The organism is Teichococcus aerophilus (assembly GCF_014490485.1).
GTDB lineage: Bacteria > Pseudomonadota > Alphaproteobacteria > Acetobacterales > Acetobacteraceae > Pseudoroseomonas > Pseudoroseomonas aerophila.
Genome location: NZ_JACTVA010000001.1, coordinates 114375 through 227256 on the forward strand (window position 1 = coordinate 114375; position 112882 = coordinate 227256).

At 69.2% G+C, this 112882-nt stretch carries 100 protein-coding genes, 1 pseudogene and 1 riboswitch (2 of these 102 only partly in view); of the genes and pseudogenes, 55 read left to right on the top strand and 46 right to left on the bottom strand.

All coding sequences use genetic code 11. The annotated features are described in order from the left end of the window. Both IBL26_RS00470 and IBL26_RS00475 read right to left on the bottom strand, forming a co-directional pair. Positions 1-596, bottom strand: the 5' portion of a protein-coding gene (locus IBL26_RS00470) for a Bug family tripartite tricarboxylate transporter substrate binding protein (RefSeq protein ID WP_187782470.1). 379 nt of this gene lie to the left of the window's left edge; the window shows 596 of its 975 coding nt (coding positions 1-596); the start codon lies at positions 594-596; the stop codon falls past the left edge of the window. Between the two features lie 111 nt (positions 597-707). Further along, positions 708-1319, bottom strand: coding sequence for a helix-turn-helix domain-containing protein (locus IBL26_RS00475; RefSeq protein WP_367615335.1), 612 nt, complete (start codon positions 1317-1319; stop codon positions 708-710). A 278-nt stretch (positions 1320-1597) separates the two neighbouring features. Between IBL26_RS00475 and IBL26_RS00480 the strand changes: the two genes are divergently transcribed. From IBL26_RS00480 to IBL26_RS00500, 5 genes are read left to right on the top strand one after another with little or no spacing between them, the layout of a single operon-like run. Continuing rightward, complete coding sequence (locus tag IBL26_RS00480; protein ID WP_187782471.1) at positions 1598-2542, top strand: Bug family tripartite tricarboxylate transporter substrate binding protein; 945 nt, start codon at positions 1598-1600, stop codon at positions 2540-2542. A 23-nt stretch (positions 2543-2565) separates the two neighbouring features. After that, a complete protein-coding gene (locus IBL26_RS00485; RefSeq protein WP_187782472.1) occupies positions 2566-2961 on the top strand; it encodes a RidA family protein in 396 nt (131 codons plus the stop codon). A gap of 11 nt (positions 2962-2972) precedes the next feature. Then, positions 2973-4595, top strand: coding sequence for an ABC transporter substrate-binding protein (locus IBL26_RS00490; RefSeq protein ID WP_187782473.1), 1623 nt, complete (start codon positions 2973-2975; stop codon positions 4593-4595). Continuing rightward, positions 4592-6298, top strand: coding sequence for a gamma-glutamyltransferase family protein (locus IBL26_RS00495; protein WP_187782474.1), 1707 nt, complete (start codon positions 4592-4594; stop codon positions 6296-6298). The genes IBL26_RS00490 and IBL26_RS00495 overlap by 4 nt, the downstream gene beginning before the upstream one ends. A gap of 25 nt (positions 6299-6323) precedes the next feature. Further along, positions 6324-7664 (top strand): NAD(P)/FAD-dependent oxidoreductase, encoded by a 1341-nt coding sequence (locus IBL26_RS00500; protein ID WP_187782475.1) that lies wholly within the window; start codon positions 6324-6326, stop codon positions 7662-7664. 80 nt (positions 7665-7744) lie between these two features. Here the strand turns inward: IBL26_RS00500 and IBL26_RS00505 are convergent, their stop codons facing one another. From IBL26_RS00505 to IBL26_RS26040, 3 genes are all read right to left on the bottom strand, one after another. After that, positions 7745-8359 (bottom strand): bifunctional 4-hydroxy-2-oxoglutarate aldolase/2-dehydro-3-deoxy-phosphogluconate aldolase, encoded by a 615-nt coding sequence (locus IBL26_RS00505; RefSeq protein ID WP_187782476.1) that lies wholly within the window; start codon positions 8357-8359, stop codon positions 7745-7747. A 145-nt stretch (positions 8360-8504) separates the two neighbouring features. After that, on the bottom strand, positions 8505-10091 hold the full coding sequence (locus IBL26_RS00510; protein ID WP_187782477.1) for an ABC transporter substrate-binding protein: 1587 nt from the start codon (positions 10089-10091) through the stop codon (positions 8505-8507). Positions 10092-10628: 537 nt separating this feature from the next. Further along, on the bottom strand, positions 10629-11519 hold the full coding sequence (locus IBL26_RS26040; RefSeq protein WP_187782478.1) for a GNAT family N-acetyltransferase: 891 nt from the start codon (positions 11517-11519) through the stop codon (positions 10629-10631). A gap of 218 nt (positions 11520-11737) precedes the next feature. Between IBL26_RS26040 and IBL26_RS00520 the strand changes: the two genes are divergently transcribed. Further along, the gene (locus tag IBL26_RS00520) at positions 11738-12091 is read left to right on the top strand and encodes a cupin domain-containing protein (protein ID WP_187782479.1); all 354 of its coding nucleotides are present in this window, start codon (positions 11738-11740) and stop codon (positions 12089-12091) included. Positions 12092-12129: 38 nt separating this feature from the next. Here IBL26_RS00520 and IBL26_RS00525 read toward each other — a convergent pair whose 3' ends face one another. Beyond that, the gene (locus tag IBL26_RS00525; protein ID WP_187782480.1) at positions 12130-13407 is read right to left on the bottom strand and encodes an NAD(P)/FAD-dependent oxidoreductase; all 1278 of its coding nucleotides are present in this window, start codon (positions 13405-13407) and stop codon (positions 12130-12132) included. A gap of 332 nt (positions 13408-13739) precedes the next feature. On the opposite strand from IBL26_RS00525, the gene IBL26_RS00530 reads away from it, so the two are divergent. The 7 genes from IBL26_RS00530 (at position 13740) to IBL26_RS00560 (ending at position 22405) form a co-directional block, all read left to right on the top strand. Next, entirely contained in the window at positions 13740-14585 is an 846-nt protein-coding gene (locus tag IBL26_RS00530; protein ID WP_187782481.1) for a GNAT family N-acetyltransferase, read from the top strand. 252 nt (positions 14586-14837) lie between these two features. Beyond that, entirely contained in the window at positions 14838-16214 is a 1377-nt protein-coding gene (locus IBL26_RS00535; protein ID WP_187782482.1) for an aspartate aminotransferase family protein, read from the top strand. A 272-nt stretch (positions 16215-16486) separates the two neighbouring features. Further along, the gene (locus IBL26_RS00540; protein WP_367615336.1) at positions 16487-17200 is read left to right on the top strand and encodes an HAD-IA family hydrolase; all 714 of its coding nucleotides are present in this window, start codon (positions 16487-16489) and stop codon (positions 17198-17200) included. Between the two features lie 59 nt (positions 17201-17259). Next, the gene (locus tag IBL26_RS00545; RefSeq protein ID WP_367615337.1) at positions 17260-18873 is read left to right on the top strand and encodes an ABC transporter substrate-binding protein; all 1614 of its coding nucleotides are present in this window, start codon (positions 17260-17262) and stop codon (positions 18871-18873) included. A 72-nt stretch (positions 18874-18945) separates the two neighbouring features. After that, the gene (locus tag IBL26_RS00550) at positions 18946-19896 is read left to right on the top strand and encodes an ABC transporter permease (RefSeq protein ID WP_187782484.1); all 951 of its coding nucleotides are present in this window, start codon (positions 18946-18948) and stop codon (positions 19894-19896) included. A 2-nt stretch (positions 19897-19898) separates the two neighbouring features. Further along, on the top strand, positions 19899-20741 hold the full coding sequence (locus tag IBL26_RS00555; RefSeq protein WP_187782485.1) for an ABC transporter permease: 843 nt from the start codon (positions 19899-19901) through the stop codon (positions 20739-20741). Continuing rightward, positions 20741-22405: an ABC transporter ATP-binding protein gene (locus IBL26_RS00560; RefSeq protein ID WP_187782486.1), complete on the top strand. Its 1665-nt coding sequence runs from the start codon at positions 20741-20743 to the stop codon at positions 22403-22405. Before IBL26_RS00555 ends, IBL26_RS00560 begins: the two co-directional genes overlap by 1 nt. Before the next feature lie 7 nt (positions 22406-22412). Here the strand turns inward: IBL26_RS00560 and IBL26_RS00565 are convergent, their stop codons facing one another. Further along, positions 22413-22895, bottom strand: coding sequence for an Lrp/AsnC family transcriptional regulator (locus IBL26_RS00565; RefSeq protein WP_187782487.1), 483 nt, complete (start codon positions 22893-22895; stop codon positions 22413-22415). Positions 22896-23111: 216 nt separating this feature from the next. On the opposite strand from IBL26_RS00565, the gene IBL26_RS00570 reads away from it, so the two are divergent. Next, on the top strand, positions 23112-24437 hold the full coding sequence (locus IBL26_RS00570) for an NAD(P)/FAD-dependent oxidoreductase (RefSeq protein ID WP_187782488.1): 1326 nt from the start codon (positions 23112-23114) through the stop codon (positions 24435-24437). A gap of 17 nt (positions 24438-24454) precedes the next feature. Here the strand turns inward: IBL26_RS00570 and IBL26_RS00575 are convergent, their stop codons facing one another. Next, positions 24455-25591 carry a DSD1 family PLP-dependent enzyme gene (locus tag IBL26_RS00575; protein WP_187782489.1) on the bottom strand — a complete coding sequence of 379 codons (1137 nt, stop codon included), beginning with the start codon at positions 25589-25591 and terminating at the stop codon, positions 24455-24457. A 76-nt stretch (positions 25592-25667) separates the two neighbouring features. On the opposite strand from IBL26_RS00575, the gene IBL26_RS00580 reads away from it, so the two are divergent. Continuing rightward, on the top strand, positions 25668-26573 hold the full coding sequence (locus IBL26_RS00580) for a LysR family transcriptional regulator (RefSeq protein ID WP_206684103.1): 906 nt from the start codon (positions 25668-25670) through the stop codon (positions 26571-26573). Between the two features lie 516 nt (positions 26574-27089). Here IBL26_RS00580 and IBL26_RS00585 read toward each other — a convergent pair. The 5 genes from IBL26_RS00585 to IBL26_RS00605 are packed head-to-tail and all read right to left on the bottom strand — an operon-like array spanning position 27090 to position 31993. Further along, positions 27090-28682, bottom strand: coding sequence for an ABC transporter substrate-binding protein (locus IBL26_RS00585; RefSeq protein WP_241748815.1), 1593 nt, complete (start codon positions 28680-28682; stop codon positions 27090-27092). Then, a complete protein-coding gene (locus tag IBL26_RS00590) occupies positions 28679-29167 on the bottom strand; it encodes a GNAT family N-acetyltransferase (RefSeq protein ID WP_206684104.1) in 489 nt (162 codons plus the stop codon). Before IBL26_RS00590 ends, IBL26_RS00585 begins: the two co-directional genes overlap by 4 nt. Beyond that, a complete protein-coding gene (locus tag IBL26_RS00595; protein WP_187782491.1) occupies positions 29164-30288 on the bottom strand; it encodes an NAD(P)/FAD-dependent oxidoreductase in 1125 nt (374 codons plus the stop codon). The genes IBL26_RS00590 and IBL26_RS00595 overlap by 4 nt, the downstream gene beginning before the upstream one ends. Next, on the bottom strand, positions 30288-31688 hold the full coding sequence (locus IBL26_RS00600) for an FAD/NAD(P)-dependent oxidoreductase (protein WP_187782492.1): 1401 nt from the start codon (positions 31686-31688) through the stop codon (positions 30288-30290). The genes IBL26_RS00595 and IBL26_RS00600 overlap by 1 nt, the downstream gene beginning before the upstream one ends. Further along, a complete protein-coding gene (locus IBL26_RS00605) occupies positions 31670-31993 on the bottom strand; it encodes a (2Fe-2S)-binding protein (RefSeq protein ID WP_187782493.1) in 324 nt (107 codons plus the stop codon). The genes IBL26_RS00600 and IBL26_RS00605 overlap by 19 nt, the downstream gene beginning before the upstream one ends. Positions 31994-32220: 227 nt before the next feature. Between IBL26_RS00605 and IBL26_RS00610 the strand changes: the two genes are divergently transcribed. Genes IBL26_RS00610 through IBL26_RS00620 form a run of 3 tightly spaced genes read left to right on the top strand, consistent with a single transcriptional unit; the run spans position 32221 to position 37786 of the window. Beyond that, positions 32221-34266: a hydantoinase/oxoprolinase family protein gene (locus IBL26_RS00610; RefSeq protein WP_187782494.1), complete on the top strand. Its 2046-nt coding sequence runs from the start codon at positions 32221-32223 to the stop codon at positions 34264-34266. 11 nt (positions 34267-34277) lie between these two features. Continuing rightward, complete coding sequence (locus tag IBL26_RS00615; RefSeq protein WP_187782495.1) at positions 34278-36260, top strand: hydantoinase B/oxoprolinase family protein; 1983 nt, start codon at positions 34278-34280, stop codon at positions 36258-36260. 26 nt (positions 36261-36286) lie between these two features. Next, positions 36287-37786, top strand: coding sequence for an aldehyde dehydrogenase family protein (locus tag IBL26_RS00620; RefSeq protein ID WP_367615338.1), 1500 nt, complete (start codon positions 36287-36289; stop codon positions 37784-37786). Between the two features lie 12 nt (positions 37787-37798). Here the strand turns inward: IBL26_RS00620 and IBL26_RS00625 are convergent, their stop codons facing one another. Together IBL26_RS00625 and IBL26_RS00630 are read right to left on the bottom strand one after the other, a co-directional pair. Beyond that, the gene (locus tag IBL26_RS00625) at positions 37799-38698 is read right to left on the bottom strand and encodes a LysR family transcriptional regulator (RefSeq protein WP_187782496.1); all 900 of its coding nucleotides are present in this window, start codon (positions 38696-38698) and stop codon (positions 37799-37801) included. A gap of 94 nt (positions 38699-38792) precedes the next feature. Further along, positions 38793-39461: a haloacid dehalogenase type II gene (locus IBL26_RS00630; protein WP_187782497.1), complete on the bottom strand. Its 669-nt coding sequence runs from the start codon at positions 39459-39461 to the stop codon at positions 38793-38795. A gap of 461 nt (positions 39462-39922) precedes the next feature. Between IBL26_RS00630 and IBL26_RS00635 the strand changes: the two genes are divergently transcribed. The 5 genes from IBL26_RS00635 to IBL26_RS00655 are packed head-to-tail and all read left to right on the top strand — an operon-like array spanning position 39923 to position 44339. Next, positions 39923-40693, top strand: coding sequence for a peroxiredoxin-like family protein (locus IBL26_RS00635; RefSeq protein ID WP_206684105.1), 771 nt, complete (start codon positions 39923-39925; stop codon positions 40691-40693). Positions 40694-40724: 31 nt separating this feature from the next. Further along, positions 40725-41693 (top strand): ABC transporter substrate-binding protein, encoded by a 969-nt coding sequence (locus IBL26_RS00640; RefSeq protein ID WP_187782498.1) that lies wholly within the window; start codon positions 40725-40727, stop codon positions 41691-41693. An 8-nt stretch (positions 41694-41701) separates the two neighbouring features. Continuing rightward, positions 41702-42586, top strand: a complete 885-nt coding sequence (locus tag IBL26_RS00645) for an ABC transporter permease subunit (protein WP_187782499.1) — start codon at positions 41702-41704, stop codon at positions 42584-42586. After that, a complete protein-coding gene (locus IBL26_RS00650) occupies positions 42583-43311 on the top strand; it encodes an ABC transporter ATP-binding protein (protein ID WP_206684106.1) in 729 nt (242 codons plus the stop codon). The genes IBL26_RS00645 and IBL26_RS00650 overlap by 4 nt, the downstream gene beginning before the upstream one ends. Further along, positions 43308-44339: an LLM class flavin-dependent oxidoreductase gene (locus IBL26_RS00655; RefSeq protein WP_187782501.1), complete on the top strand. Its 1032-nt coding sequence runs from the start codon at positions 43308-43310 to the stop codon at positions 44337-44339. The genes IBL26_RS00650 and IBL26_RS00655 overlap by 4 nt, the downstream gene beginning before the upstream one ends. Positions 44340-44581: 242 nt before the next feature. On the opposite strand, the gene IBL26_RS00660 is transcribed toward IBL26_RS00655, so the two are convergent. From IBL26_RS00660 to IBL26_RS00675, 4 genes are read right to left on the bottom strand one after another with little or no spacing between them, the layout of a single operon-like run. Beyond that, positions 44582-46219, bottom strand: a complete 1638-nt coding sequence (locus IBL26_RS00660) for a CopD family protein (protein ID WP_187782502.1) — start codon at positions 46217-46219, stop codon at positions 44582-44584. A gap of 1 nt (position 46220) precedes the next feature. Further along, positions 46221-46613, bottom strand: a complete 393-nt coding sequence (locus IBL26_RS00665) for a copper resistance protein CopC (protein ID WP_206684107.1) — start codon at positions 46611-46613, stop codon at positions 46221-46223. Beyond that, complete coding sequence (locus tag IBL26_RS00670) at positions 46610-47659, bottom strand: ABC transporter substrate-binding protein (protein ID WP_187782503.1); 1050 nt, start codon at positions 47657-47659, stop codon at positions 46610-46612. The genes IBL26_RS00665 and IBL26_RS00670 overlap by 4 nt, the downstream gene beginning before the upstream one ends. Beyond that, positions 47656-48774, bottom strand: coding sequence for an LLM class flavin-dependent oxidoreductase (locus tag IBL26_RS00675; RefSeq protein WP_187782504.1), 1119 nt, complete (start codon positions 48772-48774; stop codon positions 47656-47658). Before IBL26_RS00675 ends, IBL26_RS00670 begins: the two co-directional genes overlap by 4 nt. A gap of 520 nt (positions 48775-49294) precedes the next feature. Here IBL26_RS00675 and IBL26_RS00680 point away from each other — a divergent pair. The 3 genes from IBL26_RS00680 to IBL26_RS00690 all read left to right on the top strand — a co-directional run bounded on the left by IBL26_RS00680 (position 49295) and on the right by IBL26_RS00690 (position 53085). Then, a complete protein-coding gene (locus IBL26_RS00680) occupies positions 49295-50779 on the top strand; it encodes an APC family permease (protein WP_187782505.1) in 1485 nt (494 codons plus the stop codon). Between the two features lie 169 nt (positions 50780-50948). Further along, positions 50949-52229: a DEAD/DEAH box helicase gene (locus tag IBL26_RS00685; RefSeq protein WP_187782506.1), complete on the top strand. Its 1281-nt coding sequence runs from the start codon at positions 50949-50951 to the stop codon at positions 52227-52229. A gap of 88 nt (positions 52230-52317) precedes the next feature. After that, on the top strand, positions 52318-53085 hold the full coding sequence (locus IBL26_RS00690; protein WP_187782507.1) for a DUF3891 family protein: 768 nt from the start codon (positions 52318-52320) through the stop codon (positions 53083-53085). 7 nt (positions 53086-53092) lie between these two features. On the opposite strand, the gene IBL26_RS00695 is transcribed toward IBL26_RS00690, so the two are convergent. Next, entirely contained in the window at positions 53093-53767 is a 675-nt protein-coding gene (locus IBL26_RS00695; RefSeq protein ID WP_187782508.1) for a GntR family transcriptional regulator, read from the bottom strand. Between the two features lie 221 nt (positions 53768-53988). Between IBL26_RS00695 and IBL26_RS00700 the strand changes: the two genes are divergently transcribed. From IBL26_RS00700 to IBL26_RS00755, 12 genes are all read left to right on the top strand, one after another. Continuing rightward, on the top strand, positions 53989-55542 hold the full coding sequence (locus IBL26_RS00700; RefSeq protein ID WP_187782509.1) for an ABC transporter substrate-binding protein: 1554 nt from the start codon (positions 53989-53991) through the stop codon (positions 55540-55542). A 104-nt stretch (positions 55543-55646) separates the two neighbouring features. Beyond that, positions 55647-57182 (top strand): ABC transporter substrate-binding protein, encoded by a 1536-nt coding sequence (locus IBL26_RS00705; protein ID WP_187782510.1) that lies wholly within the window; start codon positions 55647-55649, stop codon positions 57180-57182. Positions 57183-57188: 6 nt separating this feature from the next. Further along, positions 57189-58364 carry a mandelate racemase/muconate lactonizing enzyme family protein gene (locus IBL26_RS00710; RefSeq protein WP_187782511.1) on the top strand — a complete coding sequence of 392 codons (1176 nt, stop codon included), beginning with the start codon at positions 57189-57191 and terminating at the stop codon, positions 58362-58364. Between the two features lie 14 nt (positions 58365-58378). Then, on the top strand, positions 58379-59395 hold the full coding sequence (locus tag IBL26_RS00715) for an ABC transporter ATP-binding protein (RefSeq protein ID WP_187782512.1): 1017 nt from the start codon (positions 58379-58381) through the stop codon (positions 59393-59395). Further along, positions 59392-60405 (top strand): ABC transporter ATP-binding protein, encoded by a 1014-nt coding sequence (locus IBL26_RS00720; protein WP_187782513.1) that lies wholly within the window; start codon positions 59392-59394, stop codon positions 60403-60405. The genes IBL26_RS00715 and IBL26_RS00720 overlap by 4 nt, the downstream gene beginning before the upstream one ends. After that, a complete protein-coding gene (locus IBL26_RS00725) occupies positions 60402-61358 on the top strand; it encodes an ABC transporter permease (RefSeq protein WP_187782514.1) in 957 nt (318 codons plus the stop codon). Before IBL26_RS00720 ends, IBL26_RS00725 begins: the two co-directional genes overlap by 4 nt. Further along, the gene (locus IBL26_RS00730) at positions 61355-62236 is read left to right on the top strand and encodes an ABC transporter permease (protein ID WP_187782515.1); all 882 of its coding nucleotides are present in this window, start codon (positions 61355-61357) and stop codon (positions 62234-62236) included. Before IBL26_RS00725 ends, IBL26_RS00730 begins: the two co-directional genes overlap by 4 nt. Further along, entirely contained in the window at positions 62236-63240 is a 1005-nt protein-coding gene (locus tag IBL26_RS00735) for a hydroxyacid dehydrogenase (RefSeq protein ID WP_187782516.1), read from the top strand. Before IBL26_RS00730 ends, IBL26_RS00735 begins: the two co-directional genes overlap by 1 nt. Before the next feature lie 29 nt (positions 63241-63269). Then, complete coding sequence (locus tag IBL26_RS00740) at positions 63270-64247, top strand: Bug family tripartite tricarboxylate transporter substrate binding protein (RefSeq protein ID WP_187782517.1); 978 nt, start codon at positions 63270-63272, stop codon at positions 64245-64247. Continuing rightward, positions 64244-65107 (top strand): amidohydrolase family protein, encoded by an 864-nt coding sequence (locus IBL26_RS00745; protein ID WP_187782518.1) that lies wholly within the window; start codon positions 64244-64246, stop codon positions 65105-65107. Before IBL26_RS00740 ends, IBL26_RS00745 begins: the two co-directional genes overlap by 4 nt. Positions 65108-65402: 295 nt before the next feature. Next, positions 65403-66215: a transglutaminase-like domain-containing protein gene (locus tag IBL26_RS00750; RefSeq protein ID WP_187782519.1), complete on the top strand. Its 813-nt coding sequence runs from the start codon at positions 65403-65405 to the stop codon at positions 66213-66215. A gap of 593 nt (positions 66216-66808) precedes the next feature. Continuing rightward, positions 66809-67525 (top strand): Crp/Fnr family transcriptional regulator, encoded by a 717-nt coding sequence (locus tag IBL26_RS00755; RefSeq protein ID WP_187782520.1) that lies wholly within the window; start codon positions 66809-66811, stop codon positions 67523-67525. Positions 67526-67613: 88 nt separating this feature from the next. On the opposite strand, the gene IBL26_RS00760 is transcribed toward IBL26_RS00755, so the two are convergent. The 6 genes from IBL26_RS00760 to IBL26_RS00785 form a co-directional block, all read right to left on the bottom strand. Then, positions 67614-67787 carry a hypothetical protein gene (locus tag IBL26_RS00760; RefSeq protein ID WP_187782521.1) on the bottom strand — a complete coding sequence of 58 codons (174 nt, stop codon included), beginning with the start codon at positions 67785-67787 and terminating at the stop codon, positions 67614-67616. Positions 67788-67856: 69 nt separating this feature from the next. Further along, positions 67857-71153 (bottom strand): DEAD/DEAH box helicase, encoded by a 3297-nt coding sequence (locus IBL26_RS00765; RefSeq protein WP_187782522.1) that lies wholly within the window; start codon positions 71151-71153, stop codon positions 67857-67859. Between the two features lie 125 nt (positions 71154-71278). Then, complete coding sequence (locus tag IBL26_RS00770) at positions 71279-72166, bottom strand: BKACE family enzyme (RefSeq protein WP_187782523.1); 888 nt, start codon at positions 72164-72166, stop codon at positions 71279-71281. 76 nt (positions 72167-72242) lie between these two features. Then, entirely contained in the window at positions 72243-73292 is a 1050-nt protein-coding gene (locus tag IBL26_RS00775) for a phosphotriesterase family protein (protein ID WP_187782524.1), read from the bottom strand. A gap of 38 nt (positions 73293-73330) precedes the next feature. Beyond that, positions 73331-74920, bottom strand: coding sequence for an ABC transporter substrate-binding protein (locus IBL26_RS00780; protein ID WP_187782525.1), 1590 nt, complete (start codon positions 74918-74920; stop codon positions 73331-73333). A gap of 130 nt (positions 74921-75050) precedes the next feature. After that, on the bottom strand, positions 75051-76409 hold the full coding sequence (locus IBL26_RS00785) for an aspartate aminotransferase family protein (RefSeq protein WP_187782526.1): 1359 nt from the start codon (positions 76407-76409) through the stop codon (positions 75051-75053). A 97-nt stretch (positions 76410-76506) separates the two neighbouring features. On the opposite strand from IBL26_RS00785, the gene IBL26_RS00790 reads away from it, so the two are divergent. Continuing rightward, complete coding sequence (locus tag IBL26_RS00790) at positions 76507-77250, top strand: GntR family transcriptional regulator (protein WP_187782527.1); 744 nt, start codon at positions 76507-76509, stop codon at positions 77248-77250. A gap of 25 nt (positions 77251-77275) precedes the next feature. Here IBL26_RS00790 and IBL26_RS00795 read toward each other — a convergent pair whose 3' ends face one another. Next, positions 77276-78601: an aspartate aminotransferase family protein gene (locus IBL26_RS00795; protein WP_187782528.1), complete on the bottom strand. Its 1326-nt coding sequence runs from the start codon at positions 78599-78601 to the stop codon at positions 77276-77278. Between the two features lie 122 nt (positions 78602-78723). On the opposite strand from IBL26_RS00795, the gene IBL26_RS00800 reads away from it, so the two are divergent. Further along, positions 78724-79512: an IclR family transcriptional regulator gene (locus IBL26_RS00800; RefSeq protein WP_187782529.1), complete on the top strand. Its 789-nt coding sequence runs from the start codon at positions 78724-78726 to the stop codon at positions 79510-79512. Positions 79513-79660: 148 nt separating this feature from the next. Here the strand turns inward: IBL26_RS00800 and IBL26_RS00805 are convergent, their stop codons facing one another. Continuing rightward, positions 79661-80242 (bottom strand): hypothetical protein, encoded by a 582-nt coding sequence (locus tag IBL26_RS00805; protein WP_187782530.1) that lies wholly within the window; start codon positions 80240-80242, stop codon positions 79661-79663. 356 nt (positions 80243-80598) lie between these two features. Between IBL26_RS00805 and IBL26_RS00810 the strand changes: the two genes are divergently transcribed. From IBL26_RS00810 to IBL26_RS00820, 3 genes are all read left to right on the top strand, one after another. After that, positions 80599-82089: an amidohydrolase family protein gene (locus IBL26_RS00810; RefSeq protein ID WP_187782531.1), complete on the top strand. Its 1491-nt coding sequence runs from the start codon at positions 80599-80601 to the stop codon at positions 82087-82089. Beyond that, positions 82089-83039: a CobW family GTP-binding protein gene (locus IBL26_RS00815; RefSeq protein WP_187782532.1), complete on the top strand. Its 951-nt coding sequence runs from the start codon at positions 82089-82091 to the stop codon at positions 83037-83039. The genes IBL26_RS00810 and IBL26_RS00815 overlap by 1 nt, the downstream gene beginning before the upstream one ends. 267 nt (positions 83040-83306) lie before the next feature. Further along, entirely contained in the window at positions 83307-84506 is a 1200-nt protein-coding gene (locus IBL26_RS00820; RefSeq protein ID WP_187782533.1) for an MFS transporter, read from the top strand. A gap of 36 nt (positions 84507-84542) precedes the next feature. Here IBL26_RS00820 and IBL26_RS00825 read toward each other — a convergent pair whose 3' ends face one another. Both IBL26_RS00825 and rsgA read right to left on the bottom strand, forming a co-directional pair. Further along, on the bottom strand, positions 84543-85115 hold the full coding sequence (locus IBL26_RS00825) for a DNA-3-methyladenine glycosylase (RefSeq protein WP_241748817.1): 573 nt from the start codon (positions 85113-85115) through the stop codon (positions 84543-84545). A 154-nt stretch (positions 85116-85269) separates the two neighbouring features. Next, positions 85270-86337, bottom strand: a complete 1068-nt coding sequence (gene rsgA, locus IBL26_RS00830; protein WP_187782535.1) for a ribosome small subunit-dependent GTPase A — start codon at positions 86335-86337, stop codon at positions 85270-85272. A gap of 180 nt (positions 86338-86517) precedes the next feature. On the opposite strand from rsgA, the gene IBL26_RS00835 reads away from it, so the two are divergent. Continuing rightward, positions 86518-86958 (top strand): DoxX family protein, encoded by a 441-nt coding sequence (locus IBL26_RS00835; protein ID WP_187782536.1) that lies wholly within the window; start codon positions 86518-86520, stop codon positions 86956-86958. 99 nt (positions 86959-87057) lie between these two features. Beyond that, a complete protein-coding gene (locus IBL26_RS00840) occupies positions 87058-88014 on the top strand; it encodes a DMT family transporter (protein ID WP_187782537.1) in 957 nt (318 codons plus the stop codon). 117 nt (positions 88015-88131) lie between these two features. Here IBL26_RS00840 and IBL26_RS00845 read toward each other — a convergent pair whose 3' ends face one another. After that, the gene (locus tag IBL26_RS00845) at positions 88132-89892 is read right to left on the bottom strand and encodes an amidohydrolase (RefSeq protein WP_187782538.1); all 1761 of its coding nucleotides are present in this window, start codon (positions 89890-89892) and stop codon (positions 88132-88134) included. A gap of 390 nt (positions 89893-90282) precedes the next feature. Then, positions 90283-90657 carry a hypothetical protein gene (locus IBL26_RS00850; protein ID WP_187782539.1) on the bottom strand — a complete coding sequence of 125 codons (375 nt, stop codon included), beginning with the start codon at positions 90655-90657 and terminating at the stop codon, positions 90283-90285. Between the two features lie 95 nt (positions 90658-90752). Between IBL26_RS00850 and IBL26_RS00855 the strand changes: the two genes are divergently transcribed. Then, positions 90753-91217, top strand: coding sequence for a DUF4126 family protein (locus tag IBL26_RS00855; protein WP_187782540.1), 465 nt, complete (start codon positions 90753-90755; stop codon positions 91215-91217). Positions 91218-91279: 62 nt separating this feature from the next. On the opposite strand, the gene IBL26_RS00860 is transcribed toward IBL26_RS00855, so the two are convergent. Both IBL26_RS00860 and IBL26_RS00865 read right to left on the bottom strand, forming a co-directional pair. Further along, entirely contained in the window at positions 91280-91429 is a 150-nt protein-coding gene (locus IBL26_RS00860; RefSeq protein WP_187782541.1) for a hypothetical protein, read from the bottom strand. A 118-nt stretch (positions 91430-91547) separates the two neighbouring features. Further along, on the bottom strand, positions 91548-92441 hold the full coding sequence (locus IBL26_RS00865; protein WP_187782542.1) for a LysR family transcriptional regulator: 894 nt from the start codon (positions 92439-92441) through the stop codon (positions 91548-91550). Between the two features lie 129 nt (positions 92442-92570). Here IBL26_RS00865 and IBL26_RS00870 point away from each other — a divergent pair, with 129 nt between their 5' ends. The 3 genes and pseudogenes from IBL26_RS00870 to IBL26_RS00880 all read left to right on the top strand — a co-directional run bounded on the left by IBL26_RS00870 (position 92571) and on the right by IBL26_RS00880 (position 93440). Next, positions 92571-92966 carry a (R)-mandelonitrile lyase gene (locus IBL26_RS00870; protein ID WP_187782543.1) on the top strand — a complete coding sequence of 132 codons (396 nt, stop codon included), beginning with the start codon at positions 92571-92573 and terminating at the stop codon, positions 92964-92966. A 92-nt stretch (positions 92967-93058) separates the two neighbouring features. Next, positions 93059-93187, top strand: a pseudogene (locus IBL26_RS25850) (tautomerase family protein); the annotation flags it as partial. Between the two features lie 94 nt (positions 93188-93281). After that, a complete protein-coding gene (locus IBL26_RS00880) occupies positions 93282-93440 on the top strand; it encodes a cupin domain-containing protein (RefSeq protein ID WP_206684108.1) in 159 nt (52 codons plus the stop codon). A 9-nt stretch (positions 93441-93449) separates the two neighbouring features. Here the strand turns inward: IBL26_RS00880 and IBL26_RS00885 are convergent, their stop codons facing one another. Genes IBL26_RS00885 through IBL26_RS00895 form a run of 3 tightly spaced genes read right to left on the bottom strand, consistent with a single transcriptional unit; the run spans position 93450 to position 96216 of the window. Further along, a complete protein-coding gene (locus IBL26_RS00885; RefSeq protein ID WP_187782544.1) occupies positions 93450-94559 on the bottom strand; it encodes an NAD(P)/FAD-dependent oxidoreductase in 1110 nt (369 codons plus the stop codon). Beyond that, on the bottom strand, positions 94556-95944 hold the full coding sequence (locus tag IBL26_RS00890; RefSeq protein ID WP_187782545.1) for an FAD/NAD(P)-dependent oxidoreductase: 1389 nt from the start codon (positions 95942-95944) through the stop codon (positions 94556-94558). Before IBL26_RS00890 ends, IBL26_RS00885 begins: the two co-directional genes overlap by 4 nt. Then, positions 95941-96216, bottom strand: coding sequence for a 2Fe-2S iron-sulfur cluster-binding protein (locus IBL26_RS00895; protein WP_187782546.1), 276 nt, complete (start codon positions 96214-96216; stop codon positions 95941-95943). Before IBL26_RS00895 ends, IBL26_RS00890 begins: the two co-directional genes overlap by 4 nt. Positions 96217-96357: 141 nt before the next feature. Here IBL26_RS00895 and IBL26_RS00900 point away from each other — a divergent pair, with 141 nt between their 5' ends. Then, positions 96358-97194, top strand: coding sequence for an IclR family transcriptional regulator (locus tag IBL26_RS00900; RefSeq protein WP_187782547.1), 837 nt, complete (start codon positions 96358-96360; stop codon positions 97192-97194). Then, positions 97195-98205, top strand: coding sequence for a Bug family tripartite tricarboxylate transporter substrate binding protein (locus IBL26_RS00905; RefSeq protein WP_187782548.1), 1011 nt, complete (start codon positions 97195-97197; stop codon positions 98203-98205). A 7-nt stretch (positions 98206-98212) separates the two neighbouring features. Here the strand turns inward: IBL26_RS00905 and IBL26_RS00910 are convergent, their stop codons facing one another. The 7 genes from IBL26_RS00910 to IBL26_RS00940 form a co-directional block, all read right to left on the bottom strand. Continuing rightward, positions 98213-99106: a LysR substrate-binding domain-containing protein gene (locus IBL26_RS00910; RefSeq protein ID WP_187782549.1), complete on the bottom strand. Its 894-nt coding sequence runs from the start codon at positions 99104-99106 to the stop codon at positions 98213-98215. Between the two features lie 266 nt (positions 99107-99372). Continuing rightward, positions 99373-101310 carry a hydantoinase B/oxoprolinase family protein gene (locus tag IBL26_RS00915; protein ID WP_187782550.1) on the bottom strand — a complete coding sequence of 646 codons (1938 nt, stop codon included), beginning with the start codon at positions 101308-101310 and terminating at the stop codon, positions 99373-99375. After that, entirely contained in the window at positions 101310-103340 is a 2031-nt protein-coding gene (locus tag IBL26_RS00920) for a hydantoinase/oxoprolinase family protein (RefSeq protein WP_187782551.1), read from the bottom strand. The genes IBL26_RS00915 and IBL26_RS00920 overlap by 1 nt, the downstream gene beginning before the upstream one ends. Before the next feature lie 145 nt (positions 103341-103485). Further along, complete coding sequence (locus tag IBL26_RS00925; protein WP_187782552.1) at positions 103486-103920, bottom strand: pseudoazurin; 435 nt, start codon at positions 103918-103920, stop codon at positions 103486-103488. 8 nt (positions 103921-103928) lie between these two features. After that, positions 103929-104705, bottom strand: a complete 777-nt coding sequence (locus IBL26_RS00930) for an ABC transporter ATP-binding protein (RefSeq protein WP_187782553.1) — start codon at positions 104703-104705, stop codon at positions 103929-103931. Beyond that, on the bottom strand, positions 104702-105763 hold the full coding sequence (locus IBL26_RS00935) for a FecCD family ABC transporter permease (RefSeq protein ID WP_408901891.1): 1062 nt from the start codon (positions 105761-105763) through the stop codon (positions 104702-104704). Before IBL26_RS00935 ends, IBL26_RS00930 begins: the two co-directional genes overlap by 4 nt. Next, positions 105760-106764 (bottom strand): ABC transporter substrate-binding protein, encoded by a 1005-nt coding sequence (locus tag IBL26_RS00940; protein WP_206684109.1) that lies wholly within the window; start codon positions 106762-106764, stop codon positions 105760-105762. The genes IBL26_RS00935 and IBL26_RS00940 overlap by 4 nt, the downstream gene beginning before the upstream one ends. A 138-nt stretch (positions 106765-106902) precedes the next feature. Next, positions 106903-107096: riboswitch (cobalamin riboswitch) on the bottom strand. A 237-nt stretch (positions 107097-107333) separates the two neighbouring features. On the opposite strand from IBL26_RS00940, the gene egtB reads away from it, so the two are divergent. Genes egtB through IBL26_RS00955 form a run of 3 tightly spaced genes read left to right on the top strand, consistent with a single transcriptional unit; the run spans position 107334 to position 110892 of the window. Then, a complete protein-coding gene (gene egtB, locus IBL26_RS00945) occupies positions 107334-108542 on the top strand; it encodes an ergothioneine biosynthesis protein EgtB (protein ID WP_187782555.1) in 1209 nt (402 codons plus the stop codon). Then, positions 108539-109498 carry an L-histidine N(alpha)-methyltransferase gene (egtD, locus tag IBL26_RS00950; protein WP_187782556.1) on the top strand — a complete coding sequence of 320 codons (960 nt, stop codon included), beginning with the start codon at positions 108539-108541 and terminating at the stop codon, positions 109496-109498. Before egtB ends, egtD begins: the two co-directional genes overlap by 4 nt. A 41-nt stretch (positions 109499-109539) precedes the next feature. Beyond that, complete coding sequence (locus IBL26_RS00955) at positions 109540-110892, top strand: dihydrolipoyl dehydrogenase family protein (protein WP_187782557.1); 1353 nt, start codon at positions 109540-109542, stop codon at positions 110890-110892. A 16-nt stretch (positions 110893-110908) separates the two neighbouring features. On the opposite strand, the gene IBL26_RS00960 is transcribed toward IBL26_RS00955, so the two are convergent. Next, a complete protein-coding gene (locus IBL26_RS00960; protein ID WP_187782558.1) occupies positions 110909-111898 on the bottom strand; it encodes an NAD(P)/FAD-dependent oxidoreductase in 990 nt (329 codons plus the stop codon). Between the two features lie 329 nt (positions 111899-112227). Here IBL26_RS00960 and IBL26_RS00965 point away from each other — a divergent pair, with 329 nt between their 5' ends. Beyond that, a complete protein-coding gene (locus IBL26_RS00965; RefSeq protein ID WP_187782559.1) occupies positions 112228-112665 on the top strand; it encodes a hypothetical protein in 438 nt (145 codons plus the stop codon). Positions 112666-112677: 12 nt separating this feature from the next. Here IBL26_RS00965 and IBL26_RS00970 read toward each other — a convergent pair whose 3' ends face one another. After that, on the bottom strand, positions 112678-112882 hold the end of the coding sequence (locus IBL26_RS00970) for a xanthine dehydrogenase family protein molybdopterin-binding subunit (RefSeq protein WP_187782560.1). It continues 2051 nt past the right edge of the window; the window shows 205 of its 2256 coding nt (coding positions 2052-2256); its start codon lies beyond the right edge, outside the window; the stop codon is at positions 112678-112680.

Here is a 112882-nt window from a genome sequence, read left to right on the forward strand (position 1 = left end):
TCGCCGGACAGCATGGCCGGGATGACCTGGGCGGCGCTGCGGAACGGCACGTGGGTGCAGGCGACGCCGGCGCGCTTGAACAGCAGCTCCGAACACAGATGCGCAGAGGTGCCGACGCCTGAAGTGCCGTACACCACCCCGCCCGGCTTCGCTTTGGCCCAGGCAAGGAACTCGCTCATCGACTTGGCAGGCACGAACTTGCCGGCCACGACCGCGACGTTCGGCACTTCCCAGGTGAGCGACACGGCGGTGAGGTCGCGCACCGGATCATACGGCATGTCCCGGTACAGGAAGGGATTGATGACGAAGTTCCCGACGGGCGCGGTGCCCAGCACGTAGCCATCGGGCGTGGACTTCGCCACCGCATCCACCCCGATATTGCCCCCGGCGCCGGACCGGTTCTCGACCACAACGGGCTGGCCCAGCTGCTCCCGCAGCCCTTCCGCCAGGATGCGTGTCAGCACGTCCGTCGCGCCGCCCGCGGGGTAGGGGCAGATCAGGCGAACAGGGCGGTTGGGATAGGCGCCCTGGGCGCTGGCCGCACCCGAAAGGGCGGCGGCACCGGCGGACCCGAGCAGAAGACGACGGGAGAGCATTCAACGTTCCTCAGTGTGTTCGTGACGCGATCATGAGCGTGGTGGAATCGTCTCACGAATGCGGAGCGGCGGCTAGGTCGGCGCCGGCAATTCCAGAGCGCCCGGACCGCCTCATGCCTTCATGCTGAACCAGAGCATTCTTCCAGTCTCCCGGCCGGGATTGTCGAACATGTAGGGCATGGTTCCCGGGAACAGGAAACTATCGCCGGGTTCGAGACTATGCGGGGACTGATCCAGCCACAGCCTGATTCGTCCCGCCAGGATGTAGCCCGCCTTCCAGCCTTCATGGGTCAGGAAGTCCGAGCCGGATGAACCGTCCGGGGAAATCGTCAACTCGTACATCTCGACCGACCCGGCGTCCTTGGGCGAGAGCAGTTCCTTGAGCACGCCGCTCGACGTCAGGCGCAGGAAATGACGTTCGCCGCGCCGGACGATGTGGGGGTTGGGCGCCTGCACCGGCTCCGGGTCGAAAAAATGCGAAATCGGCACTAGCAGCGCCTGACTCATCAGCCGCAGGGACCTGACGGAGGGGGTGGTGAGGCCACGCTCCAGCTGGCTGACCATGCCGTTGGACAGGCCGGTACGGCGGCTCAGCTCCTGGATGGACATGTTCCTGCTGAGCCGGATGGCACGGATGCACTCGCCAAGGCGGCGGTCGCTGTCGCGCCCGTCGTCGAACTCGGCCGTGCCTGGTGAATCAACTCCATCCGACGGTCCTGCCACCAAGCTGTCTCCTCATTTAGGTTCGCTGTTCGCGCCTCGTGATATCACGTCCCGAAGCCGCCGGGCTTTCAAGCACCCCACCCGGAACGTTGTTGACATGATCATTTAGTTGCAGTGACTATCGAGGCAAGCATATTAATGCAGGTGAAACCATGGCGTGTATGCGCGAGTCCTCCGAGCCAGCGCTCCGGGATGAGGAAACGCTTCCGGGGAGTGCCGGAGCCCTGCACCGCCGTGCAGCGCCGGGCGCGGACCGGCGGCGGTTCCTGCTACTCTCCATGCTGGGCGTTGCGGGTATGCCCCGAGGGGCTCTGTCCCAAACCACCCGCAGCCTGACCAAGCTGATCGTTCCCTACGGGGCCGGCAATATCACCGATCAGGTCGCGCGGGTCTTCGTCGATGCCTTCGCGGCCCGCAGCGGCAAGCACCTTGTGGTCGATAACCAGCCTGGCGCGGGCGGCATGCTGGGTACCTACAACCTCATCCGCGGGCCAGCCGATGGCAGCACGCTGGGCATGGTGTCCGTCGCCGCGCTGGCCATCGCGCCGCACGCCGCCAAGCAGGCCGTGCAGTACGACCCCTTTACCGACCTCGTTCCCGTGGCGGGCGTCTCGGTGTCCAGCGCCTTCCTGGCGGTCAATGCGTCGCTGCCGGTACGGACACTTGCGGAACTTGTGGCATATGCGCGGGCACGCCCGGCGAATGATCCCCTATTCTATTGCTCGCCCGGCAATGCGACGGTGCCGCACCTGAATATCGAGACCTTGCGCCGGTCGCTGGATTTTCCGCTGCAGCATATTCCGTATCGCACCAGCGCCGCAGCCAATACCGACCTGCTGGCCGGCCGCGTTCAGGTGACGATGGATTCCGCCAGCATCACCGTGCCGCATATGAAAGCGGGCACCCTGCGCCCCATCGCCTTCAACAGTGTACGTCGCAGCGCCGATTTTCCGGACGTTCCCACGTTCCGCGAAGTCGCGCCGGACGTGCAACTACTCAACGCCTGGTCGGCGACCTTCTTTCCGAAGGGGACGTCGGCCGCAGTGACCCAGGCCGCCGCTGAGGAGATCCAGGCGACGGTCAATGATCCGCGCTTCGCCGACCTGCTGCCGCTGGGCGTCGCGCCGTTTCCGCTGGGCGCGACGCAGCTCACGGCACAGATTCGCCAGGACCACGAACGGCTCGGCAAGCTCATCGCCGCGATCGGCCTGACGCAGGACTGAACCGGAAAAGAAAAGAGGAAGCCATGGCCAGAGAGATCATCACCTCGGCGCGAGTGACGCCGATGCGTTCCGCGGTCAATCACGCGGTCAAGGCAGGTGGCTTTGTCTTCGTCACCGGCGTCACGCCGTTCAAGGGAAGTGAGCGGATGAAGGCCGAGATCGCGAAGGGCGATCTGGTCGCGCAGATCCATCAGGTCATGCAGAATATGCAGGCGATTTTGGCAGAAGCAGGCAGTTCGCTCGACCGCGCGGTGAAGATGAATGTCGCACTGACCGACATGACCCGCTACGCGGAATTCGACGCGACGTTCCGTACCTATTTCGATGAAGACAACTTCCCGGCGCGGCAGACCACGGAATCCGCCCGCCTGGCGCATCCGGATTTCCTGGTCTCCATCGACTGCATCGCCGAAGCCTGAGGATACCCATCATGCACCGATTTCCAGGCTTCAGGGCGTTCTTCCTCGGCACGGCCCTGGGGGCCGGAATGCTGCTGCAGCCGGGTCCGGTGCAGGCGGCCTCGCCGCCCGGCACGCTGACGGTCGCGGTGGAGGCGCCTTTCGGGGTCGATCCGCATTTCCTCTTCGTTGGCCCCAACATGGCCGCAGCGCGCCAGATCTACGACAGCGTCATCAACCGCGATGCCGAGAGCCGCTTCATCCCCGGCCTGGTGCAATCCTGGGAAGCGACGGATGCCACCACTTGGGTGCTGAAGCTGCGCGAGGGCGTGCAGTTCCAGGACGGCAGCCCGTTCACGGCTGAGGATATCGCCTTCTCCATCGCCCGCGTGTCAGCGGTCCCGAATAATCCAGGTCCCTACATCTCCAATCTCCGTACCATTGCCGCGGTGGAGGTGGTTGATTCCCATACCGTCCGCATCAAGACGGACCGGCCCAACCCGACGCTGATGGGCCAGCTGACCAATATCTTCGTCGTCTCCCATATCGCTGCGCGGGGAGATGGCTCGGCCGCCGGGTCCAGCACCGCCGATTTCAACAGTGGCAAGGCCGCCATCGGCACCGGCCCCTTCCGGCTGGTGGCCCTGCATGGCTCGGAAGGCATGTCGCTCGTGCGCAACCCGACCTATTGGGGCGTCGCGCCGGGCTTTGAGAAGGTCGAGATCCGCGTCATCGGCAGCGATGCCTCCCGGCTCGCCGCCTTGCTCTCTGGCGATGTGGATGTGATCGAGAGCGTGCCGCCCGGCGATGTCGCCCGGCTGGAGCGTGACAACCGCGTCAGCGTCTTCCGGCGCAACTCGGACCGGATCATGTTCCTGATCCCGCATGTCGGCGCCGAGAGGTTGGCGATGCTGACGGACGCGGATGGCAAGCCGCTGCCCAATAACCCGCTGCGCGACGTGCGCGTGCGCCGGGCGCTATCCATGGCGCTGGACCGCACGGCTTTGGCCGAACGGGCACTGGACGGCCAGGCGGTGCCGACGGGGCAGATGGTGCCGCAGCAATTCGGCGCCTTCGACCCCAGCTTCATGCCCCCCGCCGCCGACCCTGAGGGTGCGCGCCGCCTGCTGGCAGAAGCCGGCTATCCGCGCGGGTTCGGCCTCACCGTCGGCTGTTCCAACAACCGCTTCGTCAATGATGCGCGCGTCTGCCAGGTGGTAGGTCAGATGTTCACCCGCGCCGGCTTCCAGGCGAAGGTGGAGACCATGCCGGGCAGTGTCTTCTTTCCCCGCACGGTCGAAGGCAGGAACGACTTTCCGGTCATGCTCTATGGCCTGTCGCTCTCATCCTCGCGCGATGCCAGCTATATCCTCTCCACGTCGGTGCATTCTCGCAACGTGCGGGAAGCCTATGGCCAGGGCAATCGTGGCAGCTTCTCGCAGCCGGAGATGGACAGGGCCATCCAGGCCGCCGTGTCCTATTCCGGGCCGGACCGCGAAGACAGGCTGCGCCAAGTGATGCGGCGCGCGATCGACGAGGTGCCGATCATCCCGATGTATAATCAGGTCACCGTCGTCGCCGCCCGCAGGGGCGTGGTCTATGAACCGCGCATGGACGAACAACTGGTGGCGCAGAACGCGAGGCCGGCCCAATGACCACGACCACCCGCCCCCTTGTCGGCGGCCCTCGGCACGCGATCAGCGCCGGGCATTACCTTGCATCCGCCGCCGGGCTCGCCATCCTGGAAGCCGGCGGCAATGCTATCGATGCCGGCGTCGCGGCCGGCCTCGTCCTGGGTGTCGTGCAGCCGGATATCGTAAATTTCGGCGGTGTCGCGCCTATTCTGATCCGCCGCGCTGATGGCCGTATCGAGAGCATCGCGGGCCTGGGCCACTGGCCGATGTCGCTGCCGCCGGACCTCTTCATGCGTGAGCATGGTGGCAAGATGCCCAAGGGCGTGCTGCGCACCGTGGTGCCGGCCGCGCCCGATGCCTGGATCACGGCGCTGCGCCGCCATGGCACCATGGGGTTCGCCGAAGTCGCCGAGGCCGCCATCCGTTTCGCCGCCGAAGGCTTCCCGGTGTATCCCATGTTCGCCGAGAGCATCGAGCTGCACCGGAAGGACTATGCTTCCTGGCCATCCAACCGCCCGATCTTCCTGCCCGGCGGCAAGCCGCACCCGGTTGGTGCATTGTTCATCCAGTCCGACCTGGCGGCGTCCATCCGCTACATGGCGGATGAAGATCGCAGCGCCCGTGCCAAGGGCGGCCGTGAGGTCGGGCTGGAGGCCGCGCATTCTGCATTCTACCGGGGCGATATCGCGCAGAAGATCGTCGCCTTCATGCAACAGGAAGGCGGCTATCTCTCCGCCGAGGATCTCGCGAATTTCCGCTCGCGGATCGAGCCGGCGGTCACGCGGGAGTGGCAGGGGCATCAGGTGACGACCTCCGGCCCCTGGTGCCAGGGCCCGGCCTTGTTGGAAGCGCTCCTGTTGATGGAGCAGGCCGGGTTCCAGGACATGGCGCATAACAGCGCCGACTACCTGCACCTCGTCGCCGAATGCCTGAAGGTCGCGATGGCGGATCGGGAATACCATTTCGGCGACCCCGCCTTCACGGATGTGCCGCTGGACGCGCTACTCGGCGCGTCGCATCTCGCCGCTCGCGTGGCGGAGATCGACCCGGCGCGCGCGCATGCTGGCATGCCCCCGCCGCGGCTGAACCGTGGCACCGGCCCGCACGACCCCAGCGAGCGGCTGGTCGCGGCCATCGAGCCTGACACTTCCTATGTCGCGGTGGTGGATCGGGAGGGCAATGCCTTCTCCGCCACGCCCAGCGACGGCAGTTGGAACGTGCCGGTCATTCCTGGCCTTGGCTTCGTCGCCTCCGGCCGCGGGTCGCAGTCGCGCCCCGATCCGGCGCATCCCAGCGGCGTGCGGCCTGGTGGCCGGCCGCGGCTGACGCCCAACCCCGCCCTGGCGGTGACGCGGGAGGGCGCCATCATTCCCTTCGGCACGCCGGGTGGCGATGTCCAGATCCAGGCGATGATGCAGGTTCTGCTGAACCACCTGCATTTCGGCATGGACCTGCAGGAAGCGATCGAGGCGCCCCGCGTCGCCACCTACTCCTTCCCCTCCTCCTTCGCGCCCTACGACTACTTCCCGGCGCGGCTGGCGGTGGAGGCCCGCATCCCCGCCTCGGTCCGCGACGACCTGCGGGCCCGTGGCCACGACATCCAGGACTGGCCCGACTGGACCTACCTGGCCGGCAGTGTCGAGGCCGTGCGCTACGACCCGGTGACCGGGACGAAGATGGCCGGCGCCGACCCGCGCCGCCCTGCCTACGCCCTGGCGATGTAGCCCGACTGACGAAGAGAGAAAGCACATGGCCCTTCCGCCGATTATGCCGGTGCAGAACGATGCCGCCCTTCCGGACGCTGTGGATGTCGCCGTTATCGGCGGCGGCATCGCGGGCGTTGCCGCCGCCTACTATCTGGCCAAGGCGGGCCAGTCCGTCGCCGTGTTGGAGAAGGGTGTGATCGCCGGCGAGCAATCCAGCCGCAACTGGGGCTGGTGCCGCGTGCAGAACCGCGACGAGCGGGAAATCCCGCTGATGCAGCGCAGCTTGGAACTGTGGGATGGGCTGCGCGCCGAGACCGGCGGCGATTACGGCTTCCGCCGCGACGGGCTGGTCTACGTCACCCGCTCCCAGGCTGATATGGACCGTTGGCAGGGCTGGGTCGACATGGCTCGCCAGTACCAGGTTCACAGCCGTATGCTGACGGCGCAGGAGGCCCGCGCCGCCACACCCGGCAATGACGGGGCCTGGATCGGCGGCGTCGCCTCGCCAACGGATGGGATGGCGGATCCCTTCATCGCGGTGCCGACCCTGGCGAAGGCCGCGCGACGCGCCGGTGCCACCATTCACCAGCGTTGCGCCGTGCGAGGCCTGGATATGACCGCCGGCCGCGTCGCCGGCGTCATTACCGAGAAGGGGCGCATCCGTGCCGGCGCGGTGCTGCTGGCCGGCGGCGCCTGGTCCTCCATGATGCTACGGCGGCACGGCGTGGACCTGCCACAGGCCAGCATCCGCTCCACCGTCTTCCTGACCCAGGAAGCCCCCAACGTAACGGCGGGTGGCATGAACACGCCCGAGATCACCATCAGCCGGCGGGAGAATGGTGGCTACATCGTCGCTGCCAATAACCGCGGCCGGATCGAGCTGACGCCGGCCGGCCTCCGGCATGCCCGCAAGTTCTGGCCGACGCTGGTGAGCCGCTGGAACAGCGTATCCTTCGGCATGGGAGCTTCCTTTTTCCGTGGGCCGGACGCGCATATGGGGCGGTGGTCCTTCGACCGGCCAACGCTGTTCGAGGCAGAGGACATGCGCATCCTCGACCCGAAGCCGAGCCAGGGCGTGGAGGAGCCCGCTCTGGCGCAGCTCGCCCGTTCCTGGCCCGCGCTGGCGGGGACGCGGGCGCAGGCCACCTGGGGGGGATGGATCGATTCCACACCAGACGCCGTGCCGGTAATCGCGCCGATCGATGCCTTGCCGGGCCTGTTCCTCTCCACCGGCTTCAGCGGGCACGGCTTCGGCATCGGGCCAGGGGCGGGCAGGCTGGCGGCGGACCTGATCCTCGGCGTTTCGCCCATCGTCGCGCCGGAGGAGTTTCGCCTGGACCGGCTCATCGATGGATCGCCGATCCGGCAGCCCGGCATGATTTGATCGGCGATTGGTAAGGGCGCCGCTAGCACCTTCGGCGGGACGGCCATCGCCCATCCCACCGAAGCACTTCGCGTGTCGCCCTACTGAGCGCCCGCCTGCATCGCCGCCTTGGCCAGCGTGCGGATGCCGGCCCAGTCCCTGTCCTGGATGCTCTGCCGTGGTGCCATGAAGACGCCGCCGGCGGCGAAGACATTGGGCAGGCCGAGATACTCGCGCAGGTTGGCGGTGGAGACGCCGCCGGTGGGGCAGAAGCGGATATCGGGAAACAGCGGCTGCATGTGGCGCAGCCAGGCGGGGCCGCCATGCAACTCGGCCGGGAAGAACTTCAGTTCCAGGAAGCCGTGCTCGCGGGCCGCCAGGACCTCGCCCGGCGTCACGGCGCCGGGGATGAAGGGGAGCCTGACCTCCTGCGCGGCCTGCGCCAGGGCGGGCGTGAAGCCGGGGCTGACCAGGAAGCGGGCGCCGGCATCCCGGGCGGCGGTGAAATGCGCCGGGCGGGTCAGCGTGCCGGCGCCAATGACGGCGCGGGTGGCGCGCTGGCACATGGCCTCGATCACCGGCAAGGCCTGCGGCGTGCGCAGCGTCACCTCGATGGCGGGAATGCCGGCATCTTCCAACGCATCCAGCAGCGGCGCGGCATCTTCCAGCCGGTCCACCTGCAGGATGGCGATGAGCGGCGTGCTGTGCTGCAGCAACGCGCTTACCGAAGGCTGGGGCGGTGACGTTTCCTGAGTCTGATCTTGCAGCACGGGCTGATCCTGGCTGAGAGAGGGCGATGAGGAGACGCTGGCATCAAACAGCGCCTCCGTCACTGGAACAAGAGTGAACGCCCGGCCTGCGCTACGTCTTCTCCGCCCCCCAGAAGACCGGGAAGCCGTCGACGATGTTGCGGATATTCGCCCGGAATGCAGTGGGCTGGTAGTAGAAGCCGGTGGGAATGTACGGCAGGTCCTGGAAGGCCTGGCGCTGCATCTCGGTGGCGATGCGCTTCTGCTCGGCCTCGTCCGTTGCCACCAGGAAGCTGTCGCGCAGTTGCTCGATCCGCTCGCTGGTGGGCCAGCCGACCGGGCCGCGCTGGCCGATGCCGCGCATGAAGGAATTGCCCGCCGGGTTCACCGCCACCACGCCGGGCAGGTAGTTGCACCACACGCTCCAACCCCCCTTGTCCGGTGCGTTGCGGGAAGACAGGCGCGGCAGCACCGTGCCCCAATCCAGCGGCTGGTAGTCCAGGTTGATGCCGGTGCGGCGGAACATGTCGGCGGTGATCTCGCTCATCGCATTCAGTGCCGGCAGGTCGCTGGGGACGATGAACACCACTTTCTCGCCCTTGTAGCCTGCTTCTTCCAGCGCGCGCTTTACGCGGTCCAGGCTGCGGGCCGAGGTCAGCGCCTCCATCCCGGCATCGTTCGCCAACGGGGAACCGGGGGTGAAGAAGCCGACCTTGTCCTGCCAAAGGCTGGTGTCGTCGCCCATGGTGGCGGTCATGTAGTCCGACTGGTTGATCCCGGCGAGGAAGGCGCGGCGGATGGCCGGGTTGTCGAATGGCGGATGCAACTGGTTGAACCGGATCATGCCGAGGTAGCCGCCCTTGTCCTTCACCGCGACGGTAATGTTTCGGCTGCGCTTCAGCATGGGCAGCAGATCGGGAATCGGCTGTTCCCACCAGTCCATCTCGCCCGATTGCAACGCGGCGGCGGCGGTGGAGGCGTCGGGGATGGTGTGCCATGCCACCCGGTCCAGCTTCACCACCTTGCCGCCGGCCATGAAGCTTGGCGGCTCGCTGCGCGGCACGTAGCCGGTGAACTTTTCGTACACCGCGCGCTGGCCGGCCATGCGTTCCCCCGCCAGGAAGCGGAAGGGGCCGCTGCCCACCATCTCCGTCACCTGGATGGAGATATCGGTGCGCGCCAGGCGCTCCGGCATGATGAAGCAGACGCTGGAGGCCTTGCCGAGCGCGAAGGGCAATTGCGGGAAGGGCTTCTTCAGGCGGATGCGAATCACGCTGTCCGAGGCTGCGGTGATCTCATCCGCCGTCGCGCGCAGCGTCTGGCCCAGCGCGTCGTTGCGGCACCAGCGTTCGATGCTGGCGGCGGCGTCCCGCGCCAGGACGGGGGTGCCGTCATGGAAGGTCAGGCCCGGCCGCAGCGTGATCAGCCAGGTGAGGCCGTTATCCTCCACCGTATGGCCCGCCACCATCTGCGGCTGCGGCACGAAGTTGCCGTCCAGGCCATAGAGCGTGTCGAACACCATGGCGCCGTGGTTGCGGGTGGTGAGGCCGGTGGTCTGCACCGGGTCCAGCAGGGCGAGGTCCGATTGCGGGATGAATTTCAGGACCGAGCGGGCCTGTGCGTGGCTGATGGCTGGCCTGAAGAGCGGCGCCGCGGCGGCGGCGAGGGCGGATGTCAGCACGGTTCGGCGTTGTGGCATGGGAAGGCGCTCCTGTGGAAACGCGCGGGCCGAGCCAGGGGCCAGACGCTATTATCGTATATCAAACTAAAGCCATTATGGGCGCAAGTGCGATTAAATGGCCGGATTCGCGCAGAATGCTGTCAAATTTGATATATTGTAATGGCCTACTGCGTACATCTTGGGAGGCCAGGGATGTGGCAGATGGACGTCCGTGCAGTGCGCGGACGTTTTGGCCCGTGACGGCCGGGGGGTGCCGACAGGTGCGCTTGGCGGTGTGTCGGCACCGACGCAGCCCTGTGCCGTCGGAGCCGCAGATGGAACAAGTGCTGGAGCAGATGCTGCGGCTGCATCACGGACAGGCGCCGAGCTTGGATACGGTGCCGGATCGTGCGGAGCGCCGTTCGGCCTGACGCCGATCGACACACAATGGCTTATTTGCCGCGTATCGTGCTGGCTGCCGGCACCGGGATGACCCAGGCTAGCGCCGGGGTGCGCGGACAATCCGTTTGCCGGTGCGGGGAGTAGCGCGGCCAGGCGCCGCGCCAGGCTGCCCGCTCAGCCCAGCGCCTGGCTGGCCAGGGCGAAGCGCCGCGCCTCGCCCGGTATCGGGGCCGGCAGGGGCGGGCCGTGCAGGCCCATGGCAGTCACGGAATCATAGATCGGCAGGCCGCAAAGGTGGATTTCGGCGGCGAAGGCCTTGGCGGTGGCCGGCACGTCGACGCGCAGGAAGCGGCCCTCATGCGCCCGCACATGCGGCAGCGTCACCGCAATCGCATCCTGTTGCGTGGCCGCGATCACCGGCCCGACCAGATGCCCGCGCCCGAAGGGGCGGCAGAGGGCGTAGGCGACGACCTGCCCCTCCCGCTCCAGCACGCGACCCGCCGATTCCGCCAGCAGCCGCGCCAGCACCTCCGACCGGTCGCAGCCCATGGCCGTCTGGTCGAGGCGCAGCAGGCTGGGCAGGTCGGCGGGGGTCATGTCGCGCAGGCCGGCATCGTCCGCGTCCGCGTCCGAGCCGGGCGGGCGCTGCGCGATGCCCTGGCACTGCCAGACTTCTTGCCCAAAGCCGTAATGCAGGGACCGGTACAGGCGGCGCGCGGCGCGGGTGGCGGTCAGGCCCAGCCGGCGGCCCGGGTTGCGGCGGTGCACCTCCGCCATCAGCCAATGCCCGGCGCCCTGCTCCTGCAACCGTGGGGAGGTGACCAGCATGCCGACCATGCTGAAGGCCGGGCCGTAATGCCACCACATCACGGAACTGACGACGCGGCCGATCTCATCGACCAGCACCAGGCCCTGGCCGAGCTCGCGCAGCATCTGCCAGTCGCCCGCACGGTGGGGCCAGGAGACGCCGACGGTGAGCGCATGCAGCTGCGCCAGTTCCACCTCGGCGATGTCCCGCAGACTCAGCTCGAAGGGGTCGAGCCGGAAATGTACATCGCCCGTCACGTCCTGGTCCCTTTCGGCGGCGGCGCGGCAAGCCTGCCGTCCCACCCGGTTGGCGCCATTATACCGGCACCGCCCCACATGAAGCGTCGTTTTGCCCGGCCGATTCGGTAGCTTCCGCTGCCTTCGCCCTGGCATCCGGCGCGGAATCGGCGCAGCTGAGGCTATCATGGGCACAATGGCTCGGCTGCACGCCATCCCTCTCACCGTAAGGAACCGACATGTCCCTCCTCGTCGCCATCGACCACAATCCCACGACCGAGCCGGTGCTTGGGCGCCCGGCGCCGGAGAAGCTGATCGCCGGCGATCCACACTTCAAGACCTGGGCGCAGGACGAGGCCAATGACGGCGACATCTGCAGCGGCGTTTGGGAAGCGACTCCGGGCGAGACGCGCAGCGCCAAGGGCAGCACCTTCGAGTTCTGCCAGATCCTCTCCGGCGTTGTGGAACTGACCGAGGAAGGCGCCGCGCCGCGCGTGTTCCGCGCCGGGGACAGCCTGATCCTGAAGCCCGGCTTCAAGGGCATCTGGAAGACGATCGAGACGGTGCGGAAGGTCTACGTCACCGTCGGCTGACCCTTCGGGCCGGGACGCTAGGTCCCGGCCCGAAGGCCTTATTTCAGGCGGTCGAGCGCCTTATAGTACAGCCCGACCAGCGGCAGGAACCAGGGCTGGCCGAAATGGCCCGGCACGGCGGGCCAGGCCAGCCCCTGCACCGGGTTGCGGTCCGGCCGGCCCAGGATCGTCTCCGCCATCGTCACGCCCATATGGGTCGACATCTGCGTGCCGTGGCCGGAATAGCCCATGGCGTACCAGACGCCGTCCTGCCGCCCGGCGCGGGGGTAGCGATCCTGTGTCATGTCCACCAACCCGCCCCAGCAATAGTCGATGCCGATATCGCCCAGCTGCGGGAACATCCGCGCCAGGCTGGCGCGCAGGATGGCGCCGCTCTTCGCATCCGAATTCTGGTCCGAGCGGGCGGAGAATCGGGCGCGGCCGCCGAAGATCAGGCGTCTGTCCGGTGCCAGGCGGAAGTAGTTGCCGATATTGAGCGAGGTCACATAGGTGCGGTTGCCCGGCACGCAGGCGGCGGCCTCGGCCGGACTCAGCGGCCGGGTGGCCAGGATGAAGCTGCCTACGGGCACGATGCGGCGGCGGAACCAGGCGAAGGGGCCGGATGTGTAGGCGCCGGTGGCCAGCATCACCTCGCGCGCCCGCACTTCGCCGCCCGCGACCTGCAGCACATGCTGACCATCCGCCATCGTGCGGCCGGTGACGGCGGCGTTCTCGTGGATCACGGCGCCATGCCGCGCGGCGGCGCCGGCCAGCCCGGCGGCGAAGCGGCCCATATGCATCATCGCGCTCTTGCGGGAGAGCATGCCGCCATGCGCCTGCTCGGTACCAATCTCGGGCGCCAGCTCGGCGCGGGTGAGCATGGCGGTGTCGGGGTCCACCTCCCGGTGCAGCACCTCGAAATTGCGTTGCATCGCCTCCAGATGCTTCGGCTTGGAGGCGAGCTTCAACTTGCCGGAGCGGCGGAAGGCGCAGTCGATCGCCTCCTCCGTCACGATGCGCTCCACCGTATCCACCGCGGCGTCGAAGGCACGGTACAGCGCGACCGCGCGCTCCGCCCCCAGTTCTGCCTTGGCGGCGATGAAGCTGTGCGCGAGCCCGTTATTGACATGCCCGCCGTTGCGGCCGGAGGCGCCGCCGCCGACCTTGCCGGCTTCCAGCACCACCACGCTGGCGCCGGCCTTCGCCAGGGTCAGCGCCGCCGCCAGCCCGGTGAAGCCGCCGCCCACCACCGCGACGTCGTAGCGGCCGGAGGCCGGGCCGGGCGTGGCGCCTGCGAAGGGGGGTGCGGTCTCCTGCCAGTAGGAGGCGAAGCGCATGCCGGGGGCGCTCACTGCCCGGCCACCGGGATGGCGGCGGTCTCGTTGGGCCGGAAGGGCGTCATGCTGGCGGAATCCTCGTGGATGCGGCTGGCATCATAGCGGCCGCGCCGCGCGGCCCGTGGCCGCTTGCGGCATGGTGGGAAGCAGATTGTTCCATATCGGCGCGGCCGTTCGGCAGAGAGTTGTGCCGCGCCGCCACGGCAGGACCTGCGGTGGCGCGCCGTGCCGACGGCGGAAGATAGCACCGCGCGGCGCATCTCGGCCGTACCTGCGCCGGCGGCCGCGCTACAACGGCGCCTGATGCAATCAGTGCCGCACAGGGTTACGTGATGTCGGATGCAATCGTCCTCAGCCGCCTCGAAGCCACCCATCTCGATCAAGCCTACGGGCTGACGCAGGCCCTGGGCTGGCCGCATCGGCGGGAGGATTGGGCGATGGCGCTTTCCCTTGGCCAGGGCATCGTGGCGCTGGGCGAGGATGGCCGGGTAGCCGGCACGGCGATGGTGACGCCGTTCGGCGAGACCGCCACCATCAGCCTGGTGATCGTCGATGCCGCGCTGCGCGGGCGCGGCCTCGGCCGGCGGCTGATGCGGGAGGCGCTGGCGCTGTGCGGGCAACGCGCCGTTCGGCTGGTGGCCACGCGGGACGGGCTGCCGCTGTACGAGACGCTGGGCTTCCGCGTGACACACGAGATTCGCCAGCACCAGGGCGCGCTGATGCTGCCCGAAGCGCCGGACGCCGCCGTCGCCTGGGCGCAGCCCGGTGATGTCGGCACCTTCGCGGCGATGGATGCCACCGCGCTTGGCATGGACCGTGCCACGTTGCTGGAGTGGCTGGCCGGCCATGCCCGGCTGGCGGTACTTCGCAGCCCGGCGGATGGCCAGGTGCTGGGCTACGGCGCGCTGCGCGCGTTCGGCCGCGGCCAGGTCGCCGGCCCGGTGATCGCCGGCACGGTGGCGGAGGCGCAGGCGATTCTGAGCTTCCTGTTCGCTGCCGCCGGTACTGGCCAGTACCTGCGTGTGGACGTTCCCGCCGCCACCGGGTTGGCGCCCTGGCTGGACGCGCACGGGTTGGCCCATGCCGGCGGCGGCACCGCCATGATGCGGGGCGAGGGGGCGCCAGCGGCGGCGGGCCCCCTGCGGGTTTTCGCGCTGGCGAGCCAGGCGCTGGGGTAGGGATGGCTGCCCGTGCTGGTTGCGCGCCGCCAGGAGGCAAGGTGGGGGAACAAATTCCCCGAACCCCATCTTTTGTTTGGAATGTTTTCGCGGCCGCACGTGACGTGCGGGCGCCGCCAGTCAACGCGCCACCCGACCGCCCGCGCACCCAAGTGCCGCAGAAGAAAGACGGGGTTTCAGGGAAATTCATTCCCCTGACCTTTGCTACTGGCCAAGCCGAACCTTTCAACACTCCGTAACCAGGAACCTTCCATGCTCAGCAATTCGCTCGTCGAGCTTGACCGCGCTCATTGGGTGCATCCGGTCGCCTCGTATCGGGGGCATGAGAAGGCGGGGGTGCGGGTGCTGCGCTCGGCCAAGGGTGCCACCGTGACCGACAGCGCCGGGCACCAGATGGTCGATGGCTTCGCGGGATTGTGGTGCGTCAATGCCGGCTATGGGCAGGAGAGTATCGTCGAGGCCGCCGCCGCGCAGATGCGCGAGTTGCCTTATGCCACCGGCTACTTTGGCCTGGGCTCGGAGCCGGCCATCCGCCTGGCTGCCGCGCTGGCGGAGCGCGCGCCGGGGGACCTCAACCACGTCTTCTTCACGCTGGGTGGCTCGGACGCGGTGGACAGCACCGTGCGGTTCATCCGCTACTACCAGCAGGCGCGCGGCAAGCCGGAGAAGGACCAGTTCATCTCGGTCGAGCAGGGCTACCACGGCTCCTCAACCGTCGGCGCCGGGCTGACGGCGCTGCCGGCCTTCCACGCGGGCTTCGGCGTGCCGTTCGACTGGCAGCATAAGATTCCGTCCCACTACGCTTACCGCAACCCGGTGGGCGGCGACGCCGGCGCGATCATTGCCGCATCGCTCGACGCATTGCGGAGCAAAGTCGAGGCGCTGGGCGGACCGGAGCGGGTGGCGGCCTTCTACTGCGAGCCGATCCAGGGCTCGGGCGGCGTGCTGGTGCCGCCGCCGGGCTGGCTGAAGGCGATGCGCGAGGCCTGCCGCGCGATGGACATCCTGTTCGTGGCCGACGAGGTGATCACCGGCTTCGGCCGCACCGGCCCGCTGTTCATGTGCGAGGAGGAGGACATCGTCCCCGACCTGATGACCACCGCCAAGGGCCTGACCTCCGGCTACGTGCCGATGGGTGCGGTGTTCCTCTCGGACGCGGTGTACGGCACCATCGCGGACAGTGCTGGCGCCGCCGCCATCGGCCATGGCTATACCTATTCTGCCCACCCGGTTAGCGCCGCCGTGGGGCTGGAGGTGCTGCGCTTGTACGAAGGCGGGCTGCTGGAGAATGGCCGCCGCGCCGGTGCCCGCCTGATGGCCGGGCTGGAAGCGCTGCGCGACCACCCGCTGGTGGGCGACGTGCGCGGGCGCGGCATGCTGGCGGCGGTGGAACTGGTGACCGACAAGGCCCGCAAGACCCCGCTGCCGGCCACTGCCGAGCCCGCCCGCCGCATCTTTGACCGCGCCTGGGACAACGGGCTGATCATCCGCGCCTTCGCCAACGGCGTCATCGGCTACGCGCCGCCGCTCTGCTGCACGGAGGCGGAGATTGATGCCATCGTCGAACGTACGCGGCGGACGCTGGACCAGACGCTGGCGGACCCGGATGTGCGCGCCGCCGTGGCCTGAGGGCGGCGGGCGGAAAGGGGGTCTTCCGCGAAAATTCCGGCAAAGCGGCAATTTCGGTATTTTCTGCGGTTCGCCCCGCCCATTTCAGCCACCTCGCCAGGGCCGTTGCCGGAACACTGGTGACAATCAGCCGGCATAGAACCGGCGGAACCGCCTCACACGGAACTGTTGGACATCGACCGGCCGGCCGCCATCGCCGGACGGTGGGCTGGCGCGTGCTCCGGCCGCGCCCGGCCTGGCGCCGTGCGAAGCGGATGACAGGGGGTGACGTGGTGAACAAGCTGCATGAATTCCGTTACCTGACCTTCGACGTGGTCGGTACGTTGATCGATTTCGAGGCGGGCATCACCGGATGCCTCGCCGCCATCGGCGCGGAGACCGGCGTCGTGGTGGATGGCGAGGCCGCGCTCGGCCACTACCGCGCCGCCCGCTACATGCCGGAGGCGACGCTGTTCCCAGACGACCTGGCGCGCGTCTACGGCGTGATCGCGCCGCAGCTCGGCCTGCCACAGGGGGAGGCGCAGGCCGCGCGGCTGCGGGATTCGGCCGCCGCCTGGACACCGTTTCCCGATAGCGTGGAGGCGCTGGCACGGCTCGGCCGGCATGCGCGGCTGATCGCGATGACCAATGCGCGCCGCTGGGCCTTTACGCATTTCGCGGCGGCGCTGGGCGAGCCCTTCCATGCCGGCTTCACCCCGGACGAGACCGGGACCGAAAAGCCCGACCCCGCCTTCTTCGAGCAGGTCTTCGCCTTCGTGGAAGCCGAGGGCGGACGCCGCGACCAGATCCTGCATGTGGCGCAGAGCCAGTACCACGATATCGGCGTTTCCCGCCACCTGGGCCTGGCCAATTGCTGGATCGAACGCCGGCACGCCCAGCCCGGCCATGGCGGTACCATCGCGTCGGAGAGCTTCACGAAGCCGGACTTCCACTTCACCAGCCTGGCGGCCCTGGCCGACGCGCTGGAAGCCAGTGTTACGGCCTGACACGACGATCGCGGCCCCTGGCCGTGACCCGCTGCACCGCGACAGAAAAGGACGCTGCCGTGACCAACAACAATGCCTGCAACTGGACCAAATCCGACGACGCGATGGTCGAGCACGCGCTGCGCCACGGTGCTGGCCGGCGCGAGTTGCTGCGGATGCTGATGGCCGGCGGCGTCGGCCTTGCCGCCGCCGGCACCATCCTCGGCCGTGCCGGCACGGCGCTGGCACAGACCCCGGTCTCCGGCGGCCACGTCAAGGCGGCCGGCTGGTCGTCTTCCACCGCCGATACGCTGGACCCGGCGAAGGCCTCGCTGTCCACCGACTATGTGCGCTGTTGCGCACACTACAACCGGCTGACCTTCCTGGATGACAAGGGCGTCACACGGATGGAGCTGGCGGAGACGATCGAAACCAACGACGCCAAGACCTGGACCATCAAGCTCCGCAGCGGCGTCACCTTCCACAGCGGCAAGACGCTGAGCGCGGCTGACGTGGTGTTCTCGCTGCAGCGGCATCTGGACCCCGCCGTCGGCTCCAAGGTCAATGCCATCGCCAAGCAGATGGCCGGCTTCCGGGCCGTGGACCCGCTGACGGTCGAGGTCACGCTCTCCGCCCCCAATGGCGATCTGCCGACCATCCTGGCGATGCACCACTTCATGATCGTGGCTGACGGCACCACTGATTTCTCCAAGGGCAACGGAACCGGCGCGTTCATCTGCGAGCGGTTCGAGCCGGGTATCCGCTCCATCGGCCGGCGCAACCCGAACTACTTCAAGAACGGCCACCCCTACCTGGACAGCTTCGAGTTCTTCGCCATCGCGGACGACACGGCGCGCGTCAATGCGCTGCTCTCCGGCGATATCCAGCTCGCCGCCGCCATCAACCCGCGTTCCATCCGGTTGCTGGACCGGGCGCCGAACATCGTGCAGTCCCGCACCACCTCCGGCAACTATACCGACCTGAACATCCGGCTCGACCTCGCGCCCGGGGACAAGGCGGGCTTCGCCGAAGGCATGAAGTACCTGATCAACCGCGAGCAGATCCAGAAATCCGCGATGCGCGGCCTGGCCGAGATCGCCAACGACCAGCCGGTGCCGCCCGGCAATGTCTACCGCAATGAGGAACTGGCGCCGAAGCCCTACGACCCCGAGCGGGCGAAATCCCTCTTCCAGAAAGCCGGTGTGCTGGGGCAGAGCATCCCCATCGTGGCATCCGAGGCCGCCGGTTCCTCGCTGGACATGGCGGTGATCGTGCAGCAGGCGGGTAACGCCATCGGCATGAAGTTCGACCTGCAGCGGGTGCCGTCCGATGGCTACTGGTCCAATTACTGGCTGAAGTCGCCGGTGCATTTCGGCAACATCAACCCGCGGCCGACGCCGGATATCCTGTTCTCCCTGCTCTATGCCTCCACCGCGCCCTGGAACGAAAGCCGCTACCAGTCGGAGAAATTCGATGCGATGCTGCTGGAGGCGCGCGGGTCGCTCGACCAGGGCAAGCGCAAGCAGATCTATGGCGAGATGCAGGCGATGGTGGCGAACGATGCCGGCACCGTCATCCCGGTCTACATGTCCAGCGTCGATGCCATCTCGGAGAAGTTGAAAGGCCTGGCCTATAGCCCGCTCGGCGGCATGATGGGCTACGCCTTCGCCGAGTACGTCTGGCTGGAACGGTAGGCTTCGTACCAGCTTGTCCGACCGTGTGTCCGCCTCATGGCGGGCACACCACGCCCCTTTGCGGGAGTTCGCATGCATCCCACCCTCTGGCTTATGCTGGGCCATCGCCTGCTGATCGCGCTGCTGACGCTGGTCGTCGTCTCGCTCGTGGTCTTCATGGCCACCGAGGTGCTGCCGGGCGACGTGGCGCAGATCCTGCTCGGCCAGGCCGCAACGCCGGAAGCCGTGGCCGGGCTGCGCACCGCGATGCATCTGGATGACCCTGCCTTCCTGCGTTTCCTGCGCTGGTTCGGCGGGCTGGTCACCGGCGACCTCGGCACCTCCTACGCCAACAACCTGCCGATCACGACGTTGATCGGCGGCCGGCTGGTCAGTTCGCTCAAGCTGGCGGGGGCGACGGCCCTGTTCTCGGTACCCGTCGCGCTGACGCTGGGTATCACCGCCGCCATGTTGCGCGGCAGCGTCTATGACCGTGCCGTCACGGTCGCAACCATCACCGTCATCTCGGTGCCGGAGTTCATGGTGGCGACGTCGGGCGTGCTGATCTTCGCCGTGTGGCTGCAGTGGCTGCCCGCGCTCTCCTTCTCCCGCGATGTGCAGAGCTTTGGCGAATTGCTGCGCGTCTATGCCATGCCGGTGATGACGCTGAGCTTCGTGATCTCGGCGCAGATGATCCGCATGACCCGCGCCGCGGTGCTGGAGGCGCTGGGCACGCCGTATGTGGAGATGGCGCTGCTAAAAGGCGCCTCCCGCAGCCGCATGGTGCTGCGCCACGCCTTGCCCAACGCCATCGGCCCGGTGGTCAATGCCGTGGCCCTTTCGCTCTCCTACCTGCTGGGCGGCGTCATCATCGTCGAGACCATCTTCAACTATCCCGGCATCGCCAAGCTGATGGTCGATGCCGTGGCCACGCGGGACCTGCCGTTGATCCAGAGCTGTGCCATGATCTTCTGCTTCGTCTACCTGCTGCTGATCACGACGGCGGATATGGTCGCCATCATCTCCAACCCGAAGTTGCGGTGACCATGCGCCCCCAAGCCCTGCCCAGCCGCCGGCCCGCCTTCCGCTTCAACCTGGTGGGCTGGGTCAGCCTCGCCATCATCCTGTTCTGGGCGCTGGCCGCCATCGCCGCCCCCGCCTTCGCGCCGCATGGCGTCGGCGACATGGTCGACGACGACTATTTCGGCCCGATCAGCTGGGCGCTGCCATTGGGCAGCGACTATCTGGGGCGGGACATGCTCTCCCGCATCATCTACGGCACGCGCTACACTGTCGGCATCTCGCTCGCCGCCGTGCTGATCGCCTGCACCACCGGCGTGGTGCTGGGCATGACGGCGGCGACGGCCGGCGGGTGGCTTGATACGGTGCTGAGCCGGGGGCTGGACGCGCTGAGTTCCATTCCCAGCAAGCTGTTCGGGCTGGTGGTGGTGGCGGCCGTCGGCTCTTCCATCCCGGTGCTGATCATGACGCTGGCGGTGATCTACATGCCGGGCGCCTACCGCTTCGCGCGCGCGCTGGCGGTGAATGTCAGCACCATGGATTTCGTCACCGCCGCCCGCATCCGGGGAGAGGGTACGCGCTACCTGATCGGCGCCGAGATCCTGCCCAACATCATCGGGCCCGTCTTCGCCGATATAGGGTTGCGCTTCGTCTTTATCGTGCTGCTGCTCTCGGGCCTGTCCTTCCTCGGCCTCGGCGTACAGCCGCCGAATGCGGATTGGGGTGCGCTGGTACGGGAGAATATCGGCGGCCTGCCCTTCGGTGCGCCGGCGGTCATGGCACCTTCCCTGGCGATCGCCAGCCTCACCATCTCGGTCAACCTGCTGATCGACAACCTACCGCGCAAGATCCGCGACCGGAGCGCCTGATGACCCAGCTGGTCGATATCCGTGACCTCCGCGTCGATGCCACCACCGATGCCGGGCGGCGCATCGAGATCATCAAGGGCATCAGCCTCACCGTTGCGGAAGGCGAGATGGTAGCCTTGATCGGGGAGAGCGGGTCGGGCAAGACCACCATCGCGCTGTCGCTGCTCGGCCATGCGCGGGATGGCTGCCGCATTGCCGGCGGCAGCATTCTGGTCGCGGGGCAGGACATGGCGAAGCTGTCGGAGCGCGAGCGTGCGAAGCTGCGCGGCACCGTCGTCTCCTACGTGCCGCAAAGCGCCGCCGCGGCCTTCAACCCGTCGTTGCGCGTGATGGACCAGGTGATCGAGATCACCCGCATCCACCGCCTGATGCCGCGTGCGGAGGCCGAGGCGCGCGCCGTCGCGCTGTTCCGTGCGCTGTCCCTGCCGGAGCCGGAGCGGATCGGCGCGCGCTACCCGCACCAGCTCTCCGGCGGCCAGTTGCAACGCCTCGCTGCCGCCATGGCGCTGATCGGTGATCCACGGCTGGTGGTGTTCGATGAGCCGACGACGGCCTTGGACGTCACCACGCAGATCGAGGTATTGCGCGCCATCAAGTCGGTGATGCGCGGCACCAGTGCCGGCGGTGTCTATGTGTCGCACGACCTCGCCATCGTGGCGCAGGTGGCGGACCGCATCGTCGTGCTGAAGAATGGCGAGGTGCAGGAGGAAGGCCCGACCGCACAGATCCTCTCCGCCCCGCGCCACCCCTACACGAAGGCACTGCTGGCCGCCTTCCGGCCGGAGACGGTGCCGGCGCAGCCGGCGGCGCCCGAAGCGGAAGCCGCCGCGCCGCCGGTGCTCGAAGTGGATGACGTGTCGGCCGGCTATGGTTGGGTGCCGGGCCGGGCGATGCCGCTGATCCGCGCGGTCAAGAATGTCAGCTTCCGGGTGGAGCGCGGGCGCAATATCGGCATCATCGGTGAATCCGGCTGCGGCAAATCGACGCTGGCTCGCACCATCGCCGGCATCATGCCGGCCTGTGGCGGCGGCATCAGCCTGGAGGGGCAGCGCCTGGCGCCTTTGGCTGCCCAGCGCAGCCGGGAACAGCTGCGCCGGTTGCAGATCGTGTTCCAGTCGGCCGACACGGCGCTGAACCCGGCCAAGCAGATCGGCGAGATCATCGGCCGGCCGCTGACGTTCTACCAGAGCCTGCGCGGCGCGGCGCGGGAGGCCCGGGTGGACCAATTGCTGGATATGGTGCAATTGCCCCGCCCGCTGAAGCACCGCCACGCGGCGGAACTTTCCGGCGGGCAGAAGCAGCGCGTCAACCTGGCGCGCGCCCTGGCGGCGGACCCCAGCGTGATCCTGTGCGACGAGATCACCTCCGCGCTCGATACCGTCGTCGCTGCCGCGATTATTGAGCTGCTGCGCGAGTTGCAGAACGGGCTTGGCCTGTCCTATGTCTTCATCAGCCACGACCTGCCGACGGTGCAGGCAATCTGCAACGAGGTGGTGGTGATGCGCGGCGGCGAGAAGCTGGAGCAATGCCTGGCGATGCAGGTGGGGGACCCGTCCGGTCACCCGTATTCACAGCTGCTCATGGCCTCCGTCCCACGCCTTGATCCCAGCTGGCTGGATGGGCTGGACCATCACCCGCAGCTGGGGCGTGCTCCGCCGGGGTGAGGCCGTGCTATCGCTCCTGCGGGAACAGGCTGCGCAGCGGCATGTGTGCCTTGATAATCGGCGACTTCAGCACGACGAAGCTGAAATACTTGTCGATGCCGACATCCAGCTCTACCAGCCGCTCCATGATCAACTGGTACTCGGCGATACCGCTGGTGATGAATTTCACCAGGTAGTCGTAGCCGCCGGAGATGAGATGGCACTCCACCACCTGGTCCAGCCGCTCGACGGCGGCGAGGAAGCGCGCGAAATCGGATTGCCGGTGGTTCTTCAGCGTCACTTCGGTGAACACCGTCAGTGCCTGGCCGAGCTTGGCGATGTTGATGCGCGCAGAATAGCCGGTGATGTAGCCATCCTGCTGCAGCTTCTTGACGCGGATCAGGCAGGGGCTGGGCGAGAGGTTCACCAGCTCGGCCAGCTCCACATTGGTGATGCGGCCGTTCTTCTGCAGCTCCACGAGGATCTTGATGTCGATCTGGTCGAGCTTCATCGGTGGGTCGTCGCTTTCAGGGGGGGCGGGGCAGGGCATTCCGCCGCGCCATCAATGGGGCAGGGCGCGGGTGCTGGCCGCAGTGCCACCCCCGTGCCTGGGCGCAGAATGCTGCGGAATGCCACGCAGGGACAGGAGATTCTGCCGCGTCGCGGCGAAGCCCGGCGTCCGCGCTGCGCCGCCGCGCGATAGAATACGGCAGGAAGGGAGACGTGCATGCCTGTGCCGCTACTGGAGATCGAGACCGACGCCGTGTTGCCGGCGGAGGTGGATGTGGTGGTCATCGGCGGCGGCATCGTCGGCGCCTCGGCCGCCTATTATCTGGCACGCAGGGGTGTCTCCGTCGCATTGGTCGAGAAGGGGCGGATCGGCGCCGAGCAATCCAGCCGTAACTGGGGCTGGTGCCGCCAGCAGAACCGGGATGCGCGGGAATTGCCGATGGCGACCGCCAGCCTCGCGCTGTGGGACCGGCTGGCGGAAGAGACGGGCAGCGACCTCGGCTTCAACCGCTGCGGCCTGCTGTATCTGAGCGACGATGAGGCGCAACTCGCCGGCTGGGCGCAGTGGCGTGATTTCGCCGCCGGCCATGGCGTCGTCACCCACATGCTCTCGGCCGACGAGGCCTCCGCCCGTGGTGCCGCCACCGGCCGGCGCTGGAAGGGTGGCGTGTTCTCGCCCACCGATGGCATCGCGGACCCTGGCCGGGCGGCGCCGCTGATCGCGCTCGGGGTGCGGCAGGCGGGCGGCAGCGTGCATCAGTTCTGTGCCGCGCGTGGGTTGGAGACGCAGGGCGGCCGCGTCAGCGGCGTGGTGACGGAGGCGGGGACGATCCGCACCTCCACCGTCATCATGGCGGGTGGCGCCTGGGCTTCCTCCTTCCTCAACCAGTACGGGCTGCGTTTTCCGCAGGCTTCGGTGCGGGCCTCCATCCTCTCGGTCGCCGCGCCGGCGGTGGCGTTGCCGGATGCGCTGCACACCACCAATGTCTCGGTCACGCGGCGGGGCAGGAACAGCTTCGCCCTCTCCATCAGCGGTGGCGCGCGGGTCGACCCGACGCCGCAGCAACTGACCTTCGCCAGGCAATTCGTGCCGCTGTTCATCAGCCGGCGCCGCAGCCTGGCGCCCGGTGGCCTGCAGGGCTGGCGCGCGGGGCACGAGACACGCCGCCGGTGGCGCCTGGATGCACCGACGCCGATGGAGGCGTGCCGCATCCTCGACCCCACTCCCGACCCGAGGCAGGTGGAGGAAACCCTGGCGCGTGCCCGTCGCCTGCTGCCGGCGCTGGAGGGGCAGCCGGTCACGGCGCGTTGGGCCGGCTATATCGACAGCACGCCGGACGCCGTGCCCGCCATCGGCCCGGTGGAGGGCATGCCCGGCCTGATCCTGGCCGCCGGCTTCAGCGGCCACGGCTTCGGCATCGGCCCTGGCGCCGGCCATCTGGCCGCAGACCTGGCCACGGGCGCGCCGCCGATCGTCGACCCCGTGCCCTATGCGCCGGCGCGGCTGGCCGGTTCGGCGTGGGGACGGGTGGCGGGATATTGAAGGCGGCCAGGCCCGGCCTACCAGCCGCCGAAGCGTGGCCACTCGGCCAGCGCCGCGTCCGGGTCGGTGGGCAGGACGGTATAGGCGTCGAACTGCGCCGCGGTGGCGCAGGCATGGTTGGGCAGGATGCGCAGCCGCGTCCCCACCGGGATCTCCGGTAGTGTCTCGCCGCTGCCTGGGCGCAGCGCGAGGATGCCATGCTCCTGGTTGGCGGCCGAGAGGATGAGGCCGGGGATCACCCGGCCCTCGATGTCGCAGGCCAGGCCGTAGCCCTGGTCCACCGCCTGCTGCGCCGTGCCGCGGTCGCGTGAGAGCGCCATCCAGCCGGCATCAACCAGAATCCAGCCGCGTTCCCGCTGGTGGCCGATGACCGTGGTCAGCACCGAGAGCGCGATATCCCCGGTGGTGCAGACGCCGATGCCCGCCATGACCAGATCGAAGAACACATAGACGCCCGCGCGCATCTCCGTCACGCCCGTCAGGTCACGTGCCGCGTGCGCGGTGGGGGTGGAGCCGACGCTGACCACGGGGCAGGGCAGTCCAGCCGTCCGTAGCGCCCCGGCGGCGGCCACGGCGGCGGCGCATTCACGCGCGGCGAAGGCGGCATGCGCTGCCTCCCCCACCACGTTGTAGCTCTCCCCCGCATGGGTAAGGACGCCGCGCAGCGACGCGCCCAGCATCCGGCCGATCTCGACCAAGGCCGGGTCCTCGGGGCTGACGCCGCCCCGGTGGCCGTCGCAATCGATCTCGATCAGGGCTGGGATGGCGTTGCCGGCGATGCGGGAGGCCTCGGCCACCGCCGCCGCCTGCTCGGGCGAGTCCAGGATCACGCTGAGGTCACACCCGGTGGCGCGCAACGCCAGCACTCGCGCCAGCTTCTGCGGCGCGATGCCGACGGCGTAGAGGATGTCTCGCACCCCCGCCCGCGCGAATACCTCCGCCTCCTTCAATGTCGAGACGGTGGCGGGGCCGGTGCCGCCTTCCAGCACCCGCCGGGCGACCTCGACCGATTTGGCGGTCTTCAGGTGCGGGCGCAGCGTCACCCCATGCGGGGTCATCCGTGTCCGCAGGCGGGCGACGTTACACAGCATCCGGGCTTCGTCGAGCACAAGTCGCGGGGTGGGCAGGGCGTCGAGGCATTCGGCATGGGTCATGGTACGGAGCCTAGGGACCAGCACATTCAGGCGCCATTCAAGCATTCTGAATCCTGCATTAAGCTGCAGCTTCATGATGACCCCACAGGACCTCCGCTTCGTTGCCCTGATCGCCGCCGCATCCTCCCTGGCTGCGGTAGCGCGGCGGCTGGATATCTCACCCTCCGCCGTCACCCAGCGCCTGCGGCATCTGGAGGAGCGGCTACAGGTCCGGCTGGTGGACCGTTCCAGCCGCCGCCTGCAACTGACCGCGGAGGGGTCGATGCTGGCCGAGCGCGGCGCCGCCGTGCTGGCCGAGCTGGAAGCGATGACGGAAGCGCTGGCGGCCGGGCGCGGCGCCGTCACCGGCCATCTGCGCGTCGCCGCTCCCTTCGGTTTCGGCCGCGCCTACGTCGCGCCTGCCATGGTGGCGCTGCGGCAGGCGCACCCCGGGCTGGAGATGAGCCTGATCCTGTTCGAGGACCCGGCCCATAGCCTGCGGGATGGCCAGTGGGACGTGATGGTCCATGTCGGGCACTTGCCGGATTCCCGGCTGGTGCTGCGCCGGCTTGCCCCCAACCGCCGCATCCTCTGCGCCGCGCCCGCCTACCTTGCCGCCCATGGCACGCCGTCCCAGCCGGAGGACCTGCGGCACCACGCCTGCGCCGTGATCCGCGAGAACCAGGCCGACACCACCCTATGGCCCTTCACCCATGCGGAGGGGCACGGCACGGCCATCCGCGTCCACCCGGCGCTCGCCAGCAACGATGGCGCGGTGGTGCGGCAATGGGGGCTGGCCGGGCTCGGCATCATCCTGCGCTCGGAATGGGATGTGGCGGAGGACCTGCGCAGCGGGGCACTGGTGGCGCTGGTGCCGGACTGGACGCCGCCGCCGGCGGACGTGGTTGCGCTGCTCGGCGCCCGCAACGGGCGGATGGCGCGGACGGAGCGGTTCCTGCAGGTGCTGGGGCAAGCCCTGCGGCCGGTGCCTTGGCGGGGGTGATCTGGGCGGAAGGTTGGTGGAGGGAACTCCCCCAAACCCCCTCCTTTTCTGCAAGTTTTCCGGGAGGGGGTGGGGCGGTGCGCGAGACAGAGGGGCCGATTTTACCCCTGGTTGGCCGGGATCCCGGGACCGTTGCAAGGGTGAAGGGCATGAGTTCTGCGGTGACATTGCAAGCGACCGACAGTGAATTCACCAAGCCTGTGGTATGGTCGGTACCTTCTTCCTGACCTTCGCTTTGCCGCCGTCGTTCAAGGACGAAGAAGCCACGCCATAGATTCATATTCAGGCTGATGCAGCGGAAGACCGCCAACGGTCGTCATTAACTGAAGCGGCAGCTCTGATCTCGCGTTTATCCGCCTTCGATATTGGCGTCAGGCTTTCCAGACACAGCCACAAGAGCTGAATCCGGTGCCAGGAGAAGAACGTCGCATCAACGGTGCTGCAAAAAAACAGCAGAAAAAAAGAAGGGGTCTGGGGAACTCGTCCCCCAGCCTTCCTGCTTCTGAATGGAACCCTCTACCGGTCCCGCCTCGCCAGTACCGCGCGGGTGTAGTCGTAGGTCGTGGCTTCGTAGGTGATGCCGCGGCGCGTCGCCCAATAATTGGTCAGGTGGTAGAGCGGGATGATGGCCACGTCATCCATGGCGGTGGAGGTGGCCTGGTTCATCAGCGCTTCCCGCGCGCCATCGTCCAGCGTCGCCATCGCGCGGGCGATCAGTGCATCCAGTGCTGGGTTGGAATAGCCCGAACGGTTGAAGCTGCCGGTCAGCTTGCTGCGGTCGTAGCTGGCGACGACGTTGACCAGCGGGTGGCCCGCATGGCCCGGGCTGGCCCAGCCCCATAGGCTGACCGGGAATTCCATCCGGGCGGAGCGCGGTCCGTAGGCCGAGAGCGGCATCAGCTCCACCGTGGTCTGCACGCCGATGCGCGTCCACATCTGCGCGATAGCCTGTGCCGCCACGGGGTCGGTCGGCCGGGCGTTGGAGGCGACGTTGAGCGTCATGCGGAAGCCGTCCGGATAGCCGGCGGCGGCCAGCAGGCGCTTGGCGGCATCCGGGTCTTGCGCCGGCACAGGGATGGACGGGTCGTGCGAGTACAGGCCGCGCGGCAGGAACTGCCCGGCGGGCTCGGCGGTGCCCTGCATCACCCGTTCGGCTAGGCTGGCGCGGTTGATGGCGAGGGAGAGTGCCTGCCGCACGCGCTTGTCCCGCATCGGGTTGGCGGCCAGCGGCTTGCCGTCATTGTCCGTGACGCCAGGTGCCACCTCGGCGGACTGGTTAGGGGCCAGGTAGACGAGGCGCAGCCCCTGGCTGGACGTGACCGTGAAACCGGGCGAGGTGCGTAAACGCGGCAGGTCGTTGACGGAAGGTAGGTCGATCAGATCGACGCCGCCGGAGAGCAGGGCGGCGGAGCGGGCGCCGGCATTGGGCAGGTAGCGAAAGGAGACGCGGTCCCAATCCGGGCGCGGGCCCCACCAGTTCTCGTTCCGCTCCAGCTCCGCGCTGTTGCCGGGGGTGTAGGAGCGGAGGATGAACGGACCGGTGCCGATGGCGGCGCGGAGCGCGTTGTAGTCATCCGTCGTCGCGCCCTCGCCCGCGTGGCGGGAGATGATGGCCACCACGGAAAGGTCGATCGGCAGGTTAGGCGCGGGGCCGTCGGTGTGCAGCAGCAGGGTGAGCGGATCGACCACCTCGACCCGCGTGATGGAGCGGACCTGGCCGGCGAAGCTGGCCGTCGCGTTCGGCACGTTCGGTACGCGGCCGATGGTGAAGGCCACGTCGTCGGCGGTGAAGGGCCGCCCGTCGCTGAAGCGCACGTCGGGGCGCAGCTTGAATTCCCACACCGCGTCCCCGGCCGGCCGCCAGCTCAGCGCCAGGCCCGGCGCCAGGCTGGAATCGGGCCGGCGGTCGGTCAGTGTCTCGAAGATGTTGTAGGTGAGCGTCTGGGTCGAGGTGCCCTGGTTGAAATGTGGGTCGACCGAACTGGGTGCGGCGCTGATGCCCATGGTCAGCACGGATTGCGCGGCGGCGGGGGTGGCCAGCAGCAGGGCGGCCAGCGCCAGGGCGGCACGTTGGGTGCGGGCGTCCCGGCACCGCAGGTCATCGCTCAAGGCATGGGCTCCTGGTCTGGCGGCGAGGGCCGCAGCTGCATGTAGATCGAGGGGTCGCGGACCGGCGCGAAGCCGAGCGAGGCATAGACGCCGTGCGCGTCGCGCGTCGCCAGCATCCAGTTCCGCACGGTGCGCAGATCCGGGTGGGCCAGCGCGGCGGCGCCAAGCGCGCGGCCCAGCCCCTGGCCGCGATGCGGCGGCAGCACGAAGACGTCCCGCAGATAGGCGAACAGGGCGCCATCCGTGACCACGCGCGCGAAGCCGACCATCGCGCCATCCGCCGCATAGGCGCCGAAGGGCAGGGAGCCGGCGATGGAGCGCTCGATCAGCGCGCGGTCCAGCCCCAGGGCCCAGTAGGATTCCTCGATGAGGAAGGCGCAGATCCGCCCCATGTCCAGGCACCGCCGGTCGGTGGAGAGGCGGTAGGCGCCGTGGGGATGCTCGAAGGGTGCCGTCTCGAATGGCAGCATGGCGGCGGGCGTCATGTGAAGCGGCCGATATGGAAGGGCTCGATTGGGGTGGTGGTGGTGCCGGTCGCGATCAGCTCGGCCATCACGTCGCCGACGCCGGGGCCGATCTGGAAGCCGGCGCCGCAGAAGCCGAAAGCGTAGAACAGGCCTGGCCACTTCGCGCTCGGGCCCATCACCGGGATCTCGTCGTGCATGTAGCCTTCGATGCCGCTCCAGGTGCGGATAATGCGCAGGGCGCCGAGTGCCGGCACCATCCGCCGCAACTGAGTGAACTGGTGCAGCGTGATGTCCGGGTTGGCGCGGTGGGGCGGCGCGTCCAGCTCCGCCGGGCCGTGGCCGGTGCCACCGAAGACGATGTTGCCGCGCTTGACCTGGCGCAGATACAGCACCTCGCGGATTTCCTTCGTCGTGACGCCCAGCACAGGCAGCAATGCGTAGGGCACCGCTTCCGTCACGCCCATCTGCGGGCCGCGCACCACCATCGGCACCGGCTCGCCCAGCCGTGCGGCGATGCGCCCGCCCCAGGCCCCGGCCGAGACCTGCAGCACGGGGGCGCGCCAGACCCGGCCATCGGCCGTGTTCAGCCGGTAGCCGCCGCTCTCGTGCTCGATCGTCAGCACTTCGGCCTCCTCCTCGATGCGCGCGCCGGCGCGGCGGGCGGCACGGGCGAAGGCGGGGGCGGCAAGGCGTGGGTTGGCGTGGCCGTCATGGGGGGAGTAGGAGCCGGCCATCACCTCGGGCGACAGCCATGGGAAGCGGGCGCGGACGGCGTTGCCGCTCAGCAGTTCCAGGTCCAGCCCATAGGGGCGGGCGCCGTCGCGGTAGCTCTCCATCGTCGCCACGGCTTCCGGCGTGTAGGCGACGCGAAGATGGCCGCTGGGCAGGAATTCCACATCCTCCCCCAACAGTTCCGGCAGGCGGCCCCAGATGGCGCGGGAGCGGTTGGCGAGGGGAAGCTGCGGCAGGAAGCGGCCCTGCCGCCGCACATTGCCGAAATTGATGCCGCTGGCCTGCTGCCCGACCAGTCGGCGTTCCAGCAGGATGACCGAGAGGCCGCGCTGGCGCAGGAAGAAGGCGGTGGCGGCGCCCATCAGGCCGCCGCCGAGGATCAGCACATCCGCGCGGTTCTCGCTCATCAGGTGCTTTCCAGCGTAGAGGCGTCGTCCGCCAGCGCGGCGACGGGCAACGGCTTTACCGGCGCCTGGCCGCGTAGCCGCCCCGCCACCTCGACCGGCACGCCGCGCGCGGCGGCGACGATTTCCGCCCCCGCGATGCCGCAGAAGCGCCCCTGGCAGCGGCCCATACCGGTGCGGCTGAAGGCCTTGGCGCGGTTCATCTCCGGCGCGTCCAGCTCGGTCGCGCTCTGGCGCAGCGCGCCGGCGGTGATCGCCTCGCACCGGCAGACCAGCGTCTCGTCCGGCAGGCTGGCAACGAGGCCGGCGGGCCAGGGGAAGGCGAGGGCGAGGCCGCGTCGGAACCGGTCCATCACCTGGCGCTGCCGCCGCAGGGCCGCCACGTCCTGGCCGGGCGGTGCCGGCAGGCCGAGGTCTTTCAGCACGGCCAGGGCCGCCAGCCGCCCGGCGATCTCGGCACCATCCGCGCCGAGGATGCGGGCGCTGTCCCCGGCCAGGTAGATGCCAGGGGCACTGGCGCGGCCGTCCTCGTCCGCACGCGGCAGCCACTGGCGGCTATCCGCGTCGAAATCGAAGGCACAGCCGGCGAGGTCGGCGAGCTGGCTCTCCGCCCGCAGGTGCCAGCCCATGCCGACGGCGTCGCAGGCGATGACTTCTTCGCCGCCATCCGGCGTGGCGATGGCCACGCCCGCCACGCGGGTGCCGGCGGCATCGGCCAGCACCCGGCGCGGCACCACGCCGCGGCGCATCGTCACGCCCGCGCGCATCAGTTGCGCGATCAGCACCGCGCCCTTGGCCAGCAGCGCCGGGCGGGCGGCCATCAGGGGCAGGCCTTTCCAGCGTGCGCCCGGTGGAGCCGTGTCCAGCACCGCCGCCACCTGCGCCCCGGCCTTCACGTATTGCGAAGCGACCAGGTAGAGCAGCGGCCCGGTGCCGAGGAAGACGACGCGGCTGCCGATGGCGCAGGCCTGCGCCTTCAGCGCGATCTGCGCGGCGCCCAGGCTGAAGGCGCCGGGCAGCGTCCAGCCGGGCAGCGGGATCATCCGGTCGGTGGCACCGGTGGCGATGAGCAGTGCGTCGAAAGGCAGGCGGCGCGCGCGCTCCTCCCGCTGCACGTACAGGGCGCCGCCGTGGATGTTCCAGGCCAGGGTCTCGGGCAGGTACTCGATGGCCGGGCCCAGCCCGTCGAAGGTGGCGTGCAGGGCGGTGGCCCGCCCGGCCTCGGTGCCATAGAGGGTGCGGGCGTCGCGGCGGAAGCCGGGGGGCTGGCGGCGATAGATCTGCCCGCCGCTGGCGCGGCCTTCATCCACCACCGTGGGGCGCAGCCCGGCGGCGGCCAGCAGCTCCGCCGCGCGCGTGCCCGCCGGGCCGGCGCCGACGACGATTACCCGAGGGGCGGCCATGGTGCCTCCCGCGTCACGATGCGCAGGCTGGGCTGGACCGGAGTGCCGCAGGCGCGCAGCCGGCCGCCGTCCTCGGTCCAGACCCAGCAATCCTGGCAGGCGCCCATCAGGCAGAAGCCGGCGCGCGGCCCGTCGCCGAATTCGGACTGGCGCAGCGCGCCGGCATTCAGCAGCAGCGCGGTCAGCAGCGTGTCCCCCTCCAGCGCCGTGGCGGGCTGGCCATCAATGGTGAAGGCGACCGGGGCGCGGTGCGTCTCGCCCAGGCGCCGCAGCAGGGGCGCGGTGGCGGCGGGAGGGGTCGTCATGATCCGACTGCCCGCATCTGCCATGTCATCGGTGCGCCCCTTTCGCTGCTGGGGGGGCAGGATCGGACGGGCGCGGCGGCAGGTCCAATCGCTTCTGTGCCAGCCTCCAGAACCTTGGGTTATTGCCGGGCGGGCCATAACCCGGGGTTTGCGGGGACGCCCGAGAAGTCATTGGCCCGCCCTATGCGCCGCGTGCCAGTGATCTGTGCCGCAAGAGGAGAGATGGCATGGGCTGGCGCGTTGGGGTCGATGTTGGCGGCTCCTTCACTGATTTCGCGGCGCTGGACGAGGCGGACGGACGCCTCGTCACCCTCAAGGTCTTCTCCCGCCCCGATGCGCCGGGCGCGGAGATCGAGCAGGGCCTCGGCCTGCTGGCCTCGCAGCACGGCGTGGCGCCGCAGGATGTGGCCTACTTCACCCATGGCACCACGGTCGGCATCAACACCGTCATCCAGCGCTCCGGCGTGCGGTTGGCGCTGTTCACGACGGCGGGGTTCGAGGATGTGCTGGAGATGGCGCGGCTGAAGATGCAGCGCTACCACAACCTGTATGCCCGCCGGCCGGAGCCGCTGATCCCGCGCGACCGTGTGTTCGGCATCGAGGAGCGCATCCGCGCCGATGGCAGCGTGCCGATGCCGGTGTGCCGCGACAGCCTGCTGGCCGCGCAGCGTGCCGCCCGCGCCGCGGGGGCGGAAGGCATCGTGCTCGCCTTCCTGCATGGCTGGCGCAGCGACGTGAACGAGCGTGCTGCGGAGGCCATCCTGCTGGAGGCCGACCCCGCATTGCCGGTGTTCCGCGCCAGCGGCATCTGGCCGATCATCCGCGAATACGAACGGACCATCACCGCCTGCATCAGTGGCTACGTGCAGCCGCGCGTGGCGCATTATCTCGACCGGTTCGAGGCGACGCTGGCGCGGCTCGGTGTGCCGGCGGCGCCGCGCATCACCCGCTCCAACGGTGGCGTCATGGGGGTGCGGCAGGCCAAGGCGGAATGCGTGCAGATGGTGCTCTCCGGCACCGCCTCCGGCGTCATCGGCGCCGGCTTCATCGCCCGCGAATGCGGTTTCCCGAAGCTGCTGACGCTGGATATCGGTGGCACCAGCGCGGACCTCGCGGTGCTGACCGATGGCGAGGCGCAATACGGCACCGGCGAGGTGATCGGCGACTTCCAGATCCACATCCCCTCCGTCTCCGTCACCTCCATCGGCCAGGGCGGCGGTTCCATCGCCTCGGTGGATGATTTTGGCGTGCTGCAGGTGGGGCCGCGCAGCGCCGGCTCCTCCCCCGGTCCCGCCTGCTACGGCAAGGGCGGCACGGAGCCCACCATCACCGATGCCGTTGCCGTGCTCGGCCTGATCGGGCATAGCGAGTTAGGCTACAGCGCCGTGCGGCTGGACGTGGCGGCGGCGCGCGCCGCCGTCGGGCGGCTCGCCACCAAGCTGGGTACGGGGACGGAGGAGACGGCGGCCAGTATCCTCGATCTCTCCATCTCGGCCATGTACGCCGATGCGAGTGGCCTGATCTCCCGCTTCGGGCTGGACGCGCGGGAATACAGCCTGCTGGCCTTCGGCGGCGCCGGGCCGATGCTGGCCTGCTTCCTGGCGCGGGAGCTGAACATGGCCGGCGTGGTGGTGCCCCCCACCCCGGGCGTGCTGAGCGCGTTGGGCGGCCTGGTGGCCGACCTGCGCAGCGACTTCATCCGCACCATCTACGCCACGCTGCAGCTAGGTGCGGAAGCCCCGCTGCAGGAGGCACTGGCGGCGATGCGGCGCGATGCCACCACCTGGCTGGTCGACGAGCAGGGCTTCGCCGGCACCCCGGTGCTGACCCTCTCGGCCGAGATGCGCTATCGCGGCCAGTCCTTCGAGGTGGACACGCCGCTGGACCCCGCCTGGGTCGAGGCTGGCGACATCGACGCGCTGCGCGCCGCCTTCGACGCCGAGCATGAGCGCCTCTACGGCCATGCCGATGCCGAGGAAGCCGTGCAGGTGGTGACGCTGCGGCTGGTCATTGCCGGCGAAACGCCAAAACCCCAGCTGCGGCGCATTGCCGAGGCCACGGGCCAGCCGGCACCGCAGGCGACGGTGCAGGCCTTCCTGGAAGGCGCCTGGCAGCCGGTGCCGCTCTATGCGCGGGACGCGCTGCGCGCCGGCCACACCTTCCTCGGCCCCGCCATCGTCGCCCAGCCCGACAGCACCACCTGCATTCCGGCCGGCTTCGCCGTGGCGGTGGATGGCTTCGGCAACCTCATCATCACCCCGCAAGCCCGTTGAGGACGCAGAGCATGCCGATCGAACGCCGCAGCCTGCAGATCCTTGCCAACCATTGCGGCGCCGCCGCCGATGCGATGGCCTTCGCCCTGATGCGTACCGCGCATTCCGCCTTCGTGAAGGAGACGGAGGATTTCTCCTGCACCCTGGTGACGCCGGAGGGCGAGGCCTTCGCTTCCCCGCGCCAGTTCGGCGCGCCCTGGTACAGCGGCATCAATTACGGCCCGGTGCTGGAGATGATCGGCGCGTACGAGCCGGGCGACATCTGCATCACCAACGACCCGTATAGCGGCAACGTCGCCACCCATACGCCGGACATCCATATCTGGAAGCCGGTGTTCCACGATGGCCAGATCGTCTGCTTCGTCGTCGGGCACATCCACAACACCGATGTCGGCGGCGCCGTGCCGGCCTCGCTCTCCCGCTCCCTCACCGAGATCGAGCAGGAGGGCATCCGCGTGCCGCCGCTCAAGCTGGTCAGCCAGGGGCGGCTGAACGAGGACGTGCTGCGGATCATCAAGCTAAATGTCCGCGCGCCGGAGCAGAACTGGGGCGACCTGAAGGCGCAGATCGCCTCGGTCAATATCGGCGAGCGCAAGGTGCACGAGATCATCGCCCGCTTCGGCGTGGCGACCTTCAGCGCCGGCATCCGCGAGATGCTGGACTATGCCGAGGAACAGGCCCGCGCCGTGCTCCGCGGCATCCCCGACGGCGAATACTTCTTCGCCGATTTCGCCGATGAGGACGGGGAAGGCGGCGTGCCTTGCCGCGTGGCGCTGACGCTGCGCATCCAGGGCGGCGCGGTGGAATTGGACTACACCGGCAGCGACCCGCAGGTGGCGTCCTCCCTCAACATGCCGACCGGTGGGCGGGAACGGCATCCGCTCGCGCTCGTCGGCCTGACCTACGTGCTCTACACGCTGAACAACGATCTGCTGATGAACGCCGGCACGTTGCGCGCCGCCCGCGCCATCATGCCGGAAGGCACGTTGCTGAACGCCGTTGCACCGGCGGCCGTGGGCATGCGGTCCCTGACCTGCATGCTGACGCAGATCGTCACCTTCGGCGCCTTCTCGCTCGCCTTGCCGGACCGCATGCCGGCAACCTCGCCTGGCGGCAATTCCATCATGAACCTGCGCACCGCCGGGTGGGACGGGCGGCCCGTCATGGCCTCCATCGGCCCGGTGGGCGGCGGCGGCGGCGGCACGCCGGTCTCGGATGGGCCGAACGGTGCGGGCGGCGCGCAGGCCTTCCTAAAGAACACCCCGGTCGAGATCAGCGAGGCCGAGGTGCCGGTGCTGTTCCGCCGCTACGGTCTGTGGCGGGACAGCGCCGGTGCGGGGCGCTACCGAGGCGGCCTCTCGGCGGTGATGGAGTTCCAGGTCTTCGCCCCGGATACGGTGGTGACGGCGCGCAACCGCAACCGCTCCGTCTTCTCCTCCTGGGGTGTGCTGGGCGGGCGGGCGGGCACGCTGTCCCACTTCATCCGCAACCCCGGCACGCCGCAGGAAGTGAGCCTGGGCAATACCGACATCCTGCGCTGCGAGCCGGGGGACGTGGTGCGTGTGGTCGGTGCCGGGGCCGGTGGCTATGGCGACCCGTTCACGCGGGACCCGCGCCTAGTGGCCGACGATATCCGCCAGGGCTTCGTCTCGCCCGAGCGGGCGAGGGAGGATTACGGCGTGGCGCTGCGCGACGGCGTGGTGGATGAGGATGCGACCCGCGCCCTGCGCGCCGCGCCCGGCCGCGCCGCCCGCACGGCGCATTTCGATGTCGGCACGGCGCGTGCGGCGTTCGAGGCCGTATGGTCCGAGGAACGTTACGCACTTCTCACCGAGTTCCTGATGGCCCAGCCGATCCGCTGGCGGCATCATTTCAAGCGGCGCTTCTTCGCGGCCGTGGCCGAGGGCCAGGGTGCGGAGCTCCGCCTGGCCGCGCAGATGCAGCAGATCGGATCGGCGCTGTTGCAATCGGCCGGCTTGCCGGCAGCGCGCTGAGCGCACGCAAGAAAGAGGGAACGATCATGGACATGCCAAAGCCGGAAGGCGGGTCTCCGCCAGTGACGTCGCGCTCGCTGGAAGCGCTCGGTCTAAGCGGCATCCTGGAGCGTAGCCTGTTCATCAACGGTGCATGGCGCGTGCCCGCAGGCGGACGCAGCGTGGATGTGGTCGACCCGGCGACGGAGGCCGTCATCGGCCAGCTTGCCCTCGGTTCGCCCGGGGATGTGGACGAGGCGGTGCGCGCCGCGCGGGCCGCCTTCGCCCATTGGTCGGTCTCCGCCGTGGCGGAGCGGGCGGCGTTGCTCGGCCGCGTGCATGCGCTGATCCTGGAACGGGCGGAACTGCTTGCCCAGGCGATCTCGCTGGAGATGGGGGCGGCGATCAATTTCGCTCGCGCCTCCCAGGTGCCGCTGGCGGCCGAGCATGTGCGGGTGGCGCGCGACCTGCTTGCCTCCTACCCCTTTGCGCGGGAGGAGGACGGGTTCCTGGTGTCGCGCGAGCCGATCGGGGTCTGCGGGCTGATCACGCCGTGGAACTGGCCACTTTATCAGATCACCGCCAAGGTCGCGCCGGCCCTCGCCGCCGGCTGCACCGTGGTGTTGAAGCCGAGCGAGTTGTCGCCGGTCAGCGCGCTGCTTTTCGCGCGCATCCTGGAGGAAGCCGGGCTGCCGCCCGGCGTCTTCAACCTGGTCAACGGCACCGGCCCCGATGTCGGCGAGGCCATCGCCGCGCATGCGGATGTCGACATGATCTCCATCACCGGCTCTACCCGCGCCGGCGTGCAGGTGGCACGCGCGGCAGCGGCCACAGTCAAGCGCGTGACGCAGGAACTGGGCGGGAAGTCCCCGAATATCCTGCTGGACGATGCGGATTTCGAGAGGGTGGTGCCGCTTGGTGTCGCATCGGCGTTCCGCAATGTCGGGCAATCCTGCAGCGCGCCCACGCGCATGGTCGTGCCCCGCGCCGCGCTGGCGCAGGTAGAGACCCTGGCGGCCCAGGCCGTAGCATTCATGACCGTGGGCGACCCGGCTTCCACCGACACGGTGCTGGGGCCGGTCGCGAACCCGGCGCAGTTCGCCCGCGTGCAGGAGATGACCGAGGCCGCGATCCGCGAGGGCGCCAAGGTGATCGTCGGCGGACCTGGGCGGTCGGAGGGATTCGCACGCGGCTTCTATGTGCGGCCGACCGTGGTGTCGGAGGTCACCGCCGGTATGTCGATCGCGCAGGAGGAGGTGTTCGGGCCGGTGCTCTGCCTCATGCCGTACGATACGGTGGAGGAGGCGATCGCCATCGCCAACGACACGCCCTACGGACTTAGCGCGCATGTGCAGTCGGCGGACCCGCAGGCGGCGCGGCAGGTGGCTTCCCGCATCCGGGCCGGGCAGGTGCATATCAACCACCCGAACTGGAACCCGCTGGCGCCGTTCGGCGGCTACAAGCGTTCGGGCAACGGCCGCGAATATGGCGTGCTGGGCTTCGAAGAATACCTGGAGACCAAGGCGATCATCGGCGCGACTGCGTAGGCGGATCGCCCGCTAAGGCCGCGCTGCCGCCGACCAGTGCGCGGCGGCGGCGCGGATGTCGTCCGAGATCTCCCGCACGAAGCGGGAGGCCGGGCGGGTGCCGGACGTGACCATGCTGAGGCTCATCAGCGCCTGCGGTTGGAACGGGCGCGCCACGACGCCGGGGAAGCTGGCCCATGGCAGCATGCCATCCACCAGCGCGACGCCCAGACCCGCCTGGACCAGCGGCAGGGCGGAGATGGCCATGGCGATCTCGGTCTGTACCTGCCGCACCATGCCGGCACGTTCGAAGGCACTGTCCAGCAAGGGCCCGATATCGGCGTGCGATCCGTAGGAGATCAGCCGCTCACCCGCCAGGTCCGGCGCGCCGATCACGGCCTTGCCGGCGAGCGGTGAGCTCTCTTGCATCACGACGACCACGGGGGTGGTGGCCAGCACTTCCGCCTGCACCATCGGTACGCGGATGGCGGAGAGGGTCAGGCCGAGATCAACCTCCCCCACCAGGATCGCCTCGCTCAATTCCTCCGCCGAGAGGGCGCGCACCACCACGCGCACTTCCGGGTGCCGGCCTTGGAAAGCGGTGAGCGCATGCGGCATCACGGAGAAGATCGGCGGTATGCTGGCGCCAATGCGGACCAGCCCGACCCGCCGTTCCCGGATGCGGATGGCGAGGTCGCGCACCGTCTCGATTTCCCGGAACACCCGGTCGGCATCGACGAACAGCAGCTCCGCCTCCGGCGTCGCGTGCAGCCGGCCGCCGGCACGCTCGAACAACCGGTAGCCGAGCTGGTCCTCCATATGGCGCAGGACCTTGCTGATCGCGGGCTGCGAGACGTGCAGCAGCTGTGCTGCGGCGGTCAGCGTGCCGCTCCGCATGATGGCACGGAAGACTTCGAGCTGACGGGCATTCATGCCGCCAGCATATCAGCGTGGGCGGATGCAGGTCCACGCTCCATAACCGCGCCTCATGACGGCGCGCCGCGGACGACTGGCCCGCGGCGACGGCTCAGAGGCCCAGCAGGCCGGGCAGGCCGCCGATATCGGGGATCTCGTTGTACTGGTAGTACGGGTTCGGTGGCTCGTGCCCGCGATTGACCCAGGCCTTCATGGTGATGCCGAGGTCGTAGGCCGTCATCAGGTCGTAGCGGAAGGAGGAGGAGACATGCAGCAGCTCCTCCGGCTTCGCGCCGAGCTGGTCCAGCATGTATTCGAAACCCTGCATGCGCGGCTTGTAGGATTGCGCCTGCTCCGCCGTGAACACGGCGTGGAAGGGCGCTTCCAGTAGCGCCACGTTCTGTTGGATCTGCTCGTCCGACGCGTTGGAGAGGATCACCAGCGGGAATTCCTTCGCCACGCGCTTCAACGGCTCGATCACATCGGGATGTGGGCCCCAGGTCGGCACGGCATAATAGAAGACCAGCCCGTCGCCTTCCTGGTAGCGAACGCCGTGGCGCTTGCAGGTACGGCCGAAGGCGTTGTCCAGCACCTCGGAATAGGGCTTCCAGGCGCCCAGCACCTCGTCCAGGCGATAGGCGCTGAAATCCTTGATGAAGCTGTCCATCTGCGCGGCGGGGATACGGTCCGCGAAGTGCTTGCGCGTGACCTCGTCCATGCGGAACTTCGTCAGCGTACCGTAGCAGTCAAAGGTGATGAACTTGGGCTGCAGGCGGGGCATTGCATGTCCTTTGGATAGGTCCAGCGGAGGCCGGCGACAGGTCCATTCTAGGGGCGTCGGGCGCAATAAAAACCCGAGCCGTCGCGGTGTGGGAGGGACAATCTGCTGATCTTGGAGGCTGCGCGGCATATCGCGCGGCAGGTTGCAGGATGTGTTCCTGGACCGGCCTTGGGGGCGGTTCGTGCGCCTACGGGAGTGGCTCTGCGGCACGTGGCCAGAAGGCGCCAATCCTGGGTGCAGTGCTGCGGACGTCCAGCCCTATAAATGCAGATAATTAACGTAGAATAGACTTGCCGCTTCCAGAGCATCTGCCGTGCCGACCCAGGGGGGCTGCCCGAAGGCCTCGTGTCGGCGTTATCGCCTAGGTCCCGTGTGCGAAGACGCTGAGCCTAAAGGCCGCCGAGAGGTGCAACGCTGAAAACCATTGACTCAATCGGTAAATAGGAAATAGCACATTATGGATGAGCAATTCCCTCGCCGCCGCTTCCGCAGCCGCCTGGCCCACCGAGCAAGCCGTCCCGGCTGGCCGGCCGCCGACCATGGCAGCCGGAGCCTTGGCGGAGGGAACGCTGCAGGCCAAGTTGGCCGCATTGCACGCGGAGCGGGTCCGAAGCTGGAGCGCTGACGATCTGGCCGACAATATCGGCCAGCGCCAGCGTCTGGCCGCGCGCTTCCGGCCAGGCCAGACCTTGCAGCCGGGCCAGGCCATCACGCCGTTCTCCTTGACCGATACGGCGGGCGGCCTGCTTCACCTGGCCAATCTCGTCGCGAACGGGCCGGCGGTCCTCGTCTTCTTCCGGTTCGCCGGCTGCCCGGCCTGCAACATCGCCATTCCGCACTACCGCGATACGCTGGCGCCAGTGCTGGCGTCCCTTGGCGTGCCCCTGGTCGCCGTCAGCCCGCAGGTGCCGGAGCGGTTGCGGGATATCCACACCCGGCACGCGCTGCCCTTCGCCGTGGCCTCGGACCTCGACAACGTCGTGGCGCGCCGTCTGGGCATCCTGTTCAGCTATGACGAGAAGGCGCGCGAGGCGTCCCGCCGCAAGGGCCAGTTCATCGGTGACGTGACCGGCACGGCGACCTGGGAGCTGCCCATGCCCGCCGCCATCGTGCTCGACCAGCATTGTCGGCTTCGCTTCATCGACGCCAGTCCCGACTGGCTGGTGCGCACCGAGTCCGGACCCATCATCCAGGCCGTGCGCCAGGCCCTGGACCATCCCGACCCCGCCTGACCGGCGAAGACGCGAATCTTGAGGTAAATGCATGACCATTGTCACACGCCGTTCGCTGGCGCTGTCCGCGGGTATCCTGGCGCTGGGCGCGGCGATGCGGCCCGTGCGGGCAGCGCCGCTCGACCTCAGCAAGGTCACGCTGCGCATTGGCGACCAGACCGGCGCCACGCGCAGCAAGTTGCAGGCCGCCGGTCTGCTGCGGGATGTGCCCTACAATATCGATTGGTCCGTCCACGCCGCGGCGGTCAATCTGCACGAGGCGCTCAAGGCCGATGCCGTCGATATCGGCTCGGCCAACGATTCACCGACGGTGAGCGCGATGGCCGGCGGCTCCCGCATCTCCGCCGTGGCCGGCTGGTACAATGGGCAGGGTGCCATCCTGCTGACGCAGAAGAACAGCGCCATCCGCACCCTGGCGGATCTGCGCGGCAAGACCATTTCGCCCAGCACGCGTGGCAGCGTAGCGCACTACCTGGTCGTGGCGGCGCTGAAGCAGGCCGGGATCGGGCTGGATGAGGTGAAGCTGGCCTTCCTCTCCCCCGCGGACGCCAGCGCCGCTTTCTCCGCCGGCAGCATCGATGCCTGGGGCACCTGGGGTGTCTATAAGGCGCGGGCACTGGGCGCGCTCGGCGCGCGGGTGGTAACGGAGGGTGCGGGGCTCAATTCCGGCCAGCTGGTGCTGAGCGCGACGCAGAAGGTGTTGCAGGATCCGGCCAAGGTCGCCGCCATCGCCGAGTACGCGGCGCGGCTGGACCGTGCCTATGACTGGACCCGCGCCAACCGGGAGCAGCATATCCGCTGGTATGCCGGCTTCTCCCGCCAGGATGAGGCCATCTCCGCGCTGCTCTATGACGAGGACGCCGCCTACCGCCGCACGCCGATGGATGACCGCTTCGTTGCCCGGCTGCGGGAGACCTTCGACACCTGGCGCTCCGCCGGCGTGCTGAGCGGCGACATCGACTTCAACCGGTACGTCTTCCGCGACATTCCGGTCGCCTGAGGAACAGCATGAGCACCGCCCTGGATCTCTCCTCCCGCCAGGCCGCCACGCGGGCGGCCGCGCCGCCGGCGCTGCCGGAGAACCCGCGCATCGCACGGCAACGCATCCTTCCGGCCTCGGCCGAACGGCGCGGTATCCCGCGTGGTATCCGCCGCATGGCGGGGCCGGTGCTGCTGGTTGGCATCTGGCACCTCCTCTCAGTGACCGGCACCTTGCCGGCCGAGGTGCTCGCGGGGCCCGGTACCGTGCTCTCCAGCGCCGCGAAACTATGGGGCACGGGCGAGCTGCCGGATGCCATGGTCGCCTCCCTGCGCCGGGCCTTGAGCGGGCTGGCCATCGGCGGCAGCATCGGCGTGGCGCTCGCGGTGTTCTCCGGCCTGTTCCGGCTGGGCGAGGACCTGATTGATTCCACCATGCAGATGCTGCGCACGGTGCCGAATGTCGCGCTTATCCCGCTGCTGATCATTTGGTTCGGCATTGGGGAGGAGCCGAAGATCGCGCTCATCGCCCTCGCCACGGCCTTCCCGCTCTACCTGAACGTCTATGCCGGCATCCGTAACGTCGACCAGACACTGGTGGAAGCCGGGCGCACGCTGGGCCTGTCCCGCGCGGCGATGATCCGCAACGTCATCCTGCCCGGGGCGTTGCCGAACGCACTGGTCGGGCTGCGCTACTCCCTCGGTATCTCCTGGCTGGCGCTGGTGTTCGGCGAACAGGTCAATGCCACCGAGGGCATCGGCTACCTGATGAGCAATGCGCGCGAGTTCTTCCAGACCGACGTCATCGTCGTCTGCCTCGTCGTCTACGCGCTGCTCGGCCTCGCTGTCGATTTCATCGTCCGTCTTCTGGAAAAGGTGCTGCTGGCATGGCGACCGGCCTTCACGGGCGCATGAGCGCCACCCAAAACGCCGCCGTCTCCGTCCGCGGCCTCACCCGCCGCTTCGGGGACCGCGCGGTGATCGACCGGCTGGACCTCGATATCGCGCCGGGTGAATTCGTCGCGTTGATCGGCGCCAGCGGCTGCGGCAAGAGCACGCTGCTGCGCATCCTGGCCGATCTGGATCACGAGATCGAAGGCGAGGTGGAGGTGCCGGTGAAGCGCGCCGTCGCTTTCCAGGCGCCGCGGCTGATGCCGTGGAAGAAGGTCTGGCGCAACGTCGTGCTCGGGCTGCCCGGCTTGCCGGACCGCCGGCGGGCGGAGGCGGCGCTGGCCGAGGTCGGCCTCAGCCACCGTGCCAATGTCTGGCCCAAGGTGCTCTCGGGCGGCGAGGCGCAGCGTGCCTCCCTGGCCCGCGCCCTGGTGCGGGAGCCGGACCTGCTGCTGCTGGACGAGCCATTCGGCGCGCTGGATGCGCTGACCCGTATCAAGGCACAGGAACTGGTGGGCGAGCTGTGGCAGCGCCACAACTGCGCCATCCTGCTGGTGACGCATGATGTGGAGGAAGCCCTGCTGCTGGCCGACCGCGTGCTGATGATGAAGGACGGCGTCATCGCCCACGAGGTGCGCGTGGATCGCCCGCGCCCTCGTGCGGTGGAGGATGCCTATCTGGCCGAGTTGCGCGCCCGGTTGCTGGGCTGGCTCGGCGTCGGCCATGGTGCCATGGAGGATGCGGCATGAGCGGCTTTCGCCTCGGCTTCCTCACCCACCTTGAGAACGACGCCGAGCCGCGCGAGCTGTTCCGCCGTTTCGTCGACCTGTTCGTGGCGGCGGAGCAACTGGGCTTCGATGCCGGCTGGGTGGCGCAGCACCACTTCGAGGACGGCCGCCACGGCCCCGGTGCCGCCGCGTCCCCGCTGGTGTTCCTGGCGGCGGTTGCGGAGAACACGCGGCATATCCGTCTTGGCACCGCCGTCGTCACCGTGCCCTTGGAGAACCCGATCCGCCTGGCTGAGGATGCCGCGACGCTGGATGTGCTCAGCGGCGGGCGGGTCGAGCTTGGGGTCAGCAGCGGTTTCGATGCGCCTTCCTTCCAGGCATTCGGCGTGAAGCTGGAACAGAAGCGGGAGCTGACATCGGCCGGCGTCGCGCAACTCACTCGGGCCTGGAGGGGTGAGCCGCTGTGGGAAGGTGGCCCGCTGGTGCACCCGCGCTCACCAGATCTCGCGAACCGGTTGTGGCAAGGCATCTTCAGCCATGAAGGCGCGCGCTTTGCTGCCCAGGCGGGCTCCAACCTGCTACTGAACCGCGCGACCTATGGTTATGAGGGCCGGACGGACCATGTGCAGCGCCCCTGGGCCGACAGCTACCTGGGCGCCTGGAAGGCCAACCCCGCCCTGACCGGGCGCACCCCGCGCATCGGCCTCTCCCGCTTGGTCTTCCCGGCGCAGGACAAGCGCACCGCCATGGCGCAGCTGGAAGCCGGGGCGCTGCGAATGGCGCAGAAGATGGTGGCCCAGGGCCGCTTTCCGCCCGGGCTGGATCTGGAAGGCTACCTGGCGCGGCTGCACGCCTTCTACGGCCACCCGGACGAGATCATCACCGCCCTGCAGGACGAGCAGACCCTGCCGATCGCGACGGACATTCTCTGCCAGGTCAATCCCGGCGTGCCGGGCTTCGACGCCACGCTGCGGGCGCTGGAACTGATCGCGACGGAGATTGCCCCGGCGCTGGGCTGGAAGCCGCGCCGGGCGGCACAGGCGGCGTGAAGGTAGGCCGGGGGAAGGAACTCCCCCGGACCCCCATCTTTTTTCTGCCAGTTTGTTGGCTGTCGTGGCGTTTGCCTTCGTAGGTTTGGGCTGTGGCCCGGCTCTAATTTTCCGAGGCTGTTCGCGGCACCGATGGCTTTCCGGCTTCACCATTCGCTTACGCCACCTGCCACTGCCCACCTGAAACTCGCACAATGAAGATGGGGTCCGGGGAATTCTTTCCCCGGCCTTTCGCCCATTCCTCAGTGATGCGCCCGAGCAGGCCCCAGCGGCGTGGCTCCGATGGCCAGCGCCGCTTCCTCCAGGATATCGGGCATGGTGCGGAAGCCACTGCCGCGCAGCCAGCCTTGCCCATCCACCAGCAGCCATAGCCCGTCCAACCGGGGCTCGGCGCCGAGGCCGGCGAGCAACGCATAGGCGTGCCGTGCGGCCGGGTCGCGCGCCGTGCAGTCGGCATTGGGAGATCCGGGGTCCAGGCTCACGCTCAGCGTGCCGGGTACGGTGGGCGCGAAGCCGATGGCCAGGCGCAGCACCTGGCCGCGCAGGGCGGAGAGGCGGGTGTCGCCGCCGTGGTGACAGACCAGCGCCAGGTCCGGCGCCGGCATTGGCGCGGGCCAGGCGCCTTCTTCCCGCAAGGCCAGCCCTGCCTGGCGGGCGTACAGGAACTGGGCGATATCCCAGCGCTGCGCGTCATCCAACGCGGGCGCGGCGAGGCTGGCGTGCCAGAACAGGTCGCCCTCCGTGGTGGGAGCCGGTGTGGGGTGCAGCAACGCACGCAAGCCGGGCGACGTCTTAGCCAGCGCCTCGCCACGCAGGATGGCGGTGGTGGTGAAAGGTTGTGGCGAGGTCTGGAAGCTTGTGGGTGTGGCGGGCACCCAATCCAGCCGCACGCCCCAGGCGGCACCGCCCAGCGCCAGCAGCACACAGGTGGCGAGGGGAAGTGCCAGGTACCGCGGCCGGGCGGCCAGCAACGGGACCGCCAGCAACGCCAGCGCCCAGCCCGGTGGCGCCACCCAGCCCCAGCCCAGCAACCGCCAGGGCAGCGGCCAGACCGGGACCTCGTGCAGCCCGGGCGGCACGGAAGCCAGCCAGCCGGCCAAGGCGAGAACCAGCGCGCCCAGCCCCGCCTCGGCCAGGATGCTGCGCCGGAGAGCGGTGCGGTGTGCCGGCAGCCGTGGCAGGAAGACGACGCGGTTCAACGCCGCCAGCCCCAGCAGGGCGAGCATCAGCATGGCCTTGCCCAGCATCAGCAGCCCGTGCGTGGTGCCCAGCAGGCCGGGCAGGCCGCCGCTCATCACCACGGCCTGCAGCAGCGCCGTGGCTGCCAGCACCACCACCATGGCCAGGGCGAGGCTGGAGAAGCGCAGCAGAACGTAGCGGGCCTGCGCAAGATCCAGCGCGCCCACGGCCTGCCATAGCGGCAGCAGGCCGCCCAGCCAGATGCTGCCTGCCAGCACGTGCAGGGCCAGCGCCACCAGCAGCACCCCATCCTGCATCGCCGCCGCGTGGCTGGCGAGAAGCGGTGCCAGTTGCGCCAACAGGGCCAGCAAGGCGGCCAGGATTGACAGCCAACCCGCCAGGGCTGTCGCGCCCAGCAGCAGCGCTGACTGAACCAGCAGAGCTTGTCCGATGCGGGAGCCGAGCGCGACATCCGGCACGGCCACCAGCGCCGCGCCTGGACCGTCCGCACCGGTGAAGGCAACGGCGAGCAGCAGCAGACGCAGCAGGCCGGCGGCCAGCGCCACCAGCAGGCAGCCGTTCAACCAGCGTCGCGATGGCAGCGTCGCCACGGCCGCATGAAAGACGAGCGCCCCGGCCAGCGAGACCGAGGCGCCCAGATGCAGCACCCTGGCCGGGACCAGCAGCAGGTCCCACACCATCTCAGGGCTGGCGGATGGTGAAGGCGAAACGGCCTTCGGTGCGGTGCGTATCGACCGAGGTCACGCGCCATAGCACCGTATAGCGACCGGGCTGCAACGGCGGCAGGCTGACTACCAGGCGCTTGGTGTCACCCTCCGCCAGTCGGGGCGGGGGCAGGGCGATGGCCTGCCCGGCGGCGTCCCGCAACTCCAACGCAGAGAAGCGGGGCTCCAGCGGTTCGGTCAGGGCCACCTGCAACTCGGCGGGGGCGGCGGCCAGCACGGCATCCGCCGCCGGCTGGCTGCTGTGCAGATGCGCGTGGGCCAGCGCCGGGCCGGCGGCAAGCAACAGCCCACCGCCCAGCAGCAACCCGCGCATCGCCACTGCCGCCGCGCGCCCGGTCGGGCGGTTCATACCGGGATGCTCGCCACGATGCGGTCGGTGTATTGCGCCGGGTCCGTGCGGGGGCGTAGCACGCCGGCGCGCTTCAACTCCTGCGCATAGGCCAGCACTTGCGCGCGGAATTCGTCGCCGATCGGCTGGTGGTAGTAGGGCAGGCTTTGCAGCATGTTGCGCACGTCCTGTGGATTGCTGGTGCGCTGGCGCGGCGAGTATTGCAACGCCAGCTCCACCGCGCGGTCCGGGTTGTTGTGCGTGGCCTGGGCGGCTTCCAGGATGGCGCGGCGGATACGCGTGGCGATATCGGGGTTCTCGCGGATCATCCGGCCACGGATGCCCAGCACGCAGCAGGTGCGTGCCTCCCAATCCCCCGTGGCGTTGGAGGCGAGGCGGAACAATTCCCCTTTGCTGGCCTGTACCTGGTAATAGACGACGGGATCGCCGGCCACATAGGCGTCGATCTCGCCCTTGGCGATGGCGATGGGCATGACGTCGTCCGGATACGCCTTCCAGGTGACGTCCCGCTCCGGGTCCATGCCGGCGTTCTGCATCATGATGGCGTAGAGGTTGCGGCTGGTGCCGGAGATATCGGCGATGCCGATGGTCTTGCCGCGCAGCCCCTCGATGCTGGTGATGCCGGAGGCGCGGGTGGTGACGACGTAGGAGCAGCCTGCATGGATGCCGGCCACAAGCTTCACGTCGAAGCCCTGTTCCAGCGGCTTCAGCCAGCGCAGGATCATGCCGAAACCGACATCGGCCTTGCCGGTCGCGATCGTCTCCAGCATCACGTCGGTCGAGCCGCCAAAATTCAGCAACTCCACATCCAGGCCGTGCTTGCGGAAGATGCCGTCATCCTGTGCGACGGCGGAGGAGATCAGGCATAGGGCGCTCTGGTTCCAGGTGAAGCGCACCTTGTCCAGGCTGCCGGTTTGCGCCACCACGGCGGGGGCCGCCAGGGCGCGCGTGACCAGCTCCGGCCCCACCACGGCCGCTGCGCCTAGGCCGGCGGCGAGGCCGAGCAGGCCGCGCCGGCTGCCCAGCCGATTGCCAAGGTCGCTCATGCCGCCTGTGCCTTCTCGCGCGCCGCGACCAGCGCGCGCACGCGCGGCAGCAATTCACGGCCATACTGGATGGCGTCCTGCAGCGGGTCGAACCCCCGGATCAGGAAGGTGGAGATGCCGAGGTCGTAATAGTCCAGCAGCGCCTCCGCCACCTGGTCCGGCGTGCCGACCAGGCCGGTGGAGTTGCCGGAGGCACCGGTCAGCGCGGCGATGCCGGTCCAGAGCCGCTTGTCCAGCCGCGCGCCTTGCGCGGCGGCGGCCAGCAGGCGGCGGGAGCCCTCATTGGCCGGCTGCGGCGCCGTGTTGCCGTCATACTGCCGCGCGTTGTGGGGGGAACGCCCATTGCCGCCGCCCTCGCGCAATTGCCGCGCCTGTTCTAGGATGGCATCCGCCCTGGCCCAGGCCTTCTCCTCCGTATCGGCCAGCACGGGGCGCAGGGACAGGCTGAACTTCGGCTTGCGGCCGAAGGGTTCGGCGGCGGCGCGGATGCGCGCCACCAGCTCCCGCACCTGCTCATAGGTCTCGCCCCACAGGGCGTAGACATCGGCATGGCGGCCGGCCACCGGGATAGCCGCTGCCGAGGCGCCGCCGAAATAGACCGGGATGCCTTCCGCCCGGTACGGCTTCACGTCGCCGAAGCCGCGCTTCACCTGGTAATAGTGGCCCTCATAGTCGAAGGGCGCGGTCGCGCTCCATTCCTGCCGTACCACGTCCAGGTACTCGCTGGTGCGGGCGTAGCGCTCGTCCTTGGTCAGATGGTCGCCGTCCTGCGCCAGCTCCACGTCGTTGCCGCCGGTGATGATATGGACGGCGACGCGCCCGCGTGAGAACTGGTCCAGCGTCGCCAGCTGCCGGGCCGCCAGGGTCGGCGCGGTGAAGCCCGGCCGGTGCGCGATCATCAACCCCAGCCGCTCCGTCACATGCGCGATGTGTTGGCCGATCAGGATGCTTTCCGCCGAGTTGGAGTGGAAGGCGACCAGGGCCCGGTCGAACCCCACCTCCTCATGCGCTTTCGCCACGGTCTCGATGTGCTGCACGTCCACGGCGGGGCCGGTGCGGCGCACGGTCTCGGACGAATTGAAATGGCCGACATAGCCGATGAATTCGACGCTCATGGGCGTATCTCCTCGGTCTGCAGGAAGGCGCGCCACGGCGCGCGTAAGGGGTCGCGCGGCTGCGCGGCCAGTATCAGCCACGCCTTCAAGGCGGCATGGCGCGGTTCAGAATGGGCAGGTGGCGCGAAGGCCGGTCAGCAGCCTCGACAGCTTCCGCCGGTGCGGGAGCACTGGGTCATGGCGCCGGAAGGGGTAGGGCAGGACACGCTCATCTCGCTTTCCGACGGTGGGGCTGGCGACGGCATCCGCCGCGCTCGGGAATAGAGTAAACACACATTGAAATATGTTCAAATAAGAAAAGACGATTCGTATTGGGATTTAAGCGCCATGGTGATGGCACGGCCTGGCCGGGGGCGGGTCCAGGCTGGCGGGTCCAGATGCCACTGCCTTCCGCCAGCACGACTTGCGGAACACTCATGGCATTCTGCTTCCTCTGACCGTTGCCCATGCGTAAGCTCTACCGGCGGCGCCGGCTTCGGCTTGCACCGGACCTCCCGGGGTGCCGGGAGCCATCAGCGCCATGCCTCAGACACATGACATTCCCGCAACCGTCCGCCCGGCCCTGCGGCGGACGCTCGGACCCTTCCAGGTGTTCGCGATTTCCTTCGCGTTCATCTCGGTCGCCGTTGGCATCTTCGGCACTTACGACATCGTGCTGCACGAGGCGGGGCCGGCGGGGATCTGGCTCTGGGTCATCGCGGCCGTCGGGCAAACGCTGGTGGCGCTGGTGATGGCGCAGTTCGCCGGGCGCATCGCGCTCACCGGTTCTTCCTACCAATGGGCTTCGCGGCTGGCCGACCCAAAGATCGGCTGGGGGTTCGGCTGGCTGGGCTTCTGCTATCTCGGCATCGCCGTCGTGGCGGTGGACAGCGCGCTGGCGAGCCAGGCGCTGATGCCGCTCGCCGGGCTGGAGCCGGATGAGGGCACCGCGCGGCTGATCACGGTGCTGGTGCTGCTGGTCCAGGCCTTGCTGACCATCGCCTCCACCCGCATCGTCAGCCTGATCAATGCCAGCGCGGTGCTGGTGGAGGTCGTGGTGGTCGGCGTGCTCGTGCTGGCGCTCACCGCCGCCGTGGCGTTCACCGGGATGGGGTCGGCGGGCAACCTGGCCTCGCGCGGCGTCGCCACAGGCAGTGCGGACTATTTCGCACTCGGCGGCGGGTTGATGGCGGCGATGATCATGGGCCTCTCCACCCTGGTCGGCTTCGATGCCGCGGCAAATCTGGCGGAGGAATCCAAGAACCCGTATCGGGATGTGCCGCGCGCCATCGTCGGCTCCGTGGTGGCGGCCGGGGTGCTTTGGCTGCTGTTCCTGGTCGCGCTCACCGTCGCCATCCCGGACATCGCCCGCATCAGCAACAGCGGCGCCGCCGTGGCGACGATCCTGCGCGAGCAGCTCGGCCCGCTGGCGGAGACTTCGTTGCTGGCGGTCGTCACCTACGCGTTCTTCGCCTGCGGCATGGTCGTCATGGCCACGGGCGCGCGGCTGGTATTCGCGATGTCGCGCGATGCCCGTTTCCCGGCCCACCGGCTGATGCGCCGGGTGGACCCACGCACGCGGACGCCGGTACCAGCCACGCTGCTGATCCTGGCAGGAGGCATCCTGCTGATGGTCGCGCTGCCGGGCGATGCGTTACTGCAGTTGATCACGGCCTCGACGATCCTGCCGGTGCTGATCTACGCGGCGACGGTGGTGCTGTACCTGGCGGTGCGCCGGCGGCTTGGCCGGCGGGAGGGGGCATTCGATCTTGGGCGGCTGGAGCTCCCGGTGGCCATCGCCGCGCTGGCCTGGTCATGCATGGCGCTGTTCGTGCTGGTCGCGCCGCCGGAAGCGTGGGTGCCTGTGCTGATCGTCGGCGGGCTGCTGGTGCTTGGCGGGGCGTTTTTCGTGTTGATGCTGCTGTTCAACCGCGACGTGTTCCTGGACGCCGCGCCAGCGGATGATGGCGCCCTTGAGGGCGAGGCATCCCTGCCTCCGGCCACCGCCGCTGGGCCGGCTGGCTGAGCGCGCAGCAGCCTGGGGAAAGTGAGCAGGAGCGAGGGGCAGCCATCCCGTCGGCACCCGCATCTTCGCGTTGACGCAGTGCAGCATCGCCATTAAAAGCCGGGCCTTCCCAAACCAGCGATGCCTGAACCGGCGCAGCCTGACCCCGCGCCGGAGGCGCCGCACGACCATGTCCATCACCTTCGCCGACCTCTCCCTGGCCCCCGCCCTGCTGCGCGCCCTGGCCGAGGAAGGCTACGCCACTCCTACGCCGATCCAGGCCCAGTCCATCCCGATGCTGCTGCAGGGGCGGGACCTCCTGGGCATGGCCCAGACCGGCACGGGCAAGACCGCCGCCTTCGCGCTGCCGCTGCTGCACCGCCTGGCTGCATCGCCCCGCCCGGCGCCCCGTGGCGGTGCCCGCGTGCTGGTGCTGGCGCCGACGCGCGAGCTGGTCTCGCAGATCGCCGATGGGTTCGAGAGCTTCGGCCGTCACATGCGCCTGAGCGTGACGACGATCTTCGGCGGCGTCAGCCAGATGCATCAGGTCAACGCGCTGAAGGCCGGGGTGGACATCGTCGTCGCCGCGCCGGGCCGGTTGCTGGACCTGATCAACCAGGGCCTGTGCGACCTGTCTCAGCTGGAGGCGCTGGTGCTGGACGAGGCCGACCAGATGTTGGACATGGGCTTCGCCAAGCCGATCGAGCGCATCGTCGCCACGCTGCCGCGGGACCGGCACACGCTGCTCTTCTCGGCCACCATGCCGAAATCCATCGCCGCGCTGGCCGAAAGCCTGCTGCGCGACCCGGCGAAGGTCGAGATCGCGCCGCCCTCGACCACCGTGGACCGGATCGAGCAATCGGTGATGTTCGTCGATGCGGCGGACAAGAAGGCGGCGCTGCTGGCGCAGCTGCGGACACCGGGCATCGGCCAGGCCGTGGTCTTCACCCTGCAGAAGAACATCGCCAACGAGGTCTGCGCCTTCCTCACCGAGGCCGGCATCACGGCCGAGGCGCTGCACGGCAACAAGTCCCAGGGCCAGCGGGAGCGGGCGCTGGATGCGTTCCGCGCCGGCACCGTGCAGGTGCTGGTGGCGACCGACATCGCGGCGCGCGGCATCGACGTCGACACCGTGACGCATGTCTTCAACCACGACCTGCCGAACCTGCCGGAAAGCTATGTCCACCGCATCGGCCGCACCGGCCGTGCCGGGCGCAGCGGTTTCGCCATCACGCTGTGCGATGCGGAGCAGCGCGCCTGGCTGCGCGACGTGGAGCGGGAGATCGGACGCGCGCTGACGGTGCAGGCCGACCATCCGTGGCATTCGGAAGCGGCGCGCAACTCCACCATGCGGCCGCCCATCCTGGGCGGTGCACGGATCAAGGAGGTCAAGCCGCAGGAGAAGCGCGAGCGCAAGGTCTGGACCGAGGCCGAGAAGCTCGCCGCGCGGTCTGCCGCCAAGGCGGCCTGAGCCAGCCGGAGGGGCGGCTTCCGGCCGTCCCGCCATTGCCGCGACGGCAGCGGCGTATCCCAGGACGCCCTTCATGCGTTGACGCCGCATGATCCTGCGAGAACCGGAGGATGGCATCCGCCTCCTCATCCCCCAGCCTTCCCATGCTTTGCTCTCCGGCCAGATGATGGCCGCCTGGGGCGCCCCCGGCTTCGCGCGGCCAGACCCGGCGCCGGAAGTGATCCTGGCCGCCGGTCAGCACGACCTGGCCTGGCTGTCCTGGGAAACCGCCCCGACGCTGGACCCGGAGACGGGCATGCCGCACGCCTTCACCGCCCTCGGCCCGGCGGTCCATGCCCCGATGTGGGCGAGGGGGGTGGAGATGGCCTGCGCCGCCTGGGGCCTCTGGCCCGCTTTGCTGATCTCGCTGCACGGCACCCGCATCTACACGCAGTACATGGACCCGGAACGCCTGCCGCCGGAGGACCACGCGGCGATCGACCGCAACGCCGCCAAGGAGGATGCGCTGCAGGCGGAATGGCGGGCCAGACTGGGCGCGCCGCCCGAGCAGGTGCAGCGGAATTCCGACCTCGTCGCAGTGACCGACGCGCTCTCCCTCGCCCTCTGCTTCGCTGATCCGTCCAAGGCGGGGGAGGCGCCGATGGAGGATGGCAGCAAGCGGAGCATGCGGCTGGTCCGGCAGGCGGAGGCCCGCTGGTCGCTGGACCCGTGGCCGTTCCGTGACCCCACGCTGACGCTGCGCTGCGAGGCGATCCGCCTGCCCGCCGATACCCGTTGGACGGATGAGGAAGCGATGCGCCGTGACCTGCGCCATGCGGCGTGGAGCCCGCTGGCGGTAACGCTCGTCCCGGCCTGAAGGGTCGCTACGCCGCGCCGTCCTCCGCCATGCGGGATAGCAGGTCGTTCTTCGCGGATTCGCAGTGGATGCGCGCGGCTTCCAGGGCGAGGTCCACATTGCGCGCCTTCATCGCGGTAACCAGCGCGCGATGCTGCTGAATGATCTCGGCCACCCGGTTTTCGCCGAAGCCGAAGCGGTTGCGGATGGCGATGACCAGTTCCCAGCCACGGTCGAGGATGTTGGCGGCCTCGGGGTTGTCGCCCATCACGGCGATGAAGCGGTGGAAGCTGAGATTCGCCTCCACCATGGCGTGGGCCACGCGGCTGGCGGCGGCGGCCTCGTAATCCAGCGCCAGCTTCTCCAGCCGGTCGAAATCCGCCGCCGCACCCCGCAGCGTGGCATTGCGCACCAGCAGCGTTTCGATCGCCTCGCGCGTGTCATGCATGTCGGCCACGAACTTGCGGCTGACGCCACGCAGCACCGCGCCCTTGTGGGATTCGATGATGACCAGGCGGTCGCCTTCCAACTGCCGCAGGGCATCGCGCACCGGAATGTGGCTGACGCCGTAGCGGGCGCTGAGCTCCGCCACGCGCAGCCGGTCCCCCGGCGCGATGGCGCCGCTGAGGATGTCTTTGCGAATGGCGCGCTCGATCCGCGCTGACATCGTGCTGGCGACATCGCCGGACGACGCGAATTCCATCGATTTCATCCTCTCACTCTAGCACCGCCGGGCCGGGCTGGGATGGCCGGCCGGCGGTCTCGGCACTTGCGTGTTGCGCCTGCCGATTAGCTATCATATATAATATCGAAATCCAAGACGAACGCGCCGGATCGGGACCAACCCGGCAGGGGCGCACAGCAGGCCAGTCAGGCCAGCGGAGGAAATGTCGGATGATTGTCACGCCAGGACCGTGCGGCCCGTTGGCCGCGCCCGCTCTCCATCTGTGCCGGCGGCATCTGCTCGGCGCGGCCGGCGGCTTGCTGTTGGCCAGTGCGGCGCCAGGGCTGGCCGAAGCCCAGGCCCCGCCACGCAAGGGTGGCACGCTGCGGCTGGCGGCGCCGTTCAATCCGTCCAGCCTGGACCCGGTGACGGGCGGCGCGGGCTCGGACCACATGGTGTTGTACCCGATCTTCGACACGCTGGTGGATTTCGAGCCCGGCACGCTGGCGCCCCGGCCCGGCCTTGCCACGGCCTGGGACTACCCGGACCCAAAGACACTGGTGCTGACGCTGCGCCCGGGTGTCCGCTTCCATGACGGCACGCCGATGGACTCGGCCGCCGTGAAGGCCAACCTGGACCGTGCGCGCACGGATGACCGTTCATCGGTGAAAGGCGATATCCAGTCGCTCGCCTCGGTGGAGGTGCTGGCGCCGGACCGCGTGGCGCTGCATCTCAGCCGGCCGGATACCGCCCTGCCGCTGATCCTGGCCGACCGCGCCGGCATGATGTCCTCCCCCCAGGGCTTCGCGCGCGGCCGCGCCTATGACCGGGAGCCGGTGGGCACCGGGCCGTTCAAGTTCAAGCGCTGGGCGGACAACGATGTTGTCGAGCTGATGCGCAACGATGACTACTGGAACCGTGACCTGCCGCATCTGGACGGCATCACCTTCCGCATCATCACCGACCTCAACACCGGCCTGCGATCCGTCATCGCGGGGGAGAACCATGGCGCCTACCGGCTGAACCCGCAGCAGAAGCTGGTGGCGGACCGCATGGGCGCGAAGGTCGTGGTCAGCTCCACGCCGACCATCGCCGACTACCACCTGGTGTTCAACTACCGCCGCGCGCCGCTGAACGATGTCCGCGTGCGCCGCGCCATCAACTATGCGGTGGACCGCGATGCCTTCAACAAGGCCGCACTGCTCGGCCTTGGCGTCCCGGCACAGACGATGTTGCCGCCCGGCTACTGGGCCCATGACGAATCCCTGAACAATTTCTACACCCACGACCCCGACCGGGCGCGGGCCTTGCTGCGCGAGGCCGGGCATGCCAGCGGCGTCGACATCCAGTTCTTCGGCAATGCCGACCAGGCTTCCCAACAGCGGCACGAGATCATTATCGAGCAACTGCGGCAGGTCGGCATTCGCGCACGGCTGACCGCGGGGTCGAACGCCGACATGTACCAGCGCTTCATGATCCAGCAGGAAGGCGACATGATCATGACGCTGTGGACCGGCCGCCCGGACCCGGCGCTGCCTTTCCTGCTGGTCTATGGCGAGAACGGCTTCAACAACGCCGGCAAGGTACCGCCGCCGCCTGAGATGGTGGCCGCACAGGCGGAAGCGCAATCGGCCACCGACCAGGCTGGCCGCAAGCGCGCCTTCGCCAAGCTGGAACGGCTGGCGCTGGAGCACGCGCTCTCCTGCGAGCTGGCCTTCGTGCCCGGCATCGAGGTGTTCTCGCCCGAAGTCCGCAACTACACGCCCAACCTGCTGGGCAAGCCGAAATTCGGCGACGTCTTCCTCGCCGCCTGACGCAAGGGCGCGATCGCCCAGGGTGGCAGCACCGGAAGGCGTGAATCGCGCGATCCAACAAAGGCCTGGAACGCGATTCAGGCGCCACAGACCAGAGGATTTGCATGCATCGACGCCACGCCCTTGTCACGCTCGGGGCCCTCGCGGCCACGCCGTTCCTTGCCGTGCCAAGCCCTGCCCGCGCCGAGAAGCGGCGGGGCGGCATCCTGAAGGTCTCCGCCCCGTTCAACCCCTCGACGCTCGACCCGATCACCGGTGGGCTGGGTTCGGACCACATGGTCCTGTACCCGATCTTCGACACGCTGGTGGATTTCGAGCCGGCGACGCTGGCCCCGCGTCCCGGCTTGGCAACGTCGTGGGAATTCACCGACCCGACCACGCTGGTGCTGGCGCTGCGCCCCGACGTGCTGTTCCACGACGGTACGAAGATGGACGCGGCGGCGGTGAAGGCCAATCTGGACCGGGCGCGCACCGATGAGCGCTCCGCCGTGAAGGGCGATCTGCAGTCCCTGCAATCGGTGGAGGTGGTCGGCCCGTTGCAGGTGGCCCTGCGCCTGAGCCGGCCCGATACGGCACTACCGCTGATCCTGGCCGACCGGGCCGGCATGATGTGTTCGCCCAAGGCCATTGCGGAGCGCGGGCGGCAGCATGACCGCAACCCGGTCGGCACCGGCCCTTTCCGCTTCGAGCGATGGAACGACAACGACGCCGTCGTGCTGGTGCGGAACGAGGCTTATTGGGACAAGCAACGTCCCTATCTGGACGGCATCCATTTCCGCATCATCACGGATCTGAACACCGGCCTGCGCGCCGTGCTGGCGGGCGAGACGAACTTTGCCTATCGCCTGAACCCGCAGCAGAAGATCGTGGCGGATCGCATGGCCAGCCGCGTCCGCGTCAGCAGCACGCCGACGATCGCCGACTACCATCTGCTGTTCAATTATGGCCGGGCGCCGCTGCAGGATGTCCGCGTGCGCCAGGCGATCAACTTCGCGCTGGACCGGGACGGCTTCAACAAGGCGGCGCTGCTCGGCCTCGGCGTACCAGCGCAGACCATGCTGCCGCCCGGCTACTGGGCCCACGATGAATCGCTGAACAATTTCTACACCCACGATCCCGCCCGCGCACGCAAGCTGCTGGCGGAGGCTGGGCACCCGAACGGCATCGACATCCGCTTCTTCGGCTATTCGGACCAGGCCTCGCAGCAGCGGCACGAGATCATCATCGAGCAGCTGCGCCAATCCGGCATCCGCGCGCAGATGATGGTGGGTTCCAGCGCCGACATGTACCAGCGCTTCATGGTGCAGGGCGAGGGGGACATGCTGCTGGCGCTGTGGACCGGGCGGCCGGACCCCAGCCAGCCCTTCCTGCTGGTTTATGGCGAGAATGGCTTCAACAATGCCGGCAAGGTGCCGCCGCCGCCCGAGATGGTGCGCGCCCAGGCGGCATCGCAATCGGAAAGCAGCCAGGAGGCCCGCAAGCGCGCCTTCGCGCAACTGGAACGCGCGGCGTTGGAGCACGCGCTCTCGGCCGAGCTGGCCTTCGTGCCGGGCATCGAGGTCTTCACGCCCAACGTGCAAGGCTATGTGCCGAACCTCCTCGGCAAGCCCAAATTCAACGACATCTTCCTGGCGGACTGACCCTTCATGAAAATCGCCAAAATCGAAGACCTGCACGCCGCCGCTGGCTGGCGCACCACATCCTTCCTCAAGATCACTACCAGCGATGGCATCGTCGGCTGGTCCGAGTATAGCGAGGATGTCGGCAATCGTGGCCTGACGGCGACCATCCGTGCCTTGTCGGAACGGCTGATCGGCATGGACCCGCGGCAGGTCGAGTGGATCATGGCCGTGCTGTATACCCATGCTGTGCCGGCATGGTCCGGCATCAACCAGCATGCCATGGGCGCCATCTGCAACGCGCTACTGGATATCAAGGGCAAGGCACTCGGCGTGCCGGTGCACGCGCTGTTCGGCGGCGCGGTGCGGAACCGGCTGCCGGTCTACTGGTCCCATTGCGGCAGCTACCGCGTGCGGTTCCCGGAGACGCTGGGCGTCGCGCCGCTGCGGAACTACGACGACATGCAGCGGCTGGGCGAGGAAGTGCGCAGCCGTGGCTTCCGCGCGCTGAAGACCAACATCATGATGATGGAGGATGGCAAGCTCGCCAATTTTCGCCCAGGCTTCGGCACCATGCCGGGCTTCCCGGCGTTGAACCCGCAGCCGGGCATCATGCGGGATCTCGATCGGCAATTGGAGGCGCTGCGCGCCGGCACCGGCCCGGATGTCGAGATCATGCTTGACGCCAACTTCCATTTCCGCACGGAGGGCTACCTGCAGCTGGTGCGGACGGTGGAGCCGCACAAACTTGCCTGGCTGGAGCTGGATATCTATGACCCCGCCGCCCTCGCTCTGCTGCGGCGGGAAGCTGGCTTCCCCATCGCCAGCGGCGAATCCCTCTATGCCCGCCGCAGCTATCGGCCGTTTCTGGATGCCTATGCCATGGATGTCGCCATCGTCGACGTCATCTGGAACGGCTACCTGGAGTCGATGAAGATCGCCTCGATGGCAGAGGCTTACGAGGTAAACGTGGCGCCGCATAATTTCTACGGGCATCTGGCGGACCATATCAGCGCCCATTTCGCCGCCGCCACGCCGAACCTGCGCATCATGGAAATGGATATCGACGACGTGCCCTGGAAAGGTGAGTTCGTGACGCACCAGCCCGTCATCGAGAATGGCGAGTTCATCGTGCCGGACCGCCCCGGCTGGGGCACGGATGTGGACGAGGCCGCGGTGCGCCGCCGCCCACCGAACCGCTGAGGCAGGAGGGTCGCATGGATCACGCCGTGAAGCAGCCCCTGCTGGAGGTGAACAAGCTCAGCGCCTTCTTCCGTGCCGGACGCGGCGAGGTGCAGGTCACGCGCGACGTGTCCTTCACCATGGCGCCGGGCGAGATGGTTGGCCTGGTGGGCGAGAGTGGCTGCGGCAAGACCGTGACCGGGCTAGCGCTGATGGGCCTGCTGCCGCCCGCCAGCAGCCGGCTGGAAGGGAAGATCCTGCTGCAGGGCCAGGACCTCATCGCCATGCCGCCTTCCGCCAAGCGCCGCCTGCGCGGCCGGCGCATCAGCATGATCTTCCAGGAGCCGATGAGCGCGCTGGACCCGGTCTTCACCATCGGCCACCAGATCAGCGAGACATTGCGCGCGCACCAGGATGTCAGCCGGGCCGAGGCGCGCAACAGGGCGATCGAGGCCCTGGCGCGCGTCGGCATCCCCGAGCCGACGTTGCGCTACGACGCCTATCCGCACCAGCTCTCCGGCGGCATGCGGCAGCGCGCGATGATCGCCATCGCCCTGGTCTGCGAACCGCAATTGCTGATTGCAGATGAGCCGACCACCGCGCTGGACGTGACCGTGCAGGCGCAGATCGTCGATGTACTGGGCGAGCTGTGCACCCGTATGGGCATGGCGATGCTGTTCATCACCCACGATCTCGGCCTCGTCTCCCAGACCTGCTCCCGTCTGGTCACGATGTATGCGGGTGAGGTGGTGGAAGAAGGGCGCGTGGACGACATTCTGCTGCGTCCGCGCCATCCCTACAGTTCAGGCCTGTTGCGCTCGCTGCCCGCCCTGACCCAGCGTAAGGCCCGGCTGCCGGCTATTCCCGGCCGCGTGCCGGTGCGGGGCGACATGCCGCCGGGCTGCCGCTTCCAGCCCCGCTGCGCCCATGCGCAACCGCCATGCACGGCGCCGCAGCCATTGCGGGCAGTGCAGCCGCAAGGCGAAGTCCGTTGCTGCCGGGCGGAGGAACTCATCCTGCCCGGCGTATTGCCGGTGGAGCGCGCGGCATGACGGCGCAGCAGCCGCTGGTGGCGACGCGGGACCTGGGCGTGCATTTCCGCCTCTCCCGCAACACTGTGCTGAAGGCGGTGGACCGTGTCAGCTTCGACGTGTTGCCCGGCGAGACTTTCGGCATCATCGGCGAATCCGGCTCAGGCAAGACCACGCTGGGCCGTGCCCTGGTGTGCCTGGAAGCGCCCTCTGCCGGGCAGGTGCTGCACCAGGGGCGTGACCCCTATGCACTCTCACGCCGGCAGTTGCGGCAGCACCGGCGCAACTACCAGGTTGTGTTTCAGGACCCGAACGCGGCGTTGGACCCGCGGATGACCATCCTGCGCTCCGTCCGGGAACCGTTGGACGTTGCTGCCACCATGCCGCGGGCGCAGCGGGATGAGGTGGCGATGCAGGCGATGGAGCGCGTTGGCCTCAGCCCCGACTTTGCGGCGCGCTACCCGCATGAATTGTCAGGCGGCCAGAAGCAACGCGTCTGCATCGCGCGCGTGCTGACACTGCGGCCTTCCGTCATTGTCTGCGACGAGGCCGTGGCGGCGCTGGATGTCTCCATCCAGGCCGACATCCTGAATCTGCTGGCCGATCTGCAGCGCGAGTTCGGCCTCACCTACATCTTCATCACCCACAATCTCGGCGTTGTCGGCCATATCAGCGACCGTGTGGCGGTGATGTATCTGGGCCGGCTGGTGGAGATGGGGGAGACGGAAGCCGTCCTTGCCCGCCCGCTGCATCCCTACACCGACGCACTACTCTCGGCCGAGCCCGTGGCGCTGCCGTCGCATATGCGTACCTCGCAGCGTGTCATCCTGAGCGGGGAACTGCCAAGTCCGGTCTCGCCTCCCTCCGGCTGCCGCTTCCGCACCCGTTGCCGCTTCGCACAGGATCTCTGCGCCGCGAAGGAACCGGAATGGAGCGAGGTGGAGCCTGGCCATTGGGCAGCCTGCCATTTCGCCGGTACGCTGCCGGTTACCTCCAGTCCCGTGCACGGCGTGGCGGAGGTCGTGGCATGAACCGCCGTCAATTGCTTCTCATCGGCTCCCGCCTGTTGCAGGTGGTGCCGGTCGTTATCCTGGCCACCGTCGCCATCTTCGGTCTGCTGCAACTCGTGCCGGGCGATCCGGCGGCAGTCATCGCCGGCGAGTACGCGACGGCCGAGCGCATCGCCGATATCCGCCGCATGCTGGGCCTCGACCGTCCGGTGTGGGAACAATATGTCGTCTGGCTCGGCCACGCCGTGCAGGGCGATCTGTCGGCTTCGCTGATCACCGGCCAGCCGGTGCTGGATGAGGTATTGCGGCGCCTGCCCAACACGTTGCTCATCACGGTGCTGGCGCTCGTGCTCGCGGTGCTGATCGGCGTACCGCTTGGCATCCTGGCCGCGACGCGGGTGGACCGGCCGACGGACCGCATCGTCACCACCATTGCATCGCTCGGCGTCGCCGTGCCGAATTTCTGGCTGGGCATGATCCTGGTCGGGTTCTTTGCCCTCGGCCTGGGATGGTTCCCGACCACAGGGGCGGCGTCGCTGACGCAGGACCCGCTGCGCGCGCTCTCCCATGCTGCGCTGCCGGCGCTGGCCCTGGCCACCGGCGGCATCGCGGAGATCACCCGCCAGCTTCGCAGCGCGTTGATCGAGGTGTTGTCCTCCCAGTATGTGCGCACGCTGCATGCCAAGGGCCTCTCCAACGCCCGCATCCTGTGGCAGCACGGGTTGAAGAATGTCTCGCTGACGCTGCTGACGGTGGTGGGGCTGGTGTTCAACCGCGCCCTGGGCGCGACCGTCGCCATCGAAGCCGTCTTCGCCATTCCCGGTACCGGCTCGCTCGTCGTCGCCTCCGCCACCAACAAGGACTTTCCGGTGGTGCAGGGCGTCGTGTTCGTGCTGGTGCTGATCGTGATCGGGCTGAACCTGATGATCGACCTATTATACTCATTGCTCGACCCGCGGGTGAACCGGCGATGAGCGCGGCCCTGCAACCGGTGCGGGCCGTGCGCCGGCCCTCCGCTTCGCGGCGCTTTCTTTCCTGGCTGCGGTCCGACCTGCGGGCGGCGGTCAGCCTGGCCTACCTGCTGGTGCTGTTCTCGCTGTCGGTCTTCGCCGATGTGCTCGCACCACATTCGCCCATCGCGCAGAGCATGGACATGCTGGCGCCGCCGGACGCAGCGCATTGGCTCGGCACCGACGACCTTGGGCGGGACGTGTTCAGCCGCCTCATCCACGGCGCGCCGATGACGCTCTATGCCAGCTTCCTGGCGGTGGGCGTGGGTACGCTGATCGGCCTGCCGGTCGGCATCATGGCGGGCTATCTGGGCGGTTGGGTGGATGGGCTGACGGGGCGTATCATCGATGCGTTGCTGTCCTTCCCCTCCATCGTGCTGGCCATCGCCGTCACCGGTGCGCTCGGCATCGGGCTGACAAACAGCATGATCGCGGTCGGCATCGTGTTCTCGCCCGGCCTGGCGCGGTTGATCCGCGTGCAGACCATCGTGGTGAAGAACGACCTGTACGTGGACGCCGCGCGCACCTTCGGCATGTCGCCGCTGCGGATCGTCTGGCGTCACATCCTTCCCAACGCCATCCAGCCCTTCATCGTGCAGGTGACGCTGCTGCTTGCCACGGCCTTATTGGCGGAGGCCAGCCTCAGCTTCCTCGGCCTTGGTGTGCAACCGCCGCAGCCGAGCTGGGGGCAGATGCTGGCGCGCTCCTACGGCTACATGGAAATCTCGCCGGAGCAGATGTACGCGCCCGGCCTCGCCATCCTGTTCACGGCCCTGGCCTTCAACGCACTAGGCGAATCCCTGCGCGCCGTGCTCGACCCCACCCGCAGGCGGAGCGACTGATGCCCCACACTTCCTCCTGGCGCCCGCGCGTGCTGGCGACCAGCGCTTTGCATGATGATGCCACCGCCCTGCTGGCGCAAACCTGCGAATTGGTGCTGCCCGCAGATGCCAGCGCCGACAGCCTGCGTCAGGCAGCGGCCAGCGCGGACGCGCTGATCGTGCGCGCCAAGCTGCCGGACGATATCTTCGACCATGCGCCCAAGTTGCGTGCCTGCGTGCGGCACGGCGTCGGGCTGGATTTCATCCCGGTCGAGGCCGCCACCCGTGCCGGCATTCCCGTCGCCAACCTGCCCGCCGCCAACCGGCAATCAGTGGTGGAGTATGTCGTGGCTGTGGCGGGGCTGTTGGCGCGGGACCTGCACCGCCTGGCACTAGATTTCCGCACGCAGGGCTGGGCCTCCCGCACGCGCCACCCGGGCTTTGAACTCGCAGGCCGCACGCTGGGCGTGGTGGGCTGCGGCGGCATCGGGCGCGCTGTCGCCACCACGATGCATGCTGCCTTCGGCATGCGCGTGCTGGGCTATGACCCGCATGCGGCGGTGCCGTCCGGCACCATTACGCCCGTTTCGCTGCAGCAGCTGTTCGCCGAAGCGGATGTCATCACGCTGCATGCTCCCTCGACGCCGGAGACGCGCCGGATGGTCGATGCGGCGCTGCTGGCTGGGGTGAAGCCCGGTGCTGTCTTGATCAACGCCGCACGGGGCGACCTGATCGACGAGGCAGCCCTGCTCGCCACCCTGAATGATGGCCGCCTGCGCGCCGCCGCGCTGGATGTGTTCGAACCGGAGCCACTGCCGCCTGGCCACCCCTTCCTGTCCCATTCCGGCCTGTTCCTCACCCCGCACATCGCGGGCGGCAGCGACGAAAGCGGGCGGCGGATGAGTGTGGAGTCCGCCGAGGAAACCCTGCGTATCCTGCGCGGGCAGAAGCCGCTGGCGCTGGTGAACCCGGAAAGCTGGGACCGCTCCATGCAGCGCTACCACGGCACTTTCCTGCCCGCCTGATGCTGCACCGAAACAAGGAAGAAGCCGACATGGCCTCGATCACACGGCGTGCCTTCGCATCCGCCAGCGCGGCGGCGGCCCTGACCATGGGCAGTGGTGCGCGGGCGCAGACCTATCCTTCCCGCCCCATCCGCTGGGTGCTGGGCTTCGGTGCCGGTGGCGTGGGGGACCTAACGGCGCGCCTGGTCGCGCCCAAGTTGGCGGAAGGTCTGCGCGGCCAGCCCATCGTGATCGAGAACCGTCCCAGTGCCGGCGGTATCGTCGCGGCGGAAACGGTGGCCCGGTCGGAGCCGGACGGGCACACGCTGCTGCTGGTGACGACCACCACCGCCACGGCCGCCGCCATGTACCGCACGCTGCCTTACGACACGATGCGGGACTTTACCTTCATCGGCCAACTGGCGGCGTTCGACCACGTCATCGCCACGGCTTCGGATGGGCCATACCAGGACCTGCGCTCGCTGATCGCCGCTGCCAAGGCACGGCCGAACGGGCTGAACCTGGGCTCGATCGGCGTCGGCAGCGCGCAGCACCTCTCGGTGGAGCTGTTCAAGTCCATCGCAGGGATCGAAGCCGCCATCGTCACCTATCGCAGCACCCCGGAACTGATCAACGCGATCTCGACCGGCGAGGTGCAGGCAGGGTTCGAGACGCTGGCCCCGGTGCTGCCGCAACTCGGCGGCCGGCTTCGCGCGCTGGCCATCCCGTCCGCCGCGCGCTTCCCCGGCCTCCCAGCGGTGCCGACGACGGCGGAGGCCGGGCTGCCTGGCTATCTCATCCGGTCGTGGAACGGCGTCTGCGGCCCCGCCGGCATGGCGCAACCACTGGTTGAGCGGCTGAACCAGGAGCTGACTCGGGTGGCCGCGCTGCCGGAGATCCGCTCCCGCCTACTTGAGTTGGGTGTCGAGACCGCCGCGGGCACGCCGGCAGCGTTGCGCGAACTGATGCAGGAGGAGATCGCGCGCTACAGTCGCATCGTCACCGATGCGAGGATCGAGCGGCTATGAGCGCACAGCCTATTCCCGGCCCCGATCCCGCGACCAGGCCGCCGCGTCGGCCGTTGCCAGCCGGTGCCTGCGACGCCCATTGCCACGTCTTCGGCCCCGGCGATCGTTTTCCCTATGTCGCCGAAAGCACCTTCCAGACCCCGGACGCGCCCGTCGCCGCCCTGACACGGATGCACCAGGTGCTGGGTATCGAGCGCGTGGTGCTGGTGCAGGCCAGCTGCCATGGCTACGACAACGCCGCCATGCTGGATGCCATCGCCGCCGACCCGCAGCGCCGGCGCGGCGTGGCAATGGTGGAGGACGACGTCACCGACGCGGCGCTGGACGAGTTGCACGCGGGCGGCGTCAGGGCCATCCGCCTGAACTTCGTCCGCCATCTGGCGCAGCGTCCAGAACTGCCGGATGCCGCGCGCCTCATTCGCCGCGTGGCGGAACGTGGTTGGCATGTGGAACTGCACATGGACGCACCGGACATCCCGGAGCTGGAACCGTGGATTGCCGCCCTGAACAGCCGTTTCGTGATCGACCACATGGGCCGGGTACCAGCCGCGGGCGGCGTGCAGCAGCCGGCGTTCCAATCGGTGCTGCGCCTGCTGGAACAGCCGCAGGCCTGGGCGAAGATTTCGGGTGGGGACCGCCTCTCCGCCGGCCCACCATTCCTAGACGCGGTCCCCTTCGCGCAAGCCTTGCTGCAACGGGCCCCGGAGAGGCTGGTATGGGGCACCGACTGGCCACATTCCAACATCCGTACGCCCATGCCGAATGACGGTACCCTGGCCGACCTGTTGCGCGAATACGCCGATGAGCAGGCGGTGAAGCGCGTGCTGGTGGACAACCCGACGGCGCTGTACTGGGGCTGAACAGTGGCCGCTGCCACGCCATTGGAGCAAACCACCCGGGTTAAACGCCAGGCGGCTTGACCTCGTGCTTTGCAGCAGGTCCGAAGGGCGCCCCCATCGTGATCCTGTATCCGCCCAAGCGTTTCGCTACGTGTTGTTCGGGCCAGCCTGCCGGCAAGCCAGGCGTCACGGGCTGACGCTAAGCCGCCTTTTGTAAAGGTTGTGGGTTCTGAAGGCCGCCATGGTATGATCGATTCGTTTCTCGACCAGTGCCCACCGCCCAGACCGGGCCTCACGCTTCCTCTCAGGGCACCCCATGCTGATTCATGCCGGCTTCGACATTGCCTATGAGTGCCCGCAACCCACGCCGATGCTGTTGATGTTGAGCCCGCATGCCTCCCGTATGGGGCATCTCGTGGCTCCGCAGCAGATCTACTTCACGCCGCCGGTGCCGCAGCGCAGCTACCACGACAGTTTCGGCAATTTCTGCACACGGATCGTCGCGCCAGCCGGCCATTTCAGCATGACCAGCCGCCTGACTTTGCGCGACGACGGGCGGCCCGATGTCATCGAGCCGGCCGCGTTCCAGCATCCGGTCGAGAATCTGCCGGATGAGATGCTGCTCTATCTGCTCGGAAGCCGGTATTGCGACACCGACAAGATGATGGCGACGGCATGGTCCACCTTCGGCCATCTCCCGGCCGGATGGAGCCTGGTGCAGGCGATCTGCGATTTCACCCATAACCACATCGCCTTCGGCTACGACCACGCCAGTGCCACGCGAAGTGCGTCCGAGGCTTTCGCGGAAAGGCGGGGCGTCTGCCGGGACTACGCGCACCTGGCCGTGACGCTGTGCCGTTGCCTGAACATTCCCGCCCGCTACTGCACGGGCTGGCTCGGCGACATCGATGTACCGCCGCCGTACGGCCCGATGGATTTCGCCGCTTGGTTCGAGGTCTGGCTCGGCGATCGCTGGTACACCTTCGACGCCCGCAACAACACGCCCCGCGTCGGCCGTATCCTGATGGCGCGCGGCCGGGACGCGACGGACGTAGCGCTTGCGACCACGTTCGGACCCTGCACCATGACGGGATTTTCTGTGATCACCGAACAGGTGCAGGCGGCCTGAACGCGTCGGGAGGTCGGCTTGGCCCAGCCTATGTTCACGGCGCTTCAGAGCCTGAACATGACGATTTTGAAAGCCATGCTGGCAGCGAATCCCTGGCAATTGGAACGTCCTGCCACGGCCACGCTTCGCCGGCGGCATACCAGCGCGAGGACCGCCATCGCATAGGCGACCGCCAGTCCCATCATCATCAGCCCCCAGCGCGTTCGCCGGCTTTCGGTAGAAGCTGGCCCAGAAGGCTCGGATAGGCCGGCAACCCGATGCGGGCGCGAATACCGGCCTGGCTTCCGCAGCAAAACCCTGCGGCTAACCACAGCGCGATAGGGGACGCGGCGGAGATCAACACCAGAGCGGTGGCTGCAAGGCGACGGCCAGGAGCACCGGCAAAGCTCGTAGACCTGCCCAGAGACTGGCCTATACCAGCGCGATACCGAAGCCGCGACCGACGGCAGGGTCGGGGGTTAAGGTTGGATGTCTGCTCGCGCTTGCACGGTGCTTCCTGGCTTCAATCAGCATGGACAAGAAAGTGAGGCGTTACGCCGATAACCCATCGCCAGCGGTCGCGTTATGGGTGATTGGGCGATGACGGAGCCTCCGTGTCTATTATCGAACAACGCCAGGTTGCCAACCAATTGCTCGCGGCGTTACCGCCTGCTGATTTCGCTCGTCTCGCCCCGGCGCTGGCGCCCGTCGATCTCGCGGTTTACCAGACCCTGTTTCGTGCCGAAGAAGAGGTGGAGGCCGCCTATTTCGTCGAGACAGGTACCATTTCCATGCTGGCTCACCTGGAAGGCGGCCATTTGGTCGAGATCGGCATGGTGGGATCAGACGGCATGGCAGGACTGCCTTTCGTCTTCGGCACGACCATTTCGCCGGCGGATGCCGTAGTGCAGATTCCTGGACGCTCTCTGCGTGTCGCGGCGCCGGCATTCCGGCGAGTGCTTCAGGAGAGCCCGGCTCTCACGTCCATGTTGCTGCGCTATGCACAGGCATTTCATACGCAGGTTTCGTTGGCCGCGGGCTGCAACGCGACCCATAACATCGTGCACCGCCTCGCGCGCTGGTTGCTGATGGCGCATGATCGTGCTGGCAGCGACGAATTCCCGCTGACCCATGAGATCATGTCCCAGATGCTGGCTGTACGCCGCACCGGTGTCACCGTCACCGCCGGCGCCCTACGAAGTGCGGGGTTGATAGACTACAGCCGTGGCAAGATCATCATTCTGGACCGGCCTGGTCTCGAGAAGGCTGCGTGCGAGTGCTATGGCACCATCCAGCGCATCACCAAGCGGCTGAACGCACCGCGCCCCTGAGTAATGGGCGACGTAACAGCCGGGACCTGAGGGTTAGCCGTTTCCCACTGAGCTCTTTGGCCCGCCGGGTTGCGCGCCTTGGCTCGCTTCAAACGTGCAGGCCGTGGTGGCGGAGATCGAAGCCGCAGGCGGCGGTGCGCTGAGCGTTGTCTGCAGCATCAGCGACGCCGGGCAGATTCAGGCTGCGGTCGGGCAGGCCGCCAAGGATCGGCATCCTGGTCAACAATGCCTTCGATCCGTCTGCGCCCTTCTCGTCCATCATCGACAGCGCCCACTGAACTGACGCGTCAGGATGAAGCCGGATTTCCCCGCCTTCATCCTTCCGGCCGCATCATGCATATTCGCGGGCCCGTACGGCCCGCCTTCCGTGGGCCAATGCGGTCAGCATGGCCTCTGCGGTCGCCAGCAACGCCTCCGCTCCTTGGCTCGGCTGTTTCAGCAGGACGCGGCCCTCCCGCTGTTCCATCGGCGGGCGGATGGCGGGTGGGCGGCCACGGAAGCGTGCCGCGGCGCCGTTGGGCCCGACCTCCAGGCGCGCGACGCCCAGGCGGCGGCAGCGCAACCGCAGCCGTGCCAGTGCCAGCAGGTTTTCCACCAGCGGCGGCGGCGGGCCGAAACGGTCGGTAATCTCTTCGGCGAAGTCCTCCAGGCGTTCGGTATCGCCGCCGCGCAGGATGGCAGCCAGTCGTGCGTGCAGTTCCACGCGCAGGGTCTCGTCCTCCACATGCTCACGCGGAATGCCCGCAGCGACGCCGATGGATAGCTGCGGCATCCACTCCTCGGCCGGCGTGTCGCCACGGGCGACCTGCAAGGCGCGTTGCATCAGGTGCTGGTACAGATCCAGCCCGATCAGCTTCATGTGCCCGGCCTGGCTCTCGCCCAGCAGGTCTCCGGCGCCGCGCAGGTCCATGTCGCGGGCGCTGATGGCGAAGCCGGCGCCGATGCGGTCGAAAGCCTCCAGCGCCTTCAGCCGCTTCAGCGTCGCCGGGGTGGGCGGCTGCGCCGGGTCGGTCAGCAGGACGATGCTGCCGCGCACCCGCCCGCGGCCGACGCGCCCGCGCAGCTGGTGCAACTGCCCCAGCCCGAAGCGGTCCGCGCGCCAGACCAGCATGGTGTTGGCCCGCGGCACGTCCAGCCCGGTCTCCACGATGTTGGTGGACAGCAGCACATCGCCTTCGCCCTCGGCGAAGCGGACCAGCGCGGTGTCCACTTCGGCGGCGGGCAACTCGCCATGCGCCTCGATGATCTGCAGGCGGGGCAGCAGGCGGCGGATGCGGTCGCGCATCGCTGGTAGGTCCTCGATGCGCGCGCAGACCACGAAGCTCTGGCCACCGCGCCGGTGCTCGCGCGCCAGCGCCTGGCGCAGCACCAGCTCATCGAAGGGCAGGTGCGTGGTGCGGATGGGCTGGCGGCGGCCGGGCGGGGTCGCGATCACGCTCAGCGTCTGCAACCCCACCAGCGCGGCCTGCAGGCTGCGCGGGATGGGCGTGGCGGTCATCGCCAGCAGGTGCACGCCATCGGCCAGCTTGTGCAGCGCCGCCTTCTGGCGGGTGCCGAAGCGCTGTTCCTCGTCGATCACCACCAGCCCGAGCTCCCGGAACCCGACGCCTTTGGCAGCCAGCGCCTGCGTGCCGATGACGATCTGCACGCTGCCGTCCTTGAGCCCGGCCTTCACCGCCCGCGCCTCCGCCGGGGAGGAGAGGCGCGAGAGCTGCTCGATACGGACCGGCGCGCCATGGACGCGCAGGCCGGCGAAGCGGCGGCGGAAGGTGGTCAGATGCTGGCGCACCAGCACCGTGGTCGGCGCCAGGATCGCCACCTGCCGGCCGGCCAGCACGGCGACCGCCGCCGCACGCAGCGCCACCTCGGTCTTGCCGAAGCCGACATCGCCGCAGACCAACCGGTGCATGGGGTGGCCGGAGGCGAGGTCCGCCAGCACGTCGTCAATCGCCTCGGCCTGGTCCTGCGTCAGCGCGTGCGGGAAGCCGGCGGCGAAACGGTCATAGGCGCCGCCGCGCGCCCGCAGCACCGGGGCGGTGCGCTGCCCGCCGGCTTCCGCCAGGCGCAGCAGGGCACCGGCGGTCTCGGTGATCTCGGCCTCCACGGCGGCGCGGCGTTTGTCCCACGCATCGCTGCCCAGACGGTCCAGTGTCACGCCGGCGGCCTCGGCGCCATAGCGCCAGACGCGGTCCATCTCGTCCAGCGGCACCAGTTGCCGCGCACCGCCAGCATATTCCAGTTCCAGGCAATCCAGGGTGGTGTCGTCCAACGTCACCGGGGCCACGCCGCGCAGCATGCCGAGCCCGTGGTCCAGGTGGATGACGGCGTCGCCAGGTTGCAGGCCGGTGCCTACGATCGGCGGCAACGTCCCACCCGCCGTGGCGGCGAGACGGGCGCGGGGCCGGCGCACATCGTCGACCGCGATGACGACGGCCTCCTCGGTCGCGAGGCCCCTCGGCAAGGCGGCCGGCAGCACGGCCAGGGTACCCGCCGGGCTGGCCAGCAACGCGGCCCAGTCCTCCAACGGCGCCGGCTCGCGTTGCAGCCGCTCCGCCAGCAGGGCGAGCAGCGCCGCGCGGCGGCGGCCGGGGCTTCCCGCCAGGGCCACGCGGCGCCCGGCCACGAGGTGTTGCTCCACCAGGTCGAGGAACGCGTCCTCCGGCTCCGCCGCATCGCGCAGCGGCGGCAGGGTGCCGGCGGGTTCCTCATCCGCCTCTTCCAGCGTGGTGACCGCGCGGCCCCGCAGCGCGGCGGCCCAGCCATCCGCGTCCAGATACATCGCGCCGGGCGGGGAAGGCGGGGGCGCCCCGTCCTCCACGGGCGCCAGCGCCGCCCGCGCCCGGCAGGCATCGGCAATATCGGCGGCGCGCTGGGGCAGCAGCGCCGGCACTTCCGCGTCGAGTACGACGGCGGCATCGGGTAGCAGCTCGAACAGCGTCGCCATCGGGCGCAGTTCGGGCAAGGCGTGCTCGATGCCCTGCTGGTGCACCCCCTCTGCCTCGGGCGGCCACACCAGCTCGGAGGCTGGTGGCAGGGTGACGGCGTCGATTTCCGCCAGGCTGCGTTGGGTCAGTGGGTCATAGGCGCGGATGGCGGTGATGCGGCCGTCATGGTGCTCGATGCGGCAGGGCCTGGCGCCGTCGATGGGGGGATAGACATCCAGCACGGCGCCATGCAGCGCGGCCTCGCCCGGCTCGTCCACCCTGTCATCCAGCACATAGCCGAGGCGGCCAAGCTGCTGCTCAATTGCCTCCGCCTCGAAGGCGTCGCCCACGTGAAGGCGTGGCGCCGTCTGGGCGTCCTCAGCGGCTGAGGTCGGCAAGCGCTGCGTCGCGGCGGCGAGGCTGGCGACCACCAGGCAAGGCCGGCCGTCCCGCGCGGCCATGGCGGCCAGGCCGGCCATGCGGCGCCCCATCACCAGGCGGGAGGGTGAAGTGCGGTCATAGGGCAGGCAATCCCACCCCGGCAGTTGCACCACCAGCAGTCCAGGCGCCAGCGCCTGGGCGGCCTCGGCCAACCGGCTGGCGCGGGCCTCGCTGCGGGTGACCTGCAGCAGCGTCGTGTGGCGGAATGCCTGCTCGGTCAGCCAGGCAGCCAGGAGCGTTTCGGGTTCCAATGCAGTCGTCACGTGATCCCCCATTTCGGGAGACAACGCCGATGGGCGCACGCGGTATCGCAACTGGCGAAGCAGTGAAGCGCGGGCGTGACCGATGCCCCGCCCGTCGCGTCACCTCACGCTGGCCGCCCTCCGGCTCAGGCCTGGTTGGCAACGCGCAGCTCGAGAATCTGGCGCGCTTCGGCCGGCGTCGCCGGCTCGGCCCCCAGCAGGCGCATCAGGCCGACCGCCTTCTCCACCAACGCGGCGTTGTGCGGCGCCAGTACGCCGCGCTCCAGGTACAGATTGTCTTCCAGCCCCACGCGGACATGCCCGCCCAACAGCAGCGCCTGCGCCAGCATCGGGTATTCCTGCGCCGAGATGCCGAAGGCCGCCCAATTGGCATCGGCCGGCAGCAGGCTGCGCATATGCAGCATGGAAGCGGGCGTCGAGATGGCGCCGAAGCGGATGCCCAGCACGATCTGGAACAACGTCGGAGATTGCAACGCCCCTTCGTTGATCAGGTGATGCGCCAACTGGATGTCGCCGCTGTCGAACACCTCCAGCTCCGGCAGAACGCCGATGGCCTGCACCGCGCGGGCCATCTCCGCCGCGTGCGCGGGAATGTTGATGGCCGCCCGCGTGTTGAACCACATGGTGTTGAGATCGAGCGTGCAGATCTCCGGCTTCAGCTCCAGCACGTGGCGGATGCGCTCGGCGGGGGCGCACAGCGTGGTGCCGGGGCCGGGCAAGGCCGGGTTCTCGGCCCCCGGCACGAAGACGGCGCCGGGGCCGGTGGTCAGGTTCAGCACCATGTCCACGCCGCTGTCACGGATACGCTCCACCACCTCCCGGTACAGTTCCAGCTTCATGCTGGGCGCGCCCGTCTCCGGGTCCCGCACATGCAGGTGGACGATGGCGGCGCCGGCCCGTGCGGCATCGACGGCCTGGTCCGCGATCTGCCGTGGCGTGACGGGCACGTTGACGTGCCGGTCCGTCATCGGCGCACTGCCGGTGACGGCGCAGGTCAGGATGATTTTTTTCATTGGAGCCTCCCGTTCAATACGCAGGAGGCGCGGCATTGAAGGGAGGGGCCACCCTCCGTGCCGCGCCTCCGTCACCTTAGATGAAGGTCAGCAGGCGGCGCGGCGTGCCGACCATGATCTTGTCCAGCTCCGCCTCGGTGAAGCCGCGCCGGCGGGCCAGGGGCAGCACCTTCTTGTAGATATGCGCGTAGCCCCAGCCGCCGAACTCGGACATATGCACCGTGTGGCAGATGTCGTGGCTGATGACGACCTGGCCGCCGTGCCCGCGGTCGATCACCTTGCGGATGTCGCGCAGCCGCTGGCCGTCATTCGGCATGTCGATATCGATGTTCGGCGCGTAGTAGCAGCTCTCCTGCCCGAACAGGTCCCACTCCAGCACGACGCCGGCATCGGCCAGACGGAACAGACGGTCGTCATCGAAGATGGTGCGGTCGATATGGTCGATGATGGTGCGGGAGAGGTCGGCGCCATGCGCGCGCAGGAACTCCACCAGCATCCACGGATGGTCTTGGTGCCGCGCCGGGTGGATGGTCAGCGCCGCGCCGGTTTCCTGCTGCGCCAGGCAGGCGGCATGCAGCATCTTCTTCTCCAGATCGGTCCACGGCCACTGGCAGCCGATCTCGCCCAGCAGGCCGGCGCGGATGCCGGTGCCCCAGGCGCCGAGCTGCACCTGGTCCACCATCTCCTGCGCCAGTTCCTCCAGGCTGCGGTCGGCATTGGCCGGGTCCTGGTAGTCATGCACGTAGTGGCCCGAGCCCATGACGATATGCGCGCCGCTGTCGCGCGAGGCCTGCGCCAGGCCCTCGGGGTTGGGCATCAACCCGCCGATGGTCAGCTCGACGATGGTGCGCCCCCCCTTCTGCACCACCTCGGCCGCCGCGCGGGTGGCGACGCCGACATCGAGCTGCGTGGTGTTGCTCTCCACCTTGATCTCGGAGACTTCCAGGTTCCACCATTGCTGCAGGTCCAGCCTGGAGGGCGGCGGCGGGTCGCTCCGCTGCCCCGGCGGCGTGATGTTCCAGATCAGGTGCTCGTGCATCAGGGTGGAGCCCAGGTCGGCGGGGTCGATCAGGCCCAGCACCGTCTGTGCCTTGCCCCGCATCTGGTCGCGCGTCAGCCGTGTCATGATGGTCACTGTCTCCTTATGGTGTGTTGGCTGCGGCTTCAGGCGCGCCGCACGTTCCAGGGATAAGGCGCGGCCCCTTGCAGGAAGCCGCTGAGGTTGGCGCGGTAAGCCGTCCGCATGAAGAACTGGCCGAGCGGGACGATCGGCGCCTCCTGGAAGGATTCGACCTGGATCTTCTCCGCGATGGCGGCGCGCGATGCGTCGTCCGGCGCATCCAGCCAATCGGCCGCCAGCGTCTCGACGCGCGCATTCTCGTACCAGCCGAACCAGCCGCGATCGCCTTGCCCGCGCAGGGTCGGGTTGATCGCGGGCGTGTAGACGGTCAGCGACGGCCACCAGGTGTGGAAGATGCTCCAGCCGCCCTGCTCCACCGGCGCGCGGCTGCCACGCCGCTGCACGACGGAACCCCAGTCGGTCTCCACCAGTTCCACATTCATGCCCAGGCGCTTCAGCAGATCGGCGGTGACCAGGCCGAAGGGCGACATGCTCGGCATGTCCGACGGATTGATGACGACGACGCGCTCGCCATTATAGCCAGCGTCGCCGAGCATCTTCTTGACCTTGCCGAGGTCGCGCGCGCCTTGCATCGGCTCGGCGCCGGTTTCGTTGGCATAGGGCGTGTCGCAGGGCCAGACGGAATAGCAGGTGCGGAACAGTTCCGGCTCATTCGCCGTCACCGCGCGCATGTAATCGTCCTGACTGGCGGCGTAGAGGATGGCGCGGCGGATGGCGGCCTTGTTGAACGGGGCGTGCAGGCAGTTGAAGCGCAGCGTGCCGATGTAGCCGGCGGGGTCGTTGACCGCGACCTTCACGTCCCGGTTCCGCAACAGCAGTGGCGCCAGGTCGGGGTGAATCTGGTCCCACCAGTCAATCTCGCCAGTCTGCAAGGCGCCGGCAGCGGTCGCGGCATCCGGCATGATGTGCCACTCGACGCGTTCGAAATGCGCCACCTTGCCGCCGGAGGTGCGCTGCGCCTCCTCCTGCCGCGGCACATACCCGGCGAACTTGGCGTAGGCAGCGCGGCTGCCGGAGACATACTCGTCGTTCAGGAAGCGATAGGGGCCGGAGCCCACCATCTCCGTCACCTGCTTGAACGGATCGGTCCGTGCCAGCCGCTCCGGCATCATGAACGGGGTGAGGGAAGAGGTCTTGGCCAGCGCGTCCAGCAGCAGCGGGAAGGGCTTGTTCAGGCGGATGCGGAGGGTGCGGTCATCCGCCGCGCCCCATTCCTCCACACGCGGTGCCAGGGATTGGCCGAACGTGTCCCGCTTGCTCCATCGCTCCAGACTGGCGGCGCAGTCGCGTGCCAGCACCTTCTCTCCATCGTGCCAGCGCAGGCCGTCGCGCAGGCGGATCTGCCAGGTCAGCCCGTCGGCGGAGACGGTGTGGCCCTCCGCCATCTGCGGCCGTACGCGCAGGTCGTTGTCCAGGCCGTACAGCGTGTCGAACACGTAGTAGCCGTGGTTGCTGGTGACGGCGGCAGTGGTCCAGATCGGGTCCAGCGAGGTCAGGTTGGCCTGCGGTACGAAGCGCAGCACCTTGTTGTCGGCCGCGCGGGCCCGCATCGGCGGGGCGGCGGCCGCGGCGACCAAGCCGGCGGACGTGGCGATGAAGCGACGGCGATGCATCTGCGGTCTCCATTTCCTGGGTTCTCACGCCGCAGCCTGGCCCCGTCCGTTCCGGACGGGGTCAGCCGCGCTTCCTCGGTGTTTCTTGTGGTGTCTTGCGCGGCCGCGCCCGGTGCGGGCGCGGCGCGGGTCAGCCCGCCACGCCGCCGGCCAGCAGGAGCGGCCTGCGGCTTTCGGCGAATTCCGTGACGGTATCGACGAAGCGGTCCATCTCCGCCTCGCCCACCGGCAGGCTGAGCGCGACCATGCCGCGCCGGGCGAGGTAGATGCCGGCCTCCAGCATATCCAGGAAGAACAGCTCCCGCAGGGCTTCCTCCCCGGGCGTGGCGGCGTAGCCACGCCGGGGCGCCGGCTGGCGGAAATGCACCGTCATCATCGAGCCGATGCCTGTGAAGCACAGTGGCAGGCCTGCCGCCGTGCCGACCGCGTTGAGCCGCCCGCGCAGCTTCTCGCCACGCTGGTACAGCGCTTCCGCGACATCGGCGGTGAAGATCTCGCCCATCGCCACCCCGCCGGCGGCCATGGACAGCACGTTGTTGTTGAACGTCCCCGCATGCGGCAGCTTCTCCGCCAACAGGGCCATGATGTCCGCGCGGCCACCGAAGGCGCCGAAGCTCATGCCGCCGGCGATGTACTTGCCCAGCGTCGTCAGCTCCGGCGTGATGCCAAGCCGTGCCTGCATGCCGCCGGCCGACATGCGGGAAGTCATCACCTCGTCGAAGATCAGCAGCGCGCCGGTCTCGTCCGCCAGCGCCCGCAGGCTGGCGAGGAATTCCGGCGTCGCCGGGATGCAGCCGCCCGAACCCTGCATCGGCTCGACGATGATGGCCGCCAGGTCGCCCGCATGCGCGCGGGCCACGGCGGCGGCATCCTCGCTGTCGTTGTAGTCGGCCAGGACGAAGGGCAGGGGCAGGGTGGCCATGCTGCTGCCGGTCAGCGGGAAGGTCAGCACGCCGCCGTGGTAGCCGCCGCGGAACACCAGCGTGGTGCCGCGCCCGGTGAAGGCGCGGGCCACGGTCAGCGCCATCAGGTTCGCCTCGGTGCCGCTATTGGTGAAGCGCACCTGCTGCAGGGAGGGGAAGCGGCCGCAGAGCAGGCGGGCCAGCCGTTCCTCGCCCGCGCCCACGGCGGCCAGGTTGGTGCCCCGGCGCAGCACGGCGTGCAGCGCGTCGTGGATGCGCGGTTCGGAATGGCCGAACAGGCCGGCGGTGTATTCCCCGCACAGGTCCAGGTATTCCTGCCCATCCAGGTCCCACACCCGGCAATCCTCGCCCCGCTCCATCGCGGTGGGGAAGGGGCCGTAGGAGAGGACCGAGCGCGTATTACCGCCAGGCAGCACCTCCAACGCCTTCTGGTGCAGCGCCGCGCTGGCGGGGCGGCGGTTGGTGTAGCGCGCCCGGGCCTCGGCCACCGCGCTGTCGAGGTCGCTGTTGCGCCGCAACGTCTCGGGCTGGGCCAGGGTACCGGCGGGGGCGGTAGGGGGTGCCATGCGGTTGACCTCGCTGTATGTGTCCACGGTAGGGACGCTATCGGCATCTCGATTCGCCATGAAATGTGATCACAAAATTGCTGGCATGACAATGACGATGACACCGCACCAGCCGCCTTCCGCCGAACTGCCGCTGGAGGAGCAGGCCTATCGTCGGCTGCGGCAGGCACTGGTGGCTGGCGTGTTCGCCCCGGGTGACAAGCTCTCCATCCGCCGCATCGCGGAGGCGCTGGGCACCAGCCCGATGCCGGCCCGCACCGCGCTGCGGCGCCTGGCGATCGAGCAGGCGGTGGACGTGCTGCCCTCCGGCACCGCCATCGTGCCGCGCCTGACGCGCGCCGCCTTCCTGGAACTCAGCAGCATCCGTGCGTCGCTGGAGCCGCTGGCCATCCGGCTTGCGGCGGCGCGGCTGGATGACGCCACGCTGGAGGCGCTGGAGACGCTGCTGGCCGAGCATGGCGAAGTGCGCGGCAGCGGCCAGCCGGAGCATTTCCTGCGCGTGGACCGCGAATTTCTGTTCACCCTCTACCGGCAGGCCGGCGCGCCGATGCTGCTTGGCATGATCGAGGCGCTGTGGCTGCGGCGCGGCCCGTTATTCTGGGAGGCACGGTGGGTGCTGATGGGTCGGCCGCAGGAGACGGCGCACCGGCACGGACCCATCCTGCAGGCGCTGCGCCGGGGCGACGCCGCCGCCGCCGCCGCGGAGCTGGAGGCCGAGATCAACGACGCGACCGTGGTCCTGCTGCGCGAGATGCGGTTCGAGGGCGACCCGGCGGCCCAGGCTATACCCGTGCTGGGCCGGAAGGGCGCCAGGGGCCGCGGCAGGCTGACGCTGGAATGACGCCTCTCGGCTGGCCCTTATCGGTTTAGCGAAGCGCCGTGTCCACCGCCTGGCCCAGAAGCTCGACGATCCGGTCGATATCTTCCGGCCGCGCCGTGTAGGGAGGGGCGATGATGACGTGGTCGCCGTGCTCGCCATCGATGGTCCCGCCCATCGGGTAGATCATGATCCCGGCGGCCATGGCGGCGTCCTTCACCGCGTCGTTCACCTTGCGGGCGGGGTCGAAGCTGCGGCGGCTGGCGCGGTCCTCGACGAATTCCAACGCCCAGAACAGGCCGCGCCCGCGGATGTCGCCGACATGCGCGTGGTTGCCGAAGCGCTCCTGCAACCCGGCTTCCAGCCGCGCGCCCATCGTGCGCACATTGGCCAGCAACCCGTCATCCCGGATGATGCGTTGCACGGCCAGTGCCGCCGCGCAGGCCACCGGGTGCGCCTGGTAGGTGTGGCCATGCTTGAAGGCGCCGGAACCTTCCGACAACGCCTGCACGATGCGGCCCTGCGCCAGCACGGCGCCGATCGGCTGGTAGCCGCCCCCCAAGCCCTTGGCGATGGTCTGGATGTCGGGGGAGACACCTTCCTGCTCCCACGCATGCAGCGTGCCGGAACGGCCCATGCCGCACATCACCTCATCCAGGATCAGCAACGCGCCGTGCCGGTCGCATACCGCGCGCATGGCGGGAAAGTAGCCGGGCAGGGCGGTGACGCAGCCTGCGGTGGCGCCGACGATGGGCTCGGCGACGAAGGCGGCCACCGTGTCGGGCCCCAGGCGCTGGAACTCCGCCTCCAGCTCGGCGGCGAGGCGGGCGACGTAGTCCGCGTCGCTTTCCCCTGGCCCCTGGAAGCGATAGGCGAAGCAGGGCGAGACATGGCTGAAGCAGCTGGCCAGGATCGGCTCGTACGGCGCCCGCCGCGCCATGTTGCCGCCGAGGCCGAGCGCGCCCAGCGTGTTGCCGTGATAGCTCTGCCGCCGGGCGATGAAGCGGTGCCGCCGGGGCTGGCCGATCTCCAGGAAGTATTGCCGCGCCAGCTTCAGCGCCGCCTCCATCGCCTCGGAGCCCGAGGAGACGAAATAGGCGTGGCTGAGCCCGCCCGGCATTTCCCCCACCAGCAGATCCGCCAGTTCCTCCGCCGCCGCGCAGGTGAAGAACACGGTGTGCGCGTAGGCGAGTTGCCGCGCCTGCTCGGTGATGGCCTGCACCACCCGCTCGTCCCCATGGCCGATGCAGGCGACGGCGGCGCCGCCGGAGGCATCGATCACCGGGGCGCCGGTTGCCCCCTGCACCATCAACCCCCGGCCGGAGACGGCCAGCAGCGGGTCCTTGCGCAGGCTGCGGTGGAGGATGCGGCTCATGGCAGATGCTCCCGGATGCCGAGGGGCGACACGCGCCTCAGGCGGAACCGGAGCACATGATGCTTTGGTGGCGATGTCAATATACAGGATGTAATCCCAAAATACAGGATTGCAGCAGCGCCGTGCGGCGCCTAGCCTCCGGCATGACCGTCACCGACACCGTTCCCACCGCCGTCCGCAAAAGCTTCCAGATCCTGGAAGCCTTGGCGGCCTCGCCCCGCCCCGTCTCCGGCCTGGTGTTGGCGGAGAGCCTGGGCCTCACTCGCTCCACGCTTTCCCGCCTCGCGCTGAGCCTGGCGGCGCTGGGCTATCTGGAACGGGTGGAAGGCCTGGGGTGGCAGCTCGGGCCGGCGGCGCTGCGGCTGGGGCTGGCGCGGCTGGCGAATCTGGACATTCGCGGCATTGCCGCGCCGCTGATGCGGGCGCTGAGCGAGGAGGTGGACCTGCCGGTGGACCTCGCCATGCCGGTCGGCGATGAGATGCTGCATTTCGAACTGGCGCAGAAGGCCGGGCAGGTGGTGGTGGCCAGCGAGATGGGCGCGCGGCTGCCGATCGCCCGCACCGCGCTCGGCCACGCGGCGCTGTTCGCCATGGAGGCGCGGCGGCGGGAGCAGACCTTGCGGCGGCTGCGAGACGTGGCCGGTGCCGACTGGGCGGCGCAGGACGCTGCGATCGCCGCCTCCTTCGCGCAGTTGGCGCAGACGGGCTTCTGCATCGTCATCGGCCAGTTGCGGGCCGATGTCGCAGCGATCGGCGCGCCCTTTGTCGACCCGCGCGGCGGCGGCATCTTCAGCTTCAGCTGTTCGGCCTTCGGCTTCGCGGTGGAGGCACGAAGCCTGGAAGCCGTAGGCCCGAGGCTGTTGCGCATGGTGCGGCAGGTGGGCGCGGCGATGGGCGCCGCCGCGCCCTGAGCGCGGACATAGGGCTACCCCCCGTGGCCGATCTTCAGGCCAGGACGCGGTTGTGCCCGGTGCGGAAGGCGGCGGCGCGGCGATGCCCTTCCAGCCCCTTGCGTGCGCTCCGCAGAACGGCTCTTCTCGTCCAGCCGCCCCGGCGGCCTCAACTCGGCGCCGCGTCCGGTGGAATGGCGATGGAGAGCTGGAAGCCGCGCAGCGTGCTCACCTCGTCTTCGGGCGCTTCGGCCGGCATCAGCAGGACGGGGGAGGTTTCTCCCATTTGCGCGAACATCTCGGGCAAGCTGATGGCGGTGACCAGGCCGCGGACATAGGCGGTTGCCGTGTCCTCCGCCTGCACGCGCGGGCCGAATGGCAGCGTCACGGCGCCCTGCGGCATCGGCACGGCGTCGCGGCCGGCGGCGATGGCGAAGCCGCGCGCGGCCAGGCCGCCAGCCTTCTTCTCCACGACCCAGCCGCTGGTCCCGCGTGTGTCTTCCGCGCCCGCCTGCTGCGCTTCCAGCCAGAAGATCGGCGGCAGCGCATCCAGCACGGCGGGCGAGTGGGCGATCTCGGCGGCGGCCAGCCCGTGGGCCAGGCCGGCAATGCCGTCATCGGCCGCCAGGGCGGGCGCGGCTTCCGCGCGCAGGCGCTGCGCCGCGCGCCGCACATCCACCGGCGCCTGGGTGCCGAGCATGGCGGCCAGCAGGCTGCCCGCGGGAAACTTCAGCTTCGGCATGGTCTGCATTCTGGTCTCCTTCGTGCGGGTGGGTGATGCCCGATGGCGAAGGGAAATGCCAACCGGGGCCATGGCGCTGCAACATGCAGCCAGAACTTCGGTACGGCGGGACGGGACAGCCGCAGGGAAACGTCTCGTCTGCAACGCCACAGCCCCAGCAACGAAAGCAGACACGATGCCCGCGACGTGGCCGCTTGAGCATGGTTGGCATCACCATGGCCTCGCGCGCTCGCGCCGCCGTGCCATTGCGGCGCCCGGCGAATGGGCTTCTACTGCCAGCAGCCGCGCCGCGCGTGGCCGGTGGCGAAGCCCTCCGGCTGCCCCCGTCCCGGCACGATACGGATTCTGGCAGGCGGAGTAGCGACATGGGTGCCTTGGTGATCAGCGGCGGGCGGGTGGTGGACCCGGCGAGCGGCATGGATGCTGTCGCGGATGTGGTGGTCCAGGATGGCCGGATCGCTGCCATCGGCACCGGGCTGGGCGAGGCGGAACGGGTGATCGATGCCACCGGCCTGGTGGTTGCGCCCGGCTTCATCGACCTGCACGCGCACGGCCAGTCCATCCCCGCCGACCGCATGCAGGCCTTCGATGGCGTCACCACCTCGCTCGACCTCGAGGCCGGTGTATTGCCCGTCGCGTCCTGGTACCGGCGGCAGGCCGAGAATGGCCGGGTGCTGAACTACGGCGCCGCCACCAACTGGGCCTTCGCCCGCATTGGCGCGATGGTCGGCAGCAACGAGGAATCCTCGCTGGAGGCCTTCGGCCGCGCGATGCGCGACCGCCGCTGGATGGACAACATCGCGACGGATGCCGAGGTGGACGGCATCCTCGACCGCATCGCCCAGGGGCTGAACGAGGGCGGCATCGGCATCGGCATCCTCAACGCCTACGCGCCGGGCGCCGGGGTGCAGGAACTCGCCTCGGTCTGCCAGTTGGCGGCGGCACATAACGTACCGACCTTCACGCATGTCGCCTACATGGCGCGCATGGATCCGAAGAGCGCGGCGGAGGCTTATATCCGCCTCATCGGCTATGCCGGCGCGACCGGCGCGCATATGCACATCTGCCACTTCAACAGCTCGAGCAAGACGGATATCGCCCGCTGCTATGAACTGGTGCGGAAGGCGCAGCTTCAGGGCCTGCCGATCACGGTGGAGGCCTATCCCTACGGCACCGGCTCCACCGTCATCGCCGCCGATTTCTTCAGCGACCCGCAGTTCGAGGCCCGCAACGGCCTCGGCTACGATTCCGTGCAACGGGTGACGGACGGCCACCGCTTCCACGACCGGGAGGAACTGCTGGCGGCGCAGGCCGAGGACCCGTCCCAGCTGGTGCTGTGGCATGTGCTGGACACCGAGCATAACGAGCGGCACCGCGAGTTGCTGGACATGGCGGTGCTGTACCCGGAAGGCGCCATCGCCTCGGACGCGATGCCCTGGAGCATGCCAGACGGCAGCACCTATACCGGCGATGCCTGGCCGTTGCCGGAGGAAGCGACCTCCCACCCGCGCTCGGCCGGCTGCTTCACCCGCTTCATCCGCCACTGGGTGCGGGAGCGGCAGACGGTGCCGCTGATCGAGGGCATCCGCAAATGCTCGCTGATCCCGGCGCAGATCCTGGAAGCCAGCACGCCCGCCATGCTTGGCAAGGGACGGCTGCAGCCGGGCTCGGACGCCGATGTCGTGGTCTTCGATTACGAAACGCTGACCGACCGGTCCGAATTCACCGCGATGAACCGCCCGGCGGAAGGCGTGCGCCATCTGATCGTCAGCGGCCAGAAGCTGATCACCGACGGGGTGCTGGATCTGGCCGCCCGGCCCGGCAAGCCGGTGCGCCGCCCCGCCTCCGTCCGCTGATGGCGGAGGGGCCGGTTCCGGTCCTGCTCGTCACCGGGTTTCTGGGGGCGGGCAAGACCACGGTGGTGAACCACATCCTGGCGGAGGCCGGCGGTCGCCGGATCGCCGCCGTGGTGAACGATTTCGGTGCCATCAACATCGATGCGGAACTGATTGCCGGCGCCAGCGACGGCGTGATCAGCCTGGCCAATGGCTGCATCTGCTGCACGCTGGAAGGTGACCTGCTGCGCACTCTGGCCAATATCCTGCGGCGGGACCCGCGGCCGGAGGCCATCGTCATCGAGACCAGCGGCGTGGCCGATCCCGCCGATATCGTGCGCAACCTGCTGGACCCGGTCATCCTGCGGGAAGCGCCGCTGGAGACGGTGCTGTGCGTGGTCGATGCCACCGCCCCGCCCGCTGCGCTGGAGGACCCGCTGCTGCTGGCCCAGCTGCGCATGGCCGACGTGGTGGCGCTGAGCAAGACCGACCTGGCCGACGCCGCCGGGCAGCAGCGCGTGCGCGAAGCCGTCGCGCGCCAGCGCCCTTCCGCCATCGTGGTGGAAGCGCCGCAAGGCCAGGTGCCGCTGCCAGTGGTGCTGCCGGACGACCCAACCCGCCCACCGGTGCCGCGCGACCCCGGCCGCCGCCGCCCGCATGCCGACCGGTTCGAGACGCTGAGCTGGACGGCCGATGCGGCCCTGTCCCTGCCGCGCCTGCAGGCCGCGATCGGCCGCCTTTCGCCTCGCCTGGCCCGCGCCAAGGGGGTCTTCGAGGCCGCGGGGCAGCCGGGCCGCCCCTTCCTGTTCCAGCTGGCCGCCGGGCGCGCCACGCTGGCGCCAATGAAGCCGCCCTCCGGCCCGGGCCCCGCCGGACTGCCGCGCGCACGCATCGTGTTCATTGCCGAGATCGGGCGACTTTCCACCGCCGAGATCGGTGCGGCACTCGAGGAATGCATCGTCCCGACCTAGGGCGTGACCGCCGCAAGCCGACGCGGTGGGCACGCTTTGGCCGCTTGGCGAGCCTGCCGTAGCGACACAAGCCTGCGCCGCGTGCCGGGCAAAGGGCCACCCGGCAGCCATTGGCCCTCTCGCCAATAACCCGCGTGGCATAGGCAGCAGAGCTGGCAACCGGACGGGCCAGGGTCCGGAGCGGCCTGAAATCCGCCTTGCCCTGCGGCGGCCACTCTGCTCGGCTGTGGCAACCGGGCCTTGGCCCCGGTCTACGGGGAGGCTGCCATGCGCGCGCAACTTGGTGCCCTGATTCTCGCGACCAGCATCGTGCAGCTGGCCAACGGCTTCTTCACCACGGTGCTGTCTCTCCGCCTTGGGCTGGAATCGTTTGATCCCGCGCTCGAAGGCGTGGTGATGAGCGCCTACTTCATCGGCTTCACCATCGGCTCGGTCACCTGCGGGCGGCTGTTGCGACGGATCGGGCATATCCGTGCCTACGCCGCTTTCGGCGGCATCGTCATCGCGGCGACGGCGATCCTGGCGGCGGTGGTCGACCTCGCCGCCTGGGGCCTGATGCGGGCCGCGATCGGCTATGGCTGCGCCGGCCTGTTCGTCACCACGGAAAGCTGGCTGCACGCCAAGGCGCCCAGTGCCACGCGCGGCCGGGTCTTCGCCGTCTACATGGTCGGCACCTTCATCGCCCTCGCGCTCGGGCAGCTACTGGTCGGCGCGCTGCCGGTGGAGGGGAGCCTGCCCTTCCAGATCATCCTGGCCCTGTTTGCCGTGGCGTTGGTGATGGTCAGCACGACCTCGGCGGAGCCGCCCGCCATAGCGGCGGAAGGGCGGCTCGCCTATGCGGAGCTGATCCGCGCGGCGCCGCTGGCGGTGTTGGGGTGCTTCATCGCCGGCATGGTGAGCGCGACGTTCTACGCCGTCTTTCCAGCCTGGATGCTGGCGAACCAAATCCCGCAGGCGACGATTTCGCTGTTCATGCTGGCGGCGGTGCTGGGCGGCCTGGCCTTCCAGCTTCCCGTCGGCCTGCTGTCCGACCGCTTCGACCGGCGTTTGCTGCTCGGCATTCTGGCCACCGGGCTGGCCGTGGCCGCGTTGCTGCTGAACGTCGTGCCGCGCAGCTACGCGGCGATCCTGCCTGTCGCCGCCGTGCTGGGCGGGTTCATGTCGACGCTCTATCCCGTCTGCATCTCCAATGCCATGGACAACATTTCCTCGGACCGGGTGGTGCTGGTCAGCAGCCGGATGATCCTCATCAGCGGCATCGGGTCGGCCTGCGGCCCGGTCTCGGCGTCCTGGATCATGGGGCATTTGGATATCGACGGCGTGCTGTATGTCATGGCGGGTGCCACGCTGCTGCTGGCGGTCCTCGCCTTCCTGCGCGCCTTCACCCGGGCGGAGGCGGCGCATGAGGCGCGTCCTTTCACCGTCGTGGCGCCGCAATCCATCCAACTGGCGCCCGACGCGCCGTAGCAGGGCGCGCAACGACCCTGTCGCCGCTTGAAACCTTCACGGGATCGAGGCGAAGCGGCGGCTGAGGAATGGGGAACCGGCGAGGCCGAAGCGCCACAGCGTCTCCACCCCCCGCGTGATGCCGATGCGCGGCCCGCTGACCACCGCCCCATCCGGCCGCCCGGCGAGGAGCGAGAAGGGCGCCGCGTCGAGCGGCAGGCCATCATGCGCCCCGGTGACGCCAAGCGCCTGGGTCAGGCGCCCCGGGCCGCTGCACAGCAGAGCCGGCACGGTCTGGCCACGCCGATGCTGCATGACGTCAATGCCGGCCACCGGCTGCAATGCCCTGATGAGGACGGCGGCACCCAGTGGCTGCGCACCGCAGACGACGTTCAGGCACCAATGCAGGCCGTAAGAGCGGTAGACATAGGCGTGGCCCGGCGGCCCGAACATCGCGGCATTGCGCCTGGTCGGCCCGGCATAGCTGTGCGAGGCGGGATCTTCGTGATCATACGCCTCCGTCTCCACGATGATGCCGCCGACGCCATCCACCAGCATGGTGGCGCCGATCAGCTCCCGCGCCACGCTGGCGGCGGGGCGGGCGAAGAATGCGCGGGGCAGCAGGGACAAGCGGCAGGCACCTTTCCAGGCAGAATGGGGAAGAAATACCTGCTGCCTTGCGGTGCCGGAAGGGGCCCGGGGCCCTGCCGCAGATCGGGCGTGGGTGCCAGGGGGCGGTGCGGGCCAGCGTGCCGGGGCGGCGTCCAACGTCATCGCCGCCGGATCAGCTGTTCCGCAGATCCTTCTTGTTGGACCGGTAGGTGCGCTGCTGCGCGGCCAGGCGGCGGCGCCCGGCTTCCTGCGCCGCCCGGTCCTTCGTTTGCGCCGAGGCGGCGATCTCCTGGCTCAGCTTCTGGAAATGCGCCCAGCGCGTGGGGTCGAGGCTACCATCCTCCAGCGCACCACGCACGGCGCAGCCCGGCTCGCTGCCATGGGTGCAATCGCGGAAGCGGCAGTTCTGCGCCAGTTCCTCGATATCATCGAACACCGCGTTCAGGCCCTCATCCGCGTCGACCAGCCCGACCTCGCGGATGCCAGGCGTATCGAGCAGCAGCCCGCCGCCGGGCAGCAGCACCAGTTGCCGGTAGCTGGTGGTGTGCCGCCCGCGTGCATCGGCTTCGCGGATGCCCTGGGTCGCCATCCGCTCCTCGCCCAGCAGCGCGTTCACCAAGGTGGACTTGCCGACGCCGGAGGAGCCGATCAGCACGCAGGTCTCGCCCGGCCGGACGTGTTCCATCAGGCTCTCCAGACCGACCCCCTGGCGGACCGAGACGGCGACCACCGGGCAGCCGGACGCCATCGCGGCGATCTCGGCAGCCTGGCCCGCCGGGTCCTCGCTCAGGTCGGATTTGGTCAGCACTACCACCGGCTGCGCACCGCTCTGCCAGGCCGCGGCGAGGAAACGCTCCAGCCGTCGCGGGTTGAGATCGGCGTTCATCGAGGTGACGACGAAGACGACATCAATATTGGCGGCGATGACCTGCAGGGTCTGCACGCTATCCGCCGCCCGGCGCACGAAGGCGGTGCGGCGCGGCAGCACGGCGTGCATGGTGGCCGAACCTTCGCCCGGTTTGACCGAGAGCGCCACCCAGTCCCCGGCTGCCGGGTAGCCGGCTTCCCGTGCCTCGTGGCGCAGGCGGCCAGAGAGGCGGGCGCTCACGATGCCGGCCTCCGTGGCCACAAGCTGTGCTTCCCGCCGCTGGACGACGATACGGCCGGGGACGTAGCCGGCGCGCGCATACGGCTCGAAGGCCAGCTGCAATGCGTCGGTCCAGCCATATTGCTCGATCAAGGGCGGCACTCTCCTGTGGAAGGGACATCCTAGCACCGACCGGGCGGCAAACCGACCCTTTGGACCGACGCACGGCCAACCGCCCCGCCCAGGCCGGCGGCGCGGATTGTGAACGGCCTGGATGCACCCCCCGGCGCCCAAGCGGGTTACGTTGGGCAGGGAAGGCAGGAGGCCACGGTCATGATGCGCCGGATCGGCCGCTGGGTGCTGGCGCTGGCGTATCTGGCGGCCGGCATCCTTCACCTCGCCATGCCGGAGGCCTTCCTGCGGATCGTGCCGGGCTGGGTGCCGTATCCGCACGCGGTGATCCTGGCCACCGGAGCCTGCGAGATCCTAGGCGCCATCGGGCTGATGACCCGCAGGCTGCGTCGCGCCGCCGGCATCGGCCTCGCCCTCTATGCCGTCTGCGTCTTCCCCGCGAACATCAAGCACGCGGTCGACGACCTCTCGGGCCTCCATGCCGGGCTGGGCTGGTGGTACCACGGGCCGCGCCTGGCTCTGCAGCCGGTGCTGGTGTGGTGGGCCCTCCAGGCCGGCGTCATCTTCCAGGGACGGTCCGAAAGCGCCCGGCGACGGGTCAGGTCGCCGGTGAAGGGACAGGCGGACGGCGCCTGGCCGTGATCCTAGCGCCCGCTTGGCGGGGTAGCCCGGGACCGCTGCCCACCGACCAAGACGGGGCGGCCCCGCTCCGCTATAGCGTCGCCATTCGGGGAGTGGCGCATGGCGGAGCGGAAGCAGACAGTGGCGGGCATCGCCTGCGGCATGGGGGCCGGCGCGTTGTGGGGCCTGGTGTTCCTGGCGCCGGAACTGGTGCGGGAGTTCAGTCCGCTTCAGCTCACCATCGGCCGATATCTCTGCTACGGCCTGGTCTCCGTGGCGCTGATCGCGCCGCGCTGGCGGGCGCTTTCCGCCCGCCTAGGCCGGCGGGAGTGGTGGGCGCTGGCCTGGCTCGCCCTGGCGGGCAACACGCTCTACTATATCCTGCTCTCCAGCGCCGTGCAGATCGGCGGCATCGCCATGACTTCGCTCGTCATCGGCTTCCTGCCCGTCGCAGTCACCATCGTCGGCAGCCGGGACCGGGGCGCGGTGCCGCTTGGCAAGCTGGTGCCGTCCCTGCTGCTCTGCGCGGTGGGGGCCGTCTGCATCGGCTGGCAGGCGCTGGCGTCACCCGCCTCCGGTTCCGCCACCGCACAAGTTACCGGCCTGCTCTGCGCGATCGGCGCGCTGGCCTCCTGGGCCACCTACGCGGTCGGCAACAGCCGCTGGCTGGGGCGCCTGCACCATATCTCCGTGCATGACTGGAACCTGCTGACCGGGGTGGTGACTGGAGCGCAGGCGGTCCTGCTGATCCCGGTGGCGCTCTGGCTCAGCACGTCCCGGCCGGATGGCACGGCCTGGGCCCATTTCGCCGCCGTGTCCTTCGGCGTGGCCGTACTCGCCTCCATCGTCGGCAATGCGCTGTGGAACCGGATGAGCCGCCTGCTGCCGCTGACCATGGTGGGGCAGATGATCCTGTTCGAGACCCTCTTCGCCCTCATCTACGGCTTCCTGTGGGAGCAACGGCTGCCGGAATTGCTGGAGACCGTCGCCTTCGTATTGGTTGTCCTCAGCGTCGTGTCCTGCATCGCCGCGCATCGCAAGCCTGTGGTGGCGGCAGTGACGCAGACGGTGGCGTGAGCGCGGCGCCTTGGCGGCCGTGCCGCGGGCGGGGGCGAATGCCGGCGCCGGCACGACCCGTGGGCGGCATTGGGCAGAGTAACGGCGCCACTCGGCCCGGAACGGCCCTGGCGCGCCTCAGGCCCTGTAGATCGTCTGGCCTTCCTTGATCGTCTCGACCACCTTGAGCTCTGAGAGGACCTCCGGCGACACCGCCAACGGGTTCCGGTCCAGCAGCACGAAATCGGCCAGCTTGCCGGCCTCGATGGAGCCCTTGGTCGCTTCCTCGTAGTGCTGGTAGGCCGGCCAGATCGTCATCGCCTTCAAGGCATCCCGCGCACTGACGCGTTGCTGCGGGCCGAGGATGTCGCCGCTGCGGGTACGGCGGGTGACGGTAGCGGATAGCACCCGCATGGAATCCGGGTTGGCGACCGGCGCATCATGGTGGGTGGTGAAGATCATGCCGCGTTCCAGCGCGGAAGCGCAGGGGGAGATGTTCTCCGCGCGCGCCGGGCCCAGCACCGAATCCCGGTGCCAGTCGCCCCAGTAGAACGTGTGCATCGGGAAGAAGGACGGAATGATGCCGAGCGCCTTCAGTGGGTCGAGCTGATCCAGGCGGCAGGTCTGCCCGTGGATCAGCACCGGGCGGCGGTCCTGCTGCCCATGCTTGCGCGTGGCCGCGCCGACCGCGGCGATCAGCAGGTCGATCGCGGCATCTCCGTTGCAGTGCACGAGGATCTGCCAGCCCTTGGCAAAGGCCTGGTCGATCGCCGCCGCCGCCTCTTCCTTCGTGATGGCGGGGTAGCCGGCGTAATCCGGGCCCTGACCTTCCGGCGGCACGAAATAGGGCTGGGTCAGCCAGGCGGTCTTGCCCTGCGGGGAGCCGTCGATCGTCATCTTGGCGCCGCCGACGCGGTAGCGGTTCCGGTAGCGGCGAGACGGCTCGATGGTGTTGGTGGGATCGAGGATATCCGGATACACCAGGACATCCGCCGCCAGAAGACCCCTTTCCGCCGCTTTGGACAGCATGGCGGAGGTGGCGCCCATGGCCCGCGCCTCCTGGATGGTGGTGTAGCCGAAGCTGGCACAGAAGGCCGCTCCCGCCTTGATCATCGCCAGGTAGGCATCCTCGTCGAAGCGGGAGAGCAGCGCCCCGGCCAACTGGAAGAACGCGTACTCCTCGCACACCCCGTTGGGCTGCTGGCTGCCGGCCTCCCGCCGGAACACGCCGCCTTCGGGGTTGGGGGTGGCGGCGGTGATGCCGGCCAGTTCCAGTGCCTTGCTGTTGCCGACGCCGAGATGGCTGGACTGGTGGATGATGAGGATCGGCACTTCGCTGGCCACCGCATCCAGGTCCTTCCGCGTCGGGTGGCGCTGCTCCCTGAGTTGGGAGTCGTCGTAGCCGAAGCCGATCACCAGGTTGTAGCGGGCGATGACGGCGGCATTGCGCCCGATCCAGGCCCGGATCAGGCGTTGCAGGGCCGGGATGTCGTTGCCCTCGCCATCCGGCGCCGGCAGCAGGTTGGCGGAGAGGGATTGCAGCCCGACCATGACGACATGGCCGTGCGGATCGAAGAAGCCGGGCAGCATGGTCCGGCCGGCGAGGTCCACCAACCGGGGTACGCCCACCGCCTGCCTCGCCACGTCCGCGTGGCTGCCAGCGGCGACGATGCGGCCGGCGCGGACCAGCACGGCCTCGGCTTCCGGCTGGCTGTCATTCATGGTCAGGATGGGGCCGCCGGAATAAAGGCTGTCACCCGGCGCGGCCTGGGCCGTCGCCGCGCTGCACAGGAAGCGGCCGGCCGTGGTGGCGAAGCCCGCCGACAAGGCCGCCGTGCCCGCGCCGCGCAGCACGGCGCGGCGGGACGCCTTGGAGAACCCGTTCGTCACCACGGTCATGAGCGGGCTGCACGCGACGCACATGATGCGGGCCCTCGATCGTTGCGGTAGGCGACCTGACCACGAATCCTCGCCAGTGCCTAGGCTCAAGCCCGTGAGGCCCGGCGACACCGCCTGCTACGGCTGCGTCAGGGCCCTTCGCTGCGCGGAGAGCTCCTGGAAGCGCGCACGGAGCGACTGAGCGATCATCCGTGCCTCGAACGCGCGGGACCGGGTTTCGGATATCTGGAGACGGAGCTCATGGGCGCGGTCGCGATGCCCCTGCATCAGGATCGCCGCGAAGCGCATTCGCGAAATATACTGCAAGAGTGCGTCGTCATCTTGAAGCACGGGGGCTTTCCATCGTGGCGGCACAGCGGCAGCCGATTTAGACGGAGAAGAACGCGCCTCTCAAGGTGCGGCTTGGCCATTGCCCGGGCTAAACCCAGGGCCGCGCCGCCCTGCTTGGTTCCGGCCGTTACTACCGCGAGGCACCCGCAGTTCCTGCAGGTGGATCCGGTAGTTCTCCAACGCCTTTTCCAGCGACACCAGCAGCTTCTGCGCCATTTTCTCCGCGCGGGGATGATTGTCGCGCTTCATCTCCTCCAGGATGCGGCGCTGCTTCGCCACACGCATCTCGCCGTCTTTGACGTGGCGCTCGGCCAGGGCCAGCAGGCTCTCGGCAGGGATCGGATGGTCCGACATCGGCACGGCCTTCACCAGTGAAGTGCCACCGTGCCACGCCTTGCAGCGTTCGGTCACGCTTTCAGATGACGCGGCGGCCATGTTCCACCCGGCAACGAGGCCTGCATCGACCGCACTGGCACGAAACCTCGGCATGGTGGCGTGAGTTTTCGTGACAGCTTCCTCGGGATCAACACATGCTCGCATCGTTTCTGATGGGCCTCGTCGGCGGCCAGCGCGGAATGACGCCACTGGCCGCTGTCTCCGTCGCGGCCGCGCGCGGTGACCTGCCATGGGATAATGGCGCGCCACGGATCCTGTCGCATCCGCTTGTCGCCGGCACCACGGTCGCGATCGCGGCGGCCGAGCTGGCGGGGGACAAGATGAAGTCGGCGCCGGACCGTACGGTGCCGATCGGGCTGTTCACGCGCTTCATCGCCTCCGCCATCGCGGGTGCCGCGTTGGCGCCGCGGCGGCAGCGCTGGCTGGCCGGCGCGGTGGGCGGCACCACCGCGGTGGTTGCGTCCTATCCCGGGCTGCACGCCAGGCTGGCCACCATGCCGCGCTACGGCCAGACGCGCACGGGACTGGTGGAGGACGCCATCGTCCTCACCAGCGCCGTTGCGATTGTCTGCGCGCTCAGCCGCCTGTCCGCGCGGTAGCGCGCCATGCGCCGGGGGCAGGTGCGCTGCCTCCGGCGCATGAGATCCGCTGAGGCGCCTGGTTAGCGCTGTTGCGCTGTGGGTGGCCTGCCTTCCTCGGCCTCTCCGCTCACGTACCAGACATTGTAGCCAACGAAGATTGCGACCACGATCGCGACGATGATGATGGCTACGGTCGCGCCGCCGCGACGCTTGTCGGTTTTCCCCGGCATGGGTTTCTCCATTCTTCACATGCGGGTTGAACGGGGCGGACGGCGCATTGTTTCCGGCAGTCGCCTGACTCGGCGTGCCTGGAGCGGCACGCGGCCGCATTCAGCCCAGCGCGGGCCATCAGCCACGGTAGCGCAGGGCCTCGACCAGCAGGGCGAAGGCGGGGGTCGGCTGGCGGCGGCTGGGGTAGTAGAGGTGGTAGCCGGAGAATGGCTCGCACCAATCCGCCAGCACCCGTACCAGCCTGCCATCGTCGATATAGGCTTGCACCTGTTGTTCGGGCAGGTAGAGCAGGCCAAGCCCGGCGAGTGCCGCATTCAGCATCAGGGTGGTGCTGTTGAACACCAGCTGGCCTTCCACCCGTACCCGGATCTCCTTCTTGCCCTTCTCGAATTCCCAGGCATAGAGCCCGCCATGCTTCGGCAGGCGGATGTTGATGCAGTTATGCGCCGTCAGGTCCTGCGGCTTGCGTGGCTGCGGCCGGGTGGCGAAATAGGCGGGGGAGCCGACGACGGCCATCCGCATCTCCGAGCTGATCGGCACCGCGATCATCCCCTTCGCCAGCGTCTCACCGGTGCGGATGCCGGCGTCGCACTGCTCGGCGGCGATGTCGGTCAGGCCGTAATCAACGACGATCTCCGCCTTGATGTCCGGGTAGGCTGGCAGGATGCGTTCCAGCACCGGCATCAATGCCGAGATGGCGGCATTCTCGGTGGCGGAGATGCGGATGGTGCCGGATGGCTTCTCCCGCAGCGCGCTCAGGGCGGCCAGTTCTTCCTCGATCTCGGCAAGGCGTGGGCCGACATTGCGCAGCAGCCGCTCCCCGGCCTCGGTCGGCGCCACGCTCCGCGTCGTCCGCGTCAGTAGCCGCAGGCCGAGGCGGGCCTCCAGCTCCCGCACCGTCTGGCTGAGCGCGGAGGGCGAAACACCGAGCTTCGCGGCGGCCCCGGTGAAGCTCCGCTCCCGCGCCACAGCCAGCAATGCCTTCAGATCATTGAGGTTCGCGCCGGCCATTTTGAAGCGTTCCTTCAAAGTCCATCCCGCGTTTACGGCCTAATCCCAGGATCATCCACCCCTTACCTGATGGAGAGGAACACGGCGCGGCCCCCTTGCAAGGCCACGCGGACGTCATGGAGCATTGCGATGGACATCAAACGCCCCGGTACCGAGCCCTCCACCAAGGGGCCGGCCGACTACTTCACCGGCATCGTCCGTATCGATCCGCTGTTCAGCCCGCGCGATCCGGCGCGCGTCGCCGGCGCGCTGGTGACGTTCGAGCCTGGGGCACGGACGGCCTGGCACACGCATCCGCTCGGCCAGACGTTGTTCGTCACCGCCGGCTGCGGCTGGGTGCAGCGGGAAGGCGGGCCGGTCGAGGAAATCCGGCCCGGTGACGTCGTCTGGTTCCCGCCCGGCGAGAAGCACTGGCACGGCGCCACGGCGACGACGGCGATGAGTCACATCGCCATCCAGGAGAAGCTCAACGGCTCCCCGGTCGACTGGCTGGAGCATGTGACGGACGCCCAGTACACGCGCTGATCCAGGCGCCTTTACCAATGGTGTAAACGCATCGCCGGCATTGCGCCGGCGATGCCTACGGAACGGGAACCGCCATCATACCTCACGTCATCATCAAGCTCCTCGCCGGACGGTCCAAGCCGCAGAAGGCACGGATTGCCGAGGCCGTGTGCCAGGCCATCATCGCCACCACCAGCAATGGCGAAGATGCCGTCTCCGTCAGCATCGAGGACGTGCAGAAGGATGCGTGGGCGGAGGTGGTGTGCCGGCCGGACATCCTCGCTAAGCCGGACCGGCGTTGGCTGGATCCAGCGCGAAGGCGGCGCGGTAGAGGAGATGCGGCCCGGCGACGTGGTGTGGATTCCACCCGGCGTGAAGCATTGGCACGGCGCCGCCGCGACCACCGGCATGACGCATATCGCGCTGACCGAGCAGGTGGACGGGCAGGTGGCGACCTGGATGGAACAGGTCTCGGACGAGCAGTACCGTCGCTGAACGCCGATGCTATGCGCGGGCGAAGCGCTGGATGGAAAGGCCATCCAGCGCGGTCTCCGTTCGCCCGTCCAGCGCCAACTCGCACAGGACTGCACCCACGGCCGGGCCCAGTTGGAAGCCGTGGCCGGAGAAGCCGAAGGCATGCAGCAGGCCCGGCGTGGTGGCGCTGGGGCCCACCACCGGCAGGCGGTCCGGCATGATGCCGTCGATGCCGCTCCAGCTCCGGATGACGCTGACATCCGCCAGTTGCGGCACCAGCGCGGCGGCCCGCTGCATGGCCCGCAGCGTCACCACAGGGTCGGGGCGGGACATCGGCACGGCGGGGTCGCCGCTGCCATAGCCGCCACCGATGATAATGTTGCCGCGCGGGATCTGCCGCAGATACACGTTGCCGCCCACCACGCCCAGATTGGGGCGGATGAAGTAGCGCACAGGCTCCGTCACCAGCATGTTCGGCGTGTGGTGGCGGATCGGCACCGTTTCCCCGAACCATGCGGCCACCTGGCCGCCCCAGAAGCCCGCCGTGTTCAGCAGCCGGTCCGCGCTGTAGCGAATGCCGCCGGCCTCGACGACGAAGTGCCCCGCTTCCCGCCGGCAGGCGGTGACCGCGGTCTGCTCCAGGATGGTCGCCCCCGCCTGCCGGGCCGCGCGCGCCAGGGCAGGGGAGAGCAGGCGCGGATTGGCGGAACCGTCCTGCGGGGCGAAGGACGCCGCGACGGCATCCGCGCCCAGCCACGGATAGCGTTCGCGCAAGGCGGCGCCTTCCAGCATCTCCAGCGGCAGGCCGTGGGCGCGGGCCGTGTCCAGATAGGCGTAGAGCTCGGCTGCCTCGGCTTCGTTGCGCGCCAGCTTCAGATGCCCGGTCTCGGCAAATTCGCAGTCGGTGCCGATGAGTTCGGGCAGCCGGCGCCAGATGCCGTGGGCGCGGCGGGCCAGTGGCAGCTCGGCCGCGTGGCGTCCCTGTTGGCGCACGCCGCCGTAATTGGCGCCGGAGGCCTGGCTGCCCACCAACCCGCGCTCCAGCAGGATGACGCGGGCGCCGCGCCAGGCGAGGTACAGCGCCGCCGAGCAGCCGGCGCCGCCGCCGCCGATGATGATGACATCCGCGCTGTCGCTCACGCGCTCTCTCCCTGCCAGGCCGGCATGGGCAGTGGCTTGACCGGCGCCTGCCCGCGCAGGCGGCCGATGCCGGCGGCATCCGTGCCAAGCTGTGCCGCCAGCACCTCTGCCGCCGCGGCGCCGCAGACGCGGCCCTGACAGCGGCCCATGCCGATGCGGGTGAAGGCCTTGGCGCGGTTCACCTCCGGCGCCGCGCCGTGCGGGCCTTCGGGTGCGGCGGCCGCGCGCAACTCACCCGCTGTCACGGCCTCGCACCGGCAGAGAATGGTCTCGTCCGGCATGGTGGCGGCCAGGGAAATGGGGAAGGGGAAGGCTCGCTCCAGCGCCGCGCGGAAGCGGGCCTGCCGCCGCAGCCGGCGTTGCAGCCGGTTCACCAGCTTCTGGTCGGCCGGGAGCCCGGCATCGTCCAGTACGGCCTGCGCGGCGCAGGCGCCCGCCATTTCCGCCACCACGGCGCCACCAATGCCAGCACCGTCGCCCGCCACGTACAGGCCGGGCACCGGGGTGCGCCCCAGCGCATCCCGCTGCGGCACCCAATTGTGCTGCACGGTGTCGAAGCCGATCGGCACGCCGGCCAGGTCCGCCAGTTGCAGTTCCGGTCGCACGCCCCAGCCGAGGCCGACCGCGTCGCAGGCGGTGCTGTGCTCCCGCCCCGCCGCATCGCGCCAGCGCAGGGCGGAGATTGCGTCGGGCTGCTCCCCCTCGATGGCCAGGGGGGTGACGCCCTCCGCCACCCTCACGCCGGCGGCGCGCAGCCGCGCCACGTAATACAGACCCTTGGCCAGCGTCACCGGGTCGTGTGGCGCGCCGGCCAGGGCGCCCAGCTTGCGGCGGAAGCCGGTTGTGTCCAGCACGGCGGCCACGTTGGCCCCCGCCTTCATGTACTGGTAGGCCACCAGCCACAGCAGCGGCCCGCTGCCCAGGAACACCACCTTGGGCCCGATGGCGCAGCCTTGCGCCTTCAGCGCGATCTGCGCCCCGCCCAGGGTCGTGACGCCCGGGCGCGTCCAGCCCGGCAGCGGCACCACGCGGTCCATGGCGCCGGTGCACAGGATGGCGGCATCCACCTCTACCGCTTCTGCCCGCCCCTGGTGCAGCAGGTGCAGCCGCTTCTCGGCCCAGGTGACATCCCAGACCAGCGTATCGGGCCGCCACTCGGCGGCGGGCTTCGCCGCATCCAGTGCCGCGTGCAGCGCCTGGGCGCGCTTCGCCTCCAATCCGTAGAGCGCAGCCGCGCCGCGGCGGAAGCCGGCGGGCGGGCGCTGGTAGATGCGGCCGCCGCCATCCGGCGCCTCGTCCAGCCACAATGGGCGCAGCCCGGCCCGCACCAACTGCTCCACCGCACGCACCCCGGCGGGGCCGGCGCCGACCACTGCGACCTTCATGCCCGGCGCACCCGCATGCCGGCGGTGCAGCGCGTGGTGCAGGCGCGTACCCGCCCCTGGCCTTCCACCATCACGCGGCAATCCTGGCAGGCGCCCATCAGGCAGAACCCGGCGCGCGGCCCGTCCTCAAATTCGCTTTGGCGCAGGAAGCCGGCGAGGCCGGCTAGCAGGGCGGTCAACAGCGTGTCGCCTTCCCGGGCGGTGCACGCCGCGCCCTCGAAGCAGAAGGTGATCTCGGGCCGATCCTGATCGGCCAAACGTACCAGTCGCACGAATCTGTTCCTCGAATCTGCCCGATTGACGGGCAGTCCAGGTTATCCAGCCGGCAGTTTTTCCGAAAGACAGAAAAATTTCTGTAGTTTTTCCGTATTATGGAATTGTCGCGGAACCGTGAACACATCTAGGCTACCTGCATGAGCGCTGACCCCATCCAAGCCCCGGCCCCGCCGGACCCGGCCGAATCTGGCATCCAGGTGCTGGATCGTGTCGTCGGCCTGCTGGGACTGTTGGGCGAAGCGAGTGAAGGCGGCGCCCAGCTCTCCCGCCTCGCAGCCGGGCTCGGCCTCAGTGCCTCCACCGCCCACCGCCTGCTGGCGGCGCTGGAGCATCACGGCTGGGTGGAACGTGTGGAAGGTGGGCGGCGCTACCGCCTGGGCACCGCGCTGATCGGGCTGGCGGGGCAGGCGGCGGAGGGCACCGGGCTGCGGCGGCTGTGCCGCCCCGCCCTCACGCGCCTCACCGGCGAGAGCGGGGAGACCACCTTCCTCATCGTCCGCAGCGGCCTCAATGCCGTGGTGGTGGACCGGCAGGAAGGCGCCTATGTCATCGAAAGCCTCACCCATGGCGTGGGCGGGTTGATCCCGCTGGGCGTGGGTGCCGGCAGCGCCGCCATCCTGGCCAGCCAGCCACCGGCCGAGATCGAGGAAGTGCTGGCCGCCAATGGCGTTCGCTATCCCCAGTTCGGCACTAGCGGCGTCCAGGTGCGGCGGCGCGTGCAGCAGATCCAGCAAGATGGCTATTTGCTGAGCGAGGATTCGCTGATCTCGGGCCTCGCCGTGCTCAGCGTCGCCATCCGCCCGGCCGGCCACAACGTCACCGCGGCCATCGCCATGAATTTCATCGCCAGCCGCCATGACCAGGCGGCTCGGCACGCCTTTCTCGGCCTGGCACGCCAGGAGGCCGCGCGTATCGAGGCCGCCCTGGCGTTGCCGGGAAGCCTGCCCCGCCCCTCAAGCATCGGAGTTCCGTGAATGCCCCGCTCTCCCACGCTGCGCCTGCCTCGCCGCACGCTGCTGGCCACGGCACCCGCCTTGCTGGCGCTGCCGGCCCTGGTGCGCCCCGCCGCCGCGCAGGCCGCCTGGCCCACGCGACCGGTGCGCATGGTGGTGCCCTTCGCCGCCGGCGGTGCCACCGACCTCAGCAGCCGCGTGGTGGCGCAGAAGCTCTCCGAACTGCTCGGCCAGCCCATCGTGATCGAGAACCGGCCCGGCGCCGGCGGCACGCTGGGAGTGGACAACATCGCCAAGTCGGCGCCCGATGGCTACAGCTTTGCCATCAGCGGCCTGTCCACCACCGCGCTCGCGATGGGTCTGTACAAGAACCTGTCCTACGACCCGGTAAAGGACCTGATGCCGGTGGCGCCTACGGTGCTTGCGCCGATCGGCATCGTGGTGCGCAAGGGCCTCGGCGTCTCGACGCTGCAGGAATTCATCGCGCTGCTGAAGAGCAAGCCGGGCCAGCTGACCTATGGCAGCGCGGGTAACGGCGCTTCCGGCCACATCTCCTGCGTCGCGCTGCTGCAGCAGACCGGCACCAGCGCGGTGCATGTGCCCTATCGCGGCAGTGGCCCCGTGTTCAACGACCTTCTGGCCGGCGTCATCGACTTCACCGCCGACGTGCCGGGGCTGATGAAACCGCATGTGGAAAGCGGCGCCCTTGTGCCGCTGGTGATGGCGACCGAGCAGCGCTCCTCCATCCTGCCGAACGTGCCGACCAGCGCCGAGGCCGGGCTGCCCGGCTACAAGGCCTATTCCTGGTTCGGCATCTTCGCCCCCGCCGGTACGCCGCAGCCGATCATCGACAAGCTGGCACAGGCGACCGAGACGACGCTGACCGACCCCGCCATTGCCAGCCGGCTGGAGAACGAGGTCGGCCTGCCGCCCATGCCCGGCTACACCCCGGCAAAGTTTGCCGTGTTCCTGCGCCAGGAGATCGACTACTGGGTGCCGCTGGTGAAGGCGAGCGGCGCCAGCGCCGACTAGCCCCGCCCTATACCGGCGCGGCGGGGTCGGCGCAGAGGACAGTGAGGATCTCGCCCAGCCGGTCCAGCAGGGCGGAGGTTCCCATCGCCTGGCTGCGGGACATCAGGACGTCCCGCCGCACTTCCGGCAGGAAGGGGCGCGCCACCACGCCGGGTGGCAGACGCCGCTGCGCCAGCCCGTCGACGATGGCGTAGCCGACGCCTTCCTGCACCATCGCCACGGCGCTGACGGTGGTGCCGACCTCCACCGCCGGCAGCCGTTCCACGCCCTCCTGCCGGAAGGCCAGGTCCAGGCTGTGGCCGAAATCAAGCCAGCCGGCGAAGCCGACTTCCGGCTCCCCCGCCAGCAGGGCGGGGCGCAGCACCGGCTCCGCCGCCAAAGGGTGCCCCGCCGGCAGCAGCACGATGCAGGCAACGCTGCCCAGTGAGACCGTCTCCAGCCCCGGCAGCGCCATCGGCGTCAGTGCCAGGCCGACATCCAGCCGCCGGGCCAGTAGCGCTTCCCCCAGTTCCCGCACCGGCAACAACTGCACGGTCAGCCGCGCCGCCGGCCTTTCCCGCCGCAGGGCCGCCACCGCCGCCGGCACCACGGATACGGCCAGGGACGACGTGGCGCCCAGCCGCAGCAGCCCACCGCCATGGCCGCCGAGATCCCGTGCGAAAGCCTTGAAGCCCTGCAACTCCTGGTAAAGCCGCTCGGCCTCCGGCAACAGGGTCTGTGCTTCCGCCGTCGGCACCAGCCTACCGGCGAGGCGGCGGAACAACTGGAAGCCCAGCCGGTCCTCGCAATGCCGCAGCGCCTTGGAGAGCGCCGGCTGCGACACATGCAGCACCTCCGCCGCCGCATGCAGCGTGCGGTTCTGCATCACGGCGCGGAAGATCTCGATGTCTCGGGCGTTCATGGGGGTCATGATAGGGCGGGGGATGGCCGGGGAAAGAATTCCCCGGACCCCTTCTTTTCTTTTTTCGAGTTTGGAAAGGGCTCGGTGGCATAGGGCGGCGCCTGCGGGCGCGGCGGTAGGACCTTAAGTATGCAGCGCAGGCTGCGCGCATAGCCTTGGGCCTAGCCCTGGCTTGGGTGTGAAAGAGCCGACGGCTGCCACGCCCACCAGACTTACAGAAAGCGAAGAAGGGGTCTGGGGAATTCCTTCCCCAGCCTTGCTTCCCTTCAGACAGACGCCGCCGCAATCACCGCTTCCGGCGCCTGCTCCGGTGCCGCGCGCACCGCGGCGAACAGCCGGCGCTTCAGCCAGCCGCGGCGGCTGATCGGTACGCGGGCCAGCGCTTCGCCGAGTGCGGCATAGGCCTTGGCGTTCCAGCGTGCCTCATGGCCACGGCGGGCTGCGCCACCATCGAAGCCCTCGCGCGGTTGCCGGGCAGCGCGCAGGGTGGCGGTGGCTGCCGCGTCGACCGCGTTGTCGCGGATGGCGACGGCGTAGTCCCGTTCCGCTGCCGCGACCGTCAGCCGGCCGGCGCGCACGTCCCGAAGCACGGCGGCGGGGGCGCGCGTCGCCGGGTCCCCACGGCCGCCGCCACCGGGGGAGACGATGCGCACAACATCGCCGGGCGCGACTTCCAGGAGATCCGTGTTGCGGAGATCGTGTTCGCGCGCCGTACCGGGGTTAAGAGTAAAGGTGCTGGCGTCGCCGGGCTTGCCGCCGAGGATGCCCCAGGGCTGGAAGATGGAGCGGTCCCGGTTGCGGGCGGTGACGGTGGCATTGGGGGCGTCGGTGGTGAATTCCAGAACCGTGGCCAGGCCGCCGCGATGCGCGCCGGGGCCGCCGGTATCCGGCATCAGGCCGTAGCGCAGGATGCGCACCGGCGCCTCGGATTCCGTGATCTCGATCGGGCTGTTCTTCAGGTAGGCGGCATCGGCGCCGGAGCCATCGGTGCCATCCCGGTGCGGCATGCCGCCGCCGCCGCCGACAATGGGCGCCACGGCGGCGATGACGCGGCGGCCGGTACGCGGGTGCTCCGCCGCCAGGTTGATGATGGAGGAAGAGCCGGCGGGCGCCGCCGGCAGCCGCTCCGGCGCCGCCTGGGCGAAGACGCCGAATACCAGGCTGCGGAGGCGGGCGCAGGTCAGGCTGCGCATGCCCACGGCGGCAGGGTGCACCGGGTTCACCACGCTGCCCTCGGGCAGGATGCAGGTGAAGGGCCTCGTGGTGCCGAAGTTCAGCGTGATCTTGGGCGAAAGCGCCGAGAGCACGTAGTACACGCCGACCAGGATGAGCGAGTGGCGCGCATGCCCGCCCGTCGGCACGTTCATCGAGCACAGCGTCTGCGGGTCCGTGCCGGTGAAGTCCAGCTCGGCGGAATCGCCGTGTATGCGCAGCGCCACTTTCAGGCGCAGCGGGTCTCCGCCTACGCCGTCCTCATCGCAGTAATCGGCGAAATGGTAGGTGCCGTCGGGCAGGCTGGCGAGCACGGCGCGGGCCTGCGCCTCGCCATAGTCCAGCAGGTCGGCCAGGCCGTCCTTGAGCGTCTCCACGCCGAAGCGGCGCACCAGGTCCAGGATGCGGCGCTCCCCGGTATTCACGGCGGCGACCAGGGCCTTCAGGTCGCCCCAGTTCTGCTCCGGTACCCGCACGTTGATCATCATCGTGCGCAGCAGGGTCTCGTCCAGCTGCCCGGCGCGGTAGAGCTTGCTGGGCGGCACGCGCAGGCCCTCCTGGTGCACTTCCGTCAGGGTGCGGGAGAGGCTGGCAGGCACGGCGCCGCCGACATCGACATTGTGGATGTGCCCGCCCGCGAAGGCGATGATCTCGCCCCCATGGAACACCGGCTTCCACATGTTGGTGTCGGGCGAGTGGGTGGAGAGGTAGCCGGAATACGGGTCGCTGGTCATGGCGATGTCGCCGGGCTCGTAGCCGCCCGGCACCAGGCCGATGGCGGCCTCGTAATCCACGCCAGGGTACCAGGTTGCGCCGAGATCCAGCGGCACGGCGCAGGTCTTGCCGTGCGCGTCCAGCAACTGGATCGTGAAGTCCTCCGTCTCCTTGACGAAGGTGGAGTGCGCGGTGCGGTAGAGCGTGGTCGCCATGCTCTCGGCGGCGGCGCGGCAGTGGTTGCGCAGCACCTGCAGGGTCACGGGATCGGTGCGCATCAGGCGTGCTCCATCACAAGGTTGCCGAGTTCGTCGGTGGTGGCAGTCCAGCCGCCAGGGACCAGCACGGTGCAGTCGGATTGCGTGACGATGGCGGGGCCGGCGAAGCGGCCGCCGGGGCGCAGCGCGGTGCGGCGGTGCAGCCCGGCCTCGCGCCAGGCGCCATCCAGGCGCAGGCGGATGGCGGCTTCCGGCATGGCCTCGTGCGGCTCCAGCGTCTGGCGCGGCATGGGCAGTGGCGGCGCCGGGCGGCGGGCGGCGGCACGCAGGCTCACCACCTCCACCGGCGCGTCCGGATCGCTATGGCCGAAGCTCTCCTCATGCGCGGCATGGAACAGCGCGGCGAGGCCGGCGACGCCCTGGCCCAGCGCGGCGGCGGGCACCGGCACCGTCAGCTCGTAGGACTGGCCGCGATAGCGCAGGTCGGCGGCCAGGGTGGTGTCCACGCCGCCATCCCCACCCATCTCCCGCAGGACGGTGGCGGCTTCGTCGGCCAGTTCGCGGAAGATGCCGTCCAGGCGTGCCCAGGCCGCATCCTCCAAAGGCAGCAACACGGTGCGCATGGTGTCCCGCCGCAGGTCGGCGGCCAGGGCGCCAAGGGCGCAGAGCGTGCCCGGCACCGGCGGCACCAGCACGCGGCGGATGCCGGCGGTCTCGGCCAGCAGGGCGCCCAGCATCGGGCCGGCGCCGCCGAAGGGCATCAACGTCAACTCGCTGGCGCCGATGCCGGCCCGGGCGAGCAGCTTGTCGATCTCCACCAGCATGCCGCTGATGGCGACGCGCAGCACGCCTTCCGCCGCGGTGGCCGCATCGCTGCCCAATGCGGTGGCGATGGGGGCGATGGCGGCCTCGGAGAGCGCCTTGTCCGGCGCGATGGCGCCGAAGCCCAGCTCGCCCTGGCCCAGGATGCCGCAGAGCAGCGCCGCGTCGGTCACGGTGGGGTTCTGCCCGCCACGGCCGAAGCAGGCCGGGCCGGGTGTGGAGCCGGCACTTTCCGGTCCCACCTGCAACACTCCCAGCGCATCAATGCGCGCGATGGAGCCGCCGCCCTGGCCGGAGGAAACGACGGCGACGGTCGGGATGGCCAGCGGGAACTCGCCGATCGCGTGGCCGGTGCCGAAGGCGGGGCTGCCGTCGATCAGCAGCGCCACGTCGGCGCTGGTGCCACCGATGTCGAGCGTCAGCACCGCCGGCACGCCCGCCGCCCGCGCCACCACGCCGGCGCCGACAACGCCGGAAGCGGTGCCGGAAAGCAGCATGCCGACGCAATCCCGCCGCCCGCGCTGCGCCGTCATGGTCCCGCCGGCCGAGGTGGTCAGCAGCAGCGGGGCGGCGATGGCGGCGGCGGCGAGCTGCGCTTCCACCCGTTCCAGATACGCGTCGATGCGCGGGTGGACATAGGCATTCAGCACCGCCGTGGTGCTGCGCTCATATTCGCGGATGGCGGGCCAGACCTCGCTGCCGCGGAATACGAACAGTTCCGGCGCCAGCTCGGCGATCATCGCCGCCACCTGCTCTTCATGCGCCGGGTTGCGCCAGGCGTGCAGGAAGGAAACGACGATGCCGGCGCAGCCCGCCGCCTGCGCCGCCGCGACGGCCGCCGCCACGGATGCGCGGCCGGGGGGCGTGACGGTCGCGCCCTCCGCATCCATGCGTTCCTCGATGGGGAAGACGTGCTCGCGGGGCACCAGCGGCTCCGGCCGCTCGCAGAACAGGCTGTACGGGTCCGGCATCCGCAGCCGGGCCAGTTCCAGCACATCGGTGAAGCCGGCGGTGGTGAACAGCGCCAGCCCGGCGCCGCGGCGCTGGATGATGGTGTTCACGCCCACGGTGGTGCCGTACACGAAGCGCTCCACCTGCGCGGGCTGCAGCCCGGCCTCCACCAGCCGCGCCAGGCCGGCGCCGACATCCTGGCCGGGCGCGCCCGGGGTGGTCAGCACCTTCAGCGTCTGCATCCGGCCGGTCTCGGTATCCAGCGCCGCGAAATCCGCGAATGTGCCGCCGATATCAACGCCCACGCGCCATGCCATGCCCCATCCGTCCTTCTGCCTTGTCAGGCTGCATGATGTGGCCTGGGCATGGGCGAGACGAATTCTGCTTTGAGGCCGGTTGATAACCATTGGTTATCGCCGGGCAATCCATGCTGGGTTGGGCGTGGCGATGCACACTCCGCGCCTACCGTGCCTCGGCGCGGCGGATGATCTCCTGGAAGCGCTGGCGGACGCGGGCCGGCAGGGAGTCCGGGATGCTGGCGGCGGTGGGCGCGGCGTCGCCCACCTGCACCAGCATCACCATGCCCATGGCGTAGTGCGGGATGCACTGGATGCCGTAGAAGCCCGGTTCGGTGAAGGTGACCTCGATCTCCTCGTTGATGCGGCCTTTGAACGGGCGGGCGCCGTCCGGCAGCATCTCCGGCATCGTCGCCGCATTGTGGGTGACGTGGGTGGCGATGAATTTGATCGTGTCGCCCGGATTGAGGCGGATGTAGTCGGGCTCATAGACCATGCCGCCGGTGTCGTTGCGGTTGAGCATGCGCACTTCGTGGGTCTCGGCCGCGGCAGGCTGTGCCAGCAGCGCGAGGCCCATCGCCAGGGCAAAGGCAATTCGCATCGTATCCCTCATGACAGGGGATGGAAGCGGATGATGCGGCTGCCATCCGCCGGGTCGGTCAGGAAGGTGGCGCGGACGCCGAAGACATCGCGTAGCAGTGAGGGGGTGAGGATCTCCGCCGGCGTGCCGAGGGCGACGAGTTGCCCCTGGTGCAGCACGCCCAGGCGGTCGCACCCCATGGCCTGGTTCAGGTCGTGCAGGGCGATGACGGTGGTCACAAGCAGCCGGGCCACCAGTTGCAGGATGCCGAGCTGGTGGTGGATGTCGAGGTGATTGGTCGGCTCGTCCAGCAGCAGGATGCGCGGGCGCTGCGCCAGGGCGCGGGCGATGTGCACGCGCTGGCGCTCACCGCCCGAGAGGGTCAGCCAGTCCCGCTCGGCGAAGCCGGACATCTCCACCACCTCCAGCGCCGAGCGGACGATGGCATCGTCCTCCGCCCCCCAGGGGCGCAGGGCGGAGAGCCAGGGGGTGCGGCCCAGCTCCACCGCGTCCCGCACCGTGATGCGGTCCGCTGTCTCGGCCTGCTGTTCCACCAGCGCCATCGCCTGGGCGATCTCCCGCCGCCGCAGGCTGGCGAGGTCGCGTCCCTCCAGCCGCACGGCGCCGGCACTGGGGGTGAGCACGCCGGCCAGCAGCCGCATCAGCGTGGACTTGCCGGAGCCGTTGGGGCCGATCAGCCCCAGCGTTTCCCCTTGCCGCACGCGCAGGTCGACCGCGCGCAGGATGGACTGGCCACGGGTGGACCAGCCCAATTGCTGGCATTCCAGCATTGTGGTCTCCGTCATCGCGCCGGGCGCCGGCGGATGAGGATGACGGCGAAGACCGGCGCGCCCACCAGGGCGGTGACCACGCCGATCGGCAGCACCTGCCCTGGCACGGCGATGCGGGAGACGACATCGGCGGCGATGAGGAACAGCGCGCCCATCAGCGCCGAGGCCGGCACCAGCCGGCTGTGCCGCACACCGACCAGGAAGCGGGCCGCATGTGGCACCACCAGCCCGACGAAGCCGACCGAGCCGACGATGCTGACCATCACCGCCGTGGCCAGTGCCGCGGCGAGGATGAGCAGCGCCTGCAGCCGCCGCACCGGCACGCCGAGGGAGAGGGCGGAATCCACCCCGAAGGTGAAGGCATCGAGCGACCGTGCCTGCCAGAGGCAGACCAGCGTGACGGCCAGCGCGACCGGTACCGCCGCCGCCACGTTGTCCCACCGCGCGCCGCTGAGATTGCCCAGCAGCCAGAACATGATGCCGCGCGCCTGCTCCGCGCTGGCGGAGCGGGTGATGATGAAGGCGGTGAGCGCGTTGAACAGCTGCGAGCCGGCGATGCCCGCCAGCACGATCTGCCCCGCCGCGCGCGGCCCGGTGCCGCCGCCTGAGGCGCGCGACAGCAGCGCCACCAGCAGGAAGGCGGAGAGCGCGCCCGCCAGCGCGCCGGCCGACATGGACACCGCGCCCGCGCCCAGCCCCGCCACCGTGACCAGCACGGCGCCGGTGGAGGCCCCGGCGGAGATGCCGAGCAGGTAGGGCTCCGCCAGCGCGTTGCGCAGCAACGATTGCAGGATGACGCCGGCCACGGCCAGGGAGGCACCGCAACAGGCGGCGATGATGGCGCGCGTCAGCCGGTAGTTCCAAACGATGCCCTGGTCGATCCGGTCCAGCACGAAGCCGGCGCCGAAAAGCCGGTTGGCCAGCGTCATCAGCACCGTCTCCGGCGGAATCGCGGTCTCCCCGATGCAGATGCCAGCGAGGATCGCGGCGGCGAGCACCGCCCCGATCCAGCCGCCATGCAGCAATCCCTTGCCGCCCAGCCGGCCCAGCTGGCGCAGCGTGGCGGTGGTCACTGGCGCAGGTTGGCCATGGCGTCGGTCAGCGCTTCCAGCCCACCGAACAGGCGGATGGTGGCCTGCATGGCGTGCGCGTCCAGGATGACGATGCGGTTGTTGCGCACCGCATCCATCTCCCGCGTCACCGGGTCGGCGCGCAGGAAGGCCAGTTTCTTCTCGAAATCATCGGCCGGGAAGCGGCGCCGGTCCATCCGCGCGATGACAAGCACGGAGGGATTGGCGCGCGCGATGGTCTCCCACCCCACGGTCGGCCATTCCTCATCCGACTGCACCACGTTCCGCAGGCCGAGCGTGCGCATCATGTAGCCGGGGATGCCCTTCTGCCCCGCCATGTAGGGATCAAGGTCGAGGTCGGCGCTGGAGAACCAGAAGGCGGCGGAGGCATCCGCCAGGTTCAGCGCGCGGGCGCGGGCGATGGCCGCCGCTTCCCGCTGCCGCAACTCGGTCACCAGTTCGGTTCCCCGGTCCTGCCGGTCGAAGATCTGGGCGAGCTGGGTGATGCCGCGATAGATGCTGTCCGTCGCGAAGGGTGCGGTGCGCGTACCGTCGGCGCCCACCAGGTTGTTCTTTCCCTCGCAATCGGGCGGCATGACGTAGGTCGGCACGCCGAGGTCATGGAATTGCGGACGCGTGCCGACAACGCCCTGCGGGCCGACCATCCACTCGAACTGCGTGGACACCAGGCCGGGGCGCTTGTTGATGACGGATTCGAAGCTGGGGACATTGTTGTCCAGCCGCGGCACACGGTCGTTCTGCGCGCGGAACTCGGGCAGTACGTCGTTGAACCACAGGGAGGTGCCGGCCATGCGGTCCCCGGCGCCGAGGGCGTAGAGGATCTCCGTCACCGACTGGCCGATCGTCACGGCATTGCGCGGCGCGGCGGGGAAGCTGAGCGTCTGCCCGCAATTCTCCACCTGCAGCGGATAGGACGTCGGCTGGGCCGAGGCATCGGCGCCGCCCAGCCCGAGCCCGGCGGCGGCCACGGCCAGCCGCAGCATCGTGAGCCGGGCGCGGGGCGTTGAAGCCGCCTTTTTGCCCGGCGTAGGCGCTGGCATGGTCACACGGATAGAGCAGCATCGCCGCAGCCGGCGTTGCACCTTGAACATCGACATTCCTCCCCGGACACCCCGCCGGCTGGTTCGTTGCACATGCCGGCAGGTCTCCTGACTGGCGGGTCGCTGCCCTGTCCGGCCTTCCCAGGATCGCTCCCAGTGGCGTGTTCGGATGGGGCTCGCCGCCTACAGTTGCGGGGGCAGTTCCGGTTCATGGCGGAGGGCCATGACGGATTCCCTTTTGATTCCTCTCGGAAACCGGCAGGGATCGCCTAGCCCAAGGCAGGCCATGCAGCAAGGCCGGCCTTTCCGGCGGCTCCACAAGGCATGCCGCGGCTGTGCGGCCGGGCAGGGAGCCCGGCCTGGAGCCGCAACCACCCGGCACCGCTCGCGTTGCCATCGGGGAGACGCGCGACCGCTTCGCGCAGCCACATTGCGCGGCACCGACGCCGCTGCACCGGGAGAGCGCTTGGTCACCCACGGCCAGGCCCGATGGGACCAGGGGAGTAAGCGCCATGAATGTCATTCATCGCCAGGCGGCGGGCAGTGGCCTGGGCACGCTGGCAGACCGCTTTGCGACCTTGAGAGCCAGGACGGACGCGTTGACGGCAACGCTCTCGCCCGAGGACCAGGTTGTGCAGTCCATGCCGGATGCCAGCCCTGCCAAGTGGCACCGGGCGCATACCACGTGGTTCTACGAGACCTTCCTGCTGCTGCCCTACCTTTCGGGCTATCGCCGTGTGCGGGAAGACTATGCCTTCCTGTTCAACTCCTACTACGAGGCCGCCGGGCCGCGTTATGCCCGGCCCAAGCGCGGCCTGCTGACGCGCCCGTCCTGCGACGAGGTGGGCGAGTACCGCGCCGCCGTCGATGCCGCGATGGCCGAGCTGCTGCGCGACCCGCCGCCCGAGGTTGCATCGCTTCTCGAACTCGGCCTGCAGCATGAGGAGCAGCATCAGGAATTGCTGCTGACCGACATCCTGCACGCGCTGAGTGCCAATCCGCTGCGGCCTGCTTATGACGCGGCCTGGCAGAAACCCCCAGCGACTTCCGGCCCCACGCGGATGCTCGATGGGCCGGGCGGCGTGGTCGAGATTGGCCATGACGGAGACGGCTTCGCTTTCGACAACGAGGCACCACGGCACCCGACGTATCTCTCGCCCTACCGCATCGCCAACCGGCTGGTGACCAATGGCGAATGGCTGGCCTTCATGCAGGATGGCGGCTACCGCGAGCCGCTGCTGTGGATGAGCGAGGGCTGGGCCATGTGCCAGGCGGAGGGGTGGGACGCGCCGCTCTATTGGGCGCAGCAGGATGGGGGCTGGACGCAATACGGCCTCGGCGGCCTGCGAGAGGTGGAGCCGGAGCAGCCGGTGCTGCATGTATCCTGGTACGAGGCGGATGCGTTCGCCCGCTGGGCCGGCAGGCGCCTGCCGACCGAGCAGGAGTGGGAAGCGGCGGCCACCAGCGTGCCTGGCTTCGCCGATGCGGAGGGGCATGGCTGGCAATGGACTGGCAGCGCCTACCGCCCTTATCCCGGCTTCCGCCCATGGGCGGGCGCGGTTGGCGAATACAACGGCAAGTTCATGATCAACCAGATGGTGCTGCGCGGCGGCTCGCTCGCCACGCCGCCGGGGCATACGCGGCCCAGTTACCGTAACTTCTTCCCCGCCGGGGCGCGCTGGCAATTCAGCAGCGTGCGGCTGGCGGAGGACGTGGCATGAGCGGCGCCCTTTCCCGCGACCCAGCCGAGGCCCAGCGCGCGGCGCTGGTGGCCGATGCGTTGAGTGGCCTGTCCGCACCGCGCAAGACGCTGCCTTGCAAGTGGCTCTACGACGCGGAGGGCACGCGGTTGTTCGAGGCGATCACCAGCCTTCCGGAATACTACCCCACGCGCACCGAAGTGGCGATCCTGGAGGAGTGCGGGCCGGAGATTGCCCGGGCCGTCGGCCCCGGCGCGGCGGTGGTGGAGTTCGGCCCGGGCGACGGCGCGAAGGCGGTGCAGTTGCTGCGGCAGCTCGATGCCCCCGTGGTCTACCTGCCGGTGGATATCGCGCCGGAATGGCTGGCGGCGGCGGCATCGCGGGTCGAGGAAGCGCATCCGGGACTGAAGGTCCGGCCGGTGGTGGCGGACTTCACCCAGCCCTTCGACCTGGCCGGGCGGGCAGAAGGCAGCACCACGCATCTGGGCTTCTTCCCTGGCTCGACCATCGGCAATTTCGAGCCGGCGGAGGCCGTGTCCTTCCTGCGCCGTGCCCGTACCAGCCTGCGGCCTGGCGCACGCATGCTGCTGGGCGCCGACCTGGTGAAGGACATCGACGTCCTGCGCGCGGCCTATGACGACGCCGCCGGCGTGACGGCCGCCTTCAACCTGAACATTCTGACCCGGCTGAATCGTGAGGCAGGCGCGGATTTCATAGTGGATGGCTTCCATCACGAGGCCCGCTGGAACCCGGTGGCCAGCCGCATCGAAATGCATCTGGTGGCCCGGCAGGCGCAGACGGTCCGGATGGCCGGGCGCGTCTTCCGCTTTGCCGCCGACGAGAGCATCCACACCGAGAGCAGCCACAAATACCGTCCCGAACATCTGCGCGCCCTGGCAGAAGCCGCCGGCTGGCGGGCGACCACGCTGTGGACGGACCCGGCCAAGCTGTTTTCCGTCTGGCTGCTGGAGGGCTGACAGGCCGCCCGTCCCAAAAAGGAACCTTCCAGGAGGTGAGCGTGTCTGACGCCGAGACCTACGATCTGGTCGTGATCGGCACCGGCAGTGCCGCGACCAGCGTGGCGACACGGTGCCGCGCCGCCGGCTGGCGCGTCGCCATTGCCGAGTCCCGCGAATTCGGCGGTACCTGCGCATTGCGTGGCTGCGAGCCGAAGAAGACCTTGTGGACCGTGGCCGAGGCGGTAAACCGTGCGCGGCGGCTGGCGGGCAAAGGCCTGGCGGGCGGCGGGGACGTGGTAATCGACTGGCCGGCACTGATGGCGTTCAAACGCAGCTTCACCGACCCGGTGCCGCAGCATCGTGCCGAAAGCTACGCGGATGCCGGGATCGAGGCCATCTCCGGCACCGCGCACTTCATAGGCCGCAACAGCATCGAGGTCGCGGGGCGACGGTTGCAGGCGCGGCATATCCTCATCGCCACCGGTGCCAGGCCCTCGATGCCGCCCATCGAGGGCGCGGAGTTGCTGGCAACGAGCGACGATTTCCTGTCCCTGCCGCAATTGCCACAGCGGCTGGTGATGCTGGGTGGCGGCTACATCTCCTTCGAATGCGCCCACATCGCCGCGCGGGCCGGCGCGCAGGTGACGATCCTGCACAGAGACGAACAGCCGCTGCGGCATTTCGACCAGGACCTGGTGCGGCGCTTGGTGGAGCATTCGAGGCAGGCCGGCATTGCCATCGAGCTGAACTGCCGGGCCGCGGCGGTGGAACGCACCGCCAACGGCTTCGCGGTGAAGTCCGAGGATGGGCGGCGCTTCGAAGCGGATTTCGTTCTGCACGGCCTTGGCCGCAAGCCAAACCTGGAGGCGCTGGACCTGGATGCCGGCGGCGTCGCGGTGGAAAAAGGCCGGTTGCGGGTGGATCGGCATCTGCGCAGCATCTCCAACCCAGTCGTCTTCGCGGCCGGGGACGCGGCGGCACAGGGGCCGCAATTGACGCCGGTGGCGACCCACGACGCCGATATTGTGGCGCGCAACCTGCTGGAGGGTTGCCACCACGAGCCGGACTATACGGGCGTAACCAGCGTGGTCTTCGCCATCCCACCTCTGGCCTCCGTCGGGTTGACGGAGGAGGCGGCGCGGCGGGACGGAACTTCGTTCGAATTGCGCCAGGGCGACATGGCGGACTACCAATCGGTGCGCCGGACCGGCGAGACCGCGGCAGGCTTCAAGATCCTGTTGGAGCCCGGTAGCGGGTGCGTCCTGGGTGCCCACCTGTTGGGGCCGCAGGCCCAGGAGGTGATCAACCTCTTCGCCCTGGCGGTGCGTCTGCGGCTGACCGCGCAGCAACTCAACGCGCTGCTGTCGGCCTATCCGTCCGGAGCATCGAATATCAGCAGCATGCTGGGCTAAGACCGCCCCCCTACGTCTAGTCTCCCGCTGCGCGGTATGAAGGTGGCGCATCCTGCCGCCGGGCCTTCAGATCCTCGCGCAGCAGAGCGGTATTGGCCGCGAAAGCTGCGTGGCTGCCTTGGGCCGCCGCGATGAGGGCGAGATGCAGGCTGGAAGCAGCGTCGCCCGCCACGTACAGGCCTTCCACCCCGGTCCGGCCCGCCGCGTTAGCCTGCACAAGCCCGCCGGCAGTCAATGAACAGCCAAGCTGCTGCGCCAGGTTGGAACGTTGGCGGAAGCGCATGGCCAGCAGCAGCGCGGCACAGGTGATGACATGGCCATCGGCCAAGCGGAGCCCGCGCAGGCGCCCGCCTTCCAACATCAGCGTCTGCACCGGACTTTCCCGGACCCGGATGCCGACGCTGGAGAGCCGCTCGTGCTCCCGCGGTTCCAGCCGGTCGCCACCACTGCAGTACACCACATTGCCACTCCACCCTGAGGCTTCCAGCGCCAGGGCGACGCCTTGCGCGGGCGGGCCGTAGACGGCGAGGGGCTGGTCCTGCCGTTCGTAGCCATCGCAATAGGGGCAGTGCCACGCATCCAGGCCATAGATGGCGTCCAGCCCGGGAAGATCCGGAACCTCATCGGCTACCCCGGTCGCCAGCAGGAGCTTACGGCTGTGCAGGACACGTTGCCCAGATTGGTCCTGCACCGTGACAGCGAAGCCACCGGCCTGCTGCCGGGCCTCGACGGCCAGCCCGCTTCGCGTGACGACGGTCGGGTAGGCCTGGAGTTCCTCGTGCGCCGTGGCACGGAGCAGCGCCGGTGGGCAGCCATCCCGCGTCGGGAAGCCGTGCAGGTGATGCGCGCGTGCATTCCGGTACTCGCCCGAGTCCAGCAGCAGGACATGCCGGCGGGCGCGGCCAAGCAACAGGGCCGCCGCAAGGCCCGCCGGCCCGCCGCCGACGATGATGCAGTCCCAGCCTGTGTTCCGCGCTTCGTTCTTCGCCAGTGTTGCTGGTGGCATCGATACGATTCCGTTGAGTCCGTTGCTGTCATGGTGAGGTTTGCCTCCCGCTCAGCGTGTGGAGGCGCGCATGGCGCGGCAGGCCATTTTCAGGGTAAACAGGCTGATCCTGCGGCGGTTGCGAACGCATCATGCCCGCCAGGTGGGGACAGGATCGCCACGCCAATTGGCCCGAATAACCTTGAGCTGGACAGGACAGATGCCCTTGGCCGCAGGGCGGCCGGTGTCCCGCCCGGACCTCACATTGCCTCCAGGCCCGCAGGCTGTGCGGTTTCCTCGCCGGCCGAATGGACCTATGGATAGCACCTGACTGACTGAGCGAGTGCCCCATGTCCGATGACCAAGCCCCGGCGATCCTTTCCTCCGACGATGTCCGCAGCAAGGCCGAGCACCTGCCGCTGGACCGGCTGGACCAGGCGGTGCTCGACGTGACGGCGAAGATCAAGGACCTGCAGGCCACGATCGCGGAGCAGGCCCAGCGTCTTGCGGCAATGGAACAGCAGATGGCCGAGCTTGAGCGGCAGAGCGCCGTGACGGAGGCCAAGCTGGCGGTGGAGACGATGCACTCCGCCGGCCTGACGGCGCAGGCCTCCCATATGCTGACCCTCGCCATCGATGCCGAGATCCCCGCGCTGGCGCAGTTGCTGGAAGAGAATGCCGGGGACGGCGCGCCGAAAAGCCCGCTGGCGCAGATCTATGACGCGGCCTTCGACGCCAAAGCGGCCGAGCTCGGCATCGAGGACCCCGCGCGCTTCCGCGAAGCCTGAGGGCGCGCGCCTCTATAGCAGGTGTTCCATGCGGATCGGCAGTTCGCGCACCCGCCTGCCGGTGGCGTGCCAGACCGCATTGGCGATGGCGGCATTCATGCCGACGATGCCGACCTCGCCGATGCCCTTGATGCCGAGCGGGTTCACCTGGCTGTCCTCCTCCGGCACCATGATGACCTCGATGCTGCGAACATCGGAGTTCACCGGGATGAGGTAC

What these genes read in the sequence shown, in the direction of transcription:
- IBL26_RS00480 (WP_187782471.1), top strand. Translation starts at nt 1,598, where the DNA reads ATGCTGGGCGTTGCGGGTATGCCCCGAGGGGCTCTGTCCCAAACCACC.
- IBL26_RS00485 (WP_187782472.1), top strand. Translation starts at nt 2,566, where the DNA reads ATGGCCAGAGAGATCATCACCTCGGCGCGAGTGACGCCGATGCGTTCC.
- IBL26_RS00490 (WP_187782473.1), top strand. Translation starts at nt 2,973, where the DNA reads ATGCACCGATTTCCAGGCTTCAGGGCGTTCTTCCTCGGCACGGCCCTG.
- IBL26_RS00495 (WP_187782474.1), top strand. Translation starts at nt 4,592, where the DNA reads ATGACCACGACCACCCGCCCCCTTGTCGGCGGCCCTCGGCACGCGATC.
- IBL26_RS00500 (WP_187782475.1), top strand. Translation starts at nt 6,324, where the DNA reads ATGGCCCTTCCGCCGATTATGCCGGTGCAGAACGATGCCGCCCTTCCG.
- IBL26_RS00510 (WP_187782477.1), bottom strand. Translation starts at nt 10,091, where the DNA reads ATGCCACAACGCCGAACCGTGCTGACATCCGCCCTCGCCGCCGCCGCG.
- IBL26_RS00520 (WP_187782479.1), top strand. Translation starts at nt 11,738, where the DNA reads ATGTCCCTCCTCGTCGCCATCGACCACAATCCCACGACCGAGCCGGTG.
- IBL26_RS00525 (WP_187782480.1), bottom strand. Translation starts at nt 13,407, where the DNA reads ATGCGCTTCGCCTCCTACTGGCAGGAGACCGCACCCCCCTTCGCAGGC.
- IBL26_RS00530 (WP_187782481.1), top strand. Translation starts at nt 13,740, where the DNA reads ATGTCGGATGCAATCGTCCTCAGCCGCCTCGAAGCCACCCATCTCGAT.
- IBL26_RS00535 (WP_187782482.1), top strand. Translation starts at nt 14,838, where the DNA reads ATGCTCAGCAATTCGCTCGTCGAGCTTGACCGCGCTCATTGGGTGCAT.
- IBL26_RS00550 (WP_187782484.1), top strand. Translation starts at nt 18,946, where the DNA reads ATGCATCCCACCCTCTGGCTTATGCTGGGCCATCGCCTGCTGATCGCG.
- IBL26_RS00555 (WP_187782485.1), top strand. Translation starts at nt 19,899, where the DNA reads ATGCGCCCCCAAGCCCTGCCCAGCCGCCGGCCCGCCTTCCGCTTCAAC.
- IBL26_RS00560 (WP_187782486.1), top strand. Translation starts at nt 20,741, where the DNA reads ATGACCCAGCTGGTCGATATCCGTGACCTCCGCGTCGATGCCACCACC.
- IBL26_RS00565 (WP_187782487.1), bottom strand. Translation starts at nt 22,895, where the DNA reads ATGAAGCTCGACCAGATCGACATCAAGATCCTCGTGGAGCTGCAGAAG.
- IBL26_RS00570 (WP_187782488.1), top strand. Translation starts at nt 23,112, where the DNA reads ATGCCTGTGCCGCTACTGGAGATCGAGACCGACGCCGTGTTGCCGGCG.
- IBL26_RS00575 (WP_187782489.1), bottom strand. Translation starts at nt 25,591, where the DNA reads ATGACCCATGCCGAATGCCTCGACGCCCTGCCCACCCCGCGACTTGTG.
- IBL26_RS00580 (WP_206684103.1), top strand. Translation starts at nt 25,668, where the DNA reads ATGACCCCACAGGACCTCCGCTTCGTTGCCCTGATCGCCGCCGCATCC.
- IBL26_RS00590 (WP_206684104.1), bottom strand. Translation starts at nt 29,167, where the DNA reads ATGACGCCCGCCGCCATGCTGCCATTCGAGACGGCACCCTTCGAGCAT.
- IBL26_RS00595 (WP_187782491.1), bottom strand. Translation starts at nt 30,288, where the DNA reads ATGAGCGAGAACCGCGCGGATGTGCTGATCCTCGGCGGCGGCCTGATG.
- IBL26_RS00600 (WP_187782492.1), bottom strand. Translation starts at nt 31,688, where the DNA reads ATGGCCGCCCCTCGGGTAATCGTCGTCGGCGCCGGCCCGGCGGGCACG.
- IBL26_RS00605 (WP_187782493.1), bottom strand. Translation starts at nt 31,993, where the DNA reads ATGACGACCCCTCCCGCCGCCACCGCGCCCCTGCTGCGGCGCCTGGGC.
- IBL26_RS00610 (WP_187782494.1), top strand. Translation starts at nt 32,221, where the DNA reads ATGGGCTGGCGCGTTGGGGTCGATGTTGGCGGCTCCTTCACTGATTTC.
- IBL26_RS00615 (WP_187782495.1), top strand. Translation starts at nt 34,278, where the DNA reads ATGCCGATCGAACGCCGCAGCCTGCAGATCCTTGCCAACCATTGCGGC.
- IBL26_RS00620 (WP_367615338.1), top strand. Translation starts at nt 36,287, where the DNA reads ATGGACATGCCAAAGCCGGAAGGCGGGTCTCCGCCAGTGACGTCGCGC.
- IBL26_RS00625 (WP_187782496.1), bottom strand. Translation starts at nt 38,698, where the DNA reads ATGAATGCCCGTCAGCTCGAAGTCTTCCGTGCCATCATGCGGAGCGGC.
- IBL26_RS00630 (WP_187782497.1), bottom strand. Translation starts at nt 39,461, where the DNA reads ATGCCCCGCCTGCAGCCCAAGTTCATCACCTTTGACTGCTACGGTACG.
- IBL26_RS00635 (WP_206684105.1), top strand. Translation starts at nt 39,923, where the DNA reads ATGAGCAATTCCCTCGCCGCCGCTTCCGCAGCCGCCTGGCCCACCGAG.
- IBL26_RS00640 (WP_187782498.1), top strand. Translation starts at nt 40,725, where the DNA reads ATGACCATTGTCACACGCCGTTCGCTGGCGCTGTCCGCGGGTATCCTG.
- IBL26_RS00645 (WP_187782499.1), top strand. Translation starts at nt 41,702, where the DNA reads ATGAGCACCGCCCTGGATCTCTCCTCCCGCCAGGCCGCCACGCGGGCG.
- IBL26_RS00650 (WP_206684106.1), top strand. Translation starts at nt 42,583, where the DNA reads ATGAGCGCCACCCAAAACGCCGCCGTCTCCGTCCGCGGCCTCACCCGC.
- IBL26_RS00655 (WP_187782501.1), top strand. Translation starts at nt 43,308, where the DNA reads ATGAGCGGCTTTCGCCTCGGCTTCCTCACCCACCTTGAGAACGACGCC.
- IBL26_RS00660 (WP_187782502.1), bottom strand. Translation starts at nt 46,219, where the DNA reads ATGGTGTGGGACCTGCTGCTGGTCCCGGCCAGGGTGCTGCATCTGGGC.
- IBL26_RS00665 (WP_206684107.1), bottom strand. Translation starts at nt 46,613, where the DNA reads ATGAACCGCCCGACCGGGCGCGCGGCGGCAGTGGCGATGCGCGGGTTG.
- IBL26_RS00670 (WP_187782503.1), bottom strand. Translation starts at nt 47,659, where the DNA reads ATGAGCGACCTTGGCAATCGGCTGGGCAGCCGGCGCGGCCTGCTCGGC.
- IBL26_RS00675 (WP_187782504.1), bottom strand. Translation starts at nt 48,774, where the DNA reads ATGAGCGTCGAATTCATCGGCTATGTCGGCCATTTCAATTCGTCCGAG.
- IBL26_RS00680 (WP_187782505.1), top strand. Translation starts at nt 49,295, where the DNA reads ATGCCTCAGACACATGACATTCCCGCAACCGTCCGCCCGGCCCTGCGG.
- IBL26_RS00685 (WP_187782506.1), top strand. Translation starts at nt 50,949, where the DNA reads ATGTCCATCACCTTCGCCGACCTCTCCCTGGCCCCCGCCCTGCTGCGC.
- IBL26_RS00690 (WP_187782507.1), top strand. Translation starts at nt 52,318, where the DNA reads ATGATCCTGCGAGAACCGGAGGATGGCATCCGCCTCCTCATCCCCCAG.
- IBL26_RS00695 (WP_187782508.1), bottom strand. Translation starts at nt 53,767, where the DNA reads ATGGAATTCGCGTCGTCCGGCGATGTCGCCAGCACGATGTCAGCGCGG.
- IBL26_RS00705 (WP_187782510.1), top strand. Translation starts at nt 55,647, where the DNA reads ATGCATCGACGCCACGCCCTTGTCACGCTCGGGGCCCTCGCGGCCACG.
- IBL26_RS00710 (WP_187782511.1), top strand. Translation starts at nt 57,189, where the DNA reads ATGAAAATCGCCAAAATCGAAGACCTGCACGCCGCCGCTGGCTGGCGC.
- IBL26_RS00715 (WP_187782512.1), top strand. Translation starts at nt 58,379, where the DNA reads ATGGATCACGCCGTGAAGCAGCCCCTGCTGGAGGTGAACAAGCTCAGC.
- IBL26_RS00720 (WP_187782513.1), top strand. Translation starts at nt 59,392, where the DNA reads ATGACGGCGCAGCAGCCGCTGGTGGCGACGCGGGACCTGGGCGTGCAT.
- IBL26_RS00725 (WP_187782514.1), top strand. Translation starts at nt 60,402, where the DNA reads ATGAACCGCCGTCAATTGCTTCTCATCGGCTCCCGCCTGTTGCAGGTG.
- IBL26_RS00730 (WP_187782515.1), top strand. Translation starts at nt 61,355, where the DNA reads ATGAGCGCGGCCCTGCAACCGGTGCGGGCCGTGCGCCGGCCCTCCGCT.
- IBL26_RS00735 (WP_187782516.1), top strand. Translation starts at nt 62,236, where the DNA reads ATGCCCCACACTTCCTCCTGGCGCCCGCGCGTGCTGGCGACCAGCGCT.
- IBL26_RS00740 (WP_187782517.1), top strand. Translation starts at nt 63,270, where the DNA reads ATGGCCTCGATCACACGGCGTGCCTTCGCATCCGCCAGCGCGGCGGCG.
- IBL26_RS00745 (WP_187782518.1), top strand. Translation starts at nt 64,244, where the DNA reads ATGAGCGCACAGCCTATTCCCGGCCCCGATCCCGCGACCAGGCCGCCG.
- IBL26_RS00750 (WP_187782519.1), top strand. Translation starts at nt 65,403, where the DNA reads ATGCTGATTCATGCCGGCTTCGACATTGCCTATGAGTGCCCGCAACCC.
- IBL26_RS00760 (WP_187782521.1), bottom strand. Translation starts at nt 67,787, where the DNA reads ATGATGGACGAGAAGGGCGCAGACGGATCGAAGGCATTGTTGACCAGG.
- IBL26_RS00770 (WP_187782523.1), bottom strand. Translation starts at nt 72,166, where the DNA reads ATGAAAAAAATCATCCTGACCTGCGCCGTCACCGGCAGTGCGCCGATG.
- IBL26_RS00775 (WP_187782524.1), bottom strand. Translation starts at nt 73,292, where the DNA reads ATGACACGGCTGACGCGCGACCAGATGCGGGGCAAGGCACAGACGGTG.
- IBL26_RS00780 (WP_187782525.1), bottom strand. Translation starts at nt 74,920, where the DNA reads ATGCATCGCCGTCGCTTCATCGCCACGTCCGCCGGCTTGGTCGCCGCG.
- IBL26_RS00785 (WP_187782526.1), bottom strand. Translation starts at nt 76,409, where the DNA reads ATGGCACCCCCTACCGCCCCCGCCGGTACCCTGGCCCAGCCCGAGACG.
- IBL26_RS00790 (WP_187782527.1), top strand. Translation starts at nt 76,507, where the DNA reads ATGACACCGCACCAGCCGCCTTCCGCCGAACTGCCGCTGGAGGAGCAG.
- IBL26_RS00795 (WP_187782528.1), bottom strand. Translation starts at nt 78,601, where the DNA reads ATGAGCCGCATCCTCCACCGCAGCCTGCGCAAGGACCCGCTGCTGGCC.
- IBL26_RS00805 (WP_187782530.1), bottom strand. Translation starts at nt 80,242, where the DNA reads ATGCAGACCATGCCGAAGCTGAAGTTTCCCGCGGGCAGCCTGCTGGCC.
- IBL26_RS00810 (WP_187782531.1), top strand. Translation starts at nt 80,599, where the DNA reads ATGGGTGCCTTGGTGATCAGCGGCGGGCGGGTGGTGGACCCGGCGAGC.
- IBL26_RS00815 (WP_187782532.1), top strand. Translation starts at nt 82,089, where the DNA reads ATGGCGGAGGGGCCGGTTCCGGTCCTGCTCGTCACCGGGTTTCTGGGG.
- IBL26_RS00820 (WP_187782533.1), top strand. Translation starts at nt 83,307, where the DNA reads ATGCGCGCGCAACTTGGTGCCCTGATTCTCGCGACCAGCATCGTGCAG.
- IBL26_RS00835 (WP_187782536.1), top strand. Translation starts at nt 86,518, where the DNA reads ATGATGCGCCGGATCGGCCGCTGGGTGCTGGCGCTGGCGTATCTGGCG.
- IBL26_RS00840 (WP_187782537.1), top strand. Translation starts at nt 87,058, where the DNA reads ATGGCGGAGCGGAAGCAGACAGTGGCGGGCATCGCCTGCGGCATGGGG.
- IBL26_RS00845 (WP_187782538.1), bottom strand. Translation starts at nt 89,892, where the DNA reads ATGACCGTGGTGACGAACGGGTTCTCCAAGGCGTCCCGCCGCGCCGTG.
- IBL26_RS00850 (WP_187782539.1), bottom strand. Translation starts at nt 90,657, where the DNA reads ATGGCCGCCGCGTCATCTGAAAGCGTGACCGAACGCTGCAAGGCGTGG.
- IBL26_RS00855 (WP_187782540.1), top strand. Translation starts at nt 90,753, where the DNA reads ATGCTCGCATCGTTTCTGATGGGCCTCGTCGGCGGCCAGCGCGGAATG.
- IBL26_RS00860 (WP_187782541.1), bottom strand. Translation starts at nt 91,429, where the DNA reads ATGCCGGGGAAAACCGACAAGCGTCGCGGCGGCGCGACCGTAGCCATC.
- IBL26_RS00865 (WP_187782542.1), bottom strand. Translation starts at nt 92,441, where the DNA reads ATGGCCGGCGCGAACCTCAATGATCTGAAGGCATTGCTGGCTGTGGCG.
- IBL26_RS00870 (WP_187782543.1), top strand. Translation starts at nt 92,571, where the DNA reads ATGGACATCAAACGCCCCGGTACCGAGCCCTCCACCAAGGGGCCGGCC.
- IBL26_RS00880 (WP_206684108.1), top strand. Translation starts at nt 93,282, where the DNA reads ATGCGGCCCGGCGACGTGGTGTGGATTCCACCCGGCGTGAAGCATTGG.
- IBL26_RS00890 (WP_187782545.1), bottom strand. Translation starts at nt 95,944, where the DNA reads ATGAAGGTCGCAGTGGTCGGCGCCGGCCCCGCCGGGGTGCGTGCGGTG.
- IBL26_RS00900 (WP_187782547.1), top strand. Translation starts at nt 96,358, where the DNA reads ATGAGCGCTGACCCCATCCAAGCCCCGGCCCCGCCGGACCCGGCCGAA.
- IBL26_RS00905 (WP_187782548.1), top strand. Translation starts at nt 97,195, where the DNA reads ATGCCCCGCTCTCCCACGCTGCGCCTGCCTCGCCGCACGCTGCTGGCC.
- IBL26_RS00910 (WP_187782549.1), bottom strand. Translation starts at nt 99,106, where the DNA reads ATGAACGCCCGAGACATCGAGATCTTCCGCGCCGTGATGCAGAACCGC.
- IBL26_RS00915 (WP_187782550.1), bottom strand. Translation starts at nt 101,310, where the DNA reads ATGCGCACCGATCCCGTGACCCTGCAGGTGCTGCGCAACCACTGCCGC.
- IBL26_RS00920 (WP_187782551.1), bottom strand. Translation starts at nt 103,340, where the DNA reads ATGGCATGGCGCGTGGGCGTTGATATCGGCGGCACATTCGCGGATTTC.
- IBL26_RS00925 (WP_187782552.1), bottom strand. Translation starts at nt 103,920, where the DNA reads ATGCGAATTGCCTTTGCCCTGGCGATGGGCCTCGCGCTGCTGGCACAG.
- IBL26_RS00930 (WP_187782553.1), bottom strand. Translation starts at nt 104,705, where the DNA reads ATGACGGAGACCACAATGCTGGAATGCCAGCAATTGGGCTGGTCCACC.
- IBL26_RS00940 (WP_206684109.1), bottom strand. Translation starts at nt 106,764, where the DNA reads ATGCTGCGGCTGGCCGTGGCCGCCGCCGGGCTCGGGCTGGGCGGCGCC.
- egtB (WP_187782555.1), top strand. Translation starts at nt 107,334, where the DNA reads ATGAATGTCATTCATCGCCAGGCGGCGGGCAGTGGCCTGGGCACGCTG.
- egtD (WP_187782556.1), top strand. Translation starts at nt 108,539, where the DNA reads ATGAGCGGCGCCCTTTCCCGCGACCCAGCCGAGGCCCAGCGCGCGGCG.
- IBL26_RS00960 (WP_187782558.1), bottom strand. Translation starts at nt 111,898, where the DNA reads ATGCCACCAGCAACACTGGCGAAGAACGAAGCGCGGAACACAGGCTGG.
- IBL26_RS00965 (WP_187782559.1), top strand. Translation starts at nt 112,228, where the DNA reads ATGTCCGATGACCAAGCCCCGGCGATCCTTTCCTCCGACGATGTCCGC.